The following is a 115,343-nucleotide window of genomic DNA, read 5'->3' as shown; positions in this document are numbered from 1 at the left end:
CTCTTACCCTTTGCTGCGGTTTTCCGTTTGGCGGGCTTTCTGCCTGCCCCAGTGGAGGAACCGCCAAGGGTGGGATCCGTCCTGCTGCGCTTTTTCTTGCTTCCGGCCATGGCGGTGGAGCTGCTCACCTTCCGTCTGTGTGATCAAGACTAGCCCTGCGCTGTTAAGGTCCCGTGAAAGACCACCCCGACGCAATGCCCCCGGCGCAACAGATCAAAAGCAACGTTAACGCAAGCTGAACAATGCGCGGCCTTATTTGGCCAGCGCATCGAGAATGCGGATCCAGGAGCGGATGCCCTTGTGGAAGGAGGTCAGCTCGTATTTTTCGTTGGGCGAATGGATCCGGTCGTCATTCAGTCCGAAGCCGACCAGCAGCGAATCCATGCCGAGTTTCCTCTGGAAGTCGCCGACGATCGGGATCGAGCCGCCCATGCCGATGACAACGGCAGGTTTCGGCCACTCCTCGGAAAGGGCGGTCTGCGCCTTCTTCAGGAAGGGCGCGTTGTAATCCAGGTGGATGGCAGGTGAACCGCCATGGGGGTGGAATTCGACGCTGCAGTCTTCCGGGATCTTGGAACTTACGTAGGCGCGGAAGCTCTCGCGGATCTTGACCGGGTCCTGCGTGCCGACAAGGCGAAAGGAAACCTTTGCCGAGGCCTTTGCCGCGATCACGGTCTTGAAGCCTTCGCCCGTGTAGCCGCCGGTAATGCCGTTGACTTCGGCCGTCGGCCGCGTCCAGGTCAGTTCCAGTACGGAGCGGCCCTTTTCGCCGGAGGGGACCGAAAGGCCGATTTCGCCCAGAAAACGCTGATCGGTCTCGCCAAGCTGTTCCCAGCTTTTCTTCACATCTTCCGGCGTTTCTTCCACGCCGTCATAAAAGCCCGGCAGCGTCACGCGGCCGGTTTCGTCGTGAAGGCCCGCAAGAATATCGGCGAGGATGTGGATGGGGTTGGCTGCCGCACCGCCGAAGAAACCGGAGTGAAGATCCCTGTCGGCAGCCGTGATCACCACCTCGTCGCCGACAAGGCCGCGCAATGTCGCGGCGATCGCAGGCGTCTCGCGGTCCCACATGCCGGTATCGCAGACGAGCGCGAAATCGGCCTTGATCAAGTCGCCATGCTCTTCGATGAAGGCGGGAAGCGACGGCGAGCCGGATTCTTCCTCGCCTTCGAACATCACGGTGATCTTCACCGGAAGTTCGGCATTTTCCTCGCGGTAAGCGCGGCAGGCCTGAAGGAAGGTCATCAACTGACCCTTGTCATCGCTGGTGCCGCGTCCGGTGATGATCTTGCGGCCATTGCCGGCATCGCGGATTTCCGGCGCGAAGGGATCGCTTTCCCAAAGCTCCAGCGGATCGACGGGCTGCACGTCGTAATGGCCGTAGAACAGCACATGCGGCGCGCCTTCCGGCGCGTTCTCCGAGGTGCCGACCACCATCGGGTGACCCTTGGTCGTGTAGGCGGTGGCGGCAAAACCGAGCGTCTTCAGTTCGCCGACCAGCCAGTCGGCCGCCTCGGCGCATTTCTCCCTGTAAGCGGGATCGGTGGAAATCGAGGGGATGCGCAGGAGAGCGAACAGCTTGTCGAGACTGGAGGGCAGGTTGTCGTCGGCGCGCTTCAGGAGCGTTTCAAGTTTTGTCATGGGAAACCTCGGTCGGACACGAAAAATCTGGGCGGACCATAGGCCAAGCCGGGGTGTTTTGGAAATACTCAGATTGCAGGACCGGGTCCGGGGACGGGTTCATCGTGAACAGGTCGGAGATGCGAGGCAACAAAAAAGCCGCCATGGCCTGGAGGGGGGCTGGCCATGGCGGCTGCTTTTAGGGACAAAGGCCGGAGAGGGGGGATGGAGCCTTCGTCCTAATGTCTGACGAGGCGGGGGACGAGCCTCCATCAGGCACCGGCGTTTTTGCGCGCCGTTGATGGTTATTTGTACTTCGAAATGTGTCGATTCAAGGGAAACGCCGACCCAATTCGTTACAAATCGGTAATCTGATTAAATTTCTGTGCTTTTTCCGATGATCCTTCTGTGTCGAACCTCTCGGCGCGGCTGCGAAATCCGGCTTTGCGATGGACCTTTTTTGCCGTCCGGGCTATGCATTCGAGCATGAAAAAAGACGATCACCTTTTCCTTATCGACGGTTCCGGCTTCATCTTCCGGGCCTTCCATGCCCTGCCGCCGCTGACGCGCAAGTCCGACGGCCTGCCGGTCGGCGCCGTGTCCGGCTTCTGCAACATGCTGTGGAAACTGCTCACCTCGGCGCGCGACACCTCGGTTGGCGTGACGCCGACCCATCTCGCGGTGATCTTCGACTTCTCCTCGCAGACCTTCCGCAAGGAGATCTATCCCGAATACAAGGCCCACCGTCCGCCGCCGCCGGAAGATCTGGTGCCGCAGTTCTCGCTGATCCGCGAGGCGACGCGGGCCTTCAACCTGCCCTGTATCGAGATCGAGGGCTATGAGGCCGACGACATCATCGCCACCTATGCGAAGATGGCGGTGGAGGCCGGCGGCGATGCCACCATCATCTCTTCAGACAAGGACCTGATGCAGCTCGTCGGGCCCAATGTGCATATGTATGACGGGATGAAGGACCGGCAAATCGGCGTGCCGGAAGTGATCGACAAATGGGGCGTGCCGCCGGAAAAGATGATCGACCTGCAGGCGCTCACCGGTGATTCGGTCGACAACGTCCCGGGCGTTCCGGGCATCGGTCCGAAGACGGCGGCGACCCTGCTGGAGGAATTCGGCGATCTCGACACTCTTCTGGAAAACGCCGAGGCCATCAAGCAGAAGAAACGTCGCGAAAACATCATCGCCAACAGGGAGCTCGTGCTGGTCTCGCGCAAGCTGGTGACGCTGAAGCGCGATTGCCCGGTGGAGCTGCCGCTCGATGCGCTGGTGCTGGAAGAACAGGACGGGCCGAAGCTCGTTTCCTTCCTCAAGGCCATGGAGTTCAACTCGCTGACGCGGCGCGTGGCCGAGGCGACGGGAGCGGAAGCCGCCGAGATCGAACCGGCGAGCGTCAACGCTGAATGGGGTGAGAAGGCCCACGGGCCGGATCTCGATCCGGGCGAGGCCGTTTCCGGGGAAGGCGAAAAGCCGGCGCAGGACAGCGGAGCCTCCGGGCCCGCCGCGCTCGCCGCCGCCCGTGCCGCCCGCTTTGCCGCGGTGCCGATCGATCGCTCCTCCTATGAGACGATCCGCGATCTCGAAACGCTTGAAGGCTGGATTGCGGCCGCGCGCGATAAAGGGCTCTGCGCCTTCGATACCGAAACCACCTCGCTTGACGCCATGCAGGCCGAACTCGTCGGCTTTTCGCTGGCGCTTCATGACGAAGACCAGCCCGACGCAGCAAAGGCGATCCGCGCGGCCTATGTGCCGCTCGCCCACAAGGCTGGTCAGGATGATCTCCTGGGCGGCGGACTTGCCGAGGGGCAGATCGATTTCGACAAGGCGCTGGCCGCGCTGAAGGGCCTGCTGGAGGACGAGGGCGTGCTGAAGATCGCCCAGAACCTCAAATATGATTATCTGGTGATGCTGCGTCACGGCATTGCGGTGAAGAATTTCGACGACACCATGCTGATCTCCTATGCGCTTGATTCCGGCATGGGCGCGCATGGCATGGATGCGCTTTCCGACCGCTGGCTCGGCCATCAGCCGATTCCCTACAAGGAGGTTGCCGGCTCCGGACGCAGCATGGTGACCTTCGATTACGTCGATATCGACAAGGCGACGGCCTATGCGGCGGAAGATGCCGATGTGACGCTGAGACTGTGGCTGGTGCTGAAGCCCCGCCTTGCGGCCGAGCATGTGGCGACCGTCTATGAGCGGCTGGAACGGCCGCTTCTGCCGGTGCTCTCGCGCATGGAAGAGCGCGGCATCTCCGTCGACCGGCAGATCCTGTCCAGGCTTTCCGGCGAGCTGGCGCAGAAGGCCGCCCGCCTTGAAGACGAGATCTATGAGCTGGCGGGCGAGAAGTTCAATATCGGGTCTCCCAAGCAGCTTGGCGATATTCTGTTCGGCAAGATGGGCCTTCCCGGCGGCAAGAAGACCAAGTCGGGGCAGTGGTCGACCGCCGTTCAGGTGCTTGATGATCTGGCCGCCCAGGACATTCCGCTACCCTCGAAAATCGTCGAATGGCGGCAGACCACCAAGCTGAAATCGACCTATACCGATGCGCTGCCGGGCTATATCCATCCGCAGACCAAGCGCGTGCACACCTCCTATTCGCTGGCCGCGACCACGACCGGACGGCTGGCCTCGTCGGAACCGAACCTGCAGAACATTCCGGTGAGGACCGCGGAGGGGCGCAAGATCCGCACCGCCTTCATCGCCAATCCGGGCCACAAGCTGCTGTCTGCCGATTACAGCCAGATCGAGCTGCGCGTGCTGGCGCATGTGGCGGATATTGCGCAGCTGAAACAGGCCTTTGCCGATGGCATCGACATTCACGCGATGACGGCGTCGGAAATGTTCGGCGTGCCGGTGGAAGGCATGCCGGGCGAGGTGCGCCGGCGCGCCAAGGCGATCAATTTCGGCATCATCTACGGCATTTCCGCCTTTGGTCTCGCCAACCAGCTCGGTATCGAACGCTCCGAGGCGAGCGACTATATCAAGCGCTATTTCGAACGCTTCCCCGGCATCAACGACTATATGGAAGAGACCAAGGCTCAGGCGCGCGACAAGGGCTATGTCGAGACGATCTTCGGCCGTCGCATCCATTATCCGGAGATCAGGTCGTCGAACCACCAGGTCAGAAGCTTCAACGAGCGCGCCGCCATCAACGCGCCGATCCAGGGCTCTGCCGCCGACGTGATCCGCCGCGCCATGATCCGCATCGAGCCGGAACTGGCCGCCGCCGGTCTTGCCGAAAAGACGAAGATGCTGTTGCAGGTGCATGACGAACTGATCTTCGAGGTCGAGGATGAGGCGGTCGATGACGCGACGAAGCTGATCGTCGACGTCATGGAAAACGCCGCCATGCCGGCGGTCTCCATGGCCGTGCCGCTTCAGGTCGATGCCCGCGCCGCCCATAACTGGGACGAGGCGCACTGAGTGGGCCTCACAACGTTGACAGGCTATGTTGCAGGCATCTTGCGTTTGCCCAACCCTCTGTCCGTCACCCCGGACTTGATCCGGGGTCCAGGGCCGTGGAAAGACTTTCGCGCAAAAGGTCTACTCTGGATGGCTCTCGCTCTTTGGCCCTTCATGCCGGCTCAAGGCCGGCATGAAGGAAGTGCCTTCGGGAGACTTTGGTCAACAAACTCTGGCGCACCGCATGCGCTGTCCCGGCTCCGCTTTACAAAAAAGGATATCAGATGAACCCGGCGCTCGCCGCTTATGGCGCTCTTGGAATTGCGATCGTGTGCGAGGTGATCGGCTCGACGCTTCTGCAGAAATCATACGGCTTCACCCGTCTTCTGCCGACGATCGGCGTCGCGGTGTTCTATCTCATCGCCTTTTTCTGCCTGTCGCAGGCGCTGAAGACGATACCGCTCGGCGTTGCCTATGCCATCTGGGCAGGTCTCGGCATCGTGCTGACGGCCGCCGTCAGCGTGCTTGTCCTGCGCCAGAACCTCGATATCGCCGCCTGGGTCGGGATTGCCATGATTGTCGGCGGCGTGGTGGTGATGAACCTCTTCTCAAACGCCGCCGGCCACTGAAGGCTTCAGGCGAGGCTTTGCCTTATCACCCGCACCAGCGCCTCGCCGGCATCTTCCAGCGCGCCTGAATTGTCGATGTTGACGACATCGAAATCGCCGTGGATCGCCGTGGTCGAGCGGGCAAGGCGTTCGAGGATGTCTTCCCGGCTCTCGCGTCCGCGCGCCTGAAGGCGCTCGGCCCTGATTTCCGGCCGCGCCGTGACATTGACCACGGTCATCGCGGCAAAGGCCTCGTCAAACAGCGACAGCGCCGGGCGCGAACCGTTCGCGATGGCGACGCCGCCTGACGCCACGAAGGCGCGGTGTTCCGCGGGGATGCCGTATTCCAGTCCGTGGGCGGCCCAGGTCACGGCAAAACCGCCCGCGTCCTTTACGGCGGCAAAGGCTTCCGGCGTCATCGAGGCATGGTCTTCCGTCGTGCCGTCGCAGGGGCGGGTGATGACCCGGCGGATGAAGCGGACATTCGGATGGCCGGAAAACGTTGTCTTCGCGTAGCCGATCAGGCTGTCCTTGCCTGCCCCGCTCGGGCCGACGACAACGATGATCCTGCCGGCTTTGCCCATGCCTTACGCCACGCGCTTTCCGAGAGAGAAGACGGCGCGCACCACCGGCACGTCCTCGGTGCGTTTGACGCGGACGAGATCGGCGCGCAGTCCCTCGGCGATGCGGCCGCGATCCGCAAGCCCGGCGGCCCTGGCGGGCGTTGCCGTCACCATGGCGATGGCCTGGGGCAGGGAAATGCCGGCCTCTTCATCGCCAGCAAGGATGAAGGGAGCGTGCAGCAGGCTGAAGGGCACATAGTCCGAGGATAGCACATCGAGCACGCCGGCGGCGGCGAGATCGCGCGCGGCGATATTGCCCGAGTGCGACTTGCCGCGCACGACGTTCGGCGCGCCCATCAGCACCGAAAGCCCGGCCGCATGCGAGGCCCTTGCCGCGTCGAAGCTTGTCGGAAACTCGGCAATGCGAACGCCAAGCGCGATGGCCTCATCCACATGGGCCGTCGTTGCGTCGTCATGGCTGGCGATCGAGATGCCGTTCTTTGAACAGTGATCGGCGATCATGCGGCGATGCTTGTCGGCATAGGCCTCGGAGGCCGCCTGCCTGCGGGCGACGAAGCGTTCGAAGGCGTCGTCATCGAGACCGCGCTTCGGCTTGTAATAGCGCCGGTACTGCTGCAGGTCGGCAAATTGCCGCTGGCCCGGCGCGTGGTCCATCATAGAGGCAAGGCGCACATGCGGCTCGTCCTCGAAGGCGGCGAAATGCTCCATGACATTGGCGGCGGAAACCTCGCAGCGCAGATGCAGGAAATGCTGCGCCTTGAGCCGGTCTTCGCGTTCCGCCTGAATGATCGCATCCGCCATGGCCCGCATCTCGCCGGCCTCGAAGCCGTCGGTGTCGTCGGAGCCGAGACGCAGGCAATCGAACACGGTGGTGATGCCGGAGGCGGCGACCTGTGCGTCATGCGCCTGGATTGCGGCAATCTTGTTCCAGCGCACGCCGGGGCGCGGCGCGTAATGGCCTTCCAGGTGGTCGGTATGAAGCTCGACAAGGCCGGGGATCAGCAGGTCGCCGCCGAAATCCTCAGCCTCAGCGACATTGCCTTCGGAAATCTCGGCGATCTTCCCGTCGCGGATCACAAGCGTGCCATCGACGATCCGGTCCTCGGTGACGATCCGGGCATTGGTGAAAACGGTCTCGGCGCTCATGTTTCTGGTTCTTCCACGCCGGAAAGCGGCTGCCAGCGCTTGATGGTAAAGGGCGCGCCGCGCCGCTCCTCGACAAACAGGCCAAGACCGCCGATCTCGAGCGGCTTGCCGGTATAGGGACCGAAGTAATCCTGAACCGCCGTCTCGATCACATGCGCATCCGTGCCGGTCACCGGGCCGGTCAGCGTCATGTGAAAGCGGAATTCGTCGAAGACGTATGGATAGCCCCAGCGAACCATATAATCACGCTGGATCTCGGTCAGCGTTTCCGGCTTGCGCCGCGCAATCTCGTCATTCAGCAACGGCGCGCGCATCGGCTCGAAATGCTCCACCACGTCTGCGGCGAAAGCCTGCAGCTCGTCATATTCGGCTGCCGGAATAAGCGCGTAGAACTTGCCAAGTTGCCCCAGCGTGATCTCGGGGATGCTGAAAGGCTTGCGGTTGCGGCAGAACACATCGAAGGTCGCCTCAAGCGCCGATGGCGAAATGTTCTCCGCCAAACGAAACGGCGCCTTCATGGTGGCGTGAAAGCCATAGCGAGCGGCCGCCGCCGTCACCGCGCTCATCCGTCCGGCAGGAAGCGCGATATTGTCGGGGTAGGGGCGCTCCTCGCCCGAAAAAGCGTCATAGCCCAGCCAGCGGCTGGCGGCGACGGTCAGCGGATCGTCTGCAGGCGGCGTGAAGTAGATGGCGTATCGCAAACCGGTTTCCTTGCACAAAACCTTGTATGTGAATTCGAACGTGACGGGATTCGCCAGCCTTTGCAAGCGGATCGAGCCCTCAAATCAATCAATGCCAAGGCCGGGCCGCGGGTTCCCTTGCAGACATTTCCTGAAAAACAAAAGGGCGATCCGAAGACCGCCCTCAAATTCTGCATAAACGATCGCGGCTCAGTGCGCGCCGGACATGTCGCCGAGGACCTTTTTGTCCGCGACTGTGGAATCGGCGTTGAGCGTGTAGACCATCGGCACGCCGGTGGCGAGGTTGAGCTTCAGGATCTGTTCCTGGGTCAGGCGGTCGAGCACCATGACGAGGGCGCGGAGCGAATTTCCATGGGCGGCGACCAGAACCTTCTCGCCCCGGAGAACACGGGGCAGGATGTCGGTCATGTAATAGGGCCAGACGCGCGCGCCGGTGTCCTTCAGGCTTTCGCCGCCGGGCGGGGGTACGTCATAGGAACGGCGCCAGATATGAACCTGTTCCTCACCCCATTTTTCGCGGGCGTCATCCTTGTTGAGACCGGCGAGATCGCCGTAGTCGCGCTCGTTCAGCGCCTGATCCTTGATGGTTTCGAGATCGCTCTGGCCGACCTGATCGAGGACCAGCTGGCAGGTATGCTGGGCGCGGGTCAAATCGGAGGTGAAGGCGATATCGAACTTGATGCCGGTCTCTGCCAGCGCCTTGCCGCCGGCGGTGGCTTCCTGAACGCCGAGCTCGGTCAGATCAGGGTCCTTCCAGCCGGTGAAAAGGTTCTTCAGATTCCATTCGCTTTGGCCGTGACGCACGAGAACCAGTGTTCCGCTCATGACAGTCTTCCTTCGTCAAATCTTGGGTTAGTGTGTTTTTGAAAGCCCGAGCACGTCGAGCATGGAATATAGCCCTGGCTTCTCAGCCCTGCCCCAAAGGGCTGCCTGAACCGCGCCGCGGGCGAAAATCGAACGATCGGTCGCCTTGTGGGAGAGGCTTACCGTCTCGCCTTCACCGGCAAGGAGAACGGAGTGCTCGCCGACCACGGAGCCGCCGCGCAAAGTGGCAAAGCCGATCGTGCCTTCCTCGCGCGGGCCGGTATGCCCGTCGCGAACCTTCACGGCATTCTCCTTCAGCGAAATGCCGCGGCCTTCAGCCGCTGCCTCGCCCAGAAGAAGGGCCGTGCCGGACGGCGCGTCGACCTTGTGGCGGTGATGCATCTCGAGAACCTCGATATCCCAGCCCTTTGCCGAAAGCGCTGCGGCTGCCTGCTTGACCAGTTCGCCAAGCAGGTTGACGCCCAGTGACATGTTTCCTGACTTGATGATACGGGCATGGCGCGCGGCCGCCTTGATCTGGGTCTCGTCATCCTCCGAAAAACCCGTTGTGCCGATGACATGGACGATGCGCGCCTGGGCGGCGAGCCCGGCATATTCGACCGATGCAGCCGGAACGGTGAAGTCGAGCACGCCTTCCGCATCGACAAACGCCTTCAGCGGATCGTCGGTCACCGGAACCCCAAGCGTGCCGACGCCGGCGAGTTCCCCGGCGTCCTTGCCCAGAACAGGGCTCTCCGGGCGGTCGATGGCGGCATGCAGCACCGCGCCCTCGGTTTCGCTGATCACGCGGATGAGGGTCTGTCCCATCCGTCCGCTGGCGCCCACGACGACGAGTTTCATTGCCGGACTGGTCATGCTTCTTCCTGGTATTGCTTCAGATCGGGTATTCGCGACACAGCGCGTCGCGAAAGCAGTGAGACCTTATTGGAAGCGCATGAGGAAGAAAAGAGCCTGACGTAGCGGCGGCGCTCCGTTTCGAAACGCCGCGTCCGTCAGGCCGGCAACTAGATGTGCTTCAGAAAAGAAAGGTCAGCATCCTCGAAATCGGTCGAGCGGCTCACGCCTTCCCATGCCTCGGCCTCCCTGCGGCGCTTGTCCTCGGCCTTCTTCAGGAGTTCCACAGCATCGCTGCCGAGCAGAAGGTGCTCGGGCACATCGTCCCGTTCGGCCAGATCGAGGATGACGCCGGCGATCCTGTCCGGACTGCCGATCTCGTTGCCGATAACCTTTTCGAGAACAGCCTGCATCGCGCCCATGGCGGGTTCGTAGTCTTTCCAGAGTCTCGGCGCATCGCCACGGGCGATCTGGCCCCATTCGGTGCGCATGCCGCCGGGTTCGATCGAAACCGTCCTGATGCCGAGATGGCTTGTTTCCCTGGCGATGATCTCGGAGAAGCCGCTGACGGCCCATTTCGCCGACTGATAGGCGGACATGCCCGGGCCGGTCATGCGCCCGCCGACCGAGGAAATGTTGATGATGTTGCCGGACCGCTGCGTCCGCATCACGGGAAGGGCGGCGCGGGTCATGTTGACCACGCCGAAGAAATTGGTTTCGATCTGGGCGCGGAAATGGTCCGGATCAGTCTGTTCGAACGGCGCGAAATGCCCGAAACCGGCATTGTTGATCAGAACATCGAGCCGGCCAAACGTATCGACGGCGAAATCGACCGCCGCCTGTGCTGCGGCAGGGTCGGTGACATCCAGCGCAAATGGGGCGACCTGATCGCCAAACTCTGCGGCGAGCGGTGCGAGTTGACCGGGGTTGCGTGCCGTCGCCACCAGACGGTCGCCGGCTTCCAGTACGGCCTTTGCAATGTGAAGCCCGAGACCGCGGGCGCTACCGGTAATGAGCCAGACTTTAGACATTTCTTTCTCCTTGTAAATGAGTGAGTAGGCACTCAAAATCTGCGATAATTTCAAGGGGGCTTTTGCCCCTTTCGTAGTGGTCAGTCGGCCTTGCTGCCGGCGCTGGTGTCAGCTTCGGCGTGGAGCCTGGTGGGGTTGATCGGCTGGGCTGCGAGCGGCGAGCATTATTGTTCGCGGCCCAGGTCCGCCAGCCCGGCCATGCCGCCCCAGAACACGGCAAAGCCGCGCTCCTTCAAGGCTTCGCTCTGGCTCGGATCATAGGCAATGGCGTCGAATGTGGCTTCGGCGATCGCGTTCATGATCAGGCCGGCATAGCGGATGCTGGCGCCTTCGCCCGCTTGCTGGGCGAGCGCGCGGGAAAGCATGGCGGCGGCCTTGTCGAACAGACGTTCGCCTTCGGCGCGGATCGCGTCCGGCACCTGGCTGGAAATCTTGAGGCGCTTCAGCGTGCGCCATTGCTGAGGATTGGCGGCGCCCCAGTCAATCAGCCTGTTCCAGAACTGCCGCATGTCCTCGCGCGCGCAGTCGCCGGGGAGTGGATCGGTGAGCAATGCGGCGGCCAGTGCGCCTTCAAGTTCCAGAAGCAGGGCGCCCAGCAGCTCTTCCTTGGTCGAGAAATAGGTGAAGACCGTGCCTTCTGCCACGCCGGCCTTTCTCGCAATCTTGGCCGTCGACGCGCCGGTGCCGGAGGTCGCGACCAACGCGGTCGCGGCCTTCAGGATGGCGGCTCTCTTTTCTTCGCTGGCGGGGCGGGCCATGTCAGATCCAGTTTATGATTGAGTAGTCACTCATTAATATGGGTGGAAACGTGCAGTCCGCAAGAGGTCTTGAGGAAAATTCGCGGAGAACTTCTCCGGACATGTGGTCGGCAACAAGTCCGGCCGCGACGGCAAGCGCAGCCGGGAAACGTCGGAACATGCGGCGGGCATGCCCGCATCGGCTCAGTCAGCCGATTGGAAGTTGGCGAGTCGCTCAGTCGCGCCAGCGGCGACCGTCGAGCGCGAGGCCGAAGCGCAGCGGCGTGCGGGCATAGGTGGCAAGGCCGGCAAGGGCCGCGAGTGGGTGGGTGACGACATAGGTCGGGATCGCCTGCATCAGCGCGTTATGCGGGGCCTTGTCCTCGAAGGCGGCACGGAATTCCGGCTTCTTCAGCGCCGGCAGGATTTTCTGCGAGATGCCGCCGGCAAGGTAGACGCCGCCGCGCGCCATGAACACCATCGCCATATCGCCGGCGATGCGGCCGAGATAGGTCGAAAACAGCGACAGCGTCTCCACGGCCTGCGGGTCGGAACCGTCAAGGCCTGCATGGCTGACGTCCTTCGGCTCATAGGGCTTGGCCTCGATCCCGTCGGCGGCGCAAATGGCGTTATAGAGGTTGACCATGCCGCGTCCGCAGAGGATTTGCTCGGCGGCGATCCGGCCCTCGATGGTCTTGATGTGCGGGAAGACCTGGTAGTCGCGCTCCGTGCGCGGGCCGACATCGATATGTCCACCCTCGCCGGGCACGGGGATCCAGCGTTCTTCCGCATGAACAAGGCCGGCGACGCCAAGCCCGGTGCCGGGGCCAAGCACGACGCGCGAGGCGACCATGGTGTCGGGGCGCGGCGCGATCGGCTCGCGGAATTCGTCGGGCATGTTGGCGATCGCCAGCGCCTGGGCCTCGAAATCATTGATGATCACCACATCCTCGAGCCCGAGCGCGCTGATCATGTCCTTCGGCTTGATCACCCAGTCACAATTGGTCAGCGGAATTTCATCGCCGCGGATCGGGCCGGCGACGGCCAGGATGGCGCTGCGCGGCTGGAGCGAGGTCTTGTCCATGACGCCCGCCTGGATCGCTGCATCCACGGTCGGGAAATCGGCCGTGTGCACGATCGGGAATTCCCGCGGCTCGGCGTAGGCATCGACCAGCAGCGAGAACCGCGCATTGGTGCCGCCTATGTCGCCGATCAGGATGGGAAAGGAGAGAGGGTCCGAGGTGCTGAAGGTTTTGGCCATGGTGTTTCCGCGTTCCGCCCTGTCCCGGGCTTTATCAATGTCTGGCGCAGTCTGTGCATTCAGTTTGGCGATTTTGCAACGGCATCCGTCAAGTCGGAAGAGCAATCGCAGGCCGCCGGCGCGTTTTCTGCAACCTGATCGTCAAAGCGCGGGCGGCCCGTCGTTTCATACAATAACTCAAAGCGCTTTGAAAGCCGCTGCCGGCAGGCAGCGCAGCTTAAGCCGCAGACGTCGTCATCCCGCCGGACGCGGCTGCGGAACCGGCCCGATCTCCGGCCAGGGCGCCAGCGGCGGCAGCGGGATCTTGGGCGTGACGGCGGCCGTCGGCAGGGGTGAGGGGGAAGGCGCTTCCAGCACGCCGGTGCAGGCCGCAGGCAGATCGGAGAGGATGGTATAGGCGGGCCGCGTCGGCTTGGGCGCCGGTTTTTCCGGCTTCTTCGGAGGCGTCACCGGCTTTGCCGGGGCCCATGGCTCGTCGGAAAGCCACCATGCCAGATGGTCGCCGCAGCCATCATCCTTCATGTTGACCGCATTTTGCGCCGTACAGCCGGGTGAACCGTCGCGGCAGAACAGGCGGATATGGAAGTGATAGTGATGACCGTAATAGGGCCTCAGCTTGGCCAGATTCGAGCGGTCGCCGGTCCAGTCTTCGCAGATCGCCTTCTTGATGCCCGGATGGACGAAGATGCGCTGGACTTCCGGATAGCTTGCCGCCCGCATGATCAGTCGTTCATGGGCGGGCGTGAATTTTTCCGGATCGACGAACAGCGTTCCGTCATTCTTCAGCACCGAAACGGCGGAAATGTCTTCGCGTTCGCGCAATGTCAGCCGCCGGTCCGGCATCGGGTTCAGCCAGATGTCTGCATCGAGCCCGACCTGGTGGGAGGCATGGCCCGAAAGCATCGGTCCGCCGCGCGGCTGCGAGATGTCGCCGACCAGAAGTCCGGGCCAACCGTCATATTGCGCGGCCTCGCTTGAGAGCCGCTTGATCAGGGCGATCGTGTCGGGATGACCGAATCGGCGATTGCGCGAAAGCCGCATGGCCTGCCAGTTCGGCCCGTCGATCGGCAGCGCCTCGGCGCCGGCGATGCAGCCTTTCGTGTAAAAGCCGACGGATTGCGGCGGCCCGGCGCTCGGCTCGGCCTCGGAGGCGAACAGGACTTTTGCCGGCGGCGGAAAATCCTGGGCCGGCGCCGGAAGCGCTGACGCCACAAGGGCTGCGACAGCGGCAAATGCCTTGAACCAATGCATCGCACCCTCCCTGAAAGCCGGCGCATCTGCGCGATTTCATGTCCTCCGGCTGGCCTGTCCGTCCCCGCCTTACGAAAACGACACTTGTGCACCCGGGCTGATATTTGCTTATTCTTGTCGCGATCATGAGAAAAGCAAGAACGGAGACGGCAAAAACCATGTGGAAAACGATCTCGGCCGCTGCCTGGGTTGTCGCCGCCACGGCCTTCGCCCTGCCATCGGCGGTATTCTCTCAGGAAAGCGATGAGGGCGGCTGGCAACATGCGTCCGCTCTGACCGGAACGCCGCAATACCCGGCTGATTTTTCCCGTTTCGACTATGTCAATCCGGATGCGCCGAAGGGCGGCGAATTGAAGCTCTATGCCACGGGGACCTTTGATTCGCTCAATCCCGTTCCCTATGGCGGAGCAAAAGCTGCCGGCCTCAGCCTTGTCTTCGAGACACTGATGACGCCGGCGGAGGACGAGATCAATGCCCAGTACGGCCTGCTGGCCGACGGTTTCCGTGTTCCCGAGGATATTTCCTCGGTCACTTATCGCCTGAATTCCAAGGCGCGGTTCTCCGATGGCGAGCCGGTGACGGCTGAAGACGTGGTCTTTTCCTTCGACAGCCTGAAAGAGCTGAACGCCCGCTATGCCAATTACTACCGGCATGTGGTCAGCGCTGAGGTCTCCGGTGAGGGCGAGGTGACATTCCGTTTCGACGAGACGGGAAACCGCGAATTGCCGCAGATCGTCGGCCAGCTGTTGGTGTTGCCGAAACACTGGTTTGCGGACGGACGCGACGTTTCCGCGAGCACGCTCGAAAAGATCGTCGGTTCGGGGCCTTATGAGATCGCAGAGGTCAATCCCGGCTCATCGATCAGCTACAGTCTGCGCGAGGATTATTGGGGCAAGGATTTGCCGGTCAATGTCGGGCGCAATAATTTCGGCTCCGTGAACTATCTCTATTTTGCCGATCTCGATGTGGCTTTCGAGGGCTTTCGCGCAGGGACCTTCGATTTCTGGGTGGAGACCCGGGCCAAGCGCTGGGCGACCGGCTACAATTTCCCGGCGGTGAAGGATGGCGAAGTCAAGCGCGAGGCCGTGCCCAATCCGCTGCGCAAGACCGGCATCATGCAGGCGCTGGTGCCCAACAACCGCCGTGCGCCGTTTGATGACAGGCGCGTGCGCGAGGCGCTGATCTATGCCTTCGATTTCGAGACCATCAACAAGAATCAGTTGAGCAATGCCTATTCGCGCGACAACAGTTTCTGGTTCGGAACCGATCTTGCCTCTTCCGGCCTGCCGCAGGGCGAGGAACTGCAGATTCTCGAATCCGTGCGTGATCTTGTGCCGTCCGAAGTGTTCAACACCGCCAACAAGCTCCCCGTCGGCGGAACCGAGGAAGAGGCGCGAGCCAATCTGCAGAAGGCCTTCCAGCTCTTGAAGGAAGCCGGCTTCGAACGGCGCGGCAGCCAGATGGTCAATTCCCAGACCGGCGATCCGTTTTCCTTCGAGATCCTGCTCGACAATCCCTCGCTGCAGGTCGTGGTGCTGCCCTATGTCGAAAACCTGCGCAAGCTCGGCATCGACGCCACGATCCGCGTGGTCGATACCTCGCAATATCAAAACCGGGTCAACGATTTCGACTATGACATGATCTGGGAGTTGTGGGCCCAATCCCTGAGTCCCGGCAATGAACAGTTCAACTACTGGGGATCGCTCTCGGCCGTTCAGCCGGGCTCGGAAAACTATGCCGGTATTGCCGATCCGGGCATTGATGCATTGATCGAAAAGGTCGTGTTTGCCGATGACCGCGACACGCTGGTGGCCGCCACCAAGGCGCTGGACCGGGTGCTGCTCGCCCACGACTTCATCGTTCCGCTCTATTATTCGAAGGACTACCGCATCGCCTACTGGGACACGATTACGCATCCCGGCTTTCCCGAATACGGTCTCGACTTCCCGGCGGCCTGGTGGTCGACGGAGGCTGAATGAGGGTGCAGTTTGGTGGCGTGATCGGGCAGCGTGAAGAGCGGCTTCATACGAGGCGCAGAGACGGGACTCCGAATTCGAGGTGGCGGTTCACCCCCCTCTGTCGCTTTCGCGACATCTCCCCCTCAAGGGGGGAGATTGTTGGAGAGGGAGATCTTCGCATCGAGATGGCTTTCTCTTGTGGTGTGGCCGGTTCTAGCTACGTCGAGCCTTCGGTTGCGCATCCACCTTGCCTCACACCGATCTCCCCCCTTGAGGGGGAGATGCCCGGCAGGGCAGAGAGGGGTGAAACCCGTCGGCTCGCACAGAACGCGCGGTCATGCCAGCCGACCCGGAGCGTATCGTAATGGGCTCCTATATCCTACGTCGCCTGCTGCTGATGATCCCGACGCTGGTCGGCATCATGACGATTTCCTTCGTCATCGTGCAGTTTGCCCCCGGCGGGCCGGTGGAACAGGTGATTGCCGAGCTGAACGGCCAGGGGGGCGGCGCGGAAAGTCGCATTTCCGGCGGCTCGGATGCGGGCATGTCGATGGACAGTTTCGACAGCGCCTCCTCGTCCAACTATCGCGGCGCCCAGGGCCTCGACCCGCAACTGATCGCCGATCTGGAAGCCCAGTTCGGTTTCGACAAGCCGCCGCTGACGCGTTTCCTGCTGATGATGCGTGATTATCTGACCTTCGATTTCGGCGAGAGCTTCTTCCGCAACTCCTCCGTCATCGACCTGATCATCGACAAGCTGCCGGTGTCGATCTCGCTCGGCATATGGGTGCTGTTGTTGTCCTACGGCGTCTCCATCCCGCTCGGCATCCGCAAGGCGGTCAAGGACGGATCGCGCTTTGACGTCTGGACCTCCGGCATCATCGTCATCGGCTTCGCCGTGCCGGGCTTCCTGCTCGGCATCCTGATGATCATCCTCTTTGCCGGCGGTTCCTTTTTCGACTGGTTTCCGCTGCGCGGCCTCGTCTCCGACAATTTCTCCGAACTGCCCTGGTGGCAGAAGCCCATCGACTATTTCTGGCACCTGACCCTGCCGCTGATCGCGCTTTCGGTCTCCTCCTTCGCCACGACGACGCTTTTGACCAAGAACTCCTTCATCGACGAAATCGGCAAGCAATATGTGATCACCGCCCGCGCGAAGGGGCTTTCGGAACGCAAGGTGCTGTACGGCCACGTGTTCCGCAACGCGATGCTGATCGTGATCGCCGGCTTTCCCGGCTCCTTCATCCTTGCCTTCTTCACCGGCTCCCTTCTGATCGAGAATGTGTTCTCGCTCGACGGACTCGGCCGGCTCGGCTATCTGTCGCTGGTCAATCGGGACTATCCGGTGGTCTTTGCCACGCTCTACATCTTCTCGCTTCTGGGGCTGTTCATCGGTCTCGTCTCCGACCTGATCTACACCTGGATCGATCCGCGTATCGACTTCGAAAAGAGGGATGTGTGACATGAGCGATCTCACATCCGAAGACATGGGGAAACGTCCGAAGACCGGCTGGCTTTCGCCGATGAACGCGCGACGCTGGCAGAACTTCTGGGCCAACCGGCGCGGCTACTGGTCGCTGTGGATCTTCCTCTTCCTGTTCATCATCAGCCTGTTTGCCGAATTCGTCGCCAACGACAGGCCGATCATCGCCTCCTACCAGGGCGAGATCCTGTTTCCAGTGGTGGTCGATTATCCGGAGGAAAAATTCGGCGGCTTTCTCGCCGTCACCGATTATCGCTCCGATTTCATCCAGGAGGAGATCGAGGCCAATGGCTGGATGATCTGGCCGCCGATCCGCTATTCCTACCGTACCATCAATTCCAACGTGCCCTATTCGGCGCCGACCCCGCCCTTCTGGCTGATGACCAAGGAAGAACGCTGTGCCGGCTACCCCGAGGGCGTGGATGATCCGGGCTGCACGCTCGGCAACATGGACTGGCTCGGAACCGATGACCTTGCCCGCGACGTGCTCGCCCGGGTGATCTACGGCTTCCGCATCTCGGTCCTGTTCGGCCTGCTGCTGACAGGATTTTCCGCCGTGATCGGCGTCACCGCCGGAGCGGTGCAGGGCTATTTCGGCGGCTGGGTCGACCTCCTGATGCAGCGCTTCATCGAGATCTGGTCATCGCTGCCGACGCTCTACATATTGCTGATCATCGCCGCCATCCTGCCGCCCGGCTTCTTCGTGCTGCTTGGCGTCATGCTGGTGTTCTCCTGGGTGAGCTTCGTTGCCGTCGTCCGGGCCGAGTTCCTGCGCGCGCGCAATTTCGAGTATGTGCGGGCGGCGCGCGCGCTTGGCGTTGGCAACGGCACCATCATGTTCCGCCATCTCCTGCCCAATGCCATGGTCGCAACGCTCACCTTCGTGCCCTTCATCCTGTCGGGCGCGATCGTGACGCTGACCTCGCTTGATTTTCTGGGCTTCGGCATGCCGCCCGGCTCGCCCTCGCTGGGCGAACTGGTCAATCAGGGCAAGAGCAATCTGCAGGCGCCCTGGCTCGGCATCACCGCCTTCTTCACACTTTCGATCATGCTGTCGCTTCTGGTGTTCGTCGGCGAGGCGGTGCGCGATGCGTTTGACCCGAGGAAGACGTTCCAATGAGTGATGCGCCGCTTCTTTCCGTCCGCGATCTGTCCGTCGCCTTCCGCCAGGGCGGGAGCGACAATCTCGCCGTCGACCGGATTTCCTTCGATATCATGCCTGGCGAGGTGGTGGCCCTAGTCGGCGAATCGGGCTCCGGCAAATCGGCGACGGCGGCGTCCGTTCTCCGGCTTCTGCCCTATCCCGCCGCAAGCCATCCGAGCGGCGAGGTCTTGTTTGAGGGCCGCGATCTGCTGAAGGCCGACGACCGGACGTTGAGGCAAGTGCGCGGCGGCGACATCACCCAGATCTTCCAGGAGCCGATGACCTCGCTCAACCCGCTGCATACGGTGGAGAAACAGGTAGGCGAGACGCTGGCGCTGCATGCCGGCATGACCGGGGCGGATGCGCGCAAACGCGTGCTGGAGCTTCTGCACGAGGTCGGCATCCGCGAGGCGGAGAGACGGCTCGGCGCTTTCCCGCATGAGCTTTCCGGCGGCCAGCGCCAGCGCGTGATGATCGCCATGGCGCTTGCCAACCGGCCGAAACTGCTGATCGCCGACGAGCCGACAACGGCGCTCGATGTCACGGTGCAGGCGCAGATCCTGAAACTGCTGAAAAGCCTGCAGCGCGATCACGGCATGTCGATGCTGTTCATCACCCACGATCTCGGCATCGTCCGCAAGTTTGCCGACCGCGTCTGCGTGATGACCGATGGCAAGATCGTCGAGCACGGCCCGGTCGCCGAAATCTTCGATCATCCGCAGCATGCCTATACGAAACACCTTCTGGCTGCCGAGCCGAAGGGCGAGCCGCCGGCGCATGATCCGAGCCGCGAGGTCGTGGTCGAGGCCGATAATGTGAAGGTCTGGTTTCCGGTGAAGACCGGCCTTCTGCGCAAGACGGTGGATCACGTGAAGGCCGTCAACGGCATTTCGCTGAAGCTGAGGGCGGGCGAGACGCTTGGCGTTGTCGGCGAATCCGGTTCGGGCAAGACGACGCTCGGTCTGGCGTTGACGCGGATGATCGGGTCTGAAGGCCGGATCGCCTTCATCGGTAAGGATATCGACGCCTATTCTTATCAGGCGATGAAGCCGCTTCGCGAAGCGATGCAGATCGTGTTTCAGGACCCATACGGTTCGCTGTCGCCGCGCATGTCGGTCGGCGAGATTGTGGCCGAGGGGCTGAAGATCCACGAGCGCTCGCTCACCGCAGCCGAGCGCGAGGCGCGCGTCGGCGCGGCGCTGGAGGAGGTCGGGCTGGACGCGGCCACCCGCTGGCGCTATCCGCACGAGTTTTCCGGCGGCCAGCGCCAGAGGATCGCGATTGCCCGCGCCATGGTGCTCAAACCCCGCTTCGTCATGCTGGACGAGCCGACCTCGGCGCTGGACATGAGCGTGCAAGCGCAGGTGGTGGATCTGCTGTCCGACCTGCAGAAGAAGCACAATCTCGCCTATCTGTTCATTTCCCACGATCTGAAGGTGGTTCGCGCGCTCGCCAACGAGATCATCGTTATGCGCTTCGGCGAAGTGGTCGAGCGTGGCCCGGCGGCGGAGGTTTTCGAGAATCCGAAGGCCGATTACACCAGGGCGCTGCTTGCCGCCGCCTTCGATATCGAGCCCGTGGAGGCGGAGTGAGCTTTTTTGCTCATGATGCCAGTTCGACCGTTACGCCGACCCCAATAGGAAACCCGATGCCTAAAGCCCCCGTCCTGATCGATCTCAAATTCTCCGGCCGTGCGGCGATCGTGGAGGCGCTCGGGGCTTTCTTTTCCGACCGGCCGGTGATCGACCTCGCCGATCCGCAAACGAAGGGCCGCGATCTTTCCGATTGCCGCTATGCCGTCTTGTGGAAGCCGGATGACGATCTGTTTTCGCGTGCGCCCAATCTGGAAGTGCTTTTCTCCGGCGGTGCGGGGGTCGAGCGGGTGCTGGCCCTTCGGGGCCTGCCGGACGTGCCGCTGGTGCGTTTCGTCGATCCCTCGCTGACGCGCCGGATGAGCGAATATGTCGTGCTGCAATGCCTCTATCATGCCCGCCGCATGCCGGATTATGTTCGCCTTGAAGCCGAGAGAAACTGGCAGCAGCTACCGCCCGCAGAAGCCGGCGACTTTACCGTCGGCATCATGGGTCTCGGCGTTCTGGGACAGGATGCGGCGACGAAGCTGAAGGTCATGGGCTTCAACGTGATCGGCTGGTCGCGCGGCATGAAAGAGATCGATGGCGTTGAATGTTTCGATGCCGGAGGCCTTGATGCCTTTCTTGAAAGAACGGACATCCTGGTCGGCCTTCTGCCGCTGACCGACGAGACGACCGGGCTTTTCGACCGCGCGCTGTTTGAAAGGCTCAATCGCTCCGGCCCGCTCGGGAGCCCCGTCTTCATCAATGCCGGACGCGGCGGTTCGCAGGTCGAGGCCGATATCCTCGCGGCGCTGGATGACGGCGTCCTCCACGGCGTCTCGCTCGACGTGTTCGAAACCGAGCCCTTGCCCGCGACAAGCCCGCTCTGGGCGCATGAACGGGTCGTCGTCACGCCGCATGTGGCTTCCGACACGGATGTGCGGGCGCTGTTTGCCCACGTGGAACGCCAGATCGCCAGGTTCGAGGCCGGCGCGCCGCTGCAGCATGTCGTTGACCGCGCCGCCGGCTACTGAGCCTCTCGGAACAAAGACCCGGGGCCTCACGTTTCTTCCTTGAACAGAACCCTCCGCCGATCCTGCGCGGAGGCCAAGGAGAACGACATGACGACGCATTTCGATCCGAAGGAAGGCCGCCCTGTCAAATACCCGGGCGAGGACAATTACCCGCAGAAGAACGAGGACGACACCCGCGTGCCCGAGACCGAGAAGCGGCACCTTAATCGCGGCCAGACCGTGATCATGGTCATCATCGCCATCATGGTCGCCGTGGTGCTGATCTGGGGTGGCGCTTCGTGGCTGTTCGGCGCGCCCGGTGCGGGCTGATCCTTCCCGCAGGAGAAACGATACGGGAGGTAGACAATGGTTGAGAAGAAGAAGACGGGAAACCGTCCCGAGGATGTCGAGGTCGACGTGACCCCGACCGAAGCACGCCACTCCGAACGCGGACGACCGGTGCTCGCCATCCTGGCCGGCGGTCTGGTCCTGGCCTTTCTGGTCTGGGGCGCCGTGGAACTCTTTGCTCCGCGCGGCGGCGACCCAGCGGTCGAGACCGTGACCGAGGATGCCGCCCAGACGGAACAGGCGCCGGCCCAGTAAAGCTCAATTCGAGCAAAACGGCTCTGGACTTTTCATCGCCTTTACAGCTAAGTCATGGGCCCGAAAGGGCGGCATGGCGGCCCTTTCCAGCGTTTTTTCCGCCTGAGGGGCGGCTCGAAAGGCCGAAGAGCGATGCCGAAGACCGATATTGCAACGCGGGTCTACGACCATAGCTGGAAACTCGACCCGATCATCCGCAGCCTGCTGGATACCGATTTCTACAAGCTTTTGATGCTGCAGATGATCTGGAAGCTGTATCCGGACGTCAATGCGACATTCTCGGTGATCAACCGCACGACCTCGGTGCGCCTTGCCGACGAGATCGACGAGAGCGAGTTGCGCGACCAGCTTGACCATGCGCGCGAGATCAGGCTCACCAAGAAGGAGATGATCTGGCTTGCGGGTAACTCGTTTTACGGTCGCTCGCAGATCTTCGAGCCGGAGTTTTTGACCTGGCTCGCCAATTTCCGCCTGCCCGAATATGAACTGACCAAGCGCGACGGCCAGTACCAGCTCGACTTCCACGGAAGCTGGATGGAAACCACGATGTGGGAGATTCCGGCGCTGTGCATCATCAACGAACTGCGCTCGCGTGCGGCGATGAAGGATCTCGGCCTTTTCACCATCGACGTCACCTATGCTCGTGCGAAAGCCAAGATGTGGGCGAAGGTGGAGCGGTTGGCCGCTCTCGAAGGCCTGCGGATTTCCGATTTCGGCACGCGCCGCCGGCATTCCTTCCTGTGGCAGCGCTGGTGCGTGGAAGCGCTGAAGGAAGGCATCGGCCCGGCCTTTACCGGCACTTCCAACGTGCTTCTGGCCATGGATACGGATCTTGAGGCTGTCGGCACCAATGCGCACGAGCTTCCCATGGTTGCCGCAGCGCTCGCCGAAACGGATGAGGCGTTGGCGGCAGCGCCCTACAAGGTGATGCAGGACTGGAACAAGCTTTACGGCGGAAATTTGCTGATCGCGCTGCCAGACGCCTATGGCACGACAGCGTTCCTACGCAACGCGCCGGATTGGGTTGCCGACTGGACCGGTTTCCGCCCCGACAGCGCCCCGCCGATCGAGGGCGGCGAGAAGATCATCGACTGGTGGAAAAAGATGGGCCGCGATCCGCGCGAGAAGATCCTGATCTTTTCCGACGGTCTCGATGTTGACGCCATCATCGAGGCCTACAAGCATTTCCAGGGCCGGGTGCGCATGAGCTTCGGCTGGGGCACCAATCTCACCAATGACTTCATCGGCTGCGCGCCGCACCGCGTCGGCGGGCTGAAGCCGATCTCGATCGTCTGCAAGGTATCCGACGCCAACGGCCGCCCGGCGGTCAAGCTTTCGGACAATCCACAGAAGGCGACAGGCGACCCGAAGGAAGTCGAGCGCTACCTGAAGTTCTTCGGTTCCGAGGACATGCACAACCAGCCGGTTCTGGTCTGAGCGCCAGCCTGTGGCCGAAACGCAATAGATTGAAATTGTTCCTACAAACGACACGGCAGGGTTCATTGACTTGATGTCTGCCCGCCGCGTAGATTGCGCGCGGATCAGGTTCCGTTTGAAAGGACGGATGAAAAGGGAACACGGGACAGGGCGTTTGCTCAAAATCCGTGGCTGCCCCCGCAACTGTAGCCGCTGAGCCGTTTCCAAATGTCACTGGATTCATCCGGGAAGACGGAAACAATGGCGATGACGCGGAAGCCAGGAGACCTGCCCGATCCCGTCACCCATGCCGGAACACGGGGTTCTTGTTTTGGCGCGGTCTGCCGTCGCGGTGACATTTCGAAACGATGTTGCCGCCGACGGGACAGGATCGCGACCGGGTGAACTGCCGGTCTCTCTTTCTTCCCCGACGGGCTTTTTCGGTTGGCCACGCGCCAGCCGCTTGGGGATAGTCAATGAAGAATGCCATGCTTGCGGCCTCTGCCGCGTTCCTGATCCTGACGCCGGCGCAAGGGGTGCTCGCCCAGGATGCCGGGTTTATCGAAGATGGTGCGATCGAACTGCAGCCGGTCTATGTGACCACGCCGCTGCGCCGCCCTTCCACGATCCTGCAGTCGACCTCGACGGTGACCGTGATCGACAAGGAGGATATCGAAAGATCGGCAGCGCCCGACCTGCCGTCGCTGCTGAGGAAATATCCGGGCGTCAACATTACCGCGAATGGCGGCCAGGGCGCGCAGGCGACGATCACGCTGCGCGGCGCCAGCGCGTCGCAGACTTTGGTGCTGGTCGACGGCATGCGGGTGGCCTCCGCCACCGGCGGTTCGGCCTATCTCGCCAATATTCCGCTGTCGGCGATCGAGCGGGTCGAGATCGCCGAGGGCGCGCATTCCGCCGAATGGGGCGCGGATGCGATCGGCGGCGTCGTCAACATCATCACCAGGGACGGCTCGACCTGCGCCAATGGCCAGGCAATCTGCACCACGGTCGAGACTGGCGTGACCTGGCCCTGGGGCGGCTTCGGCACAATCGCGACCCGCGGGATCACGGGCAATGGCGTCGACTTCAACTTCGGCCTCTCGCTGCTTGGAACCGAGGGCTATGACTTCACCACGCCGCAGAACTCCGTGCATGAGGCGGGCCGCGACGGTTTCCTGCAGGGCGCGTTCAATTATTCGATCGGCAAGGACTTCACCTGGGGCCGGCTTTATTCGGAGGGCTTTTACGCCCGCTCCAACCCGCATTTCGACGCGGCGCCCTATGCCGACTGGATGACCGGCGCCATGGTCTACGGCGCCAATCAGGCGATCCAGACCAATGCCGCCTTCAAGCTCGGCGCGGAACTCGATCATTCCGATGACTGGTCCTCCGTCTTCGAGATCTATTCGGCCTTCGATTACCAGAAAAACTTCCGCGACGACCATCCGGAAGCCGAAACCCATTACGATACCAACCGGTTCGGCTTTTCCGCCTCGACCACGAAGGAGGTGATCGCCGGCGACGCGCTCAACAGCTTCACCCTTGGCGGCGAGGCCTATCGCGAGACGGTGAACAGTTCGGTCGACTACACCGAAACCGGCCGCAATGTCGGCGCTGTCTACGGCCAGTACGGCCTCGAATATGAGGCGCTGACGGCGAACGCCGGTCTGCGCTATGATGCCGACGAACAGTTCGGCGGTGCGCTTACCTATAATCTCGGCCTCGGTTACGAACTCTTGCCCGGTCTGACGGCGCGCGCTTCCTATTCGACCGGCTTCAATGCCCCCACCTTCAACGATCTCTACTGGGCCTATGACGGTTCCTATGTGGGCAACCCCGATCTTGATGCCGAGACATCGAAGAACTGGGAAGCCGGCATCAACTGGGATTCGGGGACCGGCACGGTCATCGATCTCGTCTATTATGAAAACCATATCGACGACATGATCGCCTATGTCTCCGCGCCGCCGTCCTATATCGGCACGATGGAGAACATCGACAGGGCAAAGATTTCCGGCGTGCGGGCCGTCTGGTCCGAGGCTCTGATGGATGACCGGCTCGGTCTCGATTTCGGCTTCGAATACCGCCTGCCGAAGAACGAGACGGATGATGTCTACATCGCCAACCAGAACCGGCTGAAGCTGACGGCTGCGGCAAGCTTTCAGGCCACCGAAGCGCTCAATCTGAATGCCGATATCGAATATGTCGGCAGCCGCTGGACAAACACGGCAAGCTATAATCCGCAGCTTGGCGATTACACGGTGGTCAACGTCTCGGCGCTCTACGACATCGATCCGGCGGCAAGGGTCAAGTTCGCGGTGGAGAATCTGTTCGATGAAGACTATGAGACCACCTATGGCTACAAGGCGCCCGGTACCACGGTGACGCTTTCCTACCAGAGGACGTTCTAGATGTTGCGGTCGGCGCTTTCGGCTCGAAATCTCTTGAAGCTCGCGAGCCTCTGCGCCGGCCTCCTTCCCGTCCTGCCGGTTTGTGGCCCGGCCTTTGCCCATCATGAAAGCTTCGCCCCGGCCCGCGTCGTCTCGATCAATCTGTGCACCGACCAGATGGCGATGCTGCTTGCCGGAGACGGCCAGCTCGTCTCGGTGTCGAACCTTGCCGCCGATCCGGCGGTTTCGGCGATGGCGGAGGAGGCGAGGGGCTACAGGCTCAATCATGGCCTGGCCGAGGAAGTCTTCCTGATGAAGCCCGATCTGGTGCTGGCCGGCAGCTACACCACGCGAGAGACCGTCGATCTGCTGAAACGGCTCGGCATATCCGTGGCCGAGTTCGCGCCCGAGGCTTCGCTTGAGGATGTGCGGGAGAACCTTCTGCGAATGGGGCACCTGCTCGGTCATGAACAGGCCGCCGAGAGGCTTGTCGAAGACATGGACCGAGCGCGGGCGGCGCTCCTCGCAAAGCCTGCGGGCGGCGGGACGGCGGCTCTTTATTACGCGAATGGCTACACGTCGGGCGAGAACACGCTTGCCGGCGATCTCGTCGCCGATGCCGGTCTCGACAATATCGGCATTGACGCCGGCATCGACGGGCTTGGCCGCCTGCCGCTCGAACGCCTGATCATGGCCGCGCCAGATGTCATCGTCGGCGGCGACAGCGGCTATGATGCGCCGGCTCTTGCCGAAGCGCCATTCGCCCATCCGGCCTTTCTTTCGGCCGTCGAGGCTGCCGAATTCGTCGACCTTCCCAGCCGGTTGACGATCTGCGGCGGTCCCTTCAATCTTGAAGCCATTTCCCGTTTGAAGGGGGATATTCCGGATGCTTCGGGCAACGGGACAGAACCGAACGAGCAAGGCAACAAAGCCGACGGGCAGATGAGCGCAGCGGATCCCCGTTTCAGCGAATGGCAGATTCGCTCCAGGGGCGCGGGCAATGACTAATGACTGAAGACTATCGCTATTTCCGCCTTCTTGCCGGTCTCGGCCTGCTCGTGGTTTTCCTGTTTCTGGCCTCGCTGACAGTCGGACCGGCAGGCTTCGGCTTTCGTGCCGCGCTTTCCGGTCTTTTCAGCGGCGATGCCGGCGCGGTCGCGCTGATCATGCAGGAGATCCGCCTGCCGCGCGCGCTGCTCGGGCTGTCGATCGGGGCAACGCTCGGGCTTTCGGGCGCGGTGCTGCAGGGCTATCTGCGCAATCCGCTGGCCGAGCCCGGTCTGCTCGGCGTTTCCGCCTCCGCCTCGCTTGGGGCCGTGATCGCGATCTATACCGGGCTTTCGGCGTTGTTTGCCCTGGCGCTGCCCATTCTGGCGCTCGTTTTTGCGTTTGGATCGGTTGTGCTTGTACGCTTCCTGGCAGGCGGTGCCGCGCGCAGCCTGACGATCATCCTCGCCGGTGTAGCTGTCACGAGTTTTGCCGGCGCCATGACAGCGCTGGCGCTCAATCTTTCACCCAATCCCTTTGCCGCAATGGAGATTCTTTACTGGATGCTGGGCTCGCTTGCCGATCGTTCCATGCTCCAGTTCTGGCTGGCGGCTCCCTTCATGGCGTTCGGCTGGGTGCTGCTTTTTTCTTCCGCGCGCGCGCTTGACGCGATGATGCTTGGTCACGATGCCGCCGCCAGTCTCGGGATTTCGCCGAAGGCGACCGAGCGGTTGGTCATCTGGGGCGTTGCGGCGAGTGTGGGAGCGGCGACAGCCGTCTCGGGCACGATCGGCTTTGTCGGGCTGGTGGTGCCGCATCTTCTCAGGCCGCTCGTCGGCGCCGTGCCGTCGCGGTTGCTGCCTGCAAGCGCACTTGGCGGGGCTTCGGTGCTGCTCGCCGCCGATGTTGCCGTCCGGCTGGTGGCGCCCGATCGCGATCTCAAGATCGGCGTTGTAACGGCGCTGGTCGGCGCACCCTTTTTCCTGTGGCTGATCTTCAAGACGCGGCGGGAGCTGATCTGATGTTGCTCTCCGTCGACAACCTCACCGTCCGCATCGGCGGGCGCGCCATCATCGACAATGTCGGCTTTTCGGTCGGCCACGGCGAGCTTGTCGGTCTGATCGGGCCCAATGGGGCAGGCAAGACAACGCTGCTGAAAGCCTGCCTCGGCCTCACCCGCGCGTCCGGCAACGTTCATGTGATGGATACGCCGCTTGCCCGGATGACGCCGCTTCAGCGCGCTCGGGCCATCGCCTATCTCCCGCAGGAACATGAGATCGCCTGGGCCGTGGCCGTGCGGCATGTCGTCGGTCTCGGCCGTCAGCCCTGGCGCGAATGCTCCGCCTTTGGCGATTATGCCGGCGGTCAGATCATCGCCAGGGCGATGGAGCGCATGGGCGTCGATACGCTTGCGGACCGGCGCGCCGACACGCTTTCCGGCGGCGAACGCGCGCGGGTGCTGATCGCGCGGACGCTTGCCCAGGCAACGCCGCTCCTGGTCGCCGACGAGCCGGTGGCGGGCCTCGATCCCGCCCACCAGATCGCGTTGATGGAGGTGTTCGGCTCGCTTCTGCGCGAGGGGCGCTCGGTCGTCTGCTCACTGCACGATCTGGGATTGGCGGCGCGCTGGTGCACGCGGCTGGTGATGCTGGCGCAAGGGCACATCATTGCCGACGGCCCGCCGTCCAGCGTCCTTACGCCGCAAAACCTGCGCCAGGTCTACGGCGTGGAGGCTTTTTTCGGGCATGCGAATGGCGGGCCGGTGGTCATGCCGACCGGCCTTTCCGAAAAATAGCGCGTCTTCGGCCAAAAGGCCTGCCAAACTCTTGCCAAGCGCCATTGCGCGCGGGGTTCGATTTCGCTAAGAAACCGCAGCTTTCCCGGCATTTGAGTCCGGTCGCGACCAAAGCCGGCCGCCGACGGGCCGCAAGGGGACTGCCATGGTGTCGCGTCCGCCATCGCTTTCGGACGTCTTGAATTCGAGTGTTGGAATATGGCCCGCATTGTCATGAAATTCGGCGGCACCTCTGTCGCCAATATCGAGCGAATCCGCAATGTGGCGCGCCATGTCAAACGTGAGGTCGATGCTGGCCACGAGGTTGCCGTCGTCGTCTCCGCCATGGCCGGCAAGACCAATGAACTGGTCGAGTGGACCCGCGAAGCCTCGCCGATGCATGATGCGCGCGAATATGATGTCGTCGTCTCCTCTGGCGAACAGGTGACCTCCGGGCTCCTTTCGATCGTGCTGCAGTCGATGGGTGTCAACGCCCGTTCATGGCAGGGCTGGCAGTTGCCGATCAGGACCGATAGCACCCATGGGGCGGCGCGGATCGCCGATATCGACGGTTCGGATATCGTCAAGCGCATGGGCGAGGGCCAGGTTGCCGTTTGCGCCGGTTTCCAGGGCATCGGCCCGGATAACCGGATCGCGACGCTGGGGCGCGGCGGTTCGGATACATCGGCCGTGGCGATTGCCGCTGCCGTCAACGCCGATCGCTGCGATATCTACACCGATGTCGACGGCGTCTACACCACCGATCCGCGCGTCGAGCCGAAGGCGAAGCGCATGAAGAAGGTGGCATTCGAGGAAATGCTGGAAATGGCCTCGCTCGGCGCCAAGGTGCTGCAGGTGCGCTCCGTCGAACTGGCCATGGTCCATAAAGTGCGCACATTCGTGCGCTCCAGTTTCGAGGCGCCGGATGCGCCGGGCATGGGCGACTTCGACAATCCGCCCGGAACCCTGATTTGCGACGAGGATGAGATTTTGGAACAGGAAGTCGTGACCGGCATCGCGTATGCCAAGGATGAGGCGCAGATCTCGCTGCGCCGCGTGGAAGACCGCCCGGGCGTTGCCGCCGCCATTTTCGGGCCGCTTGCCGAGGCCCATGTCAATGTCGACATGATCGTCCAGAATATTTCCGAGGACGGCACCCACACCGACATGACCTTCACCGTGCCGGCCTCCGACGTGGAAAAGGCCAAGGCCGCCCTTGCCGCCAAGCATTCCGAGATCGGCTATGACGCGATCCAGAGCGAGACGGAACTTGCCAAGATTTCGGTGATCGGCATCGGCATGCGCTCGCATTCCGGCGTCGCCGCATCGGCCTTCAAGGCGCTGTCTCAGAAGGGCATCAACATCAAGGCGATCACCACGTCCGAGATCAAGATTTCGATCCTGATCGACGGCGCCTATGCCGAGCTTGCTGTCAGAACTTTGCATTCCTGCTACGGTCTCGATAAATAAGCCGTAACGGATTGTCCGCAAACGTCGTCGTTTCGGAACGGTCCGACTGAAACCTTGTCGGTTTCTCCACCGGGGACAGACTGCTATGAACCACCAAGCACCGAGCCCGCGCATTCTGCTGAAGCGGCTCAGGGAACTGATGGCCGAGCCGCTGGAGCCGCAGGACCGCCTTGACCGCATTGTCGGCCAGATCGCCGACAACATGGTCGCGGCTGTGTGCTCGGTCTATGTGCTTCGCGCCGACAGCGTGCTCGAGCTCTACGCGACGCAGGGGCTGAAGCGCGATGCGGTTCACCTGGCGAGCCTGCGCATGGGCCAGGGCCTGGTGGGCACGATCGCGGCGTCCGCGCGGCCGCTGAACCTTTCCGATGCCCAGTCGCATCCCGCCTTCCGATACCTGCCGGAAACAGGCGAGGAAATCTATCACTCCTTCCTTGGCGTGCCGATCCTGCGCGCCGGCCGTACGCTCGGCGTTCTCGTGGTGCAGAACACCGACGAGCATGCCTATAGCGAGGAAGAGGTCGAGGCGCTGCAGACGGCGGCGATGCTGCTTGCCGAACTGATCGCCTCCGGCGACCTCAAGAAGATCACCAGGCCCGGTATGGAGCTCGATCTGACCCGTACGGTCTCGCTTTCCGGCGATGCCTATGGCGAGGGCATCGCGCTTGGCCATGCCGTGTTGCACGAACCGCGCATCATGATCAACAACCTCGTCAACGAGGACAGCGACGCCGAGATCGCGCGGCTGCGGGCGGCCATGGAAAAGCTCAGGTTTTCGATCGACGAGCTTCTGCAGCGCAATGATGTTTCTGCCGAGGGCGAGCATCGCGAGGTGCTGGAAACCTACCGCATGTTTGCCCATGACCGAGGCTGGGTCCGCCGGCTGGAAGAGGCGATCATGCTGGGGCTGACGGCCGAAGGCGCCGTCGAAAAGGTTCAAAGCGACACCAAGGCGCGAATGATCCGGCTCACCGATCCCTTCATGCGCGACCGCATGCACGACCTCGATGATCTTGCGAACCGGCTGCTGCGTCAGTTAACCGGTCATGCGGTCGACACCGACGGCGAAAACTTTCCCGGGGACGCGGTTATCGTGGCGCGGGCCATGGGGGCTGCAGAGCTTCTCGATTATCCGCGCGAAAAGCTGCGCGGCCTCGTGCTCGAGGAGGGGGCCGCGACCAGCCACGTCATCATCGTCGCGCGCGCCATGGGCATCCCGGTCATCGGCCAGGCAACGGGTGTTGCCGCCCAGGTGGAAAACGGCGACGCGATCATCGTTGATGGCGACGATGGCGAGGTGCATGTCCGCCCGCTCGATGCAGTCATCACTGCGTATGAGGAAAAGCTGAGGCTCAGGGCGCGCCGCCAGGAGCAGTTCCGGGCGCTTCGCTCCGTCGATCCGGTCTCGGCGGATGGCGTGCCGGTCAGGCTGATGATGAATGCCGGGCTTCTGGTCGACCTGCCGCAGCTCGACGATTCGGGGGCGGAAGGGATCGGCCTGTTTCGAACCGAACTGCAGTTCATGATCGCCTCGCGCATGCCGAAGGCGGCCGAACAGGAGAGTTTCTATCGCCAGGTGCTCGATCATGCGGGCAATCGTCCCGTCACGTTCCGCACGCTCGATATCGGCTCCGACAAGATGGTCTCCTACTTCCGCGCCCAGGAAGAGGAAAACCCGGCCATGGGCTGGCGCGCCATCCGGCTTGCGCTCGACCGGCCCTATCTCCTGCGCATGCAGTTGCGCGCCTTGATGAAGGCGGCGGCCGGCGAGACGCTGAAGGTGATGGTGCCGATGGTCTCCGAGGTTGGCGAAATCCGCGAGGCGCGGGCGCTGATGGCCAAGGAAGTCCAGCATCTCGCCCGTTTCGGACACCAGGTGCCGCGCAGGATCGAGCTCGGCGCGATGCTGGAAGTGCCGGCGCTGCTTTACGAGATGGACGAACTGATGGCCGAGGTCGATTTCGTTTCGGTTGGTTCCAACGATCTCTACCAGTTCTTCATGGCGATCGACCGCGGCAATGCCCGGGTCTCCGACCGCTACGACACGGTCAGCAAGCCTTTCCTCCGCATGCTGCGTGATATCGTGCGCGCCGGGGAGCGCAATAATGTGCCGGTGACGCTGTGCGGCGAATATGCGAGCAAGCCGATCTCGGCGCTGGCGCTGTTTGCAATCGGCTATCGCTCCGTGTCGATGTCGGCAACGGCGATCGGCCCGGTCAAGGCGATGCTGCTCGGCCTCGATATTTCCGCCGTCAGCGAGGTTGTGAACGCTGCGCTCGACGACCCGTCGAACCTGACGCCGATGCGCGCGCTTCTTGAGCGCTTCGCCAGCGATCACAATATTCCGCTCTAGCGACGCTGGAAAAGCGGCAACAACACGAAAAACAAGCAGAGAGAACGACGCGTGGCGAGGCTACCACAGGAAAAGTTGCGGGAACTGGAACGGCGGTTTGCCGAGGTTGAGGCGCGTATGTCGTCAGGCCCCGACGCAGAGACCTATGTGAAGCTCGCCTCCGAATATGCCGAGCTGGAACCGGTTGTGGCTAAAATCCGCGACTACCAGTCCGCCGAAAGCGAGCTCGCCGATCTCGAGAGCCTTCTTGCCGACCGTACAACCGAAAAGGAAATGCGCGAGCTTGCCGATATGGAAGTGCCGGAGCTTGAAGAGCGCATCGAGGCGCTGACCGGCGAAATCCAGCTACTCTTGCTGCCGCGCGATGCGGCGGATGAGAAAAGCGCCGTTCTGGAAATCCGCGCGGGCACCGGTGGCTCGGAGGCCGCCCTTTTTGCCGGCGACCTGTTCCGCATGTATGAGCGCTATGCATCGGACAAGGGCTGGAAGGTGGAAGTGCTTTCCGCAAGCGAGGGCGATGCCGGCGGCTACAAGGAAATCATTGCCTCGGTTTCCGGCAGGGGTGTGTTCTCGAGGCTGAAATTCGAATCCGGCGTGCATCGCGTTCAGCGCGTGCCGGAAACGGAAGCCGGCGGGCGCATCCACACTTCGGCGGCAACCGTCGCCGTCCTGCCGGAAGCCGAGGACATCGATATCGAGGTGCGCCAGGAAGACATCCGCATCGACACGATGCGCTCGTCAGGCGCCGGCGGTCAGCACGTGAATACGACGGATTCGGCCGTGCGCATCACCCATATCCCGACCGGGATCGTCGTTACCAGTTCGGAAAAATCCCAGCACCAGAACCGGGCCAAGGCCATGCAGGTTTTGCGTGCCAAGCTCTTCGACATGGAGCGTCAGCGCGCAGACAGCGAGCGCTCCGCCGACCGCAAATCCCAGGTCGGTTCCGGCGACCGTTCCGAGCGCATCCGCACCTATAATTTTCCGCAGGGCCGCGTTACCGACCATCGCATCAACCTGACGCTCTACAAGCTCGACCAGGTGATCGCCGGCGATCTCGATGAGGTGGTCGATGCGCTTGTCGCCGATCATCAGGCTGGCCAGCTCGCCCTCCTGGGCGCTCAGGCCGGCTGAGGGCGTGGACGTGGCGACGCTTCAGGGGCTTTATCGCAAGGCGGCTGCCGCCTTTGAGACGGCGGGGCTGGAAACGCCCGCCGAAGACGCGCGTCATCTCGTGAGCGGCGTGCTGGGGCTGAGCCTCACGGAGATGATGACCGAGGGTGCCCGCCAGATGGATGCCGACGAGGAAGCGGCCGTTGCCGCGGCGGTCGAAAGGCGGCTTGCCCGCGAACCGGTCTATCGCATTCTTGGCGCGCGCGAATTCTATGGCCTCGATTTCATGCTGTCTGCGGATACGCTGGAACCGCGCCCGGATACGGAGATTCTTGTCGAAAGCGCACTGCCCTGGCTAGACGCTGCGGCGAAGCGCAAAGGCAAGGTAAGGCTGATCGATCTTGGCACGGGAACCGGTGCGATTGCGATCGCTCTGTTGAAGAATTGCGCGCAAGCGCGCGCGCTTGCGACGGATATTGCCGACGGGGCACTTGAAACCGCGCGCGCCAATGCCTTGATCAATGGTGTCGCGGATCGTTTAGACACGGTGTGCGGCACGTGGTTCAGTGCGGTGCGCGGGAAGTTCGACATGATCGTGTCAAACCCGCCCTATATCGTCTCGGACTTGATCGAAACTCTTGCGCCTGAGGTGAAGGACCATGATCCCGCCCTTGCGCTTGACGGCGGCAAGGACGGTCTTGACGCCTACCGCGCGATCGCCGCCAAAACCGGCGATCATCTGGCCGAGGATGGCGTCATCGCGCTCGAAATCGGTTTTGACCAGAAGGACGCAGTAACCGCGATCTTCTCCGAAAAAGGGTTCGCACTTGCACAATCTCACAAGGATCTCGGTGGAAATGACCGCGTTGTCATTTTTACAAGTGCCCGGAAAAGCTGAAAAATAAGGCTGCGTCCGGCCTTTTTGCAAACAGGCGAAGAAAGGGCTTGGAATTTTAGAATAAGCACGATAGGTTGCACCCACGCAAAACGGTGACTGAACGAAACGAGCGATTCGTCGCTTTGCAACAGTCTCAAGGTTTTCCGTCCAATGTTGGTTCATTGTGACATGCCGTCTTTTGCGTGATTCAGGTATTTGGATTCCACGAATGGCAGCGGGTTATTTGCCCTGCCAACGGGGCTGTGCCGCCGTGTTCCGCTGATGCGGGAACGGCCAAGGGCGAAGCTCGACCATTGACAGAAAATTCAGGTGAATACTCCATGAGGTCAGGACAGCAGAATAAGCGCAGCCGGGGGCGCGGCGGCAATAATTTCAACCGCAAGGGCGCCAACCCGCTGACCCGGACCTATGACAGTTCCGGTCCTGATGTGAAGGTGCGGGGCACCGCGCAGCACGTTGCGGAAAAATACATGTCGCTCGCGCGTGATGCGCAAGGGGCGGGCGACCGGGTGATGGCGGAGAACTATCTCCAGCATGCCGAGCACTACAACCGCATCATTGCCGCCGCCCAGTCTCAGCTTCAGGAACGCCATCAGCGTGACGACCGCTCCGACGACGACAATGACGAGGCTGCGGCCAAGAAGGGCAACAACAACAGCAATCAGTCGTCATCCGAAGAGCGCAGCGAGCGCAAGGAACAGCAGCGCAAGCAGGAACAGCAGGTGGATGCCGATGGCCCGCAGCCGGTGATCGACGGAACGCCCGCCGAAGTGGCCGCCGAAGAGGCCGATGGCCAGCCGGCACCGAAATCGCGCCGCCGTTCACCCGCCGCAAGCCGCCCGCGCCGCACCAAGCGCGCTGCGGCCGAAAATACCGGCGAAGAGGGCAATACCGCCGCAGCAAGCGGCTCCGAGAATTCCGGCGAAAGCGAAGACGCCGCGCCGAAAAAGCCGGTTCGCCGGAAACGCACGCCGAAGGCGGAAGCCAAGCCGAGCGAAGAGCAGGGCAAACCGGCCATGGCGGAAGTTGATTCCGAATAATGTCTTTGTGACAGTCTTTCAGGGCGGGTTTGCTTTTCGCGGAAATCCGCCCTGTCTTTGTTTTGGCGCCTTTTTGCGATCGTCAGGTGATCCCGCCGGATTGGGAAATGCGCCAAAGCCCAGCGACAGCAGGCCGGCCTCAAATTGCTGACAGAAATCCCCGCCGTGACTTCCGTCATGCCGGGCTTTGCCCCGGCATCCAGGGCCAAATTTCGAAGACTATCAAGAATAAGCCCTCTGCACGCAATGCGTTTCGCAGCCCTGAATCCCGGATCAAATCTGGGGTGACGGACAAAGGGTCGGCAGGCTCCGAGTGTCTGCCACAAGTTTTGTCAACGCCAATAAAACGAGCCCGGCCATGGCAGGCCGGGATTTTTTGAATCCGAAAGAAAGTGACGATGAACGCCGCGACCGTTTCAGTCGTCGCGGCGCTTTTAGGAAATATCCGGCCTGAATTCTGTTTACTGATCTCGGAGAAAAGGACGCCTCGTCTTCCTTCAGGATCGAACATAATGGGCGATGCTCGGCAAAGGCCCCACAGGCCGGCTACGGCAGCTAATTTCCCGTCGGCATCGGTATAGAGACGCCGCCCTTCTTCAGTTGTTCGCGGACCCACTCGAAGTTCTGGTAGTCGGTGATCCTGATCGGTCCCGTATAGCCCTCGCTCTGCAATTTGCGGGGCGGGTATTTCACATAGGTCTTCAAGAATGCATCGAGCGTGGCGTTGAGCGGAAGCGACGACCAGTCGGTCGTTGCGAAGTTGTTCATGAAGATGTCATACCGCTCCTGCGGATCCTGGCGCAGATCGAAAATCTGAGGCATCTCGGCCACGTATTTTTCCGGGCCCTTCCAGCCCAGGTTGGCGTCGACCGAGAGGCCTCCGGTCTGTTGGCCGTCATCGCCGCGCAGGTTGAAGACCGCCTTGAGGGGACCGAAGCGGACCGCGCCCGGGCTCAGTTCGTTCTCTGTGAAATAGAACCAGTTTGTACGCTGGTAGTCTTCGGGCTTTCCAACCCATAATGGCGTCATGTCGTAGCTGTCGAAAATGATGGGAGCGCCGGCGCGGTCTTTTTCCGGCAACTCATCGATTCCGGCCGCGGACGCGAATGTTTTCATCAGGTCGAGCCCGCCGGCAATGGCCGCGGTTCGGGTGCCGGGACTGATCCTGCCGGGCCAGCGGGCGATTGCGGGAACGCGATTGCCGCCTTCGCGAACGGTGCCCTTCGATCCGCGATAGGGCGTGTAGCCGGAATCCGGATAGACGTCCTGCCACGCGCCATTGTCGACCGTGTAGAAGACGATGGTATCGTCCGATAACCCCATTTCATCGAGCTTGTCCAGCAAGTCGCCGATGCGGGTGTCGAGCTCAACGACTGAATCGGCATATTTCGTCTTTGACAGTGAGGTGTGAATGAAGTCGGGATGCGGAAGGTTGGGCTGGTGGTTCTTCATGAAGTTGACACTGATGAAGAACGGATTTTCCGCATCTGCCGCGTCTTCGATGAAATCCAGCGCCGCATTCTCCACATAGGCGTCCAGGAACGGTATGCCGACGATGCCCTCGTCGGGCGTGTCGACATATTCGCCATTGACCTTGAAATCCTCGACGGCCGTTTCGCCGGCCTTTCCCGAGAGCGAACCTTTGGTCGCTTTCTGAAATTGTGCGCGGATATTCTCGGGCATGGCCGGATACCATTCGGGATCGCCATAGACATAGGCGCTGAGGTGATACAGGAACACATTCTTCATCACATCGTAGCCGTGGGCGTTGGGCAGCGCGTAATCGGCCTCGCCGAGATGCCATTTGCCGGTGAAATAGGTGTCGTAGCCCTGTTGTTTCAGCAGCGAGGCAAGTGTCCACTCCGCTGCCGGCAGGCCGCCGCCCTCGCCCTGAAACGCCACGGTGGTCATGCCGCTGCGATTGGGAATGCGGCCGGTCTGGATGGCGGCGCGCCCTGGCGTGCAGCTGGGCTGACCATAAAAGGAGGTATAGATCATGCCCTCGGCGGCCAATCGGTCAAGATTGGGGGTCGGCATGCCGCGCTCCTCGCCGCCGAGGTAGGGGCCGAGGTCGCCATAACCCGTGTCGTCGGAGACGATGAGCAGGATGTTGGGTTTCTGCGCCGCTTTTGCCGGCATGTCCGGCGGGGACTGCGCCAGCGCCGATGAGCAGGTGAGGGCGGATATTCCGAACACGATTGCAGGCAAAACGGTCAAGAGATTGCGAGGCATGCTTCCCTCCGAAGATCCTGATTGATGTTTCCGCAGATATCCCCGCTGGCGCTGTCTTTTTTGAATTGAACGCCATTGCGGACTACGTCTGCAATATTCTCCTTATCCGTGTATTTTTCAACCGGTAATTCGTGTTATGGTGGTGTCGCGCTCTGTTTTCGGGCGCATTTGATATGCGGCAAAGCGGACGGAAGGCCTCCATCGCCAAGTCATGCCCGAAGGAGGTGATGTCGCTGGGGAATGGCCTGATGCTGCGGGCATATTCTCTCCGGCCGGGAAAGCTGAATGTCCGCAAAGGGGTCGCCAAAGGCCGGTCATTGCACTATCCATAGCGCCGGCGTGATTTCAGGACATAAGCTTGGCGGCCGGCATAGCGCGCATCTGATGGGCGGAGCGTTTTCGTTCTTGGCGGCAGGCGCGGAATGGTCCGGCTGAAGCGGGAGAACAAATGGCTCTGGTGATAGCAATCGACGGGCCGGCGGCGGCCGGCAAGGGAACGCTGGCGCGCAAGCTTGCCCGGCATTACGGCCTTCCGCATCTTGATACCGGGTTGACCTACCGGGCGACCGCCAAGGCGCTGCTTGACGAAGGAAAACCGCTTGACGACGAGGCTGTCGCAGCCGAGATGGCCGCCCGCGTCGACCTTGGCCATCTCGATCGTTCGGTGCTCTCGGCCCATGAAATCGGCGAGGCGGCTTCGAAGGTTGCGGCCATGCCCGCCGTGCGCGTGGCGCTGGTGGATGCCCAGAGGCGTTTTGCAGCCTCCGGCAAGGGCGCAGTGCTCGACGGTCGCGACATCGGCACAGTGGTCTGCCCCGATGCGCCGGTGAAGCTCTATGTGACGGCCGATGCCGAGATCCGGGCCCGACGGCGCTATGACGAGATCACGGCAAAGGGCGAAGAGGCCGATTTCTCGCAGATCCTCGAAGATGTGCGCCGTCGCGACGAACGCGATATGGGGCGAAAGGACAGTCCTTTGCGCCCTGCGGACGATGCGCACTTGCTTGATACGTCCAAAATGGGTATAGAGGCCGCGTTTCAGGCCGCCTTGACCTTTGTGGACAAGCGGCTTGACCCTTAATGCATGCGGAGGAAGCTCCGCGATTGAAGGTTTTCACTGCATCCATGCGCCGGAATGCTCTTTTGTCCTTGGAAGAGGCGAAGAGGGGTGCAGTGACAGCCGAAGATCAACACCAGCCACCGGCGCAACGCGTGCTCGGCCTGAAATGACCGACACGATCCAGGAGTTTTTATGACTGCACAAACCCCCACGCGCGACGATTTCGCCGCAATGCTCGAGGAATCCTTCGGCGCGAACAATGATCTTGCCGAAGGCTATGTCGCCAAGGGCCTGGTCACCGCCATTGAAAAGGATATGGCCATCATCGACGTCGGCCTGAAGGTCGAAGGTCGTGTGCCGCTGAAGGAATTCGGCGTGCGCGGCAAGGATGGCGAGCTGAAGGCCGGCGACGAAGTTGAAGTCTATGTCGAGCGCATCGAGAACGCGCTGGGCGAGGCTGTCCTGTCGCGTGAGAAGGCCCGTCGCGAAGAGGCCTGGGTAAAGCTCGAAGCCAAGTTCGAGGCCGGCGAACGCGTCGAAGGTCAGATCTTCAACCAGGTCAAGGGTGGCTTCACGGTTGACCTCGACGGTGCGATCGCCTTCCTGCCGCGTTCCCAGGTGGACATCCGTCCGATCCGCGACGTATCCCCGCTGATGCACACGCCGCAGCCGTTCGAAATCCTCAAGATGGACAAGCGCCGCGGCAACATCGTCGTTTCGCGCCGGACCGTTCTTGAGGAAAGCCGTGCGGAACAGCGTTCGGAAATCGTCCAGAACCTCGAAGAGGGCCAGGTCGTTGAAGGTGTTGTCAAGAACATCACCGATTACGGCGCCTTCGTCGATCTCGGCGGTATCGACGGTCTGCTGCACGTCACCGACATGGCATGGCGTCGCGTCAACCACCCGACTGAGCTTCTGTCCATCGGCCAGAACGTCAAGGTTCAGATCATCCGCATCAACCAGGAAACGCACCGCATTTCGCTCGGCATGAAGCAGCTTGAAGCGGACCCGTGGGATGGCATCCAGGCCAAGTATCCGGAAGGCAAGAAGATTTCCGGTACGGTTACGAACATCACCGACTATGGTGCATTCGTCGAGCTGGAGCCGGGCATCGAAGGCCTGATCCACATCTCGGAAATGTCCTGGACCAAGAAGAACGTTCACCCCGGCAAGATCCTGTCGACCACGCAGGATGTCGATGTCGTCGTGCTCGAAGTCGATCCGGCCAAGCGCCGCATTTCGCTCGGCCTCAAGCAGACGCTCGAAAATCCGTGGGAAGCCTTCTCCTTCTCGCATCCGTCCGGCACGGTTGTCGAAGGCGAGATCAAGAACAAGACCGAATTCGGCCTGTTCATCGGTCTCGAAGGCGATGTCGACGGCATGGTTCACCTTTCCGATCTCGACTGGAACCGTCCGGGCGAGCAGGTCATCGAGGAGTACAACAAGGGTGACGTCGTCAAGGCTGTCGTTCTCGATGTCGATATCGACAAGGAACGCATCTCGCTCGGCATCAAGCAGCTCGGCAAGGATTCGCTGACGGAAGCCGCTGCTTCCGGCGATCTGCGCAAGGGTGCTGTCGTGTCCTGCGAAGTCACGGCCGTCAACGACGGCGGCGTCGAGGTCAAGCTCGTCAACCACGACGACATTTCGGCCTTCATCCGCCGTTCGGACCTCGCCCGCGACCGCGACGAGCAGCGCCCCGAGCGTTTCTCCGTCGGCCAGGTCTTCGACGCCCGCGTCACCAACTTCTCCAAGCGCGACCGCAAGGTCATGCTCTCCATCAAGGCGCTTGAAATCGCCGAGGAGAAGGAAGCCGTCGCACAGTTCGGTTCGTCCGACAGCGGCGCTTCGCTCGGCGACATCCTGGGCGCGGCTCTGAAGAACCGCGACGACCAGTAAGCGTTCCGCTTGCACTGACTGAGTTCAAGCCGCCGGGTGGCAACGCCCGGCGGTTTTTCTTTTTGGTCCGGAGATGATCCTTTCCAAAGGGGAAACAATGTTCCCACCGAGACCGACGGCAACCCGGTTCTGCTCTTTGTTCTCCGTTGCGCTTGATCTTGGGCTTTGTGTTTCCGATGTTGAAGGAAAGACACAAGGACAGCATCATGGCCACAAAGACGCCGATACTTCAGGGAACCAACAGCAGACCGCTGGACCCCCAGCTCGACGCCCTGCAATACGAGATCATGCAGGAGACGGCGCAGGCGCTGGGGCGGATCGGACGCAGGCTGGAAGAGGCGCTTGCCGCTTTGAAGCGGCATGACGAAACGCCGGGCTCCAACCAGGATCGCGATGAACTGGTGCAGGCGGCGGCGGATCGGGCCTTCGCGCTGTTCATCCAGCGGGACTATCTGGGTCTTAAGACCGACCACCACCTGACATCGACCTATGACATTCCCCGCGAAGTGATGCTGCGGGTCGGCGTGATGAAGAAGGCGGAAGAGACCTGAGGCCGGAAGCCGGAAGCGTCAGGGAGGGCTTCCCGGAACCGCGCAAAAAAACGCCCCGGCGAGACCCGGGGCGCAGCACATAGTGGAAAGGCGTTGTGATCAGTTGGCCGAATGCTGAAGGCGCTCGATCTCGTCCTTGAGCTGAAGCTTCTTGCGTTTGAGTTCGGCGATTTCCTCATCATGGCTTGACGGCGAGGACATCACGCTCTGCAGCTCTTTTTCGAGCGCGGAGTGTTTTTCCTCCAGGGCGGCAAGGTGGGTCTGAACTGTCATTTTCGCACGTCCTTCCTTTGTTTATCGCCGCAGGACGCGGCGCCTCGTCATCAATTTGAAAAAAAATCATGCCATGTTTCGTGACGCTTGTCGAAGGCGGAAATGTGATTTTCCGGCGGCATTTTCAATGTCTGCGCTGTCATGCCGCAATCGCTTGCTTTTCACCGAAATCGAATGATGCTAAGGGCTTTCGGGCCGGCTCCGGCTGCACTTGACCGCGTCCCGGTTTCGCCAGAACTGGAACCACGACCGAAACGGAAGGCCGATGAGCCCGATCATGAACCCGAAAGTCGCCATCGTCATGGGCTCCCAGTCCGACTGGGAAACGATGAAGAACGCCGCCGACACGCTCGACATCCTCGATGTCGACTATGATGCACGCATCGTCTCCGCCCACCGCACGCCTGACCGGCTCTATGATTTTGCCCGCGGTGCGCGCGCCGAGGGTTTCCAGATCATCATCGCCGGCGCGGGCGGAGCCGCCCACCTGCCGGGCATGCTGGCCGCGCTGACGCCGCTTCCGGTGTTCGGCGTGCCTGTGCAGTCGCGCGCGCTTTCCGGTCAGGACAGCCTGCTTTCGATCGTGCAGATGCCCGCGGGCGTACCTGTGGGAACGCTGGCAATCGGCAGGGCCGGCGCCGTCAACGCGGCGCTGCTTGCCGCCGCCGTGCTGGCGCTGACGGACCCGGAACTTGCCGGCAGGCTCGATGACTATCGCGCCCGCCAGGCGGCCCATGTCGCAGAATATCCCATCGACAAGGACGAATAGGCCCATGAGAACGATCGGCATTATCGGCGGCGGCCAGCTCGGCCGCATGCTGTCCATGGCAGCGGCCCGGCTCTCGATCCGCACCATCATCCTGGAGCCCGACCCTCATTGCCCTGCGGCGCAAGTCGCAAACGACCATATCGTGGCGGCCTATGATGACGATCGGGCGCTGGACGAACTCGCCGCTCATTGCGACGTCATCACTTATGAATTCGAAAACGTACCGGAAAAGAGCGCGGCTCGGCTTGCCGCCGAGCGGCCCGTCTATCCGCCGGCGCGCGCGCTTTCGATCTCGCAGGATCGGCTCGCCGAGAAGGCCTTCCTCAACGATTGCGGCATTCCGACCGCCGGGTTCCACGCCGTCGATACCCGCGCCGATCTCGATGCGGCGCTGCAACTCTTCGGAGGGCGCGGTGTGCTGAAGACCCGCCGTTTCGGCTATGACGGCAAGGGGCAATGGGTGTTTGCGGGCGAAGGCGACGATGCTGACGCCGCCTTTGAGGCGCTTGCCGGCGCGCCGGCGATCTTCGAGGAATGGATCGACTTCGCCTGCGAAATCTCCATCATTGCCGCGCGCGGCATGGATGGCAGCGTCGTCTCGTTCGATCCGGCCGAGAATGAGCACAGCGGCGGCATTCTGAGGGTCTCGCGCGTGCCGGCGCGGGTTGACGATGACGTGATCGAGAAGGCAAAGATCGCCGCCGAAAAACTGCTCTCGGCGCTGGAATATGTCGGCGTGGCGGGCCTTGAACTGTTCGTTGCGCGCGACGGACGGCTGCTTGCCAATGAATTTGCGCCGCGCGTCCATAATTCCGGTCACTGGAGCGAGGCGGCCTGCGTAATTTCTCAGTTCGAGCAGCATATCCGCGCCGTTTGTGGCCTGCCGCTGATCAATCCTCTTCGCCACAGTGACTGTGTGATGCACAACATCATCGGCGATGATATGGAGGATATTCCGCGCTACATGACGACGCCGGGCGCGCTGGTGCATCTTTACGGAAAAGCCGAAACCCGGCCCGGGCGAAAAATGGGACACGTCACCGTGCTTCAGCGCCAGGAAAGCGGCCGGAACGGTTGACTTTCGCCCGTCCTTTCGCTAGGTACCGGCCACAGCCAAGCGCGCCCCATTCCGGCGCGCTTTTGAATGTTGAAACAGACCGCCTTTACTGATCAGTCGAGAGCGGCACAAACAGCGGATCGAAAACATGAAGATCAAGAATTCGCTCAAGGCGCTCAAGTCCCGTCACCGGGAAAACCGTCTGGTGCGCCGCAAGGGCCGTGTATATATCATCAACAAGCAGAACCCGCGCTTCAAGGCCCGTCAGGGCTGAGTGTGGCTCACCGGTCCGTGATCGGCCCGGGGCATTATCTGTTTGAAGTTTCGCCATGACGGGATACCATCCCGTCATGCGTTTTTTTGTGCCTGCCTTTCTGACCATGTTCCTGCTCGTGCCTCTCGCGGGCCTGTCGGCTCATGCGCAGACGGATGGTGGCGAGGCGTCCTCGGTCGAAACTCCTTCCGATCCGCTGGATGCGATGTACCGCAAGCTCTCGCGAACGCGCGACCCCGATCTCGCAGCAGTCTTCGCCAAGGACATTGACGACTATCTCGACCGCTCGCCGAGTGCGACTGTATCGCTCCTGATCAAATGGTCGGATGAGGCGGAGGCGGATGGCCGCACGGCCGCAGCGCTTGATTTCCTGTCGGAAGCAATCGCGCTCCGTCCCGATGAGCCGGCCGCCTACCGCAAGCGGGCCGTGATCCACTACACTCACGGCGATTTCAACCGGGCGATGGACGATATCGGCAGCGCGCTGAAACTGGAGCCGCGCGATTTCGGCGGCCTCGGCCTGATGGCGACGATTCTCGACCGGACGGGAAGGCCGGAAGCCGCACTCCAGGTCTGGCGGCGCTATCTCGACTTCTATCCGGCCGACCGGGATGTCGGCGCCTATGTGGACAATACCGAAAACGACCTGGCGGGCCGACGGCTGTAGCTCCCGCGCCATTCAGGATGGAACACGAAATAAGAAGCCCGGGCCTTGCGTTTGGCAAGCCCGGGCTTCGTTCATTGCGGCAGGGGGCTGATCAGCCCTGGCTCTGGTTCTGGCGCTCCTTGGCGCGGTCGTCCATAAGCTCATACCACATGGCGTTGAGCACCGCGAAGAGTGCTGCGAGCGGCAGGCCTAGGATCCATGCGAAATACCACATTTGAAACTCCTTATGTTTCGATCGGGGCGGGCCTCGTTTTCAGGCGGGGCCCGGCCGCATTGATCAATAGGCGTGTCCGCCGCCGTTGATGTCCTTGTCGGTCACCTTGCCCCACATGATGTGGAAGACCCACGACGTGTAGGCGAGGATGATCGGCACGAAGATGACGGCGCAGACCAGCATGATGAACAGCGTCAGGTGGCTCGACGATGAATCCCAGGCCGTCAGGCTGGCAGCGGGCTGCTCCGACGACGGCAGGATGAAGGGGAACATCGCGACGCCGGGCGTTGCCACGACGCCGAACACGGCAGCCGAGGACGACAGCATGGCAAGCGCAGGCTTCGAGCCTTTCAACCCAATGAAGGCGCCGATCGCACCGAGGAAGCCGAGCGCAGGCGCCAGCATCATCCACGGATAGCGGCCGTAGTTGACGAACCAGGCGCCCTGTTCACGGGCAACATCGTTCAGCAGCGGGTTCGAGGGGCCTGCAGCATCGACGGCGCCGGTATAGGCGTAACCATCAATGCCGTAATAGAGCCAGACGCCGGCAAGCGCGAACAGCACGATCAGCGCGAGCGCGGAGACCGAGCCATAGGCGCGGGCGCGGTCGTTGATCGGGCCTTCCGTCTTGGTCGACAGGTAGGCCGCACCATGCATGACGAGCATGGCAACGCAGACCAGACCGGCAAGTAGCGCGAAGGGGTTCAACAGGCCGAAGAACGAACCGTCGTAGAAGATGCGAAGGTCGTCATCGAGCCGGAAGGGAACGCCCTGCAGCACATTGCCGAGCGCCACGCCGAAGATCAGCGTCGGTACGAAGCCGCCGATGAACAGCAGCCAGTCCCAGGTGTTGCGCCAGGTGGCGCTTTCGCGCTTGGAGCGATACTTGAAGCCGACCGGGCGCAGGATGAGCGCGAACAGGATCGCGAACATCGCCAGATAGAAGCCCGAGAAGGATACGGCGTAGATCGCCGGCCAGGCGGCGAAGATGGCGCCGCCGCCGAGGATGAGCCACACCTGGTTGCCTTCCCAGACCGGGCCGACCGTGTTGACGACGATGCGGCGTTCGGTGTCACCCTTGGCAACGAAAGGCAGAAGCGTTGCCGTGCCGAGGTCGAAGCCGTCCATGATGGCGAAGCCGATCAGCAGGACGCCGAGCAGCAACCACCAGATCACGCGGAGGACTTCGTAGGAGATGAGATCGTGTAGTACCATGATGATTTACTCCGCGGGTGTCATGGTGCCCTGAACGCGGCGGAAGCCGAGCACAGGCATCTCGGGTCCGTTGTCCGGCTGCGGTCCCTTGCGGATCGCGGCGAGCATCAGGCCCATTTCGATGATGAACAGCACCGTGTAGATGGCGACAAAGCCGGCGAGCGTCAGAAGCAGCGTGCCTGCACCGAGGCTGGAGACGGCAAGTGCCGTCGGCAGGATGCCCTCGATGATCCACGGCTGACGGCCGAGCTCGGCGACGATCCAGCCCGCTTCTGCGGCAATCCACGGCAGCGGAATGATCCAGACCGCGACATGCAGCAGCCAGCGATGTGCATCGAGGCGGCGGCGGGCCGACAGGTAGAAGAAGGTCGCCATGACCGCGATGAACAGGAAACCGCAGCCGACCATGATGCGGAACGACCAGAACAGCGTGCCGACCGGCGGAACGAGGCTGTTTGCGGCCTGTTCGATCTGGGCGGGCGTTGCCTGGCTCGGATCGTCGACGAAACGCTTCAGAAGATAGGCGTAGCCGAGGTCGTTGCCATATTGTTCGAAGGCGGCCTGGTCGGCCGTATCCGGCGTACCGGTGCCCATGTTGGCGCGCATATTGGTGAGCGCGGTATAGGCCTGGATGCCGTTTTCGATCCGGGTCTTGCCGCTTTCCACCAGCTCGTTGATGCCCTGGATGGGCGTATCAAGCGAACGCGTTCCGATCAGACCCATAACCCACGGGATCTTGACGGCGTAATGCGTCTCGCGATCCTGCGTGTCGGGAATGCCGAACAGGGTGAAGGAGGCTGGCGCCGGTTCGGTATCCCACATGGATTCGATTGCCGCCAGCTTCATCTTCTGGTGTTCGGTTGTCAGATACCCGCTTTCGTCACCCAGCACGACCACCGAAAGGGCAGCGGCCAGGCCGAAGGAACAGGCTACCGTCATCGACCGCTTGGCAAGCTCGGAGTGCCGGCCCTTCAGCACGTACCAGGCGGAAACGCCGAGCACGAAGACCGAAGCGGTGACATAACCGGCCGAAACGGTGTGGACGAACTTGGCCTGGGCGACCGGATTGGTCAGAACGGCGAAGAAGTTCGAGACCTCCATACGCATGGTGACCGGGTTGAAGGTCGAGCCGACCGGGTTCTGCATCCAGCCATTGGCGATCAGGATCCACAGAGCCGAGAGGTTCGAGCCGATGGCCACGCACCAGGTGGTGATCAGGTGGGCGACCCGCGACATGCGGTCCCAGCCGAAGAAGAACAGGCCCACGAAGGTTGCTTCGAGGAAGAAGGCCATCAGTCCTTCAATCGCGAGAGGCGCGCCGAAGATGTCGCCGACATAGTGGCTGTAATAGCTCCAGTTCATGCCGAACTGGAATTCCATCACGATGCCGGTCGATACGCCGAGCACGAAATTGATGCCGAACAGCGTCCCCCAGAATTTAGTCATTTGCCGCCAGATCTTGCGGCCTGTCATGACGTAGGTCGTTTCCATGATCGCAACGATCATGGAAAGGCCCAGCGTCAACGGCACAAACAAAAAGTGGTATAGCGCCGTCATAGCAAATTGAAGGCGCGATAGCGCCACGATGTCCAGTTCCATTGCGTCTCTCCCGCGTTCAAACCGGGTCTCAAGTTTCATCGGTTTTGCCGGACCAACGGCAAGACCGCATTTCGTTATTGGAGGCCGGGGTCTAGTCCGGCCTCAAGGCGGCGAGCGCGGCGTCAAAGCCGTGTTCGCCTCGTTTGGGGGCGGAAATGATCCGTCCCGAATCGATTACAAGCAGCCGGTCGGCGATTTCCGCCTCCCTGCGGATATGCGTCGCGACGAGAAGCGTACGGCCCTCGCTGGCACGCGCATTGATCCGTGACATGACATCGCGCGCCGTTTTGCCGTCGAGGCCTTCGGTCGGCTCGTCGAGCAGGAACACCGGCGTGTCGCGCAGAAGCAGGCGGGCAAGCGCCAGACGGCGCGACTGGCCGCCGGAAAGGCCGATGCCCTGTTCGCCGAGATCGGTATCAAGGCCTTGTGGCAGGGCGCGAACGGTTTCACCGAGTCCGGCCGCATCGAGTGCCGCCATCATGGCGTCGTCATCGGCGGCAGGGGCCGCGATCTTCAGGTTGGCGCGCAGCGAATCCTGGAAGAGCTCCGTGCGCTGGCTGAGGATCGTCGCGTCAAGGGCAGCGACGGTTCCGGCCTGAGGTGCGGCCTCGCCGGCAAAAAGCGCCATGATCGAGGATTTTCCCGCACCGCTGGCGCCGATCAGCGCGACCTTCTCACCGGTCTTCACGGAAAGCGAGAGGTTCGAGACGGCGGCGCGGGCGCGGCCCTCGTAGCGCATCGTCACATTATCGAGCGCGAGCGCATGGCCGGGCTTAGGCGATTCCGGCCGGAAACGGCTGCCAGGCTCGGCATCAAGGCGCGGCGAAAGGCGGCGCGCGGCCAGAAGCGTGCGGCCGAGCTCCATTGCGCCGCGGCGCAGGCCGGCAAAGGGCTCGAGCGCGGCAAAGGCGATCAGCAGGGCAAGGGCTGCCAGCGGCGCCGTCACCGTACCGGCGGATGCCAGCGCCGCACCGGCCAGCAGCACGCCGGACAGGATGAAGGCGGTGACGATGTCGAAGCCGAAACCGGCATTGGTCTCGATCCGGTTCAGCGCCAGATCCGAGGCATGTTCGCGAGCGTCGGCCGCCGCAACGCGGGCGCGCTGGTCCTGAAGACCGCCGGCAAAGGCAAGCTCGCTCTGGCCGGCAACCAGATCAACCGCGCGGGCGCGCAGTGCCTCCTGCGCATGGGCGCGGCGACGCGCCGGTCTTTCGGCAAAGCGTGCGGAAAGGGCAGGGATCATGAGGCCCGGAATGACGATCGCGGCGCCGACGGCAAAGGCAAGCGGCCAGGACAGCGCGCCGAGTGCCGCGATGGTGACCAGCCCGGCAATGATGGCGACGAAACCCGGCACCAGAACCCTGAGATAAAGCGAATCCAGAGCGTCCACGTCAGCCGTCAGGCGGAACAGCAGGCGGGCGGGGCGCAGCGCAAGCGCCTTCGCGGCGCCCGGCGCGGCAAAGCCCTGAAACAGGCGCACGCGCAGGCCGGCGAGCACCCTGAGCGTCGCGTCATGGGTCTGCAGCCGCTCGAAATAGCGTGCCGCCGTGCGCGACAGCGCCAGAAAGCGGATGGCAGCCGACGGGGCGAAGACGTCGAAGGCAAGGGCGGTGGCGGTCGTCAGCCCGGCAATGGCCGCGGCGGTGACGAACCAGCCGGAAACGCCGAGAAGGGCAATACCGGCAAGCACGGTGGCAGCCGAAAGGGCAGCGCCCGCCATCAACCCGCCGCGCCGTTCGCGCCAGAAAAGCCGGATGATCGGAACGAGGCTTGTGAACTTGCCGGCTCTCATCGCGCGACCTCCCGGAAATCCTCGTTGAGGCGGATGACGCGGTCCATGCGCTCGGCGAGCAGCGGGTCATGGGTGGCGACGATCAGCGTGCGGCCGCTTGAAAGCGTCAGCAGCGCCTCGGCGATATCGCTTGCCGTGCGGTGATCGAGATGGGCGGTCGGCTCATCGGCGATGATCAGCCCGGCGGCACGATTGGCGGCAGCGCGCGCCAGCGTCAGCCGCAAGGCCTCGCCGCCGGAAAGTCCCGCGCCGTTCTCGCCGACCATGGCGTTGCCATGCGCCTCGGCCACATGATCGAGCGAGGCAAGCTTCAGCGCATCGGCCACGGCCTCGCGGGAAATGTCGTTGCGGTGCAGGCGGATATTGCCGGCAATCGAGCCCGCGAAGAGATGCGGGTTCTGGCCGATCCAGGCCATGCGGGTGCGAAGCCGCGCGGCATTGGCATCATCCAGCGTCACGTCGTCAATCAGGATGCGGCCATGGCGAAGTTCGGCAAGGCCTGCCAGCAGCGCCAGAAGCGTCGACTTGCCGCTGCCCGACGGGCCGAGCAGGGCGACATGTTCGCCGGGAGCAACATGGAGATTGAAGCCCTCGAACACCGGGTCGCGCGAGCCCTGATGGACAAAGCCGAGATCGCGGAACTCGACGCTGACCGGGTGGACCCGATCCGATGCTCTTGCCGGAGCGACGTCTTCCGTCTCGGCGCCGACCATTGACAGGCCGTCCTCGGCCAGTTTGTCGAGGGCGGAAAGGGCGGCCTCACCCGCCGCGCGGTCGTGCCAGACGGAAGAGAGCATGCGCAGCGGATCGAAGAAGGCGGGGGCCAGAAGCAGGATGAACAGGCCTTCCGACAGCGTCAGCGTGCCGCCCCAGGCGCCGAAGCCGATCTGGCCAAGCAGGTGAAAGCCGATATAGGCCGCCGCCATGGCGACGCCGAGCGCGGAGAAGAGCTCGAGCACGGCAGAGGTCATGAAGGCGATGCGCAGCACCGACATGGTGCGACGGCGAAGGTTTTCCGCGCGGAGCGTCAGGCGGCGGGAGACGAGATCGACGGCATCAAAGGCGCGGATCGTTGAAAGGCCGCGCAGCCGGTCGAGGAGAAAGGCATTGAGCGTGCCCATGTCGGCGAGGTGCTTTTCGCTCGCCGACTGCGCGCTCCAGCCGATCAGCGCCATGAAGACGGGGATCAGCGGGGCGGCGATCAGGAGAACGAGGCCGGCGATCCACGAGAACGGAAAGATGACGGCGAGAATGGCAAGCGGCACGACCGTGGCCTTGAACCGGGCCGTCTGGAACCGCGCCAGATAAGGCACGATATGCTCGGCCTGTTCGGCGATCACGCTTGCCGCCTCACCGGAGGCCACGCGGCTGGTATCGAGCGGCGAACGGCGGCTGAGGGCCGCAAGGGCGGCCTCGCGCTTTTCGCTGAGGATCGCACGGGCGGTCCTGTAGGCAAGCCGGCTGCCCGCACGTTCGGCGATCGCCTTCAGAAAACCGAGGGCAAGAACGGCGGCTGCAAGCGGCAGCACGGCCGAAACGCCCTCGCCGCGTGCGATCAGGCCGATGCCATGGGCCAGACAGGCCGCCTGCGGCAGCCACATCAGTTCGGCGAAGGTCTGCAGCCAGGCGGCAATCTTCAGCCCGCGCGGCTTGGGCGCACGGGCGCGCCGCTGGCTCTTCTGCGCGGCGGAGGCAGGGCGCACGGCAGCGCGTTCCGCGCGGGTTTGCCCGTGCGACGCGTCCTTCCGTTCGTCGGCGGCTTTTTCAAAGACAAGCTCGCTCATGCCTCAAACCTTCTCATTCTGATCGCGCCCGGCCTTGCGGCCGAACGATGTCATCTTGTCTGCAGTCTCGAGCAGCCGCGTTACCCGCGCCCCCATGCCGAGCAGCATCAGCAGCCTTTCCGTCTCCAGGCCCTTCACATCGTCGTACCAGGACGAGAGCCTTGCGATCAGGTCATGCATTTCGCCCATGCGTTTCTGGGCGTATTCCTCATCCTCGTCGCGCGGCGTGCGCGTGGTCACTTCGGCAAGAAGGGCGAGCGTCGGGTCGACTTCCCGTTTTTTCCGCTCCTCCGCCAATGTCCGCAGGATGGACCAGACGTCCTCCGGCGTCGTGTAATAGTCGCGCCGGTCACCCGGCCTGTGCCTCAGGAGAACCAGCCCCCACGACTGTAGCTCCTTCAGTCCGGCGGCCACGTTGGACCGCGAAATCTTCAATTCGTTCACCATGTCGTCGGCGCAAAGCGGCTCGCGCGAGGCATAGAGAAGAGCGTAAATCTGTCCCACCGATCGGTTGATACCCCAACGGCTGCCCATCTCGCCGAAATGGAGAACGAAATCCTGTACGATGGGCGACATTGTCATCGGCTATCCTGATCGGGCTGTATTTTCAGTTTTTTCTGAAAACTCTGTACCGCGATATCTGATATCGTGCAAGGCCATCCCCGCCCGACATCAAATTGCGCAACCGAACCCCCTTCTATTTCAACGGGTTTAGCCGAGAGGGCCCGCGGGCAATTTGATTTATGTCATGCAGAACGAAAAAAGCAGAATGCGCCCTCCGGTTGTATCCCGAAAATTCAGGTGTTACCGAATTAACCGGAATTGGGTCGAAGCGGGGGAGGATGTGCGTGCGCCGGTCAGGTGCGCGAGGCGCTGAAGAAACGGCCGAAGATAAGCGGCACGAGGACAACCAGAACGGCAGGAAAGACCAGCCAGTTCATCAGGCTCCAGCCGTTATCGGTGTTGACGAGGGCGCCGGCGAGGAAGGAGGCAGAGGCCACCGAGCCAAACACCAGGAAATCGTTCAGCCCCTGCACCTTGCCGCGTTCTTCCGCCGTATGGCAGTCGGTGATCATCGCGGTGGCGCCAATGAAGCCGAAATTCCAGCCGACGCCGAGCAGGATGAGGGCGACCCAGAAATGGGTGAGGCCGAGACCGGAAAGCGCGATCGCCGCGCAGGCCGCGATCAGGACAAGGCCCGTGGCGGCGATCGTCTCCTTGCCGAAACGGGCAATCAGCCGGCCGGTGAAGAAACTGGGGCCAAACATGGCGAGCACATGCCACTGAATGCCGAGCGTCGCTTCGCCGACCGTATGTCCGCAGGCGACCATGGCCAGCGGCGTCGCCGTCATGATGAAGGCCATCAGCGCGTAGGATACAACGCCGGTGCCCGCCGCCAGGATAAAGCGCGGCGAGCGCGCGATTTCCGACAGCCGCCGCCCGCCGGACAGATCGACGGCGGCTGCCTTGTCGGCGCGCGGCACCTTCAGCTGCGAAACCAGAAGCAAAGTGAGAAGGGCAAGGACCGAGAGACTGACGAAGCTTACCACATAGGGCTGCCCCAGTATGGCGTCGCTCGTCCAGAATACCACCTGCGGTCCGATGATCGCCGCAGCCAGTCCGCCGATCATCACCCGCGAGATCGCCACCGCCTTCATGTCGCCGGAGACCGAATCGGCGGCGGCAAAGCGGAAGCTCTGCAGATAGGCGCCGTAAAGCCCGATCAGGATGGTGCCGATGCAGAAGATGAGGAAGGTGGAGGCGGCAACGCCCGTGGCGGCCACAAGTCCGCCGCAGATGCCGATCAGCGCGCCGAAGATATAGCCGAGCCGGCGGCCGACCCGGCGCATGATGAAGGCGGCCGGAAGCGTGCCGGCGGCAACGCCGAGATTATAGAGGCTGACGGGAACCGTGGCGAAGGCCGGATCGGGCGACAGGAGCTGGCCGACAATGCCGCCAAGCGAGATCACGATGGGCGGCGCGGCCCCGCCGACGGCCTGCGACAGGGTGAGAATACGAATATTGCGGCGTGCGGTGTCCGGGCTGTCGGCGGTGGTCATCGGCAGGTAAGGGGCTCCGGGCTCATGCCCATATGTTGTGTGGCAGGCTAGCGCATCGTGCTTTCCGAAAATCGATTCCGATTTTCGGAAAGCACGATGCGCAGATTCAATAGGTTAGAGCGTCCTTTGTGCGTCCGAATGGACGCACGGCGCTCTAGCTAGCCCGGTTGCGGTCTTTCACGCAATAGGCGTCATAAAGCGTCGTCAGGATCTGACGCGCGGGTTCGCTCTCGATCCGGTACCAGATCGTCTGTCCCTCGCGCCGGCCGGCGATCAGCTTCTCGCGCCGCAACAGCGCCAGATGCTGGGAAACGGTGGAATCCCGGATGCCGAGAAAATCCGCAAGCTCGCCGACGGACCTTTCGCCATCGATGAGCTGGCAGAGAATGAGAAGCCGGTGACGATTGCCTAGCGCCTTCAACAGCTCGCAGGCTTCATCCGCGGATTCGACCATGTTTTCGGATTCAATCTTCATAATTTCGTATATACGATTTTTTCTAGAGAAGTCAAGATCGAAACCCGTGCGGTCCCGCGGCGGCCAAAAAAGGACAATCTGATCCTGTTACAGCCTAGTGGATGAAGTTGGCAATGGCGAAGCCCTGCTTTTCCAGCCCGCTGCGCACGGCCTGGGCGATCGCGAGCGCCTCGGGCGCGTCGCCATGGACGCAGATCGAACCCATCGGCGTCTCAAGCCGCTTGCCGGAGACGGTGACGATCGCGCCTTCGCTGACCATTTCGACAACCCGCCAGGCGGCCGCATCCGGATCGCGGATTACCGCCCCCTTCATGCCGCGCGGCACCAGAATGCCCTCGTCGGTATAGGCGCGGTCGGCGAAGATTTCCGAGACCACGGTCAGTCCCATTTCCTCGGCGATGCGGTGCTGCTGGCCGAGCGCGATGGCGAGGCAGATCAGCGAGGAATCGACCGCCTTGATCGCGTTGCAGATCGCGCGCGCCACCGCCTCGTCATGCTGGGCGAGATTGCCGAGCGCGCCATGGGGCTTCACATGGGTGATCGGGTGACCGACATATTGCGAGACCGCCTGGGCGGCGCCGATCTGGTAGGCGACAAGCCGCTCGATCTCGCCGACCGAATAGGGGATCTGCCGGCGGCCAAAGCCCATCAGGTCGGGAAAGCCCGGATGCGCGCCGACGGCGACATTGCGCTCGCGCGCCAGTGCAAACGTCCTGGCCATGATGTCCGGATCGCCGGCATGGAAGCCGCAGGCGATGTTGGCGGAAGAGACGATCTTCAGCATCGCAGCGTCGTCGCCCTTCTCCCAGGCGCCGAAGCTTTCCCCCATGTCGCAGTTGATGTCGATCCTCTGGCGCGTCACGGTCTCGCCTCCCTGTGGTTCCGGCATGTTGTCCTGCCAATGTAGGGGCTTGCGGGACGGTCAAACAATGGATTTTTCATGGTTTGGCTTGCATTTTCATCATGCTGTCTATGCGAAAATGCATATCTTCAGAGGTTGGTTCCGCCTGTTGCGGGGGCGTTCCTGCCTTTCCTTCCGCCTGGAAATTCTCTATTGGCGGAGTAAGCCGAGCCCATGGAGTGAGATGATGAAAAGCCTGACGATCCGCCGCCCCGATGACTGGCACCTGCATTTGCGCGACGGCGCGATGATGGAGGGTGTGATCGGCGACACGGCCCGCGACTTCGCCCGCGCCATCATCATGCCCAATCTGGTGCCGCCGGTGGTAACGGCCGCCGATGCCGCCGCCTATCGCGAGCGGATCATGGCGGCGCTGCCGCAAGGCGCGGCCTTTACCCCGCTGATGACGCTCTACCTCACCGAGACGACCGACCCCGAAGATGTCGCGCGGGCTTTCGAAAGCGGCCTCGTGACCGCCGTCAAGCTCTATCCCGCCGGCGCCACCACCAATTCGGCAAGCGGCGTGCGCAATTTCGACAACGCCATGCCGGTGCTGGAGAAGATGGCGGAGATCGGGCTCAATCTCTGTGTCCATGGCGAGGTCACGAGCGCCGATGTCGATATCTTCGACCGTGAGGCCGTGTTCATCGACACCGTGCTCGATCCGCTGCGCAAGCGCCTGCCAGAGCTGAAGATCACCATGGAGCACGTGACGACGAAGGACGGGATCGACTATATCTCGGCGGCCGAACACAATCTCGCCGGCTCGATCACCACGCATCACCTGATCATCAACCGCAACGACATCCTCGTCGGCGGCATTCGCCCGCATTACTACTGCCTGCCCGTGGCAAAGCGAGAGGCGCACCGCAAGGCTCTTGTCGCGGCCGCGACTTCGGGCAACGCCCGCTTCTTCCTCGGTACCGATTCTGCCCCGCATGTGGATCCGGCCAAGGAATGCGGCTGTGGCTGCGCCGGCATCTATACAGCGCCGAACACGATGAGCTGCCTTGCCCATGTGTTCGAGAACGAAGACGCCCTCGACCGCCTCGAGGCCTTCGCCTCGCTCAACGGTCCAGCCTGGTACGGCCTCGCGCCGAACGAGGAGACGGTGACGCTCGTCAAGCGCGACGAACCGATCGACTATCCCAGAAAGCGGGAGACGGGCGCCGGTCCGGTGACGGTGTTCGATCCGAAATTCCCGCTTTTGTGGGCGGTTGAGCGATAGCGCGGGCTGCCCAGAACGCGAAAAGGCCGGGCGAACCCGGCCTTCCTGCAAACAAACCAATGTGGGCGGAACGCCCCTAATTGGCGTCCTCCATCTCCGGTTCCGGCTCGGCATCGGCCTTTGCCGCCTGCAGCTCATCGACCGCCTTGGCCGGGTCCGCGGGGAAGGCGGCGTCGGTGATGTTGCCTTCCAGAAGGTCGATCGCGTATTTCAGCTGGACATCGTCCTCGGTCTCGCGTGGCACATAGGCCACCGAACCCGAACCCTCGTCGGTTTCCTCGTCGCCCTGGATATGGCCGCGCAGAGCGCTTTCGCCTTCCGGGCGGATCACGCCTTCCAGATCTTCCGGCAGCACCTGTTCGACGATGATGTCGGGACTGATGCCGGTGCCCTGGATCGAGGTGCCGGACGGCGTGTAATAAAGCGCGGTCGTCAATCTCAGCGAACCTTCGACGCCAAGCGGCACGATGGTCTGGACCGAGCCCTTGCCGAAGGTGCGGGTGCCGACCAGCGTCGCCCGCTTCAGGTCCTGCAGCGCGCCGGCGACAATTTCGGATGCAGACGCCGAGCCGCCATTGACGAGAACGATCAGCGGCTTGCCGTTGGTGAGGTCGCCGGGGCCCGCGTCGAAGCGGCGGGTCTCGCTTGAATTGCGGCCGCGGGTGGAGACCACCTCGCCTTCATCGAGGAAGGTATCGGCCACGGCAACGGCCTGGTTGAGGAAGCCGCCGGGGTTGAGGCGCAGGTCGAGGATATAGCCCTTGAGCTGGTCATCCGGCACTTCGGCGCGGATTTCCTCGATCGCGTCATTCAGGCTCTCGTCCAGCTTCTCGTTCATGAAGGTCGAGATCCGGATATAGCCGATATTGTCGTTTTCGACCCGCCATTTGACCGATTGCACCGGAATGACGCCGCGCACGATGGTCATCTCGATCGGCTTGGCAACGCCATCGCGGATGATGGTGATGTCGATCGGCTCGCCGACCTCGCCACGCATGCGGTCCACCGCATCGTTGAGCGACATGCCGCGCACGCTTTCGCCGTCGATCTCGACAATGCTGTCGCCGGCAAGGACGCCGGCATTGGACGCCGGCGTGTCATCGATCGGGGCGACGACCTTGACGACCTCGTCCTCCATCGTCACCTCGATGCCGAGGCCGCCGAACTCGCCTTTCGACTGGTCGCGCATCTCCTCGGATTCTTCGGCCGTCATGTAGCTTGAGTGCGGATCGAGCCCGCTCAGCATGCCGTTTATCGCATCCTGGATCATCTTTTCTTCGTCAGGCGGCGAGACATACTGGCTGCGCACGCGTTCGAAAACATCGCCGAACAGCGACATCTCGCGATAGGTGCTGTCGTCACTTGCCGCGCGCGCCGGTATGTCGGCGGAAACCAGAATGCCGGTCGCCGAGGCGCCGATCACAGCGCCTGCCAGCAGTAGCGTTGCCCTACGTATCATTGCGTGCCTTTCCATCATTTTTGTCCGCCCACCAAGGTCCGGAATCGACCGGCTTGCCGTTTTGCCGAAGCTCAATGTAGAGCGTCGGCCTGTCTGTTTCCAGCGCCAGCGTCGCAGCGCTTGCGATGCGCCTGGCGCCCATCTGCGCAAGGGGTTCGCCGGAGAAAACGAAATCGCCCTGATGCACCTTCAAACCCTCCATGCCCGTCATCACCAGATGATAGCCGTCGCCGACATTGAGGATGATCATCTCTCCGTAGCTTCTGAAGCGCCCGGCGTAAACCACCGTTCCGTCCGCCGGCGCCGTCACCAGAGCGCCAGGGCGCGCCGCGACGGTGATGCCGGTCGCCTCATGGCCCGTCCCGTCTGGATCGCCGAAGCGGCGCAGAATGTCGCCAGCCACCGGCAAAACCAGCCGGTTCTTCAGGTCAGAAAACGGATATGCGGGCGTAATGCGGTTTTTATCGGGCGAAGATGTGAGCGCGCGGGTGCGGGCCTCTTCCCGTTGCGCTTCGCTCATCTGCCGGCGGCGCTCTTCCTCCTGCCGGGCCAGCAGCGCCGCGTTGCGCGCGGAGGTTATTTCGGTCTCGAGCGAGGCAATCAGGCCGTTGAGGTCGGTGGCGCGCGCGGCAAGCGCCTCGGCCTGGCGCCGTTCCTCGGCAAGCGCCTCGGCGCTTTCGGCGCTCGCTTTCTCGTTTTCGGCAATCAGCATGTCCATGCGCCTGGTTTCCTCCGCCAGGCTGTCGAGGTCGGCGGCAAGCGCGTCGCGCGCATTCTCGCGTTCCTGCTTGACCGCCTGCAACGATCTGAGATCGCCGAGCACGCTTTCCATGCGCGCGCGCATCTCGGGCACCACGCCGTCGAGCAGAATGGCGCTGCGGACGGAATCGAGCGCGTCGCCGGGAGCGACCAGCAGGGCAGGCGGCGGGTCGCGGCCCATGCGCTGCAGGGCCGCCAGAACATCGGCCAGCACATCGCGCTCCTCGTTCAGCGAAGCCTTGAGGACGGTTTCCTCTCCAGAAAGCTCGGCGATGCGGGCCTCGCTCTCGCCGATCTGCTCCTCCAGGGCGCGCCGTCGGTCGGCGGAATCCACCAGCGCCTGTTTCAGGCTGGCCGTGTCGCCGGCAAGCTTGTCGATCTCGCTTTGCAGGCCGGCGATCTTTTCTTCCGAAACGGTGATCGAACTGCGGATCGTGTCGAGCTCGATCTCGGTTTCGCTACGCCTTTCGGAAAGCCTGTCCACCAGTTCGCGGGAATCGGTCTGCGGTGCGGGATCGGTCTGGGCAAGGCTCGTGCCGGGCGCAGTCCATGCCGCAGCCGCAAGCAGCATCAGGCTGCATGCGGTGAGGAAACGCACGGTATTGACCCTGGCAAAGCCCATTCATCCTGACTTTCGGTTGGAGCTCAAGCGCAGCCGATATAGAACGCCGACAGGTTAACGAAAGCCGAACATCTTTATAAGACACAAAGTTTTGAAGCGGTCATACCCGGTGATAGGGGTGGCCGGCCATGAGGGTGACGGCGCGGTAGAGCTGTTCGGCAAGCAGGATGCGCACGATCTGGTGCGGCCATGTCATGGCGCCGAAATTGACGGTCAGGTCGGCACGCTCGACCAAGGTCGGATCAAGCCCGTCGGCGCCGCCGATGGCGAAGATCATCTCGCGCTTGCCGTGATCGCGAAAGGTCGCGATCTTCTCGGAAAAGGCGGGGCTGTCGAAAGACTTGCCGTTTTCGTCCAGCAGCACGAGAACGGTCTCCGGGGAGAGGACCGCTTCCAGCGCCTGCGCCTCCTCGCGCTTGCGGGTCGCGGCATTGCCGGCGCGGCTTTCATTGACTTCGTGGACACGGGTGAAATCGATGCCCTGCGCCTTGCCGGTTTTCTTCAGCCGGTCCAGATAGCGGGCGACCAGGTCCTTCTCGGGACCGGATTTCAGCCGCCCGACGGCGAAAATGCCGATCTGCATTGTATTTTCCTTGGTGCGTCCGGTCGGACGAACGGTACTTCAGGCCAAAGCTTACAGTGCCCGCAAGATCCGTCTGGTTTGGACCGAAGCGGGACTTTCGGGCCAGCGCGAGGCCACAAAAATCATACCCGCGCGCTTTGGCGCGGCAAACAGCGGTCACAGGCGCCTTGATCCCAGGCGCTAGTGCAGCCGTCCCTCGTTCATTTCAGGCGCGGACCACATCTTCTCGATATTGTAGAATTCGCGGACTTCCGGCCGGAACACATGGACGATCACGTCACCGGTGTCGATCAGCACCCAGTCTCCGGCCTCCTGGCCTTCAACCTTGGGCGTGCCCGCACCCGATTGCTTGATGTCCTTGACCAGATGGTCGCAAATCGCCACGACATGACGGTTCGAGCGACCGGACACAACCACCATGTGGTCGCCGAGCGCCGATTTTCCCTTGATGTCGATGGTCACGATATCTTCAGCCTTCGAATCCTCGAGGCTGGCGAGGACGGTGGACAAAGCCTGATCTGCGGCATGGACGCCGCTTTTCCTGCTCTTCGGTGCAGCATCGTCTGCGGCACCCTTCGCGTGCAATGTTGTCAGGGGTCTTCCTTTCTTCATGGACCGGAACAAGCACGATTGCGACTCGTGACGCGCACAAGTCCCCCTAAAGATAGGAGCCAATGGGGGTGTCGCGCAAGGTTTTCCTTGAAATCGATGCCGCGTGCAGCCTTCAGAGAATGCGGAAGGCAAGGCAGGTGGCGTCGTCGCTGACCTTGTAGCGCGGGAAGCGCTCGCCTTCCGGATCCTCGATCCGTTCGATCTCGCGCAGGCGTTTGAGCAGGGCGGGCAGGCCTTCGGCAAAGGCCGCATCGATCAGCTCCGACGGGTTGAAAACGTCGTAATTGTCGCTGAGCGCGGCGAAGCCGTCGGACGAGAGCAGGCCGCGGGCAGGGGCAGCAATGCCGGTTTCCTCGCGCACGATTTCGTTCGCCGCTTCCGGCACCAGGCCGAGCGTAAAGATCCGCCCGCCCGGCATGTTGTGTTTCGAGCGGCTTTCGCGCAGGGCCGCGCGGGTCTTCTCGTCGCCGCCGATGTCGTTCTTGCCGCCGAAGCCGCCGGTGCGTGCCAGGTGGGCGCGGGCGGCGGCGATTTCCTTCGTCCGGTTGCCTTTCAGGGCCGTGGTCTCGAACACCTGCCCATCGGCCTCGGATTGCAGGAACAGGCGGCAGTCGCCGAGCCCGTAGGAGACAAGCCGGTCGCCTTCGATCCTGAGCATCTGGAAGGCGGCGGCCGGCCACATGTAGCGCGGCAGATCGCCGGTCCCGGCTGCGGCAAGATAGGTTTTGCGCGCCTCAGCGTTGAGGCGTGAGACGATGTCGGAAACCGGGCTTGCGCCTCCAGCCTGCGAGAACGCAGCGAGGGCTTGGTCGGCCAGCCAGGACGCGTCGCTCGGAAAATCCGTCATCACCTGCCGGTCGGCAATGCCGGTCGCGCCGTCGATGACGAAGGCGCTGTGTTCATTTGCGCCTGCGCGGTCCTCGCTGTGGCCGCCGGGCTTTCCCGGATCGTTCAGCCTGTCGACGATCTCAATCCGCATGCTTGCTTCCACGCCTGAGCGCCGTTGAACTGACATTGGAGCGGGGCCCATGGATGAAGGTCCAGGCCGGCGGCGTCATCCGTGCCAGAGACCTCGCATCGCGTTCGGGGATACGCGCTTTGTGAAGCGTGCGCGCGGCCTTGGAGGAGAGGAAGGTCAGCGTCGAGCCGGGCCTGTCGATGACGGCAAGCGGCACGGTGCGGGCAATCGTGCGCCATTCCTGCCAGCGGTGAAAATCGCCGAGATTGTCGGCGCCCATGATCCAGACAAAATGGACGCCCCGGTTTCGACGGACGATATGACGGATGGTGCGGGCCGTATAGGCGGTGCCGATCGTCCTCTCGAGTGCCGAGACGCGGATGCGCGGATCGCGCGCCAGTTTCTCACTCATGGCCAGACGGTCGGAAAGCGGCGCAAGACCATTGCCGCTTTTCAGCGGGTTGCCGGGCGTGACGAGCCACCAGAGCTGGTCGAGACCGAGGCGCTGGATCGCGAGGCTCGCCACCAGGAAATGCCCCTCATGCGGTGGATTGAACGATCCGCCGAACAGGCCGACCGTCATGCCCGGCTCGCAATAGGGCATGGCAAGATAGCGTCTGTCGATCGTCTCCTCGGTCAAACTGTCAGGCCCGCGTCTGTCCCGTGCCGCGCACAAGATATTTGAACGAGGTGAGCTGTTCGACGCCGACCGGTCCGCGCGCATGCATCTTGCCGGTGGCAATCCCGATCTCCGCACCCATGCCGAATTCGCCGCCGTCGGCAAATTGCGTCGAGGCATTGTGCAGCAGGATGGCGGAATCGATCTCGTTGAAGAAACGCGAGACGACCTCGTGATCCTCGGCGATCACCGCTTCGGTGTGGTGCGAGGAATATTTACCTATGTGCTCGATCGCGCCGGAAATGCCGTCGACGAGCTTCACCGAAATGATCGCGTCGAGATACTCCGTGGTCCAGTCGGCATCACTCGCCTCTTCGCGGTCGCGGGCATAGTCGATCATGTCGTGATCGACGCGCACCAGGCAGCCCTTTTCCTCCAGCGCTTCGATCAGCGGGGTCGCGAAGGTCTCGGCGGCGGCCCGGTCGATCAGCAGCGTTTCGGCCGCGCCGCAAATGCCGGTACGGCGCATCTTGGCGTTGACGACGATGGCGCGCGCCATGTCGAGATCGGCGGACTTGTCGACATAGATGTGGCAGAGGCCTTCCAGATGGGCAAAGACCGGAACCCGCGCTTCCGTCTGCACGCGGGCGACGAGGCTTTTGCCGCCGCGCGGCACGATCACGTCGATATTGCCGGACAGGCCGGACAGCATCTCGCCGACGGCGGCGCGGTCGGTGGTCGGCACGATCTGGATCGCGTCCTCAGGCAGGCCGGTTTCCGCAAGCCCCGCCTTCAGCGCGCCGTGGATCGCGCGCGCCGAATGGGCAGAATCCGAACCGCCGCGCAGGATCACGGCATTGCCGGCCTTCAGGCAGAGCGCGCCGGCATCCGCCGTCACGTTCGGCCGGCTTTCATAGATGACGCCGATGACGCCGAGCGGCGTGCGCACGCGCGAGATCGTCAGCCCGTTCGGTCGGTCCCATTCGGCGATCAGCTTGCCGACCGGATCGTCCAGCGCGGCAATGGCGCGGATGCCGTCTGCCATGGCGGCGATGCGGGCGTCATTGAGTTCAAGCCGGTCGATGAAGGAGCCGGTGATGCCGTTTGCGCGCGCGGCTGCGACATCCTTCTCGTTTTCGGCCAGGATCTCCGGCGCGCGCGCCTCGATCTCGCGGGCCATGGCGGCAAGCGCCTGGTTCTTGGTCTCGGTCGGGGCGATCGCTAGCTTGTGGGCGGCGGCGCGGGCGCGCGTTCCAAGCTCGCGCATCACGGCGGCGATATCGTCTTTGTGAACCTGATCAAGCATGGGTCGAACCTTCGTTCTGTTTCTTCTTGCCGACGGCGGCCATCACCAGATCATCGCGGTGGACCATGGCCGCGCGGGCGGGATAGCCGAGAATCGCCTCGATATTCACAGTCTTCTGGCCGGCGATCATGCGCGCTTCGTCGCTGTCATAGCCAGACAGTCCGCGCGCAACCTCGCCGCCTTTCAAGTTGACGATCGCCACAGTGTCGCCGCGCGAAAAATGACCGTCAACCGCCGTCACGCCGGCCGGCAGAAGGCTGTTGCCGCGTTTGAGCGCCGCCACCGCGCCATCATCGATATGGATCGTGCCGGCGGGCAGAAGCTGGCCGGCAATCCATGTCTTGCGGGCATTCACCGGCGTGTGCGAGGCGTGGAACATCGAATGGCGCGCGCCGTCCTCGATCGCCCTCAGCGGGTGGTCGATCTTGCCGGAGGCGATCACCATGGCGCAGCCGGCGGCGGTCGCGATCTTGCCGGCCTCGATCTTGGTATGCATGCCGCCGCGCGACAATTCGGAGGCAGCACCGCCCGCCATCGCCTCGATCTCGGGCGTGATCGCCTCGATCTCCGCCAGAAAATGCGCATGGGGATCGAGATGCGGCGGGGCCGTGTAGAGCCCGTCAATGTCGGAGAGCAGCACCAGCAACTCCGCGCCGATCATGGTCGCCACGCGTGCGGCCAGTCGGTCATTGTCGCCGTAGCGAATCTCCGAAGTGGCGATCGTGTCGTTCTCGTTGATGATCGGAACGGCGCCGGCTTTCAGGAGCTGCAGGATCGTGGCGCGGGCGTTCAGATAATGCCGCCGCTCCTCGGTGTTCTGCAGCGTCAGCAGAATCTGGCCCGCGAGAATGTCGTGGTGGCGCAGGCTCTCGGTCCAGGCGCCGGCAAGGCCGATCTGACCGACGGCGGCAGCCGCCTGAGCCTCTTCCAGCTTCAGCGTGCCGGAATGGCTGTGCAGCACGGTCCGCCCCAGCGCGACCGCGCCGGAGGAGACAACCAGAACCTCGACGCCTGCCGCCTTCAGTGCGGCGATGTCGTCGCACAGCCGGTTCAGCCAGTCATGTTTGAGCCCGCGCGCGCGGTCGACCAGCAGCGCCGAGCCGATCTTGATCACGATCCGCCGATAATGCGTCAGCGAACGGTGCATGCCGTTCATTGTCAGGGCTCCCACTTGTCATGCCGGCCCTTGTCGATGCCCCGTTCGGGCGCGGCAATGCCAAGGCGTACCTCTTCGGCGCGGATGATCTCGGCAAGGGCCGACAGTACTTCGGTCATGCCCTTCTGGGCAACGGCCGAGATCGCGAAGACCTCGCCGCCGGATGCCTCTTCCAGCGCCTTTTTCTTTTCCGCAAGCGTCTCGTCGTCAAGGATGTCGATCTGAGACAATGCGACGAGCTCGTGCTTGTCAGCGAGTTCATGGCCATAGGCCTGAAGCTCGTGTCGCACCGTGCGATAGACGGCGGCGACATCCTCTTCCTGGGACGAAACCAGATGCAGCAGCACGCGGGTGCGCTCGACATGGCCGAGGAAGCGGTCGCCGATGCCGATGCCTTCATGCGCGCCTTCGATCAGGCCGGGAATATCGGCGAGAATGAATTCCCGCCCATGGATGCTGGCAACGCCAAGGTTTGGATGCAGCGTCGTGAACGGATAATTGGCGATCTTCGGCCGCGCGCGGGTCACGGTCGCGAGAAAGGTCGACTTGCCGGCATTGGGCAGGCCGATGAGCCCGGCATCGGCGATCAGCTTGAGGCGAAGCCAGATCGTCTTTTCCTGGCCTTCGAGGCCGGGATTGGCCCAGCGCGGGGCCTGGTTGGTCGCGGTCTTGAAATGGGCGTTGCCGAAGCCGCCATTGCCGCCGGAGGCCAGCCGGTAGCGCTCGCCGATCTCGGTGAGGTCGCAGATCAGCGTCTCGCGGTCTTCCTCGAAAATCTGCGTGCCGACCGGCACCTTCAGCGTCACGCTCTTGCCGTTGGCGCCGGTGCGGTTGCGCCCCATGCCGTGGCCGCCGGTCTCGCCCTTGAAATGCTGCTGGTAGCGGAAATCGATCAGCGTGTTCAGCCCTTCGACCGCTTCCACCCAGACATCGCCGCCGCGTCCGCCGTCGCCGCCGTCCGGGCCGCCGAACTCGATATATTTCTCGCGGTGAAACGAGACAGACCCTGCCCCGCCATCGCCGGAGCGGATATAGACTTTTGCCTCATCGAGAAATTTCATGGTTCGTCGCTTTTGTCTTCAGGTGTGTGGGGTAAAACCGACCGCATCGTTATCGCCCAGTGGCCGCGAGGTCAAAGATTATCGTGAAAAACCGACGCTGCAACATGGCGCGCGGCGAAGTCTGCATGAAACGCGGCCTTGACCTTTGCCGCGCGTCTGCTTACCCAACCGCCAGCAGGTGACAACTGGAGCGGACCCCATGAATGTCCTTCTGATCGGCTCGGGCGGGCGCGAACACGCGCTGGCCTGGAAAATCTCGCAATCGTCGAGTCTCGGCGTGCTCTATGCCGCCCCTGGCAATCCCGGCATTGCGGCGCATGCCGAATGCGTGAAGCTTGATCCGGCCGATCATGCGGCGGTCATCGCCTTTTGCGGCGAGAAGGAAATCGGCCTCGTCGTCGTCGGCCCCGAAGCGCCGCTGGTGGACGGTCTTGCCGATGCGCTGAGCGAAGCCGGCATCAAGGTCTTCGGACCGACAAAGGCCGCCGCCCAGCTTGAGGGTTCGAAGGGGTTCACCAAGGATCTGTGCGCTCGATACGAAATTCCGACCGGCGCCTATCGCCGCTTCACCGATGGAGAAGAGGCCAAGGCCTATGTCGGCGAGATCGGCGCGCCGATCGTGATCAAAGCCGATGGTCTAGCCGCCGGCAAGGGCGTCACCGTTGCCCGCACCAATGCCGAAGCGCTGGCCGCAATCGACGACTGCTTTTCCGGCACGTTCGGCGCTGCCGGGGCCGAGGTCGTGGTCGAGGAATTTCTGGTCGGCGAGGAGGCGAGCTTCTTCTGCCTCTCCGACGGGAAAAATGCGCTGCCGCTCGCGACCGCGCAGGACCACAAGGCTGTCGGCGATGGCGATACCGGCCCGAATACCGGCGGCATGGGCGCCTATTCGCCAGCTCCCGTCATGGACGAGGCGATGATAGCCCGCACCATGAAGGAAATCATCGAGCCGACGATCCGCGGGATGGCGGAGATAGGCCATCCCTTCAAGGGCGTGCTCTATGCCGGGCTGATGATCACGGAAAAGGGCCCGGAACTGATCGAATACAATGTCCGGTTCGGCGATCCGGAGTGCCAGGTGCTGATGATGCGGCTTCAAAGCGATCTTCTGGATATTCTGGAAGCCGCCGCCGATGGCACGCTGGACAAGGTTTCCGCGGCATGGAGCGAGGACACGGCGCTCACCGTCGTCATGGCGGCGAAGGGCTATCCGGGCTCCTACAAGAAGGGCAGCGAAATCCGCGCTCTGCCCGCCGACGGTCCCGAGGCGCGCACCTTTCACGCCGGCACGGCGATGCGCGACGGCAAGCTTGTCGCCAGCGGCGGGCGCGTGCTGAATGTCACCGCGCTTGGCCACAACGTCACCGAGGCGCAGACCCGCGCCTATACGCTGATCGAGGATATCGACTGGTCCGACGGCTTTTGCCGCCGCGACATCGGCTGGCGGGCAGTGGCGCGCGAGGAGGGTTAGCTCGCCTTCCGATGCCGGCTTCCCGTGCAAACGCGCTTGACTCATTCCTGCGGCCGGCGCTAAGTGCGCGCGGCCTTGCGACGCCTGCCGCCCGCGCGCCTGAGATTCAGGCGATGGTGAAGTCGCGCGATCCTTCGTTGGTTGTTTTCTCAGACGACACTCGAAGCCTATGGTAATGCGGGTCCCATAACCGGCCGCCTCAGGCGTTACGAGTGTCCCGAGGGACAACATGATGGAAACTTCTTCCGAGCCGCGCGCCAATCCCTATCTTTCGGGCCCGACTGCCCCGCTTTTCTTCAAGACCGCAGCCCCGATCGTGCTTTTGATGCTGGTGAGCGGCCTCTTTACCGTGGTCGACGCCATCTTTCTCGGCGTCTATGTCGGGCCGCGCGCGCTTGCCGCCGTCACCCTGGTCTTTCCGTTGTTCATGGCGCTGAACGCCTTGGCGACGCTGGTCTCTTCCGGCATGGCCTCGATCCTGGCGCGGCGGCTCGGCGCAGGCGATCATGCGGGCGCGCAATCGGCCATGCAGTCGGCGACGGCGCTTGCCATGCTCACCGCTCTGGGGCTGATGGCGTTCTATCTGGCGGCAGGCAGGCTGCTTATCGTCTGGCTGTCGGGCGGCGATGCGGCGCTTGCGGCGATGGCTTCGACCTATATCGCGCTTCTGATCTTCGGCAGTCCCCTGCAATTCCTGATCAGCATCCAAGGCGACACGCTGCGCTCGGAGGGCAGACCCGGCACGATGGCGCTGATCGGCGTTCTGGTGACGCTCGCCAATGTCGGCTTTAATTTCGTCTTCATCGCTCTTTGGGGCTGGGGCGTGGCGGGGTCTGCCATCGGCACGCTTGCCGCGCAGGCGCTGGCGCTTGTCGCCGTGGTCGTTCTCAGGCTTTCCGGCCGCACGCCGATCCGGCTCTGGGAACGCACCGGCAAGCCGCTGACGGAGGCCTGGCGGCGGACGCTTGCGCTCGGCCTGCCATCGTCGCTGTCGCTGATCGGCATCAGCCTTTCGACAGCCTCGATCCTCGTTTCGGTCAAGGTCTGGTTCAGTGCCGATTATGACCTGATGATCGCCGCCTATGGCATTGCCTCACGGCTCTTGACCTTCGCCTTCCTGCCGCTGATGGGCCTGAACTTCGCCTGCCAGTCGATCGTCGGCAACAATTATGGCGCCGCGATCTATGAGCGATCCAACCGCACGCTCGTCGTCGGGCTCCTGACCGGGCTTTGCTACGGACTGGTCGTCCAGAGCGTCTTCCTGCTTGCCGCGGGCCCGCTTGCCGCGCTGTTCGTCGATGATGCCGAGACCATCGCCGCGTCCGCCCATATCGTGCGCATCATCACCGCCGCCTATGTCGTCGTTGCGCCGGTGATGGTGCTCGCCGGCTATTTCCAGGCGATCGGCAAGGCGGTGAGCGCCGGCATGATGAGCCTCGGGCGGACCTATTTCTTCAACATTCCGCTGATCTTCCTGCTGCCCTTCATGTTCGGCGGGCAGGGCATCTGGATGGCCGCACCCTCAAGCGACCTTGCGATGCTTGTCCTTGTGGCGGCGGTGCTGTGGTTTCACGGCAGACGAACCGGCGCAAGATGGGGCATGTTTCACCGGGAGGAAGCGGTCGTTTAGCATGCCGGTCAGCCGGCCGGATTTGCCAGGTTCTCCACGCTGCCCGCCCACACTACGCCGTCACCCCGGCCTTGAGCCGGGGTCCAGGGCGACCCGGGCAACGTCGGCACTTTCGGCGAAACTTGGCGCAGAGCTGGTAGGTCAGCGGTAAAATGAAACAGGCAGGTTTTCTCGTGCGGCCCTGGATGCCGGCTCAAGGCCGGCATGACGGTTTTTGAGGCTCGCAAGTTGACCGGGCACCTTTTGCGCCAGCGCCACTCAGACCTTCAGCACCTTGTCGGGATTCATGATCCCGGCGGGGTCGAAGATCTGCTTGATGCGGTGCATCAGGTCGATCTCGATCGGTTCGCGGATATCGGCCAGTTCGTCGCGCTTCAGCCGGCCGATGCCGTGCTCGGCGGAAATCGAGCCGCCATGGGAAAGCACGATCGCGTGCACGATTGTGTTGATCTCACCCCAGCGGGCGACGAATTCCGCCTTGTCGGCGCCTTCCGGCTGGGAGATGTTGTAGTGAATATTCCCGTCGCCCAGATGGCCGAAAGCACAGATGCGCGCGCCGGGAATGGCCTCCAGCACCGCCGCATCCGCCGCGTGCAGAAAGGCCGGAATGGCGGAAACCGGCACGGAAACATCATGCTTGATCGAGCCGCCCTCGGGCTTCTGCGCCTCCGACATGGTGTTGCGCATGTGCCAGAGTTCGTCGATCTCGCCTTGCGACTTGGCAATCACCGCGTCTTCGACCAGTCCTGCCTCTAAGGCCTCTTCCAGCAGTGCTTGCATCATATTGTCGGCGGATTGCTGGCTGTCGGAGGTGGAGATGTCGATCAGCGTGTACCAGGGGTATTTTGCCGAAAGCGGATCGCGCGCGCCGTCGGTATGCTTGACCGTGAAATCAAAGGCCATGCGGGCCATGAATTCGAAACCGGTCAGCGCCGAGGCGCAGCGGTTCGAGGCCATATTGAAAAGGTCGAGCGCCTTCTCCGGACTTGCGACGGCGGCGAATGCCACCTGATGGCCGCGCGGCTTCGGGAAGAGCTTCAGCACCGCGCCGGTGATGATGCCGAGCGTGCCTTCCGCGCCGATGAAGAGGTCGCGCAGGTCATAGCCGGTATTGTCCTTCTTCAGGCTCCTGAGCCCGTTCCAGATCTCGCCCGTCGGCAGCACCACCTCGAGGCCGAGGCAGAGCGCGCGCATATTGCCATAGGCAAGCACCGCCGTGCCGCCGGCATTGGTGGAGAGGTTGCCGCCGATCATCGCCGAGCCTTCCGAGCCGAGCGAGAGGGGAAACAGCCGGTCATTGTCGCGGGCCGCCTTCTGCACATCGGCGAGGATCGCGCCGCCATCGGCGATGATGACATTGGCCGAAGTGTCGATCTTGCGGATCTTGCCCATGCGTTCCAGCGACAGCACGATGTCGGTGCCGGCCTCGCGCGGCACATGGCCGCCGACATGGCCGGTGCGCCCGCCGGCGGGAACCACCGGGGTCTTCGTTTCGCTGGCAAGCTTCAGGATGGCGGAGACTTCTTGCGTCGAGCCGGGTTTGAGGACGAGCACGGTCTTGCCCCGGTATAGCCCCCGGTTTTCGGTGAGATAGGGCTCGATATCGGCGGCTTCGGTCAGCGCGTGAGGCGTGCCGACGATTTCGGAAAAGCGGGCGATGAGCTCGGGGGCGGGCGTGGTCATGCGGTCAGTCATCCTTCCGGGGTGCGGCGGCGCGGGCAAGCCTGTCATTGATCGCCTCGCCGATACCCTCTTTCGGGATCGGGGCGAAGGCAATGGCGGTCGCGCCGCTCAGATCGGCCTCTATCATCGTGTCGTATAACCGGCTTGCCGCTTCCGCAAGATCGCCTTTGGCGCTGAGCTGGAAGGTGGCGTGCGCGGCAGCGGCGTTTTCGACCTGGCAAGGTCCGAACAGCACCAGCGCTTCGCCGTCTTCCACCCGCGTCGCGTCGAGGCGGACGGCGGCCTTCGGCGCATAATGCGAGACCATCATGCCCGGCGCGACGATGGCAGTCTTGTGCTGCGGTCTTGCCACCCGCCGCCCGGTCAGCGCCTCGACCTCGGCTGCGGAAATGCCGCCCGGCCGGAGCAGGGTGATCGTCTCATCCTCGACCTTCAGGATCGTCGATTCCACGCCAACCTCCGCCGGTCCGGCATCGAGAATGAGCCGCAGCTTTTCCCCGAGATCGGCCTCCACATGGACGGCTGTGGTCGGGCTGATCCTGCCGGATGTGTTGGCGCTCGGGGCAGCCAGCGGACGGCCGGTTGCTGCGATCAGCCGTCCGGCAAAGCCCTGCGGTACGCGCACGCCGACGGTCGGCAGGTTTGCCGTTGCGGCAGGCGCGATCGCCGCCCCCTGTTTCAGCGGCAGAACGAGGGTCAGCGGGCCGGGCCAGAAAGCGTCGGCAAGCGCGCGCGCCAGCGACGAAAAGACGGCATAATCCTCGGCCATTTCAAGCCCGGACATGTGGCAGATCAGCGGGTTGAAGGCAGGCCGGCCCTTGGCGGCATAGATTTTCGCGATTGCCTGAGGGTTCGTCGCATCGGCGGCCAGGCCGTAGACGGTTTCCGTCGGCATGACGACCAGTTCGCCGGCCAAGAGAAGCGTGCTGCCTTCGGCCAGCGCAATGTCTTCGTCAACCGCGATGTCGATGATGCGCGCCATGTGAAACCCGTTCCTGTATGAGCGTTTCCCGTTTAGAACAAAGGACCTGCACAACAAAGGATTTTCTGATGACGATCAGACGGATTGCCTCCGGCGGCATTTATGAAAAGAAGATCGGCTATTGCCGCGCGGTGGTGGCCGGCGGCTTCGTCCATGTCGCAGGCACGACGGCGCAGGGGGAGGACATCCCGGAGGATGTCGCCGGCCAGTGCCGTTCGGCGCTTGAGGCGATCGGAAGCGCGCTTTCGAAGGCCGGCTGCGGCTTCAAAGATGTCGTGCGGGTGGTCTATTACCTTCCGGATGCCGCTGATTTCCCGGCCTGTTGGCCGATTCTCGCCGAGACCTTCGGCGACAATCCGCCGGCGGCGACCATGCTGGAATGCGGACTGATCGACCCGAAATACCGGATCGAGATCGAGGTGACGGCGCTTCTGCCGCGCTGATACCGGCGGCCGGTGCGAATTTCCCCGTGTCGTCATTTCCGAAAGTCATGTCGTGATTGGGACGCGGAGCCGCAACCGGCGATGGTTTAATGCGCCTTATTGTCCGTCTTCGCCGCGGAGGCCGCCCATGACGATACGCCAGAAAATGCTCGACGAACTGAGGAGCCGTCAGGACGGTTTCACCCTGTCCCGCGCCTTCTACACCGATCCCGATTATTTCCGGGTCGATATGGAGAATTTCTATTACCGCGACTGGCTGTTCGTCGCCCATGATTGCGAACTGGCGCGGCCCGGCAATTACCTGACGATCCAGGTCGGCGACTATTCCGTCATCCTGACGCGCGGGCGCGACAAGGTCATCCGGGCGCTGCACAATTCCTGTCGCCATCGCGGCTCGCGCGTCTGCTCCGCCGACAAGGGAACGACCGCCAAGCTCGTCTGCCCCTATCACCAGTGGACATACGATCTCGACGGGACGCTGCAATATGTGCGGCATATGGGCGAGGATTTCGACAAGTCGAAATTCGGTCTGAAGCCAGTCCATTGCGAGAGCATCGAGGGCTATATCTTCATCTGTCTGGCGGACGAGGCGCCGGATATTGCGCCGCTGCGCGAGACGATTTCGCCCTATATCGCGCCCCATAACATCCGCGACACCAAGGTCGCCTTCAAGAGCACGATCGTCGAGAAGGGCAACTGGAAGCTTGTCTGGGAAAACAACCGCGAATGCTATCACTGCGCGGCAAACCATCCCGAGCTTTGCCGGACCTATCCCGAAGCCGCATCGGTGACCGGGGTTCAGGGCATGATGGAGGATCCCGAGATCCAGGCACACTGGGCCCATTGCGAGGCGGCCGGGCTTGAGGCGAAGTTCTTTATCAACCCGGACGGACAGTTCCGCATCGCGCGCATGCCGCTGATCGCGGGCGCGGAGAGCTACACCATGTCGGGCAAGCGGGCCGTCCGCAAGCCGATGGGTGAAAAGACGGCGGCCGCCGGCATTGGCGCGCTCGTTCTGTTTCATTATCCGACCACCTGGAACCACTTTCTCGGCGATCATGCGATCTCCTTCCGGGTGCTGCCGATCGGACCCGAGGAAACCGAAGTCACCACCACCTGGCTGGTGCCGAAGGACGCGGTCGAGGGCATCGACTACGATCTCGACGAACTGACCCATGTGTGGACCTTCACCAATGACCAGGACCGGCAGATTGTGGAAGAAAATGCCCGCGGCATCCGCTCGCCCGCCTATCAGCCCGGCCCCTATTCGCCGGAAGACGAAGGCGGCGTGATGCAGTTTGTCGAATGGTACGCCAACCACTCGCTCGAACGCCTGTCCGACGAAAACGCGCCTCTGTCCATCGTCGCCTGATATGATCAAGTCGCAGCCGTTCAAACATATCGATGAAATGGTGCCGTGGAATGGCCGCGAGCACATGCTGGAATGCGTGGCCTGGACACCGGAAGCCCCGGATGTGATGACCTTCACTTTCAAGGCGGAGGAGGAAAACATCTGGTTCCGCTATCTGCCGGGCCAGTACATCACGCTGGAACTGCCGGTCGGCCCCGAGCCGATCATGCGCACCTATACGATCTCCTCCAGCCCGACGCGGCCCTTCACCATCGCCGTGACGGTGAAGGCGCAGAAGGACAGTATCGGCACGCGCTGGATGTTCGAGAACCTGCATCCCGGCATGAAGCTGAAGGCGATCGGCCCGCTCGGCGATTTCTCCTATGTCGAGCATCCGGCGGAGAAGTACCTGTTCATCTCGGCTGGTTCAGGAATCACGCCGATGATGTCGATGACGCGGGATCTGGGCGATCGCGATCCTGACACCGACATCGCCTTCATCCACTGCGCCCGCTCGCCGAGCGACATCATCTTCCGCTGGGAGCTGGAGTACAAGGCGCGCTACATGCCCTTCTTCAACCTCGGCTTCATCGTCACCGAGCTCGAACGCACCCAGCTCTGGTCGGGGCTTCGGGGCTTCATCGACCGCGCCAAGATCGCGCTTCTGGTGCCGGATTTCCTTGAACGGCGGGTGTTCTGCTGCGGGCCGGACCCGTTCATGGCAACGGTCAGGGATTCGCTCGAAAGCTCCAATTTCGACATGGAAAACAATTATTTCCAGGAGACCTTCAAGCCCGAAGTGCCGCCGCCGGCCGTCTTCATTGGCGAGAGCGGCGACGAGGACAAGCTGTTCACCGTCGAATTCGCCGATTCCGGCGTGACGGCGGAAGTCCAGCCCGGCTTCACCATCCTGCAGACCGCTCGCAATGCCGGCGTGCGCATACCCGCCGCCTGCGAGTCTGGCATCTGCGGCACCTGCCGCACCATGTGCAAGTCCGGCAAGGTCGACATGCAGCACAATGGCGGCATTCTCGATGACGAGATCGAGGAGGGCTACATCCTCGCCTGCTGCTCGCGCCCGCTGTCGGATGTCGAGGTGGAGGCCTAAGGGACGTGCTTGCCCGCCAGGCGTCCTGGTGACAAGATATGTGCAAGGAATATCTTGGGAGCCAAGGACATTTCGGGCGCAAGGAAGCAGGTTTTTTTGATCGGACCGACCATCACCTGCATGGCCATCGCGTGGCTGCGGTCAGTGGGGCTGTTGCGCTCGATGCTGCCGTTGGTATTGGCTTTTGCGCTTGCGCCGGAGAGTATGGCCCAGGGCGAGCCGCGCGCCGTCAAGGTCGGCATTTTCCTTACATCGATCTCCTCCGTCACGCCGAGCGATGGCAGCTTTCGTGCTGCGGGTTATGCCTGGTTCCTCGATCCGACGGGCACTTTTGACGCCAACAGGGACTTCGAGCTTATCTCGCGGTCATCGACCACCAATGTTTTTGCCAGCACCGTTCTGTCGAACGGGTCGACCTACACCGCTGTGGAGTTCGACGCGGTCATCGATCACGCCTTCGATGTCGGCGACTACCCCTTCGACAGTCAGGTCCTGCGGATCAAGTTCGAATCCGCTGACAGCGTCAGCCATACGATTTTCGTGCCCGATGCCGAGGACAGCCAGATCGCTGAGTTTGTGCGGGCTCCGGGCTGGCTGATCGACTCATTGTCGTTCGAGGACCGGGCCGTCACCTACCAAACCCGGTTCGGCTACCGCGACGAGATCGTCCCCTATTCACGAGTCACCTTCGTGGTCGACATCCAGCGGAAGCTTTCTCCGCTTCTGTTCGAGAAATTCACCGGCTTCTTTGTGGCGCTGTTCATCACCGGACTGGTTCTGTTCATACCGGTCGAGGAACTCGGCACGCGCGTCGGCGTCACCACGGGTTCGGTGTTCGCAGCGGTGTTCAACCGCTACCGGCTGGAGGATGCGATCGGCTTCGATGCGACGTTCGGCATTGTCGATCAGGTTTCCTTCCTGACCTTCAGCGCAATCCTTTGCGTGCTCATGCTTTCGATCCTCACGCAGCGCATCCTGGTTGCAAGCGGACCCGTACGGGCGAGAATGCTAAATTTCAGGGCAGGCGGGACCATCATGGCGGTCCACGCCGTGTTGATCGTCATTGCATTTGCGATTGCCCTTACCTGATCCGATGTTTTTCATCGCAACTGTACCGTGAGTCCAGTAGCGCTTGTCCGCTGCATGAGGCAAAAGCCGCTGCGTCGCGGGCAAGACCTGTGCGCGAAGGGATTGCGGCGTGTCTGAGGGGCGCGCCGGACACATGCAGACACGCTTCCAGGATGGGACGGACGGAGTGCCGTGTTCGCGGCCTGCGCGCCGCAGGGAAGGCGCGTCTGCGGTATCAAAGGAAAGGGACTTTTATCATGACTGCACTGCGCAACCGCCTGCCGCTCGCGGGCGACGCATTTCTCCTGACCGATTCCGGCCTGGAGACCTATCTGATCTTCCATGAGGGGCTCGATCTGCCGAGCTTTGCCTCCTATCCGTTGCTCGAAACGGCGGAAGGCATGGCTGTCCTCGAGACCTATTTTCGCCGCCATCTGAGGATAGCCGCGCGGCACGGAACGGGCTTCGTGCTGGAAGCGCCGACCTGGCGCGCCAACCGGGACTGGGGCGCGACCCTTGGTCATACGCCGGAGGACCTCCGGCGCTTCAATCAAAAGGCGATCGCGATGCTTGAGAAGCTTCGCGGCGAGATGGCAGAGCAAGCACCAGTGCTGATTTCCGGCAATGCGGGACCGCGCGGGGATGGCTATCAGCCGGATACCGCGATGACTGCGAAGGAAGCGGAAGACTATCATGGCGAGCAGATCGGCTGGTTCGCTGAAACGGCGGCCGACATGGTGGGCGGCTTTACCTTCACCACGGTAGCCGAAGGGGTTGGCTTCATCCGCGCGGCAACCGCCCGCGACCTGCCAAGCGTCGTCGCCTACACGGTGGAGACCGACGGACGGCTTCCGGACGGCACGCCGCTTGCCGAGGCGATCCGCGAGACCGATGCGGCAACGGGCAGCGCCGCGGCCTATCTGATGATAAACTGCGCTCACCCGGACCACTTCCGTCCGGCAATCGAAGCCGGCGAGGAATGGACGAAGCGCATCGGCGGTATCCGCGCCAATGCTTCGCGCATGAGCCACGAGGAACTCGACAATGCCACCGAGCTCGATGACGGCGATCCGGCGGGGCTCGGCGAGGATTATCGCGCGCTGATCGGCCTCTTCCCGAACGTCCGCGTCTTCGGCGGCTGCTGCGGAACCGATCACCGCCACGTCGCCGCGATCGCAAAGGCCTGCGACGGCCATTTCAAGGCCGCCGCCCGGTAGGCATGAAAGACGCTTCAGGTTCCAGGGATGTGTGAAGACCCTGGTTCATCTGCCTTTCCGCTGCAGGAAAGGCAGAAACGGCGAAGCCGGGACACGTGCGCCCCGGCTTCGCTTTCGCTCAAATCCGTCCGGTGATCAGACGTATTTGTTGACGATGTTTTCCAGATATTCCTGGCGGCCGGATTTCGGCTCGGGGTTGATGCCGTCCTTCTCGACCATGGCGGCGATGTCTTCCAGCGTCATTTCGCCGGCGAGCATCTTCTTGGCGGTCGGTTCGTTCCAGCCGGCATAGCGTTCGTCGAGCGGCTTCGAGAGGGCGCCGTCTTCGACCATCCTGGCGGCAGCCTTCAGGCCGCGGGCGCAGCAGTCCATGCCGCCGATATGGCCGTAAAGCAGGTCGGCCGGATCGATCGACTGGCGACGCAGCTTGGCGTCGAAGTTCGTGCCGCCGGTGGTGAAGCCGCCTGCGAGCAGAACCTGGTAATAGGCCAGCGCCATTTCCGGAACATTGTTCGGGAACTGGTCGGTATCCCAGCCGGACTGGTAGTCGTTGCGGTTCATGTCGATGGAGCCGAGAACGCCGAGTTCGCGGGCAAGCGCCAGTTCATGCTCGAAGGTGTGGCCTGCCAGGATCGCGTGGCCCTGTTCGATATTGACCTTCACTTCCTTTTCCAGCCCGTGCTTCTGCAGGAAGCCGTAGACGGTGGCGACGTCATAGTCGTACTGGTGCTTGGTCGGTTCCTGCGGCTTTGGCTCGACCAGAATCTGGCCTTCAAAGCCGATCTTGTGCTTGTACTCGACGACCATGTGCAGCATGCGCGCCATCTGGTCGAGCTCGCGGCCCATGTCGGTGTTGAGCAGGGTCTCGTAGCCTTCGCGGCCGCCCCACAGGACATAGTTCTGGCCGCCGAGCTTCTTGGTGGCGTCCATGCAGGTCTTGATGGTCGCGGCGGAGAAGGCGAAGACGTCCGGGTCCGGATTGGTGGCAGCACCCGACATGAAGCGGCGGTTGGTGAACAGGTTGGCCGTGCCCCAGAGCAGCTTGACGCCGGTTTCTTCCTGTTTCTGGCCGAGATAGTCGACGATCTCGTTCAGGTTCTTGGTGTTTTCGGCGAAGTTCGCGCCTTCCGGGCGGACATCGACGTCGTGGAAGCAATAGAAGGGGGCGCCGAGGAGCGAGAACAGCTCGAAGCCGACATCCGCCTTCAGCTTGGCCTTTTCGATGCCGCCGTCATACCACGGGCGGTCGAAGGTGCGGCCGCCAAAGGGGTCGCCGCCTTCCCAGGCCAGCGAATGCCAGTAGGCGATGGCAAAGCGCAGATGTTCCTTCAGCGGCTTGCCCATGACGATTTCGTCGGGATTGTAATGCTTGAAGGCAAGCGGGTTTTCGCTTTCGGGGCCTTCATACTGGATCTTGCTGATGTCGCCGAAAAAGCCGGTGCTCATCTTGGATACTCCCTGTTGGGGTTGTCATTATCCGCGGGGGCGCGGGGTCCGTCCTGCCGGATGCCCGCGCTTCGCGTCATTCTCCGGAGAGGGTCTTGATGGCCGGATACAGCGCCCGGAAACGCTGATAGGCCTCCTCGAAGGCGGCGGTATGCGCCGTCTCCGGGTCAACGGTTTCCGCCGTGTCAGGCGGGGTGCAGACGGCAAGCGGGTCGGCCCCGGTCGCGGCCAGTAGGCCGAGACGGGCAGCGCCGAAGGCCGCGCCGAAATCGCCGTCGGCGGGAATGTCGATCGGCAGGTTGAGCGCGGTCGCCACGGCCTTCAGCCAGTAGCGCGAACGCGATCCGCCGCCGATGGCGGTGATGCGGGAAAGTTCGGTGCCGGCAGACCGCAAGGCCTCCAGATTGTCGCGAAGCGCAAACGCGACGCCTTCCATCACCGAGCGGGTCATCGCCGCTCGGTCGCTTTCATGGGCAAGACCGATGAACGCGCCGCGAATGGCGGCGTCATTGTGCGGCGTGCGCTCGCCCGAAAGATAAGGCAGGAAGGTCACGTCGCCCGGTGCCTGAAGCGTATCGCCGACCTCGGTCGCGAGCTGGGCCGGGCTCTTGTCGGTCACCTTCGCATACCAGTTCAGCGTATCGGTTGCCGAAAGGATCACGCCCATCTGGTGCCAGGTGGCAGGCAGGGCGTGGCAGAAGGCATGGACGGCGCTTTCGGGCTTCGGTCGGTAGCGGTCATTGGCAGCAAAAAGGACGCCGGACGTGCCGAGCGAGACGAAAGCCGCGCCATCGGCGACCGTGCCCATGCCGCAGGCGGATGCCGCATTGTCGCCGGCGCCGCCGGCAACCACGACCGGGCCGGTCATGCCCCATTCCGAGGCAAGCGCCTGTTTCAGCGTGCCGCCGGCCTGCGAACCCTCGACGAGGGCCGGCATCTGCTCGCGGCGAAGGTCGGTGGCCGCAAGCAGTTCGTCCGACCAGTCGCGCTTTGCCGTATCGAGCCAGGACGTTCCGGCCGAATCCGACATTTCGGAGATATATTCGCCAGTCAGCCAGAAGCGGAGATAATCCTTCGGCAGCAGGACCTTGGCGACCTTGGCGAAGGTCTCCGGCTCGTTCTTCTTGACCCAGACGAGCTTCGGCGCGGTGAAGCCGGGAAAAACGATATTGCCGGTGATCGCGCGGAAGCGCGGATCGTCATCAAGTTGCGCTGCCTCGACATAGGAACGGGTATCGTTCCACAGGATGCAGGGCCTCAGGATCTCGCCCTTGGCATCGACCAGCGTCGCGCCATGCATGTGGCCGGAAAGGCCGATGCCCTTCACGGCCGAAAGTTCCGCTGGGTGGCGCTCGGCCAGGCGGCCGACGGCGATCTTGCAGGCGGCGATCCAATCGGCCGGGTTCTGCTCCGACCAACCGTGGTGAAGTCGCTGTACGGTGAGCGGCGCGTCGGCGCTGGCGATCACCGTCTGGTTCTCGTCGATCAGCATCGCCTTGAGGCCGGAAGTGCCGAGGTCAAGCCCGAGATACATGTCTTTCCTCCCGTGTTGTGAGTTGCTGCCCGTTCACGGCAGATTGTCCTTGATGAAAATGTCGATGCGGATGCGCTCCTGGGCGGCGATCACCTCAAGCCCGTCGGCCTTGGCTTTCAACACCCGGATCGCGCTTCTGACCTCATGACCGGCATCCTGATTGAGGACGACGTCGAAAAGGCCGGCTTCGAGCGCTTCGCGTGAATGATCCGAAAGCTCGTGGGCGATGGTGACAAGCTCGCGCCCGCGGGCGCGGGCTTCTTCCAGCGCCGCGATCAGGCCGCGATTACCGGCGCCCAAACTGTAAAGGCCGATCATGTCCGGATGGGCCTCGACCGCTTCGGATACCAGTTTGCGGGCCAGCGCTGAATCATCGCGGCCTTCCATGGGCGGCAGAATGGTCAGTTCAGGAAAATGCGCCGCCATGATTTCGCAGAAGCCGGAGAAACGGTTCTGGTGGTCCCGCACCGAGAGCGAGCCTGCAAGAACGCCGATCGTGCCCTTTTGCGGTGAGACAAAGCGTCCGAGCAGGGTCGCTGCGGTGCGGCCGGCAGCGGGGTTGTCGACGCCGGCATAGTGGTCTCGATTGCTGTCTTCCAGATCGGAGACGAGGGTGACAACGGGAATGCCCCGGCCTGTAAGCTGGCGCACCGCCTCGCGCACGGGGTCGGCCTCAATGGCGACCACGGCGATGCCGGCCGGATTTCCCTCTCCCGCCGCAAGGAGGGCCTCGGCCAGGGCCTCGGCATCGAATGCGGGCACATCGACGATGGAGATCTGGGTGCGTTCGACCCGGCCGCGCGCATTGGCCTGCAAGACTGCATCGCGCAAATCGGCCATGAATGCGTTTTCGTTGCAGGGCAGAATGAAGGTGAAGGGGTAGGTCCGGCCCTTGGCGAGATTGGCGGCCGCCACGTCGCGCACATAGCCCAGCTTGTCGATTGCCTGCTCCACCTTGAGCCTGGTCTTCTCCCTGACGCCAGGGCGCGCATTCATCACGCGATCGACGGTAGCAAGGCTCACGCCTGCCTCTGCAGCAATGTCGTGTACGGTGGGGCGCATCATGTCCGCCTGGTTTGTTTCGCTCCTCGCCGGAACCGAACGGTTCCGCCCGAGACCTTTGCGGTCCTCGTTGAAACGGACTATAGCGCCAGAAATGATGTACGTAAATCAAAAATCATCGATTCGATGAAATTAACGTGAAACGGGTGCTTTCGCAGGGCAGCATTTGAAATGGCTGCGGCGGGGCGGCGTGATGTGTGGTCTGCCGGCAAAGACAGTTCACAATACGGCGGCCGGCCCGCTTGCGAAACTGTTTTCGAAGAGTTTGTTGAGCCGGCCGATGACGGCGATCGCCGGCGCATCGGTGCGCAACGCCTCGATGATGACATCGGATGCTTCCTGCTGGAAGGCGACATAGCCCTCATGGCGCGGGCGCAGAAAAGCGCGTTCCACGGCGGCGCGCGTGTCGCGAAAGAAACCGTCGGGAGCGGCGTTGAGTTTCTCGCTGTCCCAGGCGGCGGCATGGGCGGGCTGGCCGCCCGCCTCGGCGTAAAGCGATGATTGCACCGGGCCGCTTGCAAGCCAGTGGCAAAAATCGAGCGCTTCGTCGGGGTGGCCGGACGCCGCCGAGACCGCAATGCCGGTCCCGCCGAGCGCCGAGCTCGCCGGTCCGCCCTTCTTGAGTTCGGGAACATCGGTAAAGGCAAGTCTGTTGGCGCGAAACCCCTCGGTCGCATAGTTCCTGAAGCCGGAGATGAAGGGCGCCAAGACAGCTTGCGTATCGTCCGCGGCCAGAGCCTCGAGCACGGCGACGGGGTCTGCCGTCAGATTGTCTTCCGGCACGCGGCTCGCCAGTTCTGCAAGATGCTCGTAGACGGCAATGCCTTCGTCCTCGCCGATCAGCGGGCCCTGATCTTCTGCTCGGCATGGCGTGCCGAGCCCGGCTGCCAGCGTGAAGAAGACCATCAGAGCATGCGGCGTGCTGAGCGGCAGAAGAACCCTTCCTTCTTCGGCAAGCGTCAAGAGCGCCGTCCATTCAGCGGGCGGCTCGGCCAGGCGGTCGGGGCGGTATGCCATGACCTCGGCCGAGGCATCGATCGGAAAGGCCCATTGCTGACCTCTGAACTGATAGGCCTGCCATGTCTTGCCGATGGCGCCGCTTTCAATCTCGCGGCGCTCGCGCTCGCGGCCCTCGATCTGAAGTGGGAGCAGGCTTCTGTCGCGGACCAGATGGCCGAGATGGGTGTGGTCTATCACAAGCAGGTCGTAATCGCTGGTCAGCGCGGCGAGGGGCCCATTGACCAGTTCCGGGAGATTACCCTGAAGATGGCCCTTGTCCCATTCGATGCAGACGCCGGTCTCATCAAGCCATTGCCGCGCAGCGGCCTCCATCGGCGCAAAACCGCGGGGGTGGCTCCAGGTCAGGCCTTTCAGTGTCGTGGTCAATTCGTTCGCTCCGCAATCGTGGCTGCGTCCGGTCTTCAAGCAAGACGGCGCGGCGGCTCTGCATTTTTCGAAGGCATGCATTCCAAATCCCGGCAAGGCCGTTCGTGTAAACAAAGCGGGCAAAGCGGGTTTGTTCCCTTATCCGCCTTCAGGCAGGCTTTATCGAGGCAATGCGTAGCGTCAGCCGGCGACAACGACCCGGGTGTTCCAGGCCTTGCAGCGCGACGTCAGTTCGGCATCGAGCGGCCGGTCGGTAAAGAAGGCGTCGATGTCGGCAAGCGAGGCGATCCGGGCGGGGGCGGAGCGGGCGAACTTTGTGTGGTCTGCGACCAGGAAGGTCTTGCGCGCGCGCCGGATGGCGGTCTGGCTGACGCCGACCTCCATCATGTCGAAGTCGAGGAGATCGCCGTCCGCGTCCATCGCCGAACAGCCGATGATTGCCAGATCGAATTTGAACTGCTCGACAATGCTGTTGGCGAGCGTGCCGACAAGCCCCCCATCGGTGCGCCGCAACTGCCCGCCGGCCACAACGATTTCGCAGTCGGGATTTGCGACCAGCGTGTTGGCGACATTGATGTTGTTGGTGACCACCAGGATGCCGCGATGGCCGATGAGCGCGCGGGCGACAGCCTCCGTCGTGGTGCCGATATTCATGAAGATCGCCGCGTTGTCAGGAATTTCGGCAACGCAGGCGGCGGCGATTGCCGCCTTTTCGTCTGTGTTGAGCTCCCGCCGGTCGGCATAACCGATATTGGTGGTGCCCGACGCCAGAACCGCGCCGCCATGGACGCGGGTGAGCTTGCCCGACTCGGAGAGTTTCAGAAGGTCCCGTCTGATGGTCTGAACCGTGACGCCCATGCGCCTTGCGGCGTCCTCGGCCACGATACGGCCCTCCTCGCGGGCCATCTGCATCAGGTCATCGAGGCGGAAAGTTTGCGACATGTCTTCCTCAGGCTTTGTCCGCGCGGTTCTTGATGCGGCACTTTGCATGCAAGGGAGACATTTTTCGCGTATTTTTGCAACGCCTGGAAGCCTTTCCGCGTTGATACCCGGTCGCCGCGCGAGCGCGCGTCCGCAGGCGGCATTCAGTATTTTGCCTTGATCAGAGGGGCCAAACACTGTCAATAGCGTCTTGAGTGCCTCATGAAACGTGACGGGATGATATTGTGAGCGGACTGGAACAAGCCATCAGAAAAGCGCTGGAGAGCACCGACAGGGAGGATGCCAACCAGCGGGCGCGGATCTACCAGTCCGCGCGGCAGGCGCTGGAAGGCGGGCTTGCCAAACAGGGCATCACGGATTCCAAGGCGATCGCGCGTCAGCGCCGCCGGCTCGACGAAATCATCACCGCAATCGAGCGCGAGGAGGCCGAGGCCGCCCGCAAGGCGCGCGCGGCGCGCCAGCCACGGCCGGCCGTCTTCGACGACCCCTTTGCCGTCGGTCGGGCGCCGGAAAGTCCGGTCGAACCCTCCGCCTACCAACCGGAAAGGCCCGATGCGCCGTCTTTCGAACCCGAACATCCGGCGGAGCCCGACATCGGCGATCTCGACATGAGGGCTGAGCCGGAGGCGCATTTCGACTATCCCGAGAGTCCGGTTATCGCCCCGGAACCAAGGCGGGAGGCCGATTTTACCGCGGCTGATTTCGCGGTTTCGCCGGAAGATCGGAAAGACAGCGGGCATCTCGATGCCGAACAGTTTTCCGCCATCGACGATATCGCTGTCGCCGGCGACGAACGCCGGCCGGCCGGCAAGACCTTGAAGGCTCCGGCCAGGAAGCGCCCGAAGAAGCAGAAAGGCCGTCGGGCTGAAGCCACGCAACGGCCCCCGCGCAAACGCGGTGGTTTCGCGCGAATGCTGATCGCCGTTGTCCTGCTCGCCTTTGTTCTTTTCGGTGGCTGGTGGATCGTCACGTCGAATTTCGCGCTCAACCCGAATGCGCTCGACACCGCCGTGCCCAATCCCGCCCCGCTGATCGAGGCGGAGGATTTCGAGGGTGCTTCGGGCTGGACGACGGTTCTCCAGCCAGGAGCGGCAAACGGTCTTGCGGCTGGCTCCGCCGCGGTCATTTCCAATGCTACGGTCGAAGGCGCTGCCGCCGTCGAGATTGCCTCGCGCGCTGCCGGCGATGCCGGCGCGGTCACCGTCGCCCTGCCGACGGCTGTGCGGGGCATGCTGGAAGAAGGACCGGTTCTGGTCGAATTCAGCGTGTTGGCGCCCGATGGCGGCGGACAGCAGGTCGGCATCTACTGCGCCGACGGCACGGTCGAAGGCTGCCAGCGCCATCGCTTCACCCCGAGCGCGCATCGTGAAAGCCTGGTGGTCCGGCTTGATCCGAGCGGGGGCGGTGTTCTTCCGACGCGGCTGATGATCTCAAGCGACCTCGCTGGCGGCGGCGTTCCGCTCGACATCTTCGCCATCAGGGCCCGCGCTGCCGACTGAAGCGTTGCGGCGTTGAATATTCCTGTCACAAAAGACGTATATGCAACGCTTCTTGCAGAGATTTCGAGGGAATCAGGTGAAAAGGCTGGACGAGACGGTTAGGGAGATTGCGGCTCGCGCGCTGGCCGCGCGGCTTGTTCTTCTGGTTGCCGCCGTCACCGCCGTTTCAGCCGTCTTTTTCGGCCTCGCCCCGCCTGTTGCCGTCGTTGTCGGCTGGCTTGCCGTTTCGATTGCGGCCCTGATCGGCGCCGCGCCCGCCGGCGGCGAAGCGGAAACGCCGGACGAAGTGTCGGAGCCCGGCGAGGGACGGATCGATTTCGGCGAGCTGCCCCGGTTTCTCGACGAGATCGATCTCGCCATCTATCTTCTTGCCGCCGATGGAACCGTTCTGTTCCAGAACCGCTCGGCAGGCGGTACATTCGGAAGCTTCCCGCTCGGCTCGCACATCTCCGCCCGCATGCGCGCGCCGGGCGTTCTCGACATCATCCGCGACACGCTTGCCAATGCCCGGACCAACCAGATCGAATATTCCGAGCGCCTGCCGTCCGAGCGCGTCTATCTCGTCAGGGTCGCGCCTGTCGCCGGCGCCGATGGCGAGAAGCCGGTCTACATGCTGGTCCTGCGCGATATCTCCGAGGCGCGGCGGATCGACCGCATGCGCTCAGACTTCGTCGCCAATGCCAGCCATGAACTGAGGACGCCGCTTGCCTCGCTACGCGGCTATATCGAAACGTTGCAGGGGCCGGCGAAAAATGACGCCAAGGCGCAGGAGCGCTTCCTGCCGATCATGCTCGACCAGGCGACCCGCATGAGTCGGCTTGTCGATGACCTGATGTCGCTGTCCCGTCTGGAAGCGAAGGCTCACCTCTCGCCGGACCAGAAGGTCAGGCTGAATGCGCTGCTTGAGCATGTGCGCGACAGCCTGCTGCCGCTTGCTGAAGATCTGGACGTGGCCATCAACCTGTTTCTTCCGGACGAGCCGGTCATCGTGAACGGTGACAATGACGAATTGGTGGAGGTTTTCGAGAACCTGATCGAAAACGCCTGCAAATATGGCGCCGAGGGCGGCAGGGTCGACGTCTATCTCAAGGCGCTGGAAGACGGCGCGGGCGAAGTCTCGGTCGTCGACTACGGCCCCGGCATTCCCGCCGAACATGTTCCGCGCCTGACGGAGCGGTTCTACCGGGTCTCGGTCGCCGACAGTCGCTCGAAGAAGGGCACAGGGCTGGGGCTTGCGATCGTGAAGCACATCCTTACCCGCCACCGCGCGCGAATGGTGGTGAAATCCGCAGTCGGAAAGGGCACGACCTTCACCGTTCGCTTCTGACGGCGTTCAAAAAAATGTCATGAAAACAATAGACTGAACTGTCATAAAACTGAATCAAAAATGACATAAAACCGGGCTGTCCGGTTCCGGCGGTTCGCGACGGTAGCGGACCAGGCATCGCTCGAGACGGTGCAAACATGTAACCCGCAAGGGATGCGTCATGAAGCTATTCGTAATGCCGGCCGCCGCGGTTTTCGCCGCGTTTCTAGCCTGCGGCCAGGCGCAAGCGCGAGATCAGATCCAGATTGCCGGTTCGTCGACCGTTCTGCCCTACGCCAAGATCGTCGCCGAGACCTTCGGCGAGATCTTTCCCGACTTCAAGACGCCGATCGTGGAATCGGGAGGCTCTTCGGCCGGCCTGAAGGAATTCTGCCGGGGCGTCGGTCCGCGCACCATCGATATCACCAACGCATCGCGGCCGATCCGCCCGGGCGAGATCGAGGCCTGCGCGAAGAACGGCGTGACCGGGATTGCCGAAATCGCCTTCGGCTATGACGGGATCGTGTTTGCCACCGATGCCTCCATGCCCGCCATGGACCTGACGCCGCTCGATCTCTACCGCGCTCTCGCCGCCGAACTCGTGATCGACGGCGCGCTCGTGGAAAACCCCTATACGCGCTGGTCGGAGATTGATCCGGCGCTGCCCGATACCGAGATCAAGGCCTATATTCCCGGTGAAAAGCACGGCACGCGGGAGGTGTTCGAGGAGAAGGTTCTGGCCGTCGGCTGCGAGCAGGCGGGCGCGCTTGCCTTTCTCGAGGATAGCTTCGGCGCGAAGCAGGGCATGAACCGCTGCATCGCCGTGCGCAAGGATGGCAGGGCGCCGGGCATTGACGGCGACTATACCGAGACGCTGGCGCGCGTGGTCTCCGACCGGACCAGCCTCGGCGTGTTCGGCCTGTCCTTTTACGACAACAATGCCGACAAGCTGAATGTCGCGACGATTTCCGGCGTGACGCCGACCGCCGAAACGGTGGGGACCGGCGAATATCCGGTGTCGCGGCCGCTGTTCTTCTACGTCAAGATGGCCCATGTCGGAGCGATCCCGGGTCTGAAGGACTATGTCGAATTCTTCCTGTCGGACGGCATGGCAGGGCCCTACGGCCCGCTTGCCGAATATGGCCTCGTCCCGGCGTCTGAACTGCAGCGCGCCGAGATGCTGGCGGCCTTCGAGGCCGCGCTGCAATAAATGAAGGTCGCCGCCCGAAAGCCTGAGGCGACCGCAATCAAGTGTCCGGAACTGCCCGGACGGTCTGGATCGATATGACGCATGTCTTTTTGATCATATTGGCGCTTGTGATCGCGCTTGGCGTTGCCGGTTATTTCTCGGCGCGGGCGAAGGCCTATGCGCTCGCCGGTGGAAGCCTGGCGCGCCTCAATTCACGGCCCGCCCATCACGCGAGCTTCGCCGCGATCGCCGCCGTGGCGCCGGCGCTGCTGCTGATGGCGGCCTGGATGGTGGCGAGCCCGCTGATCATCGGCGCCGAAATCCGCGCCGGCTTCCCCGAAAGCGTGGAGGAACAGCCGGCGGCGGCGCAGAACCTGGTCTATAATTCCGTCACCTCGGTTGCCTACGGCCTCAGGCAATTGCCGGAGGAGGCGCGCGCGCGGGTCGATGAGGATGCCGGCGCGCTGCGCGCCGTGCTGGCCGAGCGCGGCATTCCGCTTGCCGCCTCGCCGCGTCCCTTCGTCCTTGCGTCTGCCGAAAGGCTGAATGCGCTTTCGGCGCGGTCGAACGCGGCGATGGCGGCGGCGGTCCTCGCGCTCGCGCTGATTTCGCTGGGGCTCGCCTATCGCGCGGTTCGGCCTGCTTTCGCAGCGCGTAGGCGCGTCGAGCAGACGGTGCTTGCCGCCCTGCTGCTCGCCTCCACCATCGCGATCCTGACGACGGTCGGCATCGTGTTGTCGATGCTGACGGAAACGCTTCGTTTCTTCTCCGCCGTGCCGCCGGCCGACTTCTTTTTCGGCACGGTCTGGGATCCGCGCTTTGCCGCGGCCGGCGACGCCGGTTCGGCCGGACAGTTCGGCTTGATCCCGCTGCTGGCCGGCACGCTCTACATCTCCCTCGTGGCCATGGCGGTTGCCGTGCCGGTCGGGCTTTATGCGGCGATCTACATGTCGGAATATGCAGGCCAGCGCGTGCGTTCGCTCACCAAACCCCTGCTGGAGGTGCTGGCGGGCATTCCCACCATCGTCTACGGCTTTTTCGCGCTCGTGACCGTCGGCCCGCTGCTGCGCGACATCTCGGCGGAACTGAACGGGCTTTTCACCGGCAGCTACCGCAATTTCATCGAGGCGCAGTCGGTGCTGACCGCCGGCGTGGTCATGGGCATCATGCTCATCCCCTTCGTCTCCTCGCTGTCGGATGATATCATCAGCCAGGTGCCGGACAGCCTGCGCAAGGGCTCGCTCGCGCTCGGCGCCACGCGCTCGGAAACGATCAAGCGCGTGGTCCTGCCGGCAGCCTTGCCCGGCGTCGTCGGGGCGCTGCTGCTGACGGCTTCGCGCGCGATCGGCGAGACGATGATCGTGGTGCTTGCCGCAGGCGTTGCCGCGCAGTTGCAGCTCAACCCGCTGGAGCCGATGACGACCGTCACGGTCAAGATCGTCAACCAGCTGACGGGCGACCTGCAATTCGACACGCCGCAGACGCTGGTCGCCTTTGCGCTCGGCCTGACGCTCTTCGTGATCACGCTCTGCCTCAATGTCTACGCGCTCTACATCGTGCGCAAATACCGGGAGCAGTATGAATGACCGAGACATTCAGCACCGCGACCGAGCGGGAGGAGAGCCGTCGGCAACTGGCGGAAACCCGGCGCAAGGGGTTGAGGCGCCGCCATGCGGCCGAACGCCGCTTCCGCCTTTACGGCATGTTCGCGATCTCGGCCGGGATCTTCTTCCTCGCGGCCCTTCTGTTTTCCGTTGTCGGCAAGGGCTATACCGCCTTCGAGCAGACGACCATCACCCTGCCCATCACCTTCGATGCCGCCGTCATCGATCCCGAGGGCGCGCGGGAAGACGACCCCCGCCTGCTGCTGACGGCTGACTATCCCGAACTGGTCGAGGCGGCGCTCGCCGAAACGCTGGAAATCAGCCCGGATAATGGTCCGGAACTGCGCGAGGCGATGCGGATGATCTCCCGCTCGAGCCGGGTGGAACTACGCGACGTCGTGTTGAAGGATCCATCGGTGATTGGCGAAACGGTCAATGTGCGGCTTCTGGCGTCGGCCGACATCGACTCGGCCAACAAGGGCCAGATCGACCTTTCCGTGCCCGAGACGAGCCGCCGCGTTTCCGATCGTCAGCTTGAATGGATGGAAAGGCTTGAGGCGCTCGGCCTCATGCAGAAGTCCTTCAACACCGGCTTCTTCACCCACGGCGCATCGAGCCGCCCGGAATCGGCCGGCATCGGCGTTGCCTTTGTCGGCACGCTCTACATGATGGGCGTGGTTCTGCTTCTCGCCTTGCCGATCGGCGTCGCCTCGGCGATCTACCTGGAGGAATTCGCGCCGAAGAACCGGTTCACGGATATCATCGAGATCAATATCAACAATCTGGCGGCCGTCCCCTCGATCATCTTCGGCCTCCTGGGGCTTGCCGTGTTCATCGGGCTTCTGGGCCTGCCGCGCTCCGCCTCGCTCGTCGGCGGGCTGGTGCTGACGCTGATGACGCTGCCGACGATCATCATCGCCACCCGCGCGGCGCTGCAGGCCGTGCCGTCCTCCATCCGTTCGGCCGCACTCGGCGTCGGGGCCTCGAAAATGCAGGCGGTGTTCCACCACGTCCTGCCGCAGGCCATGCCCGGCATCCTGACGGGAACCATCATCGGCCTTGCCCAGGCGCTCGGCGAAACCGCGCCGCTGCTCCTGATCGGCATGGTCGCCTTCGTCGCGGACTATCCGGCAAGCCCGCTCGATCCGGCAACGGCGCTCCCCGTTCAGATCTACATGTGGGCGGGAGAGGCTGAGCGGGCCTTCGTCGAACGCACCTCCGCCGCCATCATCGTGCTTCTGGCGTTCCTCATCCTCATGAACATCACGGCCGTCATCCTGAGGCGCCGTTTCGAGCGACGCAGATAGGCCATGGCGAACGCGAAAAGACTTGGAAACAGACAATGAGCAACACGACCTACAAGATGGCCGGCCTGGCGGTATCCGTCTACTACGGACAGAAGCGCGCGCTGTTCGATGTCAGCCTGAATATCCGCGAAAACGCGGTCACCGCGCTGATCGGCCCGTCGGGCTGCGGCAAGTCGACCTTCCTGCGCACGCTCAACCGCATGAACGACACGATCGACAATTGCCGCGTCACCGGCACGATCACGCTCGACGGGGAGGACATCTACGCCTCGGGGATCGATGTGGTGGAACTCAGGGCGCGCGTCGGCATGGTGTTCCAGAACCCCAATCCCTTCCCGAAGTCGATCTACGAGAATGTCGCCTACGGGCCGCGCATCCACGGGCTTGCCCGCCATCGCGGCGAATTCGACCAGATCGTCGAGACCAGCCTGATCAAGGCGGGCCTGTTCAACGAGGTGAAGGACCGGCTTCACGAGCCGGGCACCAGCCTTTCCGGCGGCCAGCAGCAGCGGCTTTGCATCGCCCGCGCCATTGCCGTCAATCCGGAGGTGATCCTCATGGATGAGCCCTGCTCGGCGCTCGATCCGATCGCGACCGCCCGCGTCGAGGAACTGATCTCCGAGTTGAAAGAAAACTACACCATCGTGATGGTGACCCATTCCATGCAGCAGGCCGCGCGCGTTTCCGAACGGACGGCCATGTTCCATCTCGGTCATATGGTCGAGGAGAACAGCACCGACACGATTTTCACCAATCCCGCGGACCAGCGCACCCAGGACTACATCATGGGACGTTTCGGCTGAGGGGCGGTTGCCGCACGCTCACGCCAAGGAAGGAACAGACATGGCTCCCTCGCACATTCTGACGGCATTCGATGACGAACTCAAATATCTCCAGCGCCGCATTTCCGAAATGGGCGGCCTGGCCGAGGAGATGGTGAGCGAGTCGGTCTCGGCACTCGTCAACACCGATACCGAGCTTGCCGAAAAGGTGATCAAGGACGACCTCGTGCTTGACGAGGCGGAGCGCGAAATCGGCGAGAAAGCCGTCGTCATCATCGCCCGCCGTCAGCCGGTGGCAGCCGACCTGCGCGAAATCATGGGCGCGATCCGCATCGCATCCGATCTCGAGCGTGTCGGCGACATGGCCAAGAACACTGCCAAGCGGGTGATCTCGGTGCAGGGCTCCGGGGTGCCGCGCAAGCTTGCCCACGGGATCGAGCACCTGTCGGAACTGGCGCTCCTGCAATTGAAGGAAGTGCTGGACGCCTACACGTCACGCCAGGCCGACAAGGCAAGCTCGATCCGCGAGCGCGACGACGAGATCGACGCGATCTACACCTCGCTGTTTCGCGAGCTCCTGACCTACATGATGGAGGACCCGCGCAACATCACCTCGTGCACCCATCTTCTGTTCTGCGCCAAGAATATCGAGCGCATCGGCGACCACGCCACCAATATCGCAGAAATGATCTACTACATCGCCACCGGCTCGCAGCCGCAGGGAGAGCGTCCGAAGGACGACAATTCCCCGGCCGTCGGTTCCGATGATCTTTAAAGGCCTTTTGAGACAAGGGAGACATACGTCCTATGGTTCCGAAAATCGCAGTTGTTGAAGACGAGGAAGCGCTCAGCGTTCTGCTGCGTTACAATCTCGAAGCGGAAGGCTATGAGGTCGAAACCATCATGCGGGGCGACGAGGCCGAGATCCGGCTTCAGGAGCGGGTGCCCGACCTGCTTCTGCTCGATTGGATGCTGCCGGGCGTTTCCGGCATCGAGCTTTGCCGTCGCCTGAGGATGCGGCCCGAGACCGAACGCCTGCCGATCATCATGCTGACGGCGCGGGGCGAGGAGAGCGAGCGGGTGCGGGGTCTCGCGATCGGCGCCGATGACTATGTCGTCAAGCCGTTCTCCACGCCGGAACTGATGGCGCGGGTCAAGGCCATCCTGCGGCGCGCCCGCCCGGAAGTGCTTTCCAGCGTGCTGAAATGCGGCGATATCGAACTTGATCGCGAGACCCATCGGGTGCATCGAAAGACGCGCGAAGTCCGCCTCGGCCCGACCGAGTTCAGGCTTCTGGAGTTCCTGATGACCTCGCCCGGCCGAGTGTTTTCGCGCGCGCAACTGCTCGACGGGGTCTGGGGGCATGACATCTATGTGGACGAGCGCACCGTCGACGTCCATGTCGGCCGCCTCAGGAAGGCGCTCAACTTTTCGCAGATGCCGGATGTCATTCGCACCGTGCGCGGCGCAGGATATTCGATGGAAGTCTAGCTGCGTCCACGAAGCGGCGACAAGATTTTCTAAACGATTTAATATCCGTCATTGCGGGTGTACCCGGTTGCGCTATGCTGTCCCGGTCAGCCGTTCGGCTCTGTTGAAACAGCCCTGCGGCGATTGATTTTTCACGCCTGATTGTCCAATTGGTCATCGGGCGGCCGTCAGCGGAGTTTCGCGCCGACAAGAGGGCTTTCAGGGATGCCGCCTCCCCGCATCCCGAAAAGCCGCAGCACAAGAGGATTGTTGAGATGAGCAGAGCAAGTTTCGCGGAACCCGCGGTGATGGGCGATCTGATGGCGCGCATGCTGTGGGAAATCGGCGCGGTGCATTTTTCGCCGGACGAGCCCTACAAGCTTGCCTCCGGCCTGGTCAGCCCCGTCTATATCGACTGCCGCCAGCTGATTTCCTATCCGCGTATCCGCTCCACGCTGATGGATTTCGCCGCCGCCCGGGTGCTTGCCGATGCGGGCTTCGAGAAATTCGATTGCGTGGCGGGCGGCGAGACGGCCGGCATTCCCTTCGCCGCCTTCCTGGCCGACCGGCTGGAACTGCCGATGATCTATGTGCGCAAGAAGCCGAAGGGCTACGGCAAGAACGCGCAGATCGAAGGCCACCTGCCGAAGGGCGCGCGGGTTCTGGTGATCGAGGACCTGACGACGGCCGGCGGTTCAATGTTCAACTTCATCAATGCCATCCGCGCAGCCGGCGGCGTGGTGGAACACGGCATGGCATTGTTCTACTATGGAATTTTCGGCGAGGCGGAGAAACGTTTCCGCGAGGGCGGCGTTGACCTTCATTATATCGCCACCTGGAAGGACGTGCTTGCAGTCGCGCGCAAGGACGGGCTCGCCGATCAGGCAACGCTGGATGCGGTCGGCGCCTTTCTCGATCATCCGATGGAGTGGTCGCGGGCGCGCGGCGGGCTTGAGGAACTGATCGTCTGACGACGCAAGAGCCGGCGGAGTGCGTCCTCTTGCATGGACGCTAATAGGAATTGGGAGAAGACGATGATTTTATGCTGCGGAGAAGCCCTGATCGACATGCTGCCGCGCGAGACGGACAAGGGCGAGCCCGCCTTTGCACCTTACGCGGGCGGTGCGGTCTGCAACACGGCGGTCGCGCTTGCGCGGCTCGGCCGCAAGACCGGCTTCTTTTCCGGCATTTCTTCCGACCTGATGGGCGACATCATTCGTGAAAAGCTGGACGCCTCGAAGGTCAATCACAGCTTTGTCGCCATCTCCGACCGCCCGACCACGCTCGCCTTCGTCAAGCTGGTCAACGGCTCGGCGAGCTATGCCTTCTACGACGAGAACACGGCGGGCCGAATGATCACCGAGGATGACCTGCCCGAAATCGGCGATGACTGCACGGCGATGCATTTCGGCGCAATCAGCCTCATTCCCGAGCCCTGCGGCTCCACCTACGAGGCGCTGTTGATGCGCGAGGCGGATAAGCGCGTGATCTCGCTCGATCCCAATATCCGACCGACCTTCATCACCGATCCGGCAAGCCACCGGGCGCGGATCGAGCGGATGGCGGCAAAGTCGGACATCGTGAAATTCTCCGATGAGGATCTCGACTGGTTCGGCCTTGAGGGCTCGCTTGACGAGAAGGCCCGCCACTGGATTGCGGCCGGCGCGAGTCTCGTCGTCATCACCTGCGGCGCGGATGGCGCGATCGGCTACACCGCGGAGCACAAGGTCGAGGTGCCGAGCGAAAAGGTCGCGGTGGTCGATACCGTCGGAGCGGGCGACACGTTCGATGCCGGCATTCTGGCCTCGCTCGATATCGCCGGCCTCCTGACCAAGGAGAAGATCGGAACGCTCTCTCCCGAAGCGATTGCCGACGCGCTGGCGCTCGGCGCCAAGGCTGCCGCCGTCACCGTCTCCCGCGCCGGCGCCAACCCGCCCTATGCGCATGAGATCGGGCTTTGAAAAGCGACCCTTTACCCGCTCTTAAGCATGTTTGACTAAGGTCCGGGGTCAATCCTTGGCACAAGAATGGTCGGCATGATGCGTAAGCAGTCTTTCTCGAAATATCTGGCGATGTGCGGTCTTGCGCTGGTCTCCGCCTGCTCCCTGAATTTTCTGCCGGGCGCCAAGCCGACGATCCCGTCGCCGATCGCCGCCAATCCGGCCTCGCTCCGGATCGCGGTGCTGGCGCCGGAGGAGTTCCGCTTGCCGAAGAACGAGATCGTCCTGACCGTCTACCAGAAATCCGGATCCGGTGAGATCAGCCGGGATTATACGCTGATGGCGGCGGATGCGGCTGCGGAGGCCGCGGCGGTGGCCGAATTCCGCAAACCCGGCCAGACGCTGACCGTCCTGCGCCTGTCGCCGGCCGTTGCGCTGGCGCTCAGGGATCAGCAGCAGGAAATGGCTGCCGCCCGCGAGGCCGGTGGCGCCAAGCCGGGATTCTCCGTCGATCTCGATGCGACCTGCTGGAACGGGCCGATGGTTGCACCGGCCGTGCCGCTCGACGTTCTGATCGAGGCCGGCACGGAGGAGGGGTTCCACCCGCTGCTACAGGATATCGACATTTTCGCGCTGATGAACCGTCCCGAGGAATCGCGGCTGAAACCCTGCCCGTGAAGGATCGATCAAGATACCGAAACGCCTAATCATCGGTATTTGGCATCAGGCGCTTTGTTCTTCATATGTCACGGCGACGCTGTCGAGCGCGCGGTCCATGCCCGGGCGTAGAGCGACAAGCAGGCTTGCATAGCCGTCTTCGCCCGGCCACAGGCGCTCCGCCAGAAATGGACCTGTCGCCGGGGCGACGCGGGTGACGGCTATATTGACGTCGGCGAGGTTGAACTCGGTCAACCGCATCATCAGTTGTTCGTCGACCGCCTGATCGGCCATGTCCGGCCGCACCAGCACCTTCCAGACCCAGGCTTCGGCCCGGTGAACGGGCTGAAGGGCCGCCGCGATCAGATTGTCGTCGAGATGGAGCGTGTGGATCCTGAGCCGGTCGCGCTCCGAAAGAAGCCTGGCCACCGGCACGAAGGCGGAGAAGCGGCTCGCCTGCTCGGGCGTGTCGCACAGAAGAGCGAGGTCTTCCAGCACGGCTGAAATTTCACGTGGGTTGCGGGCGACCCGGTAGGTGATCCGGCCCCGTTTCTGCAGTGCTTCCCATCGGCCGAGGCTGTCCTGCCAGGCTTCGCGTTCCTCATGTGAAAGTACGCCGGCGGGTTCGATCCTGCCGTTGAGCGCGCGGGCGCGGAAGGCGCCCGCAACCCGGAAGGCAAGACCGCGGGCAGCCGCCACGGCGCGCGCCGAGCGCATGAAGGCGCCGTCTGCGAGAAGCCCCGGAAACGCGATGATGCCCGGAAGATTGGCAAGCGAGCCTGCGAGAGCCTCGAAGAGTTGGTCAATCGTCGCCATCGGGCGCTGGCGCGCGATCAGCGGGGCGTGATAGCCGCCATCGGCTGCCGTTGCCACCATGTGAGAACCCCTGTCCGTTACCGAAAAGCCCATCAGCGCAGCAAGCGCTCCGGAATTCGCGGACATGGCCGTATCCTCGATCAGGGCCAGGCGCTGATGCGTGTCCGTGTCGCCGAGAGCCTTCATCACGAAGGCGGCGGTGTGGAAAGGGTTCGCCTCGATCGCCTGATCGGCAAGGCGGTCTATGGCCGGTTCGAGATCGTCGGGCGCTTCGGAAAAGATCGAGAACTCGCCGCCGCTTCTCAGTTCCAGACGGAGGTCAGCAACCGCCTTGCCGGGACGCACCACGGAAAGCTTCGATTTGAGTCGGTGAGGGGGTCTTGGCCCCAGGTCCTTGCGGATAATGCTCATCTGCGCGCCGCCCTTCGCCCGTCAACGTGGCGCGATGCAGCCGGCAGGCGCGTGTCGAACGCGCAAAAGGCGAGCGGTTTTGGGATGCCTGGACACATGGATACGCACTACTGATCGAAAACCCTTGCCGAATTGATAAGCCGTTTGGGTTAACAAATTCTTGGTTCTGACTTTCAAACGCGGGTGGAAAGCGGCTCTTGCAATTTCGGCTGAAGCGGGCAGACTGTCACTTAACTGTAATCAGGATGCGAGGCGGAAGAGCATGGCGCAGAAGCCGGATACGCAACGCAAGGACGAGACGGACGGCAGCAATGTCGTTGAACTCGCCGAGTTCCGGCCGGGAAAGAAGGCCGAACCGCTGCCCGTGACTTTCCACCGGCGCGAACTCGACGCCATCCTCTGGGTTTACGGCCGGATGGTGGGCGAGGGCGAATGGCGCGATTACGCACTCGATCACATGAAGGACAAGGCGGTGTTTTCCGTGTTCAAGCGCTCCGGCGAAATGCCGATGTTCAGGATCGAGAAAAATCCGAAACTCGCATCAAAACAGGGGGCTTTCAGCGTCACCAATACCGCCGGAATGGTGCTGAAGCGCGGTCACGACCTGCGCCAGGTTCTGAAAGTCTTCGACCGCAAGCTGAAACTTGTCGAGAAATAGTCCTCGCAAACCGGGTCAGAGCGCCAGTGGCAGCGGGTCGGCGGCATTGCCCTTTCCGAGCGCGCGCTGCATGAACACCGTATCGAGCCAGCGACCGTGCTTGAACCCGGTTCCGGTCAGCCTGCCGGCCTCGGCAAAGCCGCAGGATGCGTGCAGTGCGATCGAGGCCGGGCTGGCCCCGCCGATGACCGCGACCATCTGCCGGAAACCGCGCATCTCGCAGTCCTCCAACAATTGATGAAGCAGCAGCTTCCCGACACCGCGTCCGCGCGCCTGCGGAGCGATATAGACCGAATTCTCGACAAGCCAGCGATAGGCCGGGCGGGTGCGGAAGGCACTTGCATAGGCATAGCCAAGCAGGGCATCAGCCTCGAACGCGGCGAGATAGGGGTAGCCGCCGGCGTTGATGGCAACCATACGGGCGTTCATGTCCCCGCGCGAGGGCGGCTCAAGCTCGTAGCTTGCAACGCCGTTCAGTACGCTTTCGGCGTAGATTTCGGTGATGGCGGGAATATCGGCGGGGGTGGCGGGGCGTAATGTGACGGCCATGGCTTGTGTGGTTCGTTTCGGTTTCGGACATGAAAAAGGCGGCCCCGAAGGCCGCCTTGATCGGTTTGATATGCGTGTGATCAGTTCCGGTTGCCCATCAGGCGCAGCAGGAACAGGAACATGTTGATGAAGTCGAGGTAGAGCGTCAGAGCGCCCATGACAGCCTTGCGGCCGGCGACTTCATGACCGTCGCCCTCATAGTACATTTCCTTGAGCTTCTGCGTGTCCCAGGCGGTCAGGCCGGCAAAGACCAGAACGCCGATTACCGAAACGGCGAAGGACAGTGCGCTCGACTGCAGGAAGATGTTGACCACCATGGCGATCAGGATGCCGAACAGGCCGATCACCATGAAGGAGCCCATGGCCGACAGATCACGCTTGGTGGTGTAGCCGTAGAGCGACAGCGCACCGAACGAAGCCGCGGTGATGAAGAAGGTCTGTACGATGCTGGCCGTCGTGTACATGATGAAGATCGACGACAGCGACAGGCCGGTCAGCGCGGCATAGACCCAGAACGAGGTCTGCGCGGCGCTCACGCTCATCTTGTTGACCCTGAAGGCCAGGAAGAAGAACGCGATCAGCGGCGCGAACATGACCAGCCACTTCAGCGGCGAGCCGTAGACGGCGGCGCCGACGCTCGTCAGCAGGATGCCGTTGGGCAGCTGCGCAACGGCGGCAGCCTGATCCGTGGTGGTGGCGAGCGAGCTCAGGCCGAAGGCCATCACACCAGTGATCACCAGGCCAAGCGCCATGAGATTGTAGATGCGCAGCATATAGGCGCGCAGACCCTGATCGATTTCAGCACTCGCGTGCGCTCCCGCCTGCGCGCGGTTCTGATAGTTACGAAGATCAGCCATCAATTTCCTCTTAAAAAGCCCCTCGTTGATCACGGTGTCGGGAAAACGCGGCTAAACGCACTATCCCAGGCGCCGCTGGGGGGCTCCAGCAAGCCTGATCTCAATATGATAGGAACGGCAATGGGATACAAGGCGTTCAGGGATGAAAAGCGATGGCGCTCTCTCAAATTTTCGTAAGAAACGCCCCGCCAGACCTGAAAAACGGACAAGGACCGCCCCATCTAGCAGGAAATCGTCCGGCTTTGTCATGCGGGACAGTCTGAAAGAGAGGATATCTCCCATGCGCTATTTCATCGCCGTCATTCTGCCCTGGCTTTCCTTCTTCACCATCGGCAAGCCGATTTCCGGCATCATCTGCCTGATCCTGCAACTCACGCTGATCGGCTGGCCGGTCGCCGCACTCTGGGCGCTTTTCGCGGTGCAGAACTATTTCGCCGACCGCCGCAACGAGGAACTGATGGAAACGCTGCGTCGCGACAGATAGTCGCGCGGGCTATCCAAGAGACTTGCAGACAGCCGGCAGGGTCGCCCCTGCCGGCTTTTGGTTGTCATAGCTCGCGCAGGTAAAGCGCGGGCTTCTGGCCCAGGAGGTGCCAGGTGCCGGCAAGGCCGATGGCGACGGTGACGACCACCGCGCCAAGCACAGTCGCAAGCGCGACGCCCGGCAAAAGGGCGAAGGGCAGCATCATGATCTGGGTCAGCGCATACCAGGCCGCCGCCGATCCCGCGACAAGGGCAAAGAGGCCGGTCATCGCGCCGAGGATCAGATATTCATAGACAAAGGCCCGGATCAGCGCCGGACGCGTGGCGCCGAGCGTTTTCATGATCACCGCGTCATGGCCGCGCCGTCGGTTTCCGGCCGCAAGCGCGCCGGCGAGCACCATGACCGATGCGATCAGAGCGATGGCGGCGGCCGCCCTGATGGCGGTGGCAAGCTGGCCGACGAGCTCGCCGGCGATCTCAAGTGCTGCCCGGACCTCGATCGTGGTGACGGTCGGGAAGGTCCGGGTCACGGCGCCGAGGATTTCGGCGTTCTTTTCCGTATTGCCGTCCGGATTGGTCAGCGTCGCCAGCCAGGCATGCGGCGCGCCGGCAAAGGTGTTGGGCGAAAACACCATGACGAAGTTGATCGACAGCGATTCCCACTCGACCGAGCGGAAGCTTGCGATCCGGGCGGTGATCTCGCGTCCGAGCACGCTGACGGTGACGGTGTCGCCGAGCTTCAGGCCAAGTTCCCGGCCCTCTTCGGCGGCGAAGGAGACGAGCGGCTCGCCGCTATAGTCGTCCGGCCACCATTCGCCTTCGGCAAGCGTCGAATTTTCCGGCAGGTCCGCGTCATAGGTGATGCCGCGGTCGCCGCGCAGCACCCAGCGCGCTTCAGGCGGTGCCTCCCACTCCGAAGCCCTTGTGTCGTTCAGCGCCATGATCCGCCCGCGCAGCATCGGCACCAGGGAAAGCTCGCCGTCCGGCGCTTCCTCGGCGATCAGATCGCGGAACCCGTCGACCTCGTTGCCCTGAATATCGACGAAGAAGAAGTCGGGAGCGCGTTCGGGAAGCGTGCGGGAGAGCTCGCGGTTGAGGTTGCCGTCGATCAGCGCCAGCGCCACCAGCAGCGTCAGTCCGAGGCCGAGCGACAGCACGACCGAGCCGGTGAGCGCGCCGGGGCGGTGAATATTGCCGATGGCAAGGCGCAACGAGGGCGCGCGCGGATGCGGCGAACGACGGGCGAGCCATTTGATGGCAATCGCGACCAATCGCAGCACCAGGAAGGCGCCGGCGACGGAAGCCAGGAAGACGCTCGCGACAAAGCGCTCGTCCGCCGTGAAGATGGCGAGCGCCGCCAGCGCGGCAAGCGTTATCGCCGCGGCCGCCACGAAAGGCCATGCCGGCCGTCCGCCCTCGTCAAAGCCGTGTTCACGCAGAAGCGCGGTTGCCGGCACGTTGCGAGCAGCGGCAAGCGGCAGGATGGCGAAGGCGATCGCGGTCAGAAGGCCAAACAGGGCGGCAATCAGAAGCGCCAGCGGGAACACGCCGGCAGGAATCGCGATCTCTAGCAGGGAGGAGAGGAGCGGCAGCGCGATTAGCGGGATCACCGTGCCGAAGACGAGGCCCGCCGCGATGCCGATCATCGCCACCAGCATGATCTGCAGGAAATAGATCGCGACCACCATATTGGCCGGCGCGCCGAGGCATTTGAAGGCGGCAATCGCACGCCTGCGGCTTTCCAGATAGGCGCTGACCGCATTGGCGATGCCAACGCCGCCGGTGATCAGCGTCGCAAGCCCGACAAGCGTCAGGAATTCCGACAGCCGATCGACGTTCTCGCTCAAGGACGGCGCGGCGCGGTCGCTCACGCGCACCGACCAGCCGGCATCGGGGAAGGCCTCCTCGGCGGCTGTCTTGACCGCATTCGGATCCGGTGAGGAGGCCGGCAGGCGGATGCGGTAGGCATATTCGGCAAGGCTGCCAAGCTGGACGAGGCCGGAGGCTTCGAGCGCGTCGCGCGAAATCAGGATGCGCGGCGCGAAGGCAAAGCCTTCCGAGAGCGAATCCGGCTCCTGTTCAAGGGTTCCGGACACGCGCAATTCGGCGCTGCCGAGCAGCAGGCTGTCGCCGACGGAAAGGCCGAGCCTGTCGACAAGAAGCGGTGCGACGAGCGCGCCATAGCGGCCGTCCCCGCTTTCGGACAGCGCGTCTTCGAGCGGCATCGCCGGATCGGAAATCACGCTGCCATAGAGCGGGTATAGCCCGTCTACGGCCTTCACCTCGGCAAGTGACTGGTCCGAACCATCCGGAAGTCGCGTCATCGAGCGCATCGTCACCGATTGCGACATCGTGCCGAGATCCTCGACATAGGCCAGTTCGTCGCCGGTCAAAGCTTCGTTGTCGCGCTCGAAGCGGATATCGGCGGCAAGAATCTCGCGGCCGCGTTCGGCAATGCCCGCATTGACGGCGTCAGAAACGGAATTGACGGCGGCGATCGCGGCAACGCCAAGCGCGATGCAGGCGAGGAAGATGTAGAAGCCCGAAAGGCCACCGCGCATTTCGCGCAGCGCAAATTTCAGGGCAAGCGAAAGGTTCAGCCGGTTTGCCTGCATCACTCGGCGGCCCCGGCATTTTCATGGCCGATGATCTCGCCGGAGCGGACCTGAACCTGCCGGTCGCAGCGTGCTGCCAACGAAGGGTCGTGGGTGACGAGTACCAGCGTCGTGCCGCTGTCGCGCTGGCGGTCGAACAGAAGGTCGGCGATCTGGGCGCCGGTGTCGCCGTCGAGATTGCCGGTCGGCTCGTCGGCGATCAGCACGGATGGTTCGGGGGCGAGCGCACGGGCAATTGCCACGCGCTGCTGTTCGCCGCCGGAAAGCTGGCCCGGATAATGCGTCATCCGGTGGCCGAGACCGACGCTCTCAAGCGCCGCACGAGCGCGTTCGAAGGCATCGGCGCGGCCGGCAAGTTCCAGCGGAATGGCGGTGTTTTCGAGCGCCGTCATGTTGGCGATCAGGTGGAAGGACTGGAAGACGATGCCAATGTTTTCGCCGCGAAAGGCGGCCAGCGCATCTTCCGAAAGGGCGGAAAGCGCCGTGCCGTCAATCGTGATCTCGCCGCTGTCGAGCCGTTCGAGCCCTGCGATCACCATCAGCAGCGTCGATTTGCCGGAACCGGAGGGCCCAAGAATGCCGACGGATTCGCCGCGGCCGATGTCTACGGACATGCCCTTCAGCACGTGAACGGCGGCGGAACCCTTGCCGAGGGTGAGGTGAGCATTGTCGAGCGTGATGAGATTTTCAGACAAAAGACAGTCCTGCTTTGAAATTTCGGGCGGGGCAAACACATATAGGCAATACGGCCCGGCCTGCCGGATGGACCGGCGAACGGGTATGAAAAGGATTTAGGAGCCAGATGATGCGATTGAAAGCGACGGTGCCGATAGTTTTTGCGTTTCTTGCGGCGCTTGCCGCTGCGACGCCATCAAAAGCGCGTGAACCGGTCGACCTCGTCGTGCTTGGCGACAGTCTGGTTGCCGGTTACGCGCTCGCTCCGGGCGAGGATTATCCGGCGCAGATGCAGGCGGCGCTCGAAAGTGCCGGCTATCAGGTCGCCATCGCCAATGCCGGCGTTTCCGGTGATACCACAAGCGGCGGCCTGGCGCGGGTCAACTGGTCGGTGCCCGACGGCACGGACGGGGTGATCCTCGAGCTCGGCGCCAATGACGCGTTGCGCGGCGTCGCGCCGCAAAAGGCGAAGGAGAACCTCGCTGCCATCATCGAGAGCCTTCAGGATCGCGACATCCCGGTGATGCTGATGGGCATGATGGCGCCGCCCAACATGGGCGCGGACTACGCGGAGGCCTTCAACCCGATCTACGGCGCGCTTGCCGAACAATACGGCGTTCCGCTCTATCCGTTCTTTCTCGATGGCGTCGCCGCCAATGCGGCGCTGCAGCTTTCCGATGGCATGCATCCCAATGCCGAGGGCGTCGCGGTGATGGTCGAAAACACGCTTCCCGCCGTCGAGGCCTTCATCGACACTATCGGGGGACAAGCAAATTAACGCTTGCGTCAACATGGCTTAGATGATTCGCTGGAGGGGTGACTAGCAGATTCGGGGAGCTCGCCATGCCGAGAATTTTCACTGCCCTCGAAATCCCGCGCGAACAGGCGTTAAGTCTTTCGCTGTTGCGCGGCGGCCTGCCCGGGGCCCGCTGGATCGATGTGGAGAATTACCACATCACTCTGCGGTTCATCGGCGATGTCGACTTCCGCACAGCCGACGAGGTCGTGCACTGGCTCGACCGGATCGAGCGTCCTTCCTTCCAGTTGAGCCTGACCGGAACCGGCGCCTTCGGCAGCAAGAAGCCGCATGCGATCTGGGCCGGCGTCTCGCCCGCGCCCGAGCTTTTTGCGCTGCAGGGCGAGATCGACCGGATTTGCCAGCGGCTGGGGCTCAGGGCCGACCCGCGCAAGTTTACCCCGCATGTGACGCTGGCGCGGCTTCGCGGATCGAAGGTGCAGGACGTGGTGGAGTATCTTTCCGCCCGCGGCAATTTCCAGACGCTGCCCTTCACCGTGCCGCGCTTCGTGCTGATGTCGTCGCGCGATTCCGTCGGCGGCGGCCCCTATCAGGTGGAAGAGGCCTTTGATCTTTATGATCCGAGCGAGGACTACAGCCTGGACATGAGCGACTGGCAGCCCGCCAAGAGCATGTGGTAGACGGTTTCAAACCCGTCATCGCCGCCGTAATAGGGATCCGGCACGTCCCGGCGCTCGCCGAGCGTATATTCCGAAAACAGCGCGACTTCGGCGGCGGAGCTGTTGCCGGCGAGCCGTTTCAGCGCGGCCATATTGCCGCTGTCCATGCCGAGAATGATCGAGAACCGGCTGAAGTCGACAGGTCTGATCTGCCGCGCGCGCTGGCCGGAGATGTCGAAGCCGTAGCGCCTGGCCGTTGCGCGCGACCGCGGGTCGGGGAGCTCGCCCTCGTGCCAGTTGCCGATGCCGGCGGAATCGGCGCTGAATTCGTCGCCGCGTCCGGCCTGTTCGGCAAGATGTGTGAACACGCCCTCGGCGAGCGGTGAACGACAGATATTGCCGCTGCAGACGAAGAGGATTGAGCGTTTTTCCGGTTGTGCCATGATGTTTACGCAATTGTCTGGAGGATCGGAGTTTCGATGATCGGGGAGACAATGCCATGAATGATGCGCGACTGGAACCTGAAGCGCTGCGGACGGCCATGCAATCGTGCGGGAACTGGGCGATCAGCGAGGACGACACCGCGATCTCCCGTGATTTCAAGTTTACCGATTTTCGCGAGGCCTTTGCCTTCATGAGCGAATGCGCGCTCGCCGCAGAGCGCCTTGACCACCATCCCGAGTGGAGCAATGTCTATAACCGCGTCGGCGTTTCGCTGACCACGCATTCCTCCGGCGGCATCAGCGCCCGCGACATCGAGATGGCCAGCATCATGGACAGGGCTGCAAGCCGTTTCGGCGTTTGAACCGGGGCCGCGCCGTCCTATATTCCGGTGCGAAGGAGCCTTTCATGAGTGACATCAAATATGGAGACATCCTCGAACCCGGCGACGAGGAGACCAGGGCCGAAAACGAACGAACGGTGCGCGAGGGGTTCTGGGCGAAACTGCGCAGGACGGCCGCTCATATTCCCTTTGCCCGCGATGCCGTGGCTGCCTATTACTGCGCGACCGACCGCGACACGCCGCTTGGCGCCCGCGTGGTGCTCTATTCGGCGCTGGCCTATTTCATCATGCCGGCCGATCTCATTCCGGACATCTTCCTGTTCGTCGGCTTTACAGACGATCTGGCCGTGCTCACCACGGCGTTGACGATGATCCGCAGAAATATGAGAATAGAGCATTACGACCGGGCGGACCGGGCGCTGACGACACTGGATAATGACTAAGTTTCAGTTCATGCCGCAATCTTGCCCTGATTGGCGGCATGTGTCGTTGCACCATCATCCAGGCTTCCGGCCTTCGCTAAAATCCACGTCATGTTGAGGTTTTGGTAACCTCGAATGCGTATTGAATTGAACGAATTCGAAACGTATCGGCCTTGCCGCTTTTTTGACAGGGCAGGGGCCGGCGGCAGCAGAGAAAATCGGCAGGATCATATGTTTGCAAGAAAAATCGTCCTCGTACTGGTCATTCTGTTCACCGGCGCCTCGATCGCTTCCGCGCAGACGCCGACGCCCATCCAGAAATTCGACGCCTGGGTCGCCTATTCCTATAATTCCGATGCCGGCAAGGTCTGCTATGTCCTTTCGGTGCCGGCCAAGAAGGAGCCGGCCAATGTCGACCATGGCGACAACTTCTTCGTCGTCACCAAATATCCGGGCCAGAACGTCACGCTCGAGCCGCAGGCCATGATGGGCTACAGCCTGCGTGACGGTTCGACCATCGATGTCATCGTCGACGGCAAGAGCTTCCCGATGTACCACAAGGGTCAGGGCGGCTGGCTGGAGAATGCCGCGCAGGAGCCGGCGCTGGTCGCGGCCATGAAGGCGGGCCGGACGATGGAAGTAAAGGCGACGTCAGCGCGCGGCACCAACACCACGCATACTTATTCGCTGATCGGCATCACCGCGGCGCTCGACAAGATCAGCACCTGCAAGTAGGCGCAGCAGCGCTTCCCGGACCCGGCCTCGGCCGGGTTTTTTGCGTCCGGCCCTGCAAACGGCGCGGGTGAGCCATGTGGCGAAAGGGATGACGGCGGGCGACGGGCATGATATAGGCACGCGGCAGATGCTCAGGCGCGCCTTGTTTGTGCGGCGCCTGATGAAGCTTGAAAGCAAACCCCTATATTCTTTCGCGGGTGGCGCGCTGCCGGGATGAAAGCCCGGCGCAGATGCGTCGATGACCCGCAATCGGCGTTTTTACGGGAGCCCGACAATGTCCGCTGTCGAAACCATCGATCTTGACGCTCAGCGTGCCAAGCCCCGCCCGAGACAGGCGGAAAAGAGCACCCTGATCGGTCTGTCCAAGCCGGAAATGGCCGAGGCGCTGTCTTCGATCGGCGTGCCGGACAAGCAGATCCGCATGCGCGTCAACCAGGTCTGGAACTGGCTCTATGTGCGCGGCGTCTCCGATTTTTCCGAGATGACCAATATGGCGAAGGACCTGCGGGGGAAGATGGCCGAGGCCTTCGATATCGCCCGGCCGGAGATCGTCACAGAACAGATCTCGACGGACGGCACCCGCAAATGGCTGATGCGCTTTCCCGCCCACGGCGCCGGCCGCCCGGTGGAGATCGAAACGGTCTATATCCCGGAGGAAGATCGCGGCACGCTGTGCATTTCGAGCCAGGTCGGCTGCACGCTCACCTGTTCCTTCTGTCACACCGGCACGCAGCGTCTGGTGCGCAATCTGCGCCCGGAGGAAATTCTCGCGCAGCTTCTGGTCGCCCGTGACGCGCTCGGCGATTTCCCGAACCGCGACGCGCCGAACGGCGCCTTCATTCCCGAGTCCGACCGCAAGGTCACCAACGTCGTGATGATGGGAATGGGCGAGCCGCTCTACAATTTCGAGGCGGTGAAGAAGGCGCTGCTGATCGCGTCCGCCGAGGACGGGCTGTCGCTGTCGAAGCGGCGCATCACGCTATCGACCTCCGGCGTGGTGCCGGAAATCTACCGCACCGGCGACGAAATCGGCTGCATGCTGGCGATCTCGCTGCATGCGGTGCGCGACGACCTGCGCAACATTCTGGTGCCGATCAACAAGAAATATCCGCTGGAAGAGTTGATCAAGGCCTGCCGGGATTATCCGGGGCTCTCGAACGCGCGCCGCATCACCTTCGAATATGTGATGCTGAAGGACGTCAATGACAGCCTGGAGGATGCGCGCGATCTGGTGAAGCTGCTGAAGGGCATTCCCGCCAAGATCAACCTCATTCCGTTCAACCCCTGGCCGGGGTCGAACTACCAGTGTTCCGACTGGGAGACGATCGAGCGTTTCGCCGATTTCATCAACCAGGCCGGCTATGCCTCGCCGATCCGCACCCCGCGCGGCCGCGACATTCTCGCCGCCTGCGGGCAGTTGAAGTCGGAATCGGAGCGTATGCGCAAGACCGAGCGCTTGGCCTACGAGGCGATGATGATCGCCAATCACGGGGATTGAGCGTCTTTCACCGCGCCTGCGTCAGCAATATTTTCACCGCAAACAGCGAAAACACGCCGGCGAACAGGTAGTCGATGGCGCGCAGCACGCGTTTGTGAGCCATCAGCCAGCCTGAAAGTCGGTCGGCGGCGACGACGATGGCAATCGTCGGCAGAAGCGCCACAGCGATGAAGGTGAAGCCGAGGAAGATCAGCTTTCCGGTGACGTTCGGGTCATGCGCCTCGACGAATTGCGGCAGGAAGGTCATGAAGAAGATGATGACTTTCGGGTTCAAGAGATTGACCCAGAACCCGCTTGCGATTGCCGCCCTCACACGGCCCCGCTTGCGCTCCGTTCTCGCTTCCGCCTCCAGCACGAAATTGCTGCCCTTGCGGATCGCCATCACCGCGATCCAGAACAGATAGGCAGCGCCCCCTGTCTTCAGGATCATGAAGGCCGTCGGCGAGGCGACGATCAGCGCGGAAACGCCGAAGGCGACCAGCATCGTGTGGACGCAAAGGCCGAGATTGGTGCCGATCAGCACGGCAAGCCCCGCAGCCCGACCCTCTTTCAGCGCCTTGTTGATCGATAGCGTCATGTCGGGGCCGGGGGTCAGCGCCAGAAGCAGGGTTGCCGCCGAAAAGGCGAGAAGCACGGGGAGCGAGGGAATGAAATCCATGAGAAACCGTCGAAACCTGGAACGCCGGCCGCGCGTTCACCGTTCAAGATGATTGCCGATAAGGTTAACAATCTGTAATGAGAGCGGAGCGGTTTGGCAACAATCCGCAGTGAGGCCCAGGGGCCGCCGACAGGACTGAAGGACGATTTTCTTGCGCATTCTCGACGAAGCCTTTTTCCCGGAACTGCCGAATTATTACCGCGGCAAGGTGCGGGAGAACTATGACCTGCCGGACGGGCGCCGGATCATCATCACCACTGACCGAATCAGCGCCTTCGACCGGGTCCTGGCCTCCATTCCGCACAAGGGCGCAATCTTGACGCAGATTGCGCGTTTCTGGTTCGACGCGACAGCCGATATTGCCGACAATCATGTCGTCGCCTATCCGGACCCGAACGTCGTCGTCGGCAAGAGGCTTGATATCCTGCCGGTCGAGATCATCGTGCGCGGCTATCTGGCCGGCACCACCGACACGTCCGTGCTGACCCGCTACAAGCGCGGCGAACGCAGGCTCTATGGCTTCGACTTTCCGGACGGAATGCGTGACAATCAGGTCCTGCCGGAGCCGATCATCACGCCGACAAGCAAGGCCTTCGACGGCGGTCACGACGAGCCGCTGACGGCTGACGAGATCATCGAGCGTGGCCTCCTGACCAAGGCGCGCTGGGGCGAGGTCTCCGAAAAGGCGCTGGCGCTCTTTGCCCGCGGCCAAGAAATGGCTGCGCGCCAGGGGCTGATCCTTGCCGACACGAAATACGAGTTTGGTATCGATGCCGAGGGCAATCTTCTGCTCGCCGACGAGATTCATACGCCCGATTCGAGCCGCTACTGGATGGCCGACAGCTATCAGGCGCGCTTTGCGGCCGGCGAGCGGCCGGAAAGCTTCGACAAGGATTTCATCCGCACCTGGGTGGTCGAGCGCTGCGATCCCTATTCGGACCCGATCCCCGAGATCCCGCGCGATGTGATCGAGGCGGCGTCCGGCGTCTACGCCCGGGCCTTCGAAATGATCACGGGAACGCCGTTCGTGCCGGATGAGAGCGGCGCAAGCGTGAAGGACCGGGTGCGCGCCAACCTCGCGGCCTATTATCCGGAGGCGGACTGGGGAGAGGCGTGATGCGCAGACCGCGGCGATCGGCAGAAGAAACACGCGAGGCCATCCTCGAAACGGCGGAACGGCTATTTCGCGCGCGCGGCTACGCCGCCGTCTCGATTGCCGACATTGCCGGCGAGCTTGGCATGTCGCCGGCCAACGTCTTCAAGCATTTCCGCAGCAAGCTGACGTTGGGGCGCGCCATCGCCTATCGTCATGCCCGCCGCCTTGCCGAACGCTGCTCGATCGAGGACCTTTCGGACCCGCCGGACCGTCGGCTGACGACCTTCCTTTCGCGGCTTTCGCGCGAACATGTGCGCGACAAGCGCGAGAACCAGTACCTGTTCGAGATGATCCCGCTGGTGTTGGAAGATCCGGCCAAGGGCGGCCGTATCTATCGCCGGCTCGTCGAGGAAAAACTGTGCTCGCTGATCGCCGAAGGCATGGAGGAGGGGATCTACGGCCCGGGCGATCCCGTGCGCGATGCCGCCGCGATCGTCGACATGCTTGGCTGCGTCCTCAATCCGCGCATGATTTCATGTGCCGATCCCGCAACACTGGCTGACAAAACGCAGCTGATCGTCGCTCTTGTCGACGGCGGATTGAAAAACCGCGTTGTAAAGTGACGTTATCTGCGATACGTCACCAAAGAGATTCGTTTTGTGCCTTGTGGCGAACTTTTGCCGCGATCGTCGACACGCGAGATATTGAGTTTCTGCGCTGTTAGGATTGTGTTAAGAAAGTGCCCATTGATTGATTTTCTATTCTGGATAGGTGCCCATGCTGTCGCGCAAGCTTCCAATTGCCGCTCTTAGTGTTCTTGCAATGGCGCTTAGCGCTTGCAGTGATGACGGTAAGCAACAACAGGGGGGCATGCAGATGCCGCCGCCCCAGGTTGGCGTCATCACGCTTGAAAAGCAGTCGGTGCCGATCACCACGACGCTTCCGGCGCGCGCGGTTTCCTATCGCTCTGCTGAGATCCGGCCGCAGGTCACTGGTATCATTACCGAAAAGGCCTTCAAGGACGGCGCCTTCGTTGAAGGGGGCGACCTGCTCTACCAGATCGAGCAGGATACCTACGAGGCCAATCTGGCCCAGGCGCAGGCCTCGCTCGACAAGGCCAATGCCACGGTTCCGGGCCTTGAGGCCAACTACGAACGCTACAAGCGGATCGTCAATCAGGGCGCGACCGAGATCCAGCTGACCGACGCGCAGACCTCCTACGAGCAGGCGCTGGCGGATGTCGAATCAGCCAAGGCCGCAGTGAAGACGGCGGAGATCAATCTCGGTCACACCGACATTACCGCGCCGTTCGACGGCGTTGTCGGCGTCTCCAATATCTCGATCGGCAACCTTGCCTCGCCGACGTCCGCGACCCCGCTGGTCAGCCTCAATCAGCTCGATCCGATCTATGTCGACATGTATGAGTCGGCCGCCCAGGTGCTGAGCGCTTCCGGCAAGTATCCGGATTTCAAGAGCGAACAGGACCTCTCCAGCGTCAAGGTCGTCGTCAAGCTTGATGACGGCAGCGACTATTCGGTCGCAGGCCATCTCGATGTTTCAGAGCGGACGGTGAATGAATCGACCGGCACGGTCAATCTGCGCGCCGTGTTCGACAATCCCGACAATGTCCTGCTTCCCGGCATGTTCGTGCGCGCAACGCTGACGGTGGCCGAGGAGGAGGGCTACCTCATTCCGCAGCTTGCGGCCCAGATCGAGGCCGGCGGCAAGGTTTCGGCCATGTTCGTCACCAACGACAACAAGGTCGAGACGCGTGTGTTCCAGAATGTACGGGTCTCCAACGACTCCTGGCTGGTGACCGACAATGTCTCCGACGGCGACCGTCTGATCGTCGACGGCTTCCAGCGTCTGGTCGGCGGCATCACCGATGTCACGCCGGTTCCGGTCAAGATCAATGAGGACGGCGTCGTGGTCGACGCGAATTCGGGCTCTGGTTCGTCTTCCGGGTCGTCCTCCGGCTCGAGCTCCGGCAGCGGCGCTTCGGGTTCATCGTCATCAGGCGGAAACGGCTGAGCGTGAAGGTGTTCAGGCTCCAGAACCCAAGCGCTCGAGGAATATTGAATGGCTAATTTCTTCATCAACAGACCGGTTTTCGCCTGGGTGATCGCGATCGTGATCATGCTGATCGGCGGTCTCGGTATCTCGCAACTGCCGGTCTCCCAGTACCCGCAGATTGCGCCGACGACCATTTCCCTTCAGGCAACCTTCCCGGGCGCGAGTGCCAGAACGGTCGAGACGACGGTGACCAACGTCATCGAGGACGGTCTTTCCGGCTTCGACGACATGCTCTACCTGACATCGACCTCGAGCCCCGGCCTGTCGCAGATTTCGGTCATCTTCGGTCCGAGCATCGATCCGGAAATCGCCCAGGTCGAAGTGCAGAACAAGCTCCAGCTCGTGCAGCCGCAATTGCCGGAGATCGTCCGCAGCCTCGGCATCACGGTCAGCCGTTCGTCCTCGAGCTTCCTCATGGTCGTGGCGCTAACGGATGAAAGCGGCAACTACTCCGCCGCCGATCTTGGCAATATCATCGACAGCACCATCAACGACCCGATCTCGCGTCTCGACGGCGTCGGCAGCGTCCAGGGCTTCTACACGCCCTATGCGATGCGCATCTGGCTCGATCCCTACAAGCTCAACCAGTATAATCTTACGGCTTCGGACGTTTCCAGCGCCATCCGGGCGCAGAACCAGCAGGTCGCGGTCGGCGATGTCGGCGACAACCCCGTGCTCAAGGGGCAACAGCTCAGCATTACCGCCGTGTCGTCGGCTCAGCTCGAAAACGTCACGGAATTCGAGAACATCATCCTGCGCACCACCGAAAACGGCGCGACGGTAACGATCTCGGATGTCGGGCGGGTCGAGCTCGGCCAGCGCTACTACCAGTTCAGTACGTTCTACAACGGGCTCCCGGCCGCCGGTTTCGCCGTCGAGCTCGCCAACGGCGCCAACGCCGTGCAGACTTCGGCGCGCGTGACCGACTTCATGGACTCGATCAAGCCGACCCTGCCTGAAGGCGTCGACATCATCTATCCCTACGACACGACGCCCTTCGTCAAACTGTCGATCGAGCAGGTGGTCCATACGCTGTTCGAGGCAATCGTGCTCGTCTTCGTCGTGCTCCTTGTCTTCCTGCAGAACCTGAGGGCGACGCTGATCGCCACGCTTGTGGTGCCGGTCGTGCTCCTCGGCGCCTTCGGCGTGCTCGCCTTTGCCGGCTTCTCGATCAACACGCTGACCATGTTCGCCATGGTGCTGGCAATCGGTCTTCTTGTGGATGACGCGATCGTCGTGGTGGAGAACGTCGAACGCATCATGCATGAAGACGGGCTTCCGCCGAAGGAAGCCACGCAGAAATCGATGGGCGAGATTTCAGGCGCCCTGATCGGCATCGTGATGGTGCTGACGGCCGTGTTCATTCCGATGGCCTTCATCGGCGGTTCCACGGGCATCATCTATCGCCAGTTCTCGATCTCGATCGTGGCCGCGATGATCCTGTCCGTGCTGGTCGCGATGATCTTCACGCCGGCGCTTTGCGCCACCTTGCTGAAGCCCGTCGATCCGACCAAGAAGGATCGCGGTCTCTCCGGCATGTTCAATCGCGGCTTCAACAGCGTCACCAATGGCTACACGAATGCCGTCGGCTTCCTGCTGAAGATCCCGCTGATCGTGTTCGCGGTGTTCGCCGTGCTGCTGTTCGGCGTCTATCACTACTTCATGCAGCTGCCGGAATCCTTCCTGCCGGATGAGGACCAGGGTTCGCTGTTCGTGATCATCAACCTGCCGACGGGCGCAACAACGGCGCGCACGCAGGCGGTCAGCGATCAGGTCTCGAGCTACTTCAGAAACCAGGAGAAGGATGCGGTCGAGGCCGTGTTCAACGTGCTTGGCTTCTCGTTTGCCGGACAGGGCCAGAACTACGCGATGAGCTTCATCGAGTTGAAGCCCTTCGAGGACCGCACCACGGCTGCGCTGACGGCCTCGTCCGTGGCTCAGCGCGCCAACGGCTTCTTCTACACCCATGTCCGCGACGCGCAGGTCTTCGTCGTTCAGCCGCCGGCAATTCCGGGTCTCGGCCAGTCGACGGGCTGGACCGGTTATGTGGTCGACAGCGGCAACCAGGGCCAGGCAGCGACGCTTGCCACGACCCAGCGCATCATTCAGCAGATGAATGGCGGCGGCATTGCCGCGCAGGTCCGCACCGACACGCTGCCGAACGAGACGCAGATGCTGATCGATATCGATGAGCAGCGCGCCGGCGCCTATGGCGTCAGCATTTCCGAAGCCACCGGCATGTTGTCGACGATCTATGCGGGCTCGAACATCAACAACTTCACCCTGAACGACAAGGTCAAGAAGGTCTATGTCCAGGGCGATGCGCCGTACCGCATGCAGCCCGAGGATATCTACAAGTGGTATGCCCGCAATTCGAGCGGGGAGATGGTGCCGTTCTCGGCCTTCACCGATATCGACTGGACCACCGGCGCGCCGTCGCTGTCGCACTATAACGGCAACACCGCGGTCGACATCCAGGGTTCGACCAACCCCGGCTATAGTTCGGGCGAGGCGATGAACCAGCTTGTCTCCATGGTCGATTCTTCCCCCGGCGGCTTCACCGTCGCCTGGACGGACATGTCGTTGCAGCAGGTGATCTCGGGCGATGAGGCGGCCTATCTCTATCTCGTCTCGATTGTCTTCGTGTTCCTGTGCCTTGCCGCGCTTTACGAGAGCTGGAGCATTCCGTTCTCGGTCATTCTGGCGGTTCCGGTCGGTATTCTCGGCGCGGTCGTGGCGGCCAACCTCGATGGTCAGGACAACGACATCTATTTCAAGGTCGGGCTTCTGACGACGATGGGCCTTGCGGCGAAGAATGCGATCCTGATCGTGGAGTTCGCGCGCGAGCAGAGCGAGAAGGGCGATTCGCTCTTTGACGCGGCCGTCCACGCGGCGCGCATGCGTCTGCGCCCGATCATCATGACCTCGCTTGCCTTCATTCTCGGCGTCACGCCTCTGGTGATGGCGACCGGCGCGGGTTCGGCCGCGCAGAATGCCATCGGCATCGCCGTCTTCGGCGGCATGCTGGCGGCAACGACCTTGGGCATCTTCTTCGTGCCGTCCTTCTTCGTCGCCGTTTGCCGCGTCATGGGCATCGGCAAGAAGGAAGACAAATCGGCAGAAGAGCAACAGATCGTTTAAAAGAAAATTAACAATATTGCGCCGGCCTCGTGCCGGCGTCTAAAAGAGTAAGGGTAGGCGGCCCGGGTTCGGGCTGCCGAGATGACAGGATTGAGACCATGGTGTTGAGCCGCGTTACCCCCGTTCCGCTTTTGCTGCTGCTTCTGGCCGGCTGTGCCGTCGGCCCGGATTATGTGGCGCCGGAAACGGCCTTGCCGGACAAATTCTCCGAAGGCAGCAGCCAGAGCGTCGGCGACGTCACGGACGTCGCCTGGTGGAAGAGCTTCAACGATCCGCTGCTGAATTCCTATGTCGAAGCCGGCATGGCCCAGAACCTTTCGGTGCTTCAGGCGCTTGAGGCGATCGTGCAGGCAGAGGCCAATGTTGTCACCTCGACGGCCGGCGCCTTCCCGCAGGTCAACCTTCAGGCCAATGACACCGGCGCCGGCGCAGGCGGCGACGGCGCTTCGGCGCAGGCGCGCAAGACCTCCAACACCCTCGGCGGTTCCGTTCCGGTCTCCTGGGTGCTCGATCTCTTCGGTCTCTATCAGCGCGCCGGCGAAGCGGCCATGGCCCAGTTGGACGCGGCCTATGCGAGCGCCGACGTCGCCAAGCTGACCCTGATTTCCAGCCTGATCGACTCCTACATCAATGCCCGGCTTTATCAGGAACGGCTGTCGATCGCCCGTTCCAACCTGAAGAGCCGACGCGAGACGCTGCGTCTGACCCAGTTCCAGCTGGATGCCGGCGCGGCTTCGAGGCTCGACGTGGTGCAATCGGAAGGTCTGGTGAACGCGCAGCTTTCCACCATTCCCCAGCTTGAGGCGGCCTATCGCCAGCAGGTCTACGCGTTGTCGACGCTGATGGGCCTGCCGGCGGCAACCCTGATCGACCAGATGAACAAGGTGAAGCCGATCCCGGTTACCCATGCGCGCCTCGCTTCCGGTGTTCCGGCGGACCTGATCCGCAACCGGCCGGATATTCGCGAAGCCGAACGCAATCTTGCCGCCGCGACGGCAGCGATCGGCGTTGCCGAGGCTCAGCTCTATCCGATGATCTCGCTGAACGGCACGCTGCAGGCCAGCGTCTCCGCCAATTCCCTCGGCAATGCCGGGCAGACCTCCTGGTCCTTCGGTCCGACGCTCAGCCTGCCGATCTTCGATGGCGGCGCGTTGCGCGCCAACGTTTCGAGCTCCGAATCCCAGGCGCGTCAGGCCTATCTCGCCTGGAAGCAGACAGTGCTCAACGCCGTGCAGGAAGTCGAGACGGCGCTCGCCGTTGTCACCCGCGACGGGCGGACGGTGTCGGCCCTGCGGGCGACGGTCGCTTCCTACCGCGATGCGCTTGAACTTTCGACCTCCAGCTACCGCGACGGTGCGACCTCGCTGCTCGATGTGCTTGACGCCCAGCGTGCCGTGTCCGACGCCGAGGCAAGCCTTGCCGATGCGATCGCGCAGCAGGCCGGCGATTTCGTCGCGCTCAATGTCGCGATCGGCGGCGGCTATGCGGCCCAGTAAGATCTAGAGCGGTTCCGCCTTTCTGGGAAACGCACAACCGCTCTATCTAATTGTTTTGACGCATTTTCGCGGACGTCAGATGTTTCCATCTGACTGCGAAATGCTCTAGCCCTTCGCAAATCTGTCTTTCCAGCTTGGCAACGCTCCCCTTTGCGGGAGCGTTTCTGCTTCATAGACCCCGCGCGCGATCGCCCGCGCCATGGTCCGCATTGCCTCGAGGCAGATTTCGGCAAAGGCCAGGTCATCGGGGGTCGGCTTTTCACCCGTCGCCGCCGAAAGCACAGTGTCTCCGTCAAAGGGAAGGTGGGCCGGATGGATTGCGCGGGCAAAGCCGTCATGCGCCATGATCGCCAGGCGGTAGGCCTGCTGCTTGGTGAGCGTTGCATCCGTGGCGATCACGCCAATTGTCGTCGCCGTGGTTGCCCCGCCCTTGATGGCAAGCGACAATGCGTCGGCAGGCACGGGCGCCGGCAGGCCCAACCCGCCGAATTCTGACGCATCTTCCAGCGCTGATGCCCAGAAATGTGGGCCGTTGCCAATTGTGACGCTGCCCATGGCGTTGACGGCTGCAAGCGCGCCGACCCGGAAGCCTTCAGCGGTTTCAAAGCTCGCCGAGCCAAGTCCGCCCTTGAGGTTGACGGTCGTCGCGCCGGTGCCCGCACCGGCCGTGCCGAGTGCGAAGGCGCCGGTTCTGGCCGCGCGGTAGGCCTCGTAGCCAAGGTCGCGGTATGGGGCGTGGAGGCCCCAGTCCTTGTCTCCGCCGTTCAGGAGATCCATCAGGATGGCGCCTGGCACGATCGGAATGCGGGCGGGCCCGAGCGCCAGTCCGCGACCGTCAGCCCTCAGACCGGACTGAACGCCGCCGGCGGCATCAAGGCCGAAGGCCGAACCACCGGAAAGCACGAAGGCATCGACAGTCTGGACCGTGCGGCCGGGGTCGAGCAAAAGGAGGTCACGGCTGCCCGGCGCTCCGCCAAGAGAAAGTCCGGACGCGATGACGGGCCGGTCGAAAACGATTGCCGTCACGCCGGAGGCAAGCTTGCGGTCCTCCGCGTTGCCGACGCTGATGCCGGCAATATCGGTGATGAGATTGCGCATGTCTGCCTCCCGGTCATATGCCATACCGATATCAGCAAACATTGGCGTCCGGGTGCAGGAAAGCAGGAAGAGTCGGATTTTTTCAGATTTTTGAAAAATGCGTGTTGACTTTGAAGGGCGCTTCACCCTATATGCGCATCACCGACGGGGTCGACGGTCGCTCTCGCGACCAACGATGTTGACCTCACTTCCGCCGATTAGCTTCGCTGATTGACGTGTTTGAACTCCAGGGTTTTGGCACGCGGAATGGTATTTGGATGCGATGAACTTCGCATCGGTTATTTGGACAATTGAATATTTGAAGAAAGAGAAACGTGGCGAGCGGCTTTGTCGGTGAGCTTTCGGGCTTACCAAAGAGACTTAAGAAGC

The 115,343-nt window shown here is 62.7% G+C and carries 104 protein-coding genes and 1 riboswitch (1 of these 105 running past the window's edge); of the genes, 58 read left to right on the top strand and 46 right to left on the bottom strand.

Translation table 11 applies throughout. The features are described from left to right. Together GGR30_RS15115 and GGR30_RS15110 are read right to left on the bottom strand one after the other, a co-directional pair. Positions 1-110, bottom strand: partial view of a transglycosylase domain-containing protein gene (locus GGR30_RS15115; RefSeq protein ID WP_183487914.1) — the start only. The gene continues 2,011 nt to the left of window position 1, outside the view; 110 of the gene's 2,121 nt are visible here — the first part of the coding sequence; its start codon is at positions 108-110; its stop codon lies beyond the left edge, outside the window. Between the two features lie 142 nt (positions 111-252). After that, positions 253-1,713 (bottom strand): M20/M25/M40 family metallo-hydrolase, encoded by a 1,461-nt coding sequence (locus tag GGR30_RS15110; protein ID WP_425488361.1) that lies wholly within the window; start codon positions 1,711-1,713, stop codon positions 253-255. Between the two features lie 393 nt (positions 1,714-2,106). Between GGR30_RS15110 and polA the strand changes: the two genes are divergently transcribed. Both polA and GGR30_RS15100 read left to right on the top strand, forming a co-directional pair. Continuing rightward, positions 2,107-5,058, top strand: a complete 2,952-nt coding sequence (polA, locus tag GGR30_RS15105) for a DNA polymerase I (protein ID WP_183487745.1) — start codon at positions 2,107-2,109, stop codon at positions 5,056-5,058. A gap of 263 nt (positions 5,059-5,321) precedes the next feature. Beyond that, a complete protein-coding gene (locus GGR30_RS15100; protein ID WP_024708387.1) occupies positions 5,322-5,666 on the top strand; it encodes a DMT family transporter in 345 nt (114 codons plus the stop codon). 5 nt (positions 5,667-5,671) lie between these two features. Here GGR30_RS15100 and phnN read toward each other — a convergent pair whose 3' ends face one another. From phnN to mepA, 9 genes are all read right to left on the bottom strand, one after another. Then, the gene (gene phnN, locus GGR30_RS15095; RefSeq protein WP_183487743.1) at positions 5,672-6,229 is read right to left on the bottom strand and encodes a phosphonate metabolism protein/1,5-bisphosphokinase (PRPP-forming) PhnN; all 558 of its coding nucleotides are present in this window, start codon (positions 6,227-6,229) and stop codon (positions 5,672-5,674) included. A 3-nt stretch (positions 6,230-6,232) separates the two neighbouring features. Beyond that, entirely contained in the window at positions 6,233-7,375 is a 1,143-nt protein-coding gene (locus GGR30_RS15090; RefSeq protein ID WP_183487741.1) for an alpha-D-ribose 1-methylphosphonate 5-triphosphate diphosphatase, read from the bottom strand. Beyond that, positions 7,372-8,076 carry a DUF1045 domain-containing protein gene (locus tag GGR30_RS15085; protein ID WP_183487739.1) on the bottom strand — a complete coding sequence of 235 codons (705 nt, stop codon included), beginning with the start codon at positions 8,074-8,076 and terminating at the stop codon, positions 7,372-7,374. Before GGR30_RS15085 ends, GGR30_RS15090 begins: the two co-directional genes overlap by 4 nt. Positions 8,077-8,265: 189 nt before the next feature. After that, on the bottom strand, positions 8,266-8,901 hold the full coding sequence (locus GGR30_RS15080; RefSeq protein ID WP_183487737.1) for a 2,3-bisphosphoglycerate-dependent phosphoglycerate mutase: 636 nt from the start codon (positions 8,899-8,901) through the stop codon (positions 8,266-8,268). 27 nt (positions 8,902-8,928) lie between these two features. Further along, positions 8,929-9,756, bottom strand: coding sequence for a 4-hydroxy-tetrahydrodipicolinate reductase (dapB, locus tag GGR30_RS15075; protein ID WP_183487735.1), 828 nt, complete (start codon positions 9,754-9,756; stop codon positions 8,929-8,931). Positions 9,757-9,905: 149 nt separating this feature from the next. Further along, positions 9,906-10,766: an SDR family NAD(P)-dependent oxidoreductase gene (locus tag GGR30_RS15070; RefSeq protein ID WP_183487733.1), complete on the bottom strand. Its 861-nt coding sequence runs from the start codon at positions 10,764-10,766 to the stop codon at positions 9,906-9,908. Positions 10,767-10,930: 164 nt separating this feature from the next. After that, positions 10,931-11,524, bottom strand: coding sequence for a TetR/AcrR family transcriptional regulator (locus tag GGR30_RS15065; protein ID WP_183487731.1), 594 nt, complete (start codon positions 11,522-11,524; stop codon positions 10,931-10,933). A gap of 214 nt (positions 11,525-11,738) precedes the next feature. Next, the gene (locus GGR30_RS15060; protein WP_183487729.1) at positions 11,739-12,764 is read right to left on the bottom strand and encodes a glucokinase; all 1,026 of its coding nucleotides are present in this window, start codon (positions 12,762-12,764) and stop codon (positions 11,739-11,741) included. A gap of 234 nt (positions 12,765-12,998) precedes the next feature. Beyond that, entirely contained in the window at positions 12,999-14,015 is a 1,017-nt protein-coding gene (gene mepA / locus GGR30_RS15055; RefSeq protein ID WP_183487727.1) for a penicillin-insensitive murein endopeptidase, read from the bottom strand. 158 nt (positions 14,016-14,173) lie between these two features. Here mepA and GGR30_RS15050 point away from each other — a divergent pair, with 158 nt between their 5' ends. From GGR30_RS15050 to GGR30_RS14970, 17 genes are all read left to right on the top strand, one after another. Continuing rightward, positions 14,174-15,994, top strand: a complete 1,821-nt coding sequence (locus tag GGR30_RS15050) for an extracellular solute-binding protein (RefSeq protein WP_183487725.1) — start codon at positions 14,174-14,176, stop codon at positions 15,992-15,994. A 343-nt stretch (positions 15,995-16,337) separates the two neighbouring features. Beyond that, positions 16,338-17,435, top strand: coding sequence for a microcin C ABC transporter permease YejB (locus GGR30_RS15045; protein ID WP_183487912.1), 1,098 nt, complete (start codon positions 16,338-16,340; stop codon positions 17,433-17,435). A gap of 1 nt (position 17,436) precedes the next feature. Next, entirely contained in the window at positions 17,437-18,576 is a 1,140-nt protein-coding gene (locus GGR30_RS15040) for an ABC transporter permease (protein ID WP_183487723.1), read from the top strand. Further along, positions 18,573-20,192, top strand: coding sequence for an ABC transporter ATP-binding protein (locus GGR30_RS15035; protein WP_183487721.1), 1,620 nt, complete (start codon positions 18,573-18,575; stop codon positions 20,190-20,192). The genes GGR30_RS15040 and GGR30_RS15035 overlap by 4 nt, the downstream gene beginning before the upstream one ends. A gap of 56 nt (positions 20,193-20,248) precedes the next feature. Then, the gene (locus GGR30_RS15030; RefSeq protein ID WP_183487719.1) at positions 20,249-21,208 is read left to right on the top strand and encodes a 2-hydroxyacid dehydrogenase; all 960 of its coding nucleotides are present in this window, start codon (positions 20,249-20,251) and stop codon (positions 21,206-21,208) included. Positions 21,209-21,295: 87 nt separating this feature from the next. After that, positions 21,296-21,517 (top strand): hypothetical protein, encoded by a 222-nt coding sequence (locus tag GGR30_RS15025; protein WP_183487717.1) that lies wholly within the window; start codon positions 21,296-21,298, stop codon positions 21,515-21,517. A 36-nt stretch (positions 21,518-21,553) separates the two neighbouring features. Further along, complete coding sequence (locus tag GGR30_RS15020; RefSeq protein ID WP_183487715.1) at positions 21,554-21,790, top strand: hypothetical protein; 237 nt, start codon at positions 21,554-21,556, stop codon at positions 21,788-21,790. Positions 21,791-21,922: 132 nt separating this feature from the next. After that, positions 21,923-23,227, top strand: a complete 1,305-nt coding sequence (pncB, locus tag GGR30_RS15015) for a nicotinate phosphoribosyltransferase (RefSeq protein WP_183487713.1) — start codon at positions 21,923-21,925, stop codon at positions 23,225-23,227. Between the two features lie 89 nt (positions 23,228-23,316). Next, positions 23,317-23,516: riboswitch (cobalamin riboswitch) on the top strand. Between the two features lie 166 nt (positions 23,517-23,682). Then, positions 23,683-25,617: a TonB-dependent receptor domain-containing protein gene (locus GGR30_RS15010; protein WP_183487711.1), complete on the top strand. Its 1,935-nt coding sequence runs from the start codon at positions 23,683-23,685 to the stop codon at positions 25,615-25,617. Further along, positions 25,618-26,604 (top strand): ABC transporter substrate-binding protein, encoded by a 987-nt coding sequence (locus GGR30_RS15005; RefSeq protein WP_183487709.1) that lies wholly within the window; start codon positions 25,618-25,620, stop codon positions 26,602-26,604. Next, entirely contained in the window at positions 26,604-27,605 is a 1,002-nt protein-coding gene (locus tag GGR30_RS15000; protein WP_183487707.1) for a FecCD family ABC transporter permease, read from the top strand. Before GGR30_RS15005 ends, GGR30_RS15000 begins: the two co-directional genes overlap by 1 nt. After that, complete coding sequence (locus GGR30_RS14995) at positions 27,602-28,378, top strand: ABC transporter ATP-binding protein (RefSeq protein ID WP_183487910.1); 777 nt, start codon at positions 27,602-27,604, stop codon at positions 28,376-28,378. The genes GGR30_RS15000 and GGR30_RS14995 overlap by 4 nt, the downstream gene beginning before the upstream one ends. Positions 28,379-28,576: 198 nt before the next feature. Beyond that, the gene (locus GGR30_RS14990) at positions 28,577-29,827 is read left to right on the top strand and encodes an aspartate kinase (RefSeq protein ID WP_183487705.1); all 1,251 of its coding nucleotides are present in this window, start codon (positions 28,577-28,579) and stop codon (positions 29,825-29,827) included. Between the two features lie 85 nt (positions 29,828-29,912). Beyond that, a complete protein-coding gene (gene ptsP / locus GGR30_RS14985; RefSeq protein WP_183487703.1) occupies positions 29,913-32,180 on the top strand; it encodes a phosphoenolpyruvate--protein phosphotransferase in 2,268 nt (755 codons plus the stop codon). 51 nt (positions 32,181-32,231) lie between these two features. Beyond that, positions 32,232-33,314, top strand: a complete 1,083-nt coding sequence (gene prfA, locus GGR30_RS14980) for a peptide chain release factor 1 (protein WP_183487701.1) — start codon at positions 32,232-32,234, stop codon at positions 33,312-33,314. Continuing rightward, positions 33,253-34,191 (top strand): peptide chain release factor N(5)-glutamine methyltransferase, encoded by a 939-nt coding sequence (gene prmC / locus GGR30_RS14975; protein WP_183487699.1) that lies wholly within the window; start codon positions 33,253-33,255, stop codon positions 34,189-34,191. The genes prfA and prmC overlap by 62 nt, the downstream gene beginning before the upstream one ends. 320 nt (positions 34,192-34,511) lie before the next feature. Further along, positions 34,512-35,231, top strand: a complete 720-nt coding sequence (locus tag GGR30_RS14970) for a DUF4167 domain-containing protein (protein WP_183487697.1) — start codon at positions 34,512-34,514, stop codon at positions 35,229-35,231. Between the two features lie 555 nt (positions 35,232-35,786). Here GGR30_RS14970 and GGR30_RS14965 read toward each other — a convergent pair. Continuing rightward, entirely contained in the window at positions 35,787-37,463 is a 1,677-nt protein-coding gene (locus tag GGR30_RS14965; protein ID WP_183487695.1) for an arylsulfatase, read from the bottom strand. A 448-nt stretch (positions 37,464-37,911) separates the two neighbouring features. Between GGR30_RS14965 and cmk the strand changes: the two genes are divergently transcribed. The 3 genes from cmk to GGR30_RS14950 all read left to right on the top strand — a co-directional run bounded on the left by cmk (position 37,912) and on the right by GGR30_RS14950 (position 40,973). Further along, on the top strand, positions 37,912-38,544 hold the full coding sequence (cmk, locus tag GGR30_RS14960) for a (d)CMP kinase (RefSeq protein WP_183487692.1): 633 nt from the start codon (positions 37,912-37,914) through the stop codon (positions 38,542-38,544). Between the two features lie 171 nt (positions 38,545-38,715). Then, on the top strand, positions 38,716-40,422 hold the full coding sequence (gene rpsA / locus GGR30_RS14955; RefSeq protein ID WP_183487689.1) for a 30S ribosomal protein S1: 1,707 nt from the start codon (positions 38,716-38,718) through the stop codon (positions 40,420-40,422). A gap of 206 nt (positions 40,423-40,628) precedes the next feature. Next, positions 40,629-40,973, top strand: coding sequence for a DUF6665 family protein (locus GGR30_RS14950; RefSeq protein WP_183487687.1), 345 nt, complete (start codon positions 40,629-40,631; stop codon positions 40,971-40,973). A 99-nt stretch (positions 40,974-41,072) separates the two neighbouring features. Here the strand turns inward: GGR30_RS14950 and GGR30_RS14945 are convergent, their stop codons facing one another. Beyond that, a complete protein-coding gene (locus GGR30_RS14945) occupies positions 41,073-41,246 on the bottom strand; it encodes a YdcH family protein (RefSeq protein WP_183487685.1) in 174 nt (57 codons plus the stop codon). Positions 41,247-41,511: 265 nt separating this feature from the next. On the opposite strand from GGR30_RS14945, the gene purE reads away from it, so the two are divergent. The 4 genes from purE to GGR30_RS14925 all read left to right on the top strand — a co-directional run bounded on the left by purE (position 41,512) and on the right by GGR30_RS14925 (position 44,013). Beyond that, a complete protein-coding gene (purE, locus tag GGR30_RS14940) occupies positions 41,512-42,015 on the top strand; it encodes a 5-(carboxyamino)imidazole ribonucleotide mutase (RefSeq protein ID WP_246413909.1) in 504 nt (167 codons plus the stop codon). Positions 42,016-42,019: 4 nt separating this feature from the next. After that, on the top strand, positions 42,020-43,093 hold the full coding sequence (locus GGR30_RS14935; RefSeq protein WP_183487683.1) for a 5-(carboxyamino)imidazole ribonucleotide synthase: 1,074 nt from the start codon (positions 42,020-42,022) through the stop codon (positions 43,091-43,093). 127 nt (positions 43,094-43,220) lie between these two features. Continuing rightward, positions 43,221-43,346, top strand: coding sequence for a type B 50S ribosomal protein L36 (ykgO, locus tag GGR30_RS14930; RefSeq protein ID WP_018064355.1), 126 nt, complete (start codon positions 43,221-43,223; stop codon positions 43,344-43,346). A gap of 76 nt (positions 43,347-43,422) precedes the next feature. Beyond that, positions 43,423-44,013, top strand: coding sequence for a tetratricopeptide repeat protein (locus GGR30_RS14925; protein WP_183487681.1), 591 nt, complete (start codon positions 43,423-43,425; stop codon positions 44,011-44,013). 91 nt (positions 44,014-44,104) lie between these two features. Here GGR30_RS14925 and cydX read toward each other — a convergent pair whose 3' ends face one another. The 9 genes from cydX to GGR30_RS14880 all read right to left on the bottom strand — a co-directional run bounded on the left by cydX (position 44,105) and on the right by GGR30_RS14880 (position 54,041). Further along, positions 44,105-44,227, bottom strand: coding sequence for a cytochrome bd-I oxidase subunit CydX (cydX, locus tag GGR30_RS14920; RefSeq protein WP_183487679.1), 123 nt, complete (start codon positions 44,225-44,227; stop codon positions 44,105-44,107). Between the two features lie 63 nt (positions 44,228-44,290). Beyond that, positions 44,291-45,442 (bottom strand): cytochrome d ubiquinol oxidase subunit II, encoded by a 1,152-nt coding sequence (gene cydB / locus GGR30_RS14915; protein WP_183487677.1) that lies wholly within the window; start codon positions 45,440-45,442, stop codon positions 44,291-44,293. Positions 45,443-45,448: 6 nt separating this feature from the next. Beyond that, entirely contained in the window at positions 45,449-47,041 is a 1,593-nt protein-coding gene (locus GGR30_RS14910; protein ID WP_183487675.1) for a cytochrome ubiquinol oxidase subunit I, read from the bottom strand. Positions 47,042-47,132: 91 nt separating this feature from the next. Further along, positions 47,133-48,833 (bottom strand): thiol reductant ABC exporter subunit CydC, encoded by a 1,701-nt coding sequence (gene cydC, locus GGR30_RS14905; protein WP_183487673.1) that lies wholly within the window; start codon positions 48,831-48,833, stop codon positions 47,133-47,135. Next, complete coding sequence (cydD, locus tag GGR30_RS14900) at positions 48,830-50,617, bottom strand: thiol reductant ABC exporter subunit CydD (RefSeq protein ID WP_183487671.1); 1,788 nt, start codon at positions 50,615-50,617, stop codon at positions 48,830-48,832. The genes cydC and cydD overlap by 4 nt, the downstream gene beginning before the upstream one ends. Positions 50,618-50,620: 3 nt before the next feature. Continuing rightward, entirely contained in the window at positions 50,621-51,199 is a 579-nt protein-coding gene (locus GGR30_RS14895; RefSeq protein WP_183487670.1) for a GbsR/MarR family transcriptional regulator, read from the bottom strand. Between the two features lie 275 nt (positions 51,200-51,474). Continuing rightward, positions 51,475-52,677 (bottom strand): MFS transporter, encoded by a 1,203-nt coding sequence (locus tag GGR30_RS14890; protein WP_183487668.1) that lies wholly within the window; start codon positions 52,675-52,677, stop codon positions 51,475-51,477. Between the two features lie 154 nt (positions 52,678-52,831). Next, entirely contained in the window at positions 52,832-53,152 is a 321-nt protein-coding gene (locus GGR30_RS14885; RefSeq protein WP_183487666.1) for an ArsR/SmtB family transcription factor, read from the bottom strand. A gap of 94 nt (positions 53,153-53,246) precedes the next feature. Next, positions 53,247-54,041 carry a LamB/YcsF family protein gene (locus tag GGR30_RS14880; protein WP_210288063.1) on the bottom strand — a complete coding sequence of 265 codons (795 nt, stop codon included), beginning with the start codon at positions 54,039-54,041 and terminating at the stop codon, positions 53,247-53,249. Between the two features lie 199 nt (positions 54,042-54,240). Here GGR30_RS14880 and pyrC point away from each other — a divergent pair, with 199 nt between their 5' ends. Continuing rightward, positions 54,241-55,281, top strand: a complete 1,041-nt coding sequence (pyrC, locus tag GGR30_RS14875) for a dihydroorotase (protein WP_183487664.1) — start codon at positions 54,241-54,243, stop codon at positions 55,279-55,281. Between the two features lie 76 nt (positions 55,282-55,357). Here pyrC and GGR30_RS14870 read toward each other — a convergent pair whose 3' ends face one another. The 9 genes from GGR30_RS14870 to obgE all read right to left on the bottom strand — a co-directional run bounded on the left by GGR30_RS14870 (position 55,358) and on the right by obgE (position 64,416). Continuing rightward, complete coding sequence (locus GGR30_RS14870) at positions 55,358-56,740, bottom strand: S41 family peptidase (protein WP_183487661.1); 1,383 nt, start codon at positions 56,738-56,740, stop codon at positions 55,358-55,360. Beyond that, entirely contained in the window at positions 56,730-58,121 is a 1,392-nt protein-coding gene (locus GGR30_RS14865) for a murein hydrolase activator EnvC family protein (RefSeq protein WP_246413906.1), read from the bottom strand. The genes GGR30_RS14870 and GGR30_RS14865 overlap by 11 nt, the downstream gene beginning before the upstream one ends. A 100-nt stretch (positions 58,122-58,221) precedes the next feature. After that, positions 58,222-58,704 carry a 23S rRNA (pseudouridine(1915)-N(3))-methyltransferase RlmH gene (gene rlmH, locus GGR30_RS14860; RefSeq protein WP_183487659.1) on the bottom strand — a complete coding sequence of 161 codons (483 nt, stop codon included), beginning with the start codon at positions 58,702-58,704 and terminating at the stop codon, positions 58,222-58,224. Positions 58,705-58,884: 180 nt separating this feature from the next. Next, entirely contained in the window at positions 58,885-59,316 is a 432-nt protein-coding gene (gene rsfS, locus GGR30_RS14855; RefSeq protein WP_138747535.1) for a ribosome silencing factor, read from the bottom strand. Between the two features lie 112 nt (positions 59,317-59,428). Continuing rightward, positions 59,429-60,295 (bottom strand): hypothetical protein, encoded by an 867-nt coding sequence (locus tag GGR30_RS14850; protein WP_183487657.1) that lies wholly within the window; start codon positions 60,293-60,295, stop codon positions 59,429-59,431. Then, positions 60,285-60,878, bottom strand: coding sequence for a nicotinate-nucleotide adenylyltransferase (locus GGR30_RS14845; RefSeq protein WP_183487904.1), 594 nt, complete (start codon positions 60,876-60,878; stop codon positions 60,285-60,287). The genes GGR30_RS14850 and GGR30_RS14845 overlap by 11 nt, the downstream gene beginning before the upstream one ends. 40 nt (positions 60,879-60,918) lie before the next feature. Continuing rightward, entirely contained in the window at positions 60,919-62,199 is a 1,281-nt protein-coding gene (locus GGR30_RS14840; RefSeq protein WP_183487655.1) for a glutamate-5-semialdehyde dehydrogenase, read from the bottom strand. Beyond that, positions 62,192-63,355, bottom strand: a complete 1,164-nt coding sequence (proB, locus tag GGR30_RS14835; RefSeq protein ID WP_183487653.1) for a glutamate 5-kinase — start codon at positions 63,353-63,355, stop codon at positions 62,192-62,194. Before proB ends, GGR30_RS14840 begins: the two co-directional genes overlap by 8 nt. 2 nt (positions 63,356-63,357) lie before the next feature. Beyond that, positions 63,358-64,416, bottom strand: a complete 1,059-nt coding sequence (obgE, locus tag GGR30_RS14830) for a GTPase ObgE (RefSeq protein WP_183487651.1) — start codon at positions 64,414-64,416, stop codon at positions 63,358-63,360. Positions 64,417-64,615: 199 nt separating this feature from the next. Between obgE and purD the strand changes: the two genes are divergently transcribed. Continuing rightward, entirely contained in the window at positions 64,616-65,887 is a 1,272-nt protein-coding gene (gene purD / locus GGR30_RS14825) for a phosphoribosylamine--glycine ligase (RefSeq protein WP_183487649.1), read from the top strand. Positions 65,888-66,116: 229 nt separating this feature from the next. Continuing rightward, positions 66,117-67,517 carry an MATE family efflux transporter gene (locus GGR30_RS14820; protein ID WP_183487647.1) on the top strand — a complete coding sequence of 467 codons (1,401 nt, stop codon included), beginning with the start codon at positions 66,117-66,119 and terminating at the stop codon, positions 67,515-67,517. A gap of 258 nt (positions 67,518-67,775) precedes the next feature. Here GGR30_RS14820 and GGR30_RS14815 read toward each other — a convergent pair whose 3' ends face one another. Together GGR30_RS14815 and GGR30_RS14810 are read right to left on the bottom strand one after the other, a co-directional pair. Beyond that, complete coding sequence (locus tag GGR30_RS14815) at positions 67,776-69,200, bottom strand: FAD-binding oxidoreductase (RefSeq protein WP_183487645.1); 1,425 nt, start codon at positions 69,198-69,200, stop codon at positions 67,776-67,778. Between the two features lie 4 nt (positions 69,201-69,204). Next, on the bottom strand, positions 69,205-70,182 hold the full coding sequence (locus GGR30_RS14810; RefSeq protein ID WP_183487643.1) for an L-threonylcarbamoyladenylate synthase: 978 nt from the start codon (positions 70,180-70,182) through the stop codon (positions 69,205-69,207). Between the two features lie 68 nt (positions 70,183-70,250). On the opposite strand from GGR30_RS14810, the gene GGR30_RS14805 reads away from it, so the two are divergent. The 5 genes from GGR30_RS14805 (at position 70,251) to GGR30_RS14785 (ending at position 75,369) form a co-directional block, all read left to right on the top strand. Next, positions 70,251-70,625 carry a RidA family protein gene (locus GGR30_RS14805; protein WP_183487641.1) on the top strand — a complete coding sequence of 125 codons (375 nt, stop codon included), beginning with the start codon at positions 70,251-70,253 and terminating at the stop codon, positions 70,623-70,625. Positions 70,626-70,752: 127 nt separating this feature from the next. Further along, positions 70,753-71,997: an aromatic ring-hydroxylating oxygenase subunit alpha gene (locus GGR30_RS14800; protein WP_183487639.1), complete on the top strand. Its 1,245-nt coding sequence runs from the start codon at positions 70,753-70,755 to the stop codon at positions 71,995-71,997. 1 nt (position 71,998) lies between these two features. Further along, the gene (locus GGR30_RS14795) at positions 71,999-73,084 is read left to right on the top strand and encodes an FAD-binding oxidoreductase (protein WP_281378130.1); all 1,086 of its coding nucleotides are present in this window, start codon (positions 71,999-72,001) and stop codon (positions 73,082-73,084) included. A 96-nt stretch (positions 73,085-73,180) separates the two neighbouring features. Continuing rightward, positions 73,181-74,173: a ligand-gated ion channel gene (locus tag GGR30_RS14790; protein WP_183487637.1), complete on the top strand. Its 993-nt coding sequence runs from the start codon at positions 73,181-73,183 to the stop codon at positions 74,171-74,173. Between the two features lie 236 nt (positions 74,174-74,409). Further along, a complete protein-coding gene (locus GGR30_RS14785) occupies positions 74,410-75,369 on the top strand; it encodes a homocysteine S-methyltransferase family protein (protein WP_183487635.1) in 960 nt (319 codons plus the stop codon). 135 nt (positions 75,370-75,504) lie between these two features. Here the strand turns inward: GGR30_RS14785 and xylA are convergent, their stop codons facing one another. The 5 genes from xylA to GGR30_RS14760 form a co-directional block, all read right to left on the bottom strand. Beyond that, positions 75,505-76,815, bottom strand: coding sequence for a xylose isomerase (gene xylA / locus GGR30_RS14780; RefSeq protein WP_183487633.1), 1,311 nt, complete (start codon positions 76,813-76,815; stop codon positions 75,505-75,507). 76 nt (positions 76,816-76,891) lie between these two features. Continuing rightward, the gene (gene xylB, locus GGR30_RS14775; RefSeq protein WP_183487631.1) at positions 76,892-78,349 is read right to left on the bottom strand and encodes a xylulokinase; all 1,458 of its coding nucleotides are present in this window, start codon (positions 78,347-78,349) and stop codon (positions 76,892-76,894) included. 33 nt (positions 78,350-78,382) lie between these two features. Further along, the gene (locus GGR30_RS14770; protein WP_183487629.1) at positions 78,383-79,411 is read right to left on the bottom strand and encodes a LacI family DNA-binding transcriptional regulator; all 1,029 of its coding nucleotides are present in this window, start codon (positions 79,409-79,411) and stop codon (positions 78,383-78,385) included. A 219-nt stretch (positions 79,412-79,630) separates the two neighbouring features. After that, entirely contained in the window at positions 79,631-80,797 is a 1,167-nt protein-coding gene (locus GGR30_RS14765; RefSeq protein ID WP_246413904.1) for an extracellular solute-binding protein, read from the bottom strand. A gap of 180 nt (positions 80,798-80,977) precedes the next feature. After that, positions 80,978-81,739 carry a DeoR/GlpR family DNA-binding transcription regulator gene (locus GGR30_RS14760; protein WP_183487625.1) on the bottom strand — a complete coding sequence of 254 codons (762 nt, stop codon included), beginning with the start codon at positions 81,737-81,739 and terminating at the stop codon, positions 80,978-80,980. A gap of 224 nt (positions 81,740-81,963) precedes the next feature. Here GGR30_RS14760 and GGR30_RS14755 point away from each other — a divergent pair, with 224 nt between their 5' ends. From GGR30_RS14755 to GGR30_RS14705, 11 genes are all read left to right on the top strand, one after another. Next, on the top strand, positions 81,964-83,238 hold the full coding sequence (locus GGR30_RS14755) for a hypothetical protein (protein WP_183487623.1): 1,275 nt from the start codon (positions 81,964-81,966) through the stop codon (positions 83,236-83,238). Between the two features lie 76 nt (positions 83,239-83,314). Continuing rightward, positions 83,315-84,565, top strand: a complete 1,251-nt coding sequence (gene phoR, locus GGR30_RS14750; RefSeq protein WP_343066509.1) for a phosphate regulon sensor histidine kinase PhoR — start codon at positions 83,315-83,317, stop codon at positions 84,563-84,565. Positions 84,566-84,725: 160 nt separating this feature from the next. Continuing rightward, complete coding sequence (locus GGR30_RS14745; protein ID WP_183487619.1) at positions 84,726-85,754, top strand: substrate-binding domain-containing protein; 1,029 nt, start codon at positions 84,726-84,728, stop codon at positions 85,752-85,754. A gap of 74 nt (positions 85,755-85,828) precedes the next feature. Further along, positions 85,829-87,319 carry a phosphate ABC transporter permease subunit PstC gene (gene pstC / locus GGR30_RS14740; RefSeq protein ID WP_183487617.1) on the top strand — a complete coding sequence of 497 codons (1,491 nt, stop codon included), beginning with the start codon at positions 85,829-85,831 and terminating at the stop codon, positions 87,317-87,319. Continuing rightward, a complete protein-coding gene (gene pstA, locus GGR30_RS14735) occupies positions 87,316-88,644 on the top strand; it encodes a phosphate ABC transporter permease PstA (RefSeq protein ID WP_183487615.1) in 1,329 nt (442 codons plus the stop codon). Before pstC ends, pstA begins: the two co-directional genes overlap by 4 nt. Positions 88,645-88,679: 35 nt before the next feature. Then, positions 88,680-89,447 (top strand): phosphate ABC transporter ATP-binding protein PstB, encoded by a 768-nt coding sequence (gene pstB, locus GGR30_RS14730; RefSeq protein ID WP_183487613.1) that lies wholly within the window; start codon positions 88,680-88,682, stop codon positions 89,445-89,447. 40 nt (positions 89,448-89,487) lie between these two features. Next, the gene (gene phoU / locus GGR30_RS14725; protein WP_138750288.1) at positions 89,488-90,201 is read left to right on the top strand and encodes a phosphate signaling complex protein PhoU; all 714 of its coding nucleotides are present in this window, start codon (positions 89,488-89,490) and stop codon (positions 90,199-90,201) included. A 32-nt stretch (positions 90,202-90,233) separates the two neighbouring features. Beyond that, positions 90,234-90,917 carry a phosphate regulon transcriptional regulator PhoB gene (gene phoB, locus GGR30_RS14720; protein WP_138750287.1) on the top strand — a complete coding sequence of 228 codons (684 nt, stop codon included), beginning with the start codon at positions 90,234-90,236 and terminating at the stop codon, positions 90,915-90,917. 254 nt (positions 90,918-91,171) lie between these two features. Next, positions 91,172-91,867, top strand: coding sequence for an orotate phosphoribosyltransferase (locus tag GGR30_RS14715; protein WP_183487611.1), 696 nt, complete (start codon positions 91,172-91,174; stop codon positions 91,865-91,867). A gap of 63 nt (positions 91,868-91,930) precedes the next feature. Then, a complete protein-coding gene (locus tag GGR30_RS14710) occupies positions 91,931-92,857 on the top strand; it encodes a carbohydrate kinase family protein (protein WP_183487609.1) in 927 nt (308 codons plus the stop codon). A gap of 75 nt (positions 92,858-92,932) precedes the next feature. Continuing rightward, a complete protein-coding gene (locus GGR30_RS14705; protein ID WP_183487607.1) occupies positions 92,933-93,514 on the top strand; it encodes a hypothetical protein in 582 nt (193 codons plus the stop codon). A gap of 45 nt (positions 93,515-93,559) precedes the next feature. On the opposite strand, the gene GGR30_RS14700 is transcribed toward GGR30_RS14705, so the two are convergent. Continuing rightward, positions 93,560-94,720 carry a GNAT family N-acetyltransferase gene (locus GGR30_RS14700; protein ID WP_183487605.1) on the bottom strand — a complete coding sequence of 387 codons (1,161 nt, stop codon included), beginning with the start codon at positions 94,718-94,720 and terminating at the stop codon, positions 93,560-93,562. 262 nt (positions 94,721-94,982) lie between these two features. Here GGR30_RS14700 and GGR30_RS14695 point away from each other — a divergent pair, with 262 nt between their 5' ends. Next, the gene (locus GGR30_RS14695; RefSeq protein ID WP_183487603.1) at positions 94,983-95,378 is read left to right on the top strand and encodes a DUF2794 domain-containing protein; all 396 of its coding nucleotides are present in this window, start codon (positions 94,983-94,985) and stop codon (positions 95,376-95,378) included. Between the two features lie 15 nt (positions 95,379-95,393). Here the strand turns inward: GGR30_RS14695 and GGR30_RS14690 are convergent, their stop codons facing one another. Both GGR30_RS14690 and GGR30_RS14685 read right to left on the bottom strand, forming a co-directional pair. Continuing rightward, the gene (locus tag GGR30_RS14690; RefSeq protein WP_183487601.1) at positions 95,394-95,927 is read right to left on the bottom strand and encodes a GNAT family N-acetyltransferase; all 534 of its coding nucleotides are present in this window, start codon (positions 95,925-95,927) and stop codon (positions 95,394-95,396) included. 80 nt (positions 95,928-96,007) lie between these two features. Beyond that, positions 96,008-96,784, bottom strand: a complete 777-nt coding sequence (locus GGR30_RS14685) for a Bax inhibitor-1/YccA family protein (protein ID WP_138750277.1) — start codon at positions 96,782-96,784, stop codon at positions 96,008-96,010. 280 nt (positions 96,785-97,064) lie between these two features. On the opposite strand from GGR30_RS14685, the gene GGR30_RS14680 reads away from it, so the two are divergent. Continuing rightward, positions 97,065-97,268, top strand: coding sequence for a YqaE/Pmp3 family membrane protein (locus GGR30_RS14680; protein ID WP_106312048.1), 204 nt, complete (start codon positions 97,065-97,067; stop codon positions 97,266-97,268). A 64-nt stretch (positions 97,269-97,332) separates the two neighbouring features. Here the strand turns inward: GGR30_RS14680 and GGR30_RS14675 are convergent, their stop codons facing one another. Then, a complete protein-coding gene (locus tag GGR30_RS14675) occupies positions 97,333-99,882 on the bottom strand; it encodes an ABC transporter permease (protein WP_183487899.1) in 2,550 nt (849 codons plus the stop codon). Further along, positions 99,882-100,577, bottom strand: coding sequence for an ABC transporter ATP-binding protein (locus GGR30_RS14670; protein WP_183487598.1), 696 nt, complete (start codon positions 100,575-100,577; stop codon positions 99,882-99,884). The genes GGR30_RS14675 and GGR30_RS14670 overlap by 1 nt, the downstream gene beginning before the upstream one ends. 110 nt (positions 100,578-100,687) lie before the next feature. On the opposite strand from GGR30_RS14670, the gene GGR30_RS14665 reads away from it, so the two are divergent. Beyond that, a complete protein-coding gene (locus tag GGR30_RS14665; RefSeq protein WP_183487891.1) occupies positions 100,688-101,335 on the top strand; it encodes an arylesterase in 648 nt (215 codons plus the stop codon). A gap of 65 nt (positions 101,336-101,400) precedes the next feature. After that, entirely contained in the window at positions 101,401-101,994 is a 594-nt protein-coding gene (thpR, locus tag GGR30_RS14660; RefSeq protein WP_183487596.1) for an RNA 2',3'-cyclic phosphodiesterase, read from the top strand. Here thpR and GGR30_RS14655 read toward each other — a convergent pair. Continuing rightward, positions 101,946-102,416, bottom strand: a complete 471-nt coding sequence (locus GGR30_RS14655; protein ID WP_183487594.1) for a low molecular weight protein-tyrosine-phosphatase — start codon at positions 102,414-102,416, stop codon at positions 101,946-101,948. The genes thpR and GGR30_RS14655 overlap by 49 nt on opposite strands. Positions 102,417-102,472: 56 nt before the next feature. Here GGR30_RS14655 and GGR30_RS14650 point away from each other — a divergent pair, with 56 nt between their 5' ends. The 4 genes from GGR30_RS14650 (at position 102,473) to rlmN (ending at position 105,412) form a co-directional block, all read left to right on the top strand. Next, the gene (locus GGR30_RS14650; RefSeq protein ID WP_183487592.1) at positions 102,473-102,778 is read left to right on the top strand and encodes a 4a-hydroxytetrahydrobiopterin dehydratase; all 306 of its coding nucleotides are present in this window, start codon (positions 102,473-102,475) and stop codon (positions 102,776-102,778) included. Positions 102,779-102,822: 44 nt separating this feature from the next. After that, positions 102,823-103,200, top strand: coding sequence for a YkvA family protein (locus GGR30_RS14645; RefSeq protein ID WP_183487590.1), 378 nt, complete (start codon positions 102,823-102,825; stop codon positions 103,198-103,200). 210 nt (positions 103,201-103,410) lie between these two features. Then, positions 103,411-103,914, top strand: coding sequence for an invasion associated locus B family protein (locus GGR30_RS14640; RefSeq protein WP_183487588.1), 504 nt, complete (start codon positions 103,411-103,413; stop codon positions 103,912-103,914). Between the two features lie 274 nt (positions 103,915-104,188). Further along, the gene (gene rlmN, locus GGR30_RS14635) at positions 104,189-105,412 is read left to right on the top strand and encodes a dual-specificity RNA methyltransferase RlmN (protein ID WP_183487586.1); all 1,224 of its coding nucleotides are present in this window, start codon (positions 104,189-104,191) and stop codon (positions 105,410-105,412) included. Positions 105,413-105,419: 7 nt separating this feature from the next. Here the strand turns inward: rlmN and GGR30_RS14630 are convergent, their stop codons facing one another. After that, complete coding sequence (locus tag GGR30_RS14630) at positions 105,420-106,070, bottom strand: LysE family translocator (protein WP_183487584.1); 651 nt, start codon at positions 106,068-106,070, stop codon at positions 105,420-105,422. Positions 106,071-106,221: 151 nt separating this feature from the next. Here GGR30_RS14630 and GGR30_RS14625 point away from each other — a divergent pair, with 151 nt between their 5' ends. From GGR30_RS14625 to GGR30_RS14605, 5 genes are all read left to right on the top strand, one after another. Further along, on the top strand, positions 106,222-107,187 hold the full coding sequence (locus tag GGR30_RS14625) for a phosphoribosylaminoimidazolesuccinocarboxamide synthase (protein ID WP_183487582.1): 966 nt from the start codon (positions 106,222-106,224) through the stop codon (positions 107,185-107,187). Further along, positions 107,187-107,789, top strand: coding sequence for a TetR/AcrR family transcriptional regulator (locus GGR30_RS14620; RefSeq protein ID WP_210288062.1), 603 nt, complete (start codon positions 107,187-107,189; stop codon positions 107,787-107,789). The genes GGR30_RS14625 and GGR30_RS14620 overlap by 1 nt, the downstream gene beginning before the upstream one ends. Positions 107,790-108,042: 253 nt before the next feature. Next, the gene (locus GGR30_RS14615) at positions 108,043-109,197 is read left to right on the top strand and encodes an efflux RND transporter periplasmic adaptor subunit (RefSeq protein WP_183487578.1); all 1,155 of its coding nucleotides are present in this window, start codon (positions 108,043-108,045) and stop codon (positions 109,195-109,197) included. Between the two features lie 48 nt (positions 109,198-109,245). Beyond that, positions 109,246-112,380: an efflux RND transporter permease subunit gene (locus GGR30_RS14610; protein ID WP_183487576.1), complete on the top strand. Its 3,135-nt coding sequence runs from the start codon at positions 109,246-109,248 to the stop codon at positions 112,378-112,380. A gap of 98 nt (positions 112,381-112,478) precedes the next feature. Then, positions 112,479-113,876 (top strand): efflux transporter outer membrane subunit, encoded by a 1,398-nt coding sequence (locus GGR30_RS14605; protein WP_183487574.1) that lies wholly within the window; start codon positions 112,479-112,481, stop codon positions 113,874-113,876. A 105-nt stretch (positions 113,877-113,981) separates the two neighbouring features. On the opposite strand, the gene GGR30_RS14600 is transcribed toward GGR30_RS14605, so the two are convergent. After that, on the bottom strand, positions 113,982-114,974 hold the full coding sequence (locus tag GGR30_RS14600) for a P1 family peptidase (RefSeq protein ID WP_183487571.1): 993 nt from the start codon (positions 114,972-114,974) through the stop codon (positions 113,982-113,984). Positions 114,975-115,343: the final 369 nt, after the last annotated feature.

The organism is Martelella radicis, assembly GCF_014196625.1.
GTDB classification, from domain to species: Bacteria; Pseudomonadota; Alphaproteobacteria; order Rhizobiales; family Rhizobiaceae; genus Martelella; species Martelella radicis.
Note: the sequence above shows the minus strand (reverse complement) of the source record. Positions and strands in the feature narration are given on the sequence as shown.

Coding starts and splice junctions, on each gene's coding strand:
- GGR30_RS14815 (WP_183487645.1), bottom strand. CDS start 69,200: ATGACCACGCCCGCCCCCGAGCTCATCGCCCGCTTTTCCGAAATCGTC.
- GGR30_RS14805 (WP_183487641.1), top strand. CDS start 70,251: ATGACGATCAGACGGATTGCCTCCGGCGGCATTTATGAAAAGAAGATC.
- GGR30_RS14990 (WP_183487705.1), top strand. CDS start 28,577: ATGGCCCGCATTGTCATGAAATTCGGCGGCACCTCTGTCGCCAATATC.
- GGR30_RS14795 (WP_281378130.1), top strand. CDS start 71,999: ATGATCAAGTCGCAGCCGTTCAAACATATCGATGAAATGGTGCCGTGG.
- GGR30_RS15030 (WP_183487719.1), top strand. CDS start 20,249: ATGCCTAAAGCCCCCGTCCTGATCGATCTCAAATTCTCCGGCCGTGCG.
- GGR30_RS15065 (WP_183487731.1), bottom strand. CDS start 11,524: ATGGCCCGCCCCGCCAGCGAAGAAAAGAGAGCCGCCATCCTGAAGGCC.
- GGR30_RS14965 (WP_183487695.1), bottom strand. CDS start 37,463: ATGCCTCGCAATCTCTTGACCGTTTTGCCTGCAATCGTGTTCGGAATA.
- rlmN (WP_183487586.1), top strand. CDS start 104,189: ATGTCCGCTGTCGAAACCATCGATCTTGACGCTCAGCGTGCCAAGCCC.
- GGR30_RS15080 (WP_183487737.1), bottom strand. CDS start 8,901: ATGAGCGGAACACTGGTTCTCGTGCGTCACGGCCAAAGCGAATGGAAT.
- GGR30_RS15060 (WP_183487729.1), bottom strand. CDS start 12,764: ATGGCCAAAACCTTCAGCACCTCGGACCCTCTCTCCTTTCCCATCCTG.
- GGR30_RS14620 (WP_210288062.1), top strand. CDS start 107,187: ATGCGCAGACCGCGGCGATCGGCAGAAGAAACACGCGAGGCCATCCTC.
- GGR30_RS14655 (WP_183487594.1), bottom strand. CDS start 102,416: ATGGCACAACCGGAAAAACGCTCAATCCTCTTCGTCTGCAGCGGCAAT.
- GGR30_RS14605 (WP_183487574.1), top strand. CDS start 112,479: ATGGTGTTGAGCCGCGTTACCCCCGTTCCGCTTTTGCTGCTGCTTCTG.
- GGR30_RS14945 (WP_183487685.1), bottom strand. CDS start 41,246: ATGACAGTTCAGACCCACCTTGCCGCCCTGGAGGAAAAACACTCCGCG.
- GGR30_RS14890 (WP_183487668.1), bottom strand. CDS start 52,677: ATGACCACCGCCGACAGCCCGGACACCGCACGCCGCAATATTCGTATT.
- GGR30_RS14675 (WP_183487899.1), bottom strand. CDS start 99,882: ATGCAGGCAAACCGGCTGAACCTTTCGCTTGCCCTGAAATTTGCGCTG.
- rpsA (WP_183487689.1), top strand. CDS start 38,716: ATGACTGCACAAACCCCCACGCGCGACGATTTCGCCGCAATGCTCGAG.
- GGR30_RS14910 (WP_183487675.1), bottom strand. CDS start 47,041: ATGGAACTGGACATCGTGGCGCTATCGCGCCTTCAATTTGCTATGACG.
- GGR30_RS15050 (WP_183487725.1), top strand. CDS start 14,174: ATGTGGAAAACGATCTCGGCCGCTGCCTGGGTTGTCGCCGCCACGGCC.
- GGR30_RS14895 (WP_183487670.1), bottom strand. CDS start 51,199: ATGACAATGTCGCCCATCGTACAGGATTTCGTTCTCCATTTCGGCGAG.
- pstB (WP_183487613.1), top strand. CDS start 88,680: ATGAGCAACACGACCTACAAGATGGCCGGCCTGGCGGTATCCGTCTAC.
- thpR (WP_183487596.1), top strand. CDS start 101,401: ATGCCGAGAATTTTCACTGCCCTCGAAATCCCGCGCGAACAGGCGTTA.
- GGR30_RS15005 (WP_183487709.1), top strand. CDS start 25,618: ATGTTGCGGTCGGCGCTTTCGGCTCGAAATCTCTTGAAGCTCGCGAGC.
- pyrC (WP_183487664.1), top strand. CDS start 54,241: ATGAAAAGCCTGACGATCCGCCGCCCCGATGACTGGCACCTGCATTTG.
- GGR30_RS14710 (WP_183487609.1), top strand. CDS start 91,931: ATGATTTTATGCTGCGGAGAAGCCCTGATCGACATGCTGCCGCGCGAG.
- xylA (WP_183487633.1), bottom strand. CDS start 76,815: ATGAGCACCGGCTTTTTCGGCGACATCAGCAAGATCCAGTATGAAGGC.
- GGR30_RS14820 (WP_183487647.1), top strand. CDS start 66,117: ATGATGGAAACTTCTTCCGAGCCGCGCGCCAATCCCTATCTTTCGGGC.
- ykgO (WP_018064355.1), top strand. CDS start 43,221: ATGAAGATCAAGAATTCGCTCAAGGCGCTCAAGTCCCGTCACCGGGAA.
- GGR30_RS15090 (WP_183487741.1), bottom strand. CDS start 7,375: ATGAGCGCCGAGACCGTTTTCACCAATGCCCGGATCGTCACCGAGGAC.
- xylB (WP_183487631.1), bottom strand. CDS start 78,349: ATGTATCTCGGGCTTGACCTCGGCACTTCCGGCCTCAAGGCGATGCTG.
- polA (WP_183487745.1), top strand. CDS start 2,107: ATGAAAAAAGACGATCACCTTTTCCTTATCGACGGTTCCGGCTTCATC.
- GGR30_RS14640 (WP_183487588.1), top strand. CDS start 103,411: ATGTTTGCAAGAAAAATCGTCCTCGTACTGGTCATTCTGTTCACCGGC.
- proB (WP_183487653.1), bottom strand. CDS start 63,355: ATGAACGGCATGCACCGTTCGCTGACGCATTATCGGCGGATCGTGATC.
- GGR30_RS14610 (WP_183487576.1), top strand. CDS start 109,246: ATGGCTAATTTCTTCATCAACAGACCGGTTTTCGCCTGGGTGATCGCG.
- GGR30_RS14680 (WP_106312048.1), top strand. CDS start 97,065: ATGCGCTATTTCATCGCCGTCATTCTGCCCTGGCTTTCCTTCTTCACC.
- rlmH (WP_183487659.1), bottom strand. CDS start 58,704: ATGCAGATCGGCATTTTCGCCGTCGGGCGGCTGAAATCCGGTCCCGAG.
- GGR30_RS14650 (WP_183487592.1), top strand. CDS start 102,473: ATGAATGATGCGCGACTGGAACCTGAAGCGCTGCGGACGGCCATGCAA.
- obgE (WP_183487651.1), bottom strand. CDS start 64,416: ATGAAATTTCTCGATGAGGCAAAAGTCTATATCCGCTCCGGCGATGGC.
- GGR30_RS15010 (WP_183487711.1), top strand. CDS start 23,683: ATGAAGAATGCCATGCTTGCGGCCTCTGCCGCGTTCCTGATCCTGACG.
- GGR30_RS14760 (WP_183487625.1), bottom strand. CDS start 81,739: ATGTCGCAAACTTTCCGCCTCGATGACCTGATGCAGATGGCCCGCGAG.
- pstA (WP_183487615.1), top strand. CDS start 87,316: ATGACCGAGACATTCAGCACCGCGACCGAGCGGGAGGAGAGCCGTCGG.
- GGR30_RS14685 (WP_138750277.1), bottom strand. CDS start 96,784: ATGGCTGATCTTCGTAACTATCAGAACCGCGCGCAGGCGGGAGCGCAC.
- GGR30_RS14885 (WP_183487666.1), bottom strand. CDS start 53,152: ATGAAGATTGAATCCGAAAACATGGTCGAATCCGCGGATGAAGCCTGC.
- GGR30_RS14745 (WP_183487619.1), top strand. CDS start 84,726: ATGAAGCTATTCGTAATGCCGGCCGCCGCGGTTTTCGCCGCGTTTCTA.
- cydX (WP_183487679.1), bottom strand. CDS start 44,227: ATGTGGTATTTCGCATGGATCCTAGGCCTGCCGCTCGCAGCACTCTTC.
- GGR30_RS14810 (WP_183487643.1), bottom strand. CDS start 70,182: ATGGCGCGCATCATCGACATCGCGGTTGACGAAGACATTGCGCTGGCC.
- cydD (WP_183487671.1), bottom strand. CDS start 50,617: ATGAGCGAGCTTGTCTTTGAAAAAGCCGCCGACGAACGGAAGGACGCG.
- rsfS (WP_138747535.1), bottom strand. CDS start 59,316: ATGAAGAAAGGAAGACCCCTGACAACATTGCACGCGAAGGGTGCCGCA.
- GGR30_RS14840 (WP_183487655.1), bottom strand. CDS start 62,199: ATGCTTGATCAGGTTCACAAAGACGATATCGCCGCCGTGATGCGCGAG.
- GGR30_RS14880 (WP_210288063.1), bottom strand. CDS start 54,041: ATGCCGGAACCACAGGGAGGCGAGACCGTGACGCGCCAGAGGATCGAC.
- GGR30_RS14770 (WP_183487629.1), bottom strand. CDS start 79,411: ATGCGCCCCACCGTACACGACATTGCTGCAGAGGCAGGCGTGAGCCTT.
- mepA (WP_183487727.1), bottom strand. CDS start 14,015: ATGCATTGGTTCAAGGCATTTGCCGCTGTCGCAGCCCTTGTGGCGTCA.
- GGR30_RS14600 (WP_183487571.1), bottom strand. CDS start 114,974: ATGCGCAATCTCATCACCGATATTGCCGGCATCAGCGTCGGCAACGCG.
- GGR30_RS14705 (WP_183487607.1), top strand. CDS start 92,933: ATGATGCGTAAGCAGTCTTTCTCGAAATATCTGGCGATGTGCGGTCTT.
- GGR30_RS14850 (WP_183487657.1), bottom strand. CDS start 60,295: ATGCGGATTGAGATCGTCGACAGGCTGAACGATCCGGGAAAGCCCGGC.
- GGR30_RS15040 (WP_183487723.1), top strand. CDS start 17,437: ATGAGCGATCTCACATCCGAAGACATGGGGAAACGTCCGAAGACCGGC.
- GGR30_RS14935 (WP_183487683.1), top strand. CDS start 42,020: ATGAGAACGATCGGCATTATCGGCGGCGGCCAGCTCGGCCGCATGCTG.
- GGR30_RS15045 (WP_183487912.1), top strand. CDS start 16,338: ATGGGCTCCTATATCCTACGTCGCCTGCTGCTGATGATCCCGACGCTG.
- cydC (WP_183487673.1), bottom strand. CDS start 48,833: ATGAGAGCCGGCAAGTTCACAAGCCTCGTTCCGATCATCCGGCTTTTC.
- purE (WP_246413909.1), top strand. CDS start 41,512: ATGAGCCCGATCATGAACCCGAAAGTCGCCATCGTCATGGGCTCCCAG.
- GGR30_RS14665 (WP_183487891.1), top strand. CDS start 100,688: ATGCGATTGAAAGCGACGGTGCCGATAGTTTTTGCGTTTCTTGCGGCG.
- GGR30_RS14645 (WP_183487590.1), top strand. CDS start 102,823: ATGAGTGACATCAAATATGGAGACATCCTCGAACCCGGCGACGAGGAG.
- GGR30_RS14950 (WP_183487687.1), top strand. CDS start 40,629: ATGGCCACAAAGACGCCGATACTTCAGGGAACCAACAGCAGACCGCTG.
- GGR30_RS14865 (WP_246413906.1), bottom strand. CDS start 58,121: ATGGGCTTTGCCAGGGTCAATACCGTGCGTTTCCTCACCGCATGCAGC.
- phoU (WP_138750288.1), top strand. CDS start 89,488: ATGGCTCCCTCGCACATTCTGACGGCATTCGATGACGAACTCAAATAT.
- prmC (WP_183487699.1), top strand. CDS start 33,253: ATGCGCTTGTCGCCGATCATCAGGCTGGCCAGCTCGCCCTCCTGGGCG.
- cmk (WP_183487692.1), top strand. CDS start 37,912: ATGGCTCTGGTGATAGCAATCGACGGGCCGGCGGCGGCCGGCAAGGGA.
- GGR30_RS14695 (WP_183487603.1), top strand. CDS start 94,983: ATGGCGCAGAAGCCGGATACGCAACGCAAGGACGAGACGGACGGCAGC.
- pstC (WP_183487617.1), top strand. CDS start 85,829: ATGACGCATGTCTTTTTGATCATATTGGCGCTTGTGATCGCGCTTGGC.
- GGR30_RS15100 (WP_024708387.1), top strand. CDS start 5,322: ATGAACCCGGCGCTCGCCGCTTATGGCGCTCTTGGAATTGCGATCGTG.
- pncB (WP_183487713.1), top strand. CDS start 21,923: ATGCCGAAGACCGATATTGCAACGCGGGTCTACGACCATAGCTGGAAA.
- GGR30_RS15020 (WP_183487715.1), top strand. CDS start 21,554: ATGGTTGAGAAGAAGAAGACGGGAAACCGTCCCGAGGATGTCGAGGTC.
- GGR30_RS14870 (WP_183487661.1), bottom strand. CDS start 56,740: ATGATACGTAGGGCAACGCTACTGCTGGCAGGCGCTGTGATCGGCGCC.
- GGR30_RS15025 (WP_183487717.1), top strand. CDS start 21,296: ATGACGACGCATTTCGATCCGAAGGAAGGCCGCCCTGTCAAATACCCG.
- dapB (WP_183487735.1), bottom strand. CDS start 9,756: ATGACCAGTCCGGCAATGAAACTCGTCGTCGTGGGCGCCAGCGGACGG.
- GGR30_RS14715 (WP_183487611.1), top strand. CDS start 91,172: ATGAGCAGAGCAAGTTTCGCGGAACCCGCGGTGATGGGCGATCTGATG.
- cydB (WP_183487677.1), bottom strand. CDS start 45,442: ATGGTACTACACGATCTCATCTCCTACGAAGTCCTCCGCGTGATCTGG.
- GGR30_RS15000 (WP_183487707.1), top strand. CDS start 26,604: ATGACTGAAGACTATCGCTATTTCCGCCTTCTTGCCGGTCTCGGCCTG.
- GGR30_RS14700 (WP_183487605.1), bottom strand. CDS start 94,720: ATGAGCATTATCCGCAAGGACCTGGGGCCAAGACCCCCTCACCGACTC.
- GGR30_RS14690 (WP_183487601.1), bottom strand. CDS start 95,927: ATGGCCGTCACATTACGCCCCGCCACCCCCGCCGATATTCCCGCCATC.
- phoB (WP_138750287.1), top strand. CDS start 90,234: ATGGTTCCGAAAATCGCAGTTGTTGAAGACGAGGAAGCGCTCAGCGTT.
- GGR30_RS14925 (WP_183487681.1), top strand. CDS start 43,423: ATGCGTTTTTTTGTGCCTGCCTTTCTGACCATGTTCCTGCTCGTGCCT.
- GGR30_RS14630 (WP_183487584.1), bottom strand. CDS start 106,070: ATGGATTTCATTCCCTCGCTCCCCGTGCTTCTCGCCTTTTCGGCGGCA.
- GGR30_RS15070 (WP_183487733.1), bottom strand. CDS start 10,766: ATGTCTAAAGTCTGGCTCATTACCGGTAGCGCCCGCGGTCTCGGGCTT.
- GGR30_RS14970 (WP_183487697.1), top strand. CDS start 34,512: ATGAGGTCAGGACAGCAGAATAAGCGCAGCCGGGGGCGCGGCGGCAAT.
- ptsP (WP_183487703.1), top strand. CDS start 29,913: ATGAACCACCAAGCACCGAGCCCGCGCATTCTGCTGAAGCGGCTCAGG.
- GGR30_RS14845 (WP_183487904.1), bottom strand. CDS start 60,878: ATGCCCTATTGCGAGCCGGGCATGACGGTCGGCCTGTTCGGCGGATCG.
- GGR30_RS14785 (WP_183487635.1), top strand. CDS start 74,410: ATGACTGCACTGCGCAACCGCCTGCCGCTCGCGGGCGACGCATTTCTC.
- phnN (WP_183487743.1), bottom strand. CDS start 6,229: ATGGGCAAAGCCGGCAGGATCATCGTTGTCGTCGGCCCGAGCGGGGCA.
- purD (WP_183487649.1), top strand. CDS start 64,616: ATGAATGTCCTTCTGATCGGCTCGGGCGGGCGCGAACACGCGCTGGCC.
- GGR30_RS14800 (WP_183487639.1), top strand. CDS start 70,753: ATGACGATACGCCAGAAAATGCTCGACGAACTGAGGAGCCGTCAGGAC.
- GGR30_RS15035 (WP_183487721.1), top strand. CDS start 18,573: ATGAGTGATGCGCCGCTTCTTTCCGTCCGCGATCTGTCCGTCGCCTTC.
- GGR30_RS14615 (WP_183487578.1), top strand. CDS start 108,043: ATGCCGCCGCCCCAGGTTGGCGTCATCACGCTTGAAAAGCAGTCGGTG.